General features: G+C 67.2%; 105 protein-coding genes and 1 pseudogene. 73 read left to right on the top strand and 33 right to left on the bottom strand.

The window, feature by feature from the left end; translation table 11 throughout:
- The 8 genes from Q7W51_09795 to Q7W51_09830 all read left to right on the top strand — a co-directional run.
- Positions 1–763, top strand: a 763-nt coding sequence (locus tag Q7W51_09795) for a V-type ATPase 116kDa subunit family protein (protein ID MDO8848662.1), incomplete at its 5' end; no start/stop codon positions are given.
- A gap of 65 nt (positions 764–828) precedes the next feature.
- Complete coding sequence (locus tag Q7W51_09800; GenBank protein ID MDO8848663.1) at positions 829–1083, top strand: ATPase; 255 nt, start codon at positions 829–831, stop codon at positions 1081–1083.
- Positions 1084–1127: 44 nt separating this feature from the next.
- On the top strand, positions 1128–1706 hold the full coding sequence (locus Q7W51_09805) for a V-type ATP synthase subunit E (GenBank protein ID MDO8848664.1): 579 nt from the start codon (positions 1128–1130) through the stop codon (positions 1704–1706).
- Complete coding sequence (locus Q7W51_09810; protein MDO8848665.1) at positions 1703–2800, top strand: V-type ATPase subunit; 1098 nt, start codon at positions 1703–1705, stop codon at positions 2798–2800. The genes Q7W51_09805 and Q7W51_09810 overlap by 4 nt, the downstream gene beginning before the upstream one ends.
- Positions 2793–3125, top strand: coding sequence for a V-type ATP synthase subunit F (locus Q7W51_09815; protein MDO8848666.1), 333 nt, complete (start codon positions 2793–2795; stop codon positions 3123–3125). Before Q7W51_09810 ends, Q7W51_09815 begins: the two co-directional genes overlap by 8 nt.
- Positions 3122–4879, top strand: a complete 1758-nt coding sequence (locus Q7W51_09820; GenBank protein MDO8848667.1) for a V-type ATP synthase subunit A — start codon at positions 3122–3124, stop codon at positions 4877–4879. Before Q7W51_09815 ends, Q7W51_09820 begins: the two co-directional genes overlap by 4 nt.
- Positions 4880–6307 carry a V-type ATP synthase subunit B gene (locus Q7W51_09825; protein ID MDO8848668.1) on the top strand — a complete coding sequence of 476 codons (1428 nt, stop codon included), beginning with the start codon at positions 4880–4882 and terminating at the stop codon, positions 6305–6307.
- 32 nt (positions 6308–6339) lie between these two features.
- The gene (locus tag Q7W51_09830; protein ID MDO8848669.1) at positions 6340–6987 is read left to right on the top strand and encodes a V-type ATP synthase subunit D; all 648 of its coding nucleotides are present in this window, start codon (positions 6340–6342) and stop codon (positions 6985–6987) included.
- Between the two features lie 153 nt (positions 6988–7140).
- On the opposite strand, the gene Q7W51_09835 is transcribed toward Q7W51_09830, so the two are convergent.
- Positions 7141–7485, bottom strand: a complete 345-nt coding sequence (locus Q7W51_09835; GenBank protein MDO8848670.1) for a hypothetical protein — start codon at positions 7483–7485, stop codon at positions 7141–7143.
- Between the two features lie 135 nt (positions 7486–7620).
- On the opposite strand from Q7W51_09835, the gene Q7W51_09840 reads away from it, so the two are divergent.
- The 9 genes and pseudogenes from Q7W51_09840 (at position 7621) to Q7W51_09880 (ending at position 16253) form a co-directional block, all read left to right on the top strand.
- A complete protein-coding gene (locus tag Q7W51_09840) occupies positions 7621–8136 on the top strand; it encodes a nitroreductase family protein (GenBank protein ID MDO8848671.1) in 516 nt (171 codons plus the stop codon).
- A 10-nt stretch (positions 8137–8146) separates the two neighbouring features.
- Positions 8147–8788, top strand: a complete 642-nt coding sequence (locus Q7W51_09845; GenBank protein MDO8848672.1) for a uracil-DNA glycosylase — start codon at positions 8147–8149, stop codon at positions 8786–8788.
- Positions 8789–8799: 11 nt separating this feature from the next.
- A complete protein-coding gene (gene tsaE / locus Q7W51_09850; protein MDO8848673.1) occupies positions 8800–9285 on the top strand; it encodes a tRNA (adenosine(37)-N6)-threonylcarbamoyltransferase complex ATPase subunit type 1 TsaE in 486 nt (161 codons plus the stop codon).
- Positions 9282–10088 (top strand): tRNA (adenosine(37)-N6)-threonylcarbamoyltransferase complex dimerization subunit type 1 TsaB, encoded by an 807-nt coding sequence (gene tsaB / locus Q7W51_09855; GenBank protein ID MDO8848674.1) that lies wholly within the window; start codon positions 9282–9284, stop codon positions 10086–10088. The genes tsaE and tsaB overlap by 4 nt, the downstream gene beginning before the upstream one ends.
- On the top strand, positions 10085–11578 hold the full coding sequence (gene tsaD / locus Q7W51_09860; GenBank protein ID MDO8848675.1) for a tRNA (adenosine(37)-N6)-threonylcarbamoyltransferase complex transferase subunit TsaD: 1494 nt from the start codon (positions 10085–10087) through the stop codon (positions 11576–11578). Before tsaB ends, tsaD begins: the two co-directional genes overlap by 4 nt.
- 195 nt (positions 11579–11773) lie before the next feature.
- Positions 11774–12067, top strand: a complete 294-nt coding sequence (locus Q7W51_09865) for a co-chaperone GroES (GenBank protein ID MDO8848676.1) — start codon at positions 11774–11776, stop codon at positions 12065–12067.
- 41 nt (positions 12068–12108) lie between these two features.
- A pseudogene (groL, locus tag Q7W51_09870) lies at positions 12109–13734 on the top strand (chaperonin GroEL).
- 205 nt (positions 13735–13939) lie between these two features.
- Positions 13940–15820, top strand: coding sequence for a diguanylate cyclase (locus tag Q7W51_09875; GenBank protein MDO8848677.1), 1881 nt, complete (start codon positions 13940–13942; stop codon positions 15818–15820).
- Between the two features lie 76 nt (positions 15821–15896).
- Positions 15897–16253, top strand: a complete 357-nt coding sequence (locus Q7W51_09880; GenBank protein MDO8848678.1) for a hypothetical protein — start codon at positions 15897–15899, stop codon at positions 16251–16253.
- Between the two features lie 15 nt (positions 16254–16268).
- Here Q7W51_09880 and Q7W51_09885 read toward each other — a convergent pair whose 3' ends face one another.
- Entirely contained in the window at positions 16269–16919 is a 651-nt protein-coding gene (locus Q7W51_09885; protein MDO8848679.1) for a LysE family transporter, read from the bottom strand.
- Between the two features lie 109 nt (positions 16920–17028).
- On the opposite strand from Q7W51_09885, the gene ychF reads away from it, so the two are divergent.
- Entirely contained in the window at positions 17029–18093 is a 1065-nt protein-coding gene (gene ychF, locus Q7W51_09890) for a redox-regulated ATPase YchF (protein ID MDO8848680.1), read from the top strand.
- Between the two features lie 12 nt (positions 18094–18105).
- Here the strand turns inward: ychF and Q7W51_09895 are convergent, their stop codons facing one another.
- Positions 18106–19785 carry an N-acetylmuramoyl-L-alanine amidase gene (locus Q7W51_09895; protein ID MDO8848681.1) on the bottom strand — a complete coding sequence of 560 codons (1680 nt, stop codon included), beginning with the start codon at positions 19783–19785 and terminating at the stop codon, positions 18106–18108.
- A 191-nt stretch (positions 19786–19976) separates the two neighbouring features.
- On the opposite strand from Q7W51_09895, the gene Q7W51_09900 reads away from it, so the two are divergent.
- The 8 genes from Q7W51_09900 (at position 19977) to Q7W51_09935 (ending at position 28914) form a co-directional block, all read left to right on the top strand.
- Positions 19977–21200, top strand: coding sequence for a GuaB3 family IMP dehydrogenase-related protein (locus Q7W51_09900; GenBank protein MDO8848682.1), 1224 nt, complete (start codon positions 19977–19979; stop codon positions 21198–21200).
- A 9-nt stretch (positions 21201–21209) separates the two neighbouring features.
- Complete coding sequence (gene guaA, locus Q7W51_09905; protein ID MDO8848683.1) at positions 21210–22760, top strand: glutamine-hydrolyzing GMP synthase; 1551 nt, start codon at positions 21210–21212, stop codon at positions 22758–22760.
- A gap of 73 nt (positions 22761–22833) precedes the next feature.
- On the top strand, positions 22834–23118 hold the full coding sequence (locus Q7W51_09910) for a chorismate mutase (GenBank protein MDO8848684.1): 285 nt from the start codon (positions 22834–22836) through the stop codon (positions 23116–23118).
- Complete coding sequence (aroF, locus tag Q7W51_09915) at positions 23115–23909, top strand: 3-deoxy-7-phosphoheptulonate synthase (GenBank protein MDO8848685.1); 795 nt, start codon at positions 23115–23117, stop codon at positions 23907–23909. The genes Q7W51_09910 and aroF overlap by 4 nt, the downstream gene beginning before the upstream one ends.
- Positions 23910–24051: 142 nt before the next feature.
- On the top strand, positions 24052–24258 hold the full coding sequence (locus tag Q7W51_09920; protein MDO8848686.1) for a hypothetical protein: 207 nt from the start codon (positions 24052–24054) through the stop codon (positions 24256–24258).
- Between the two features lie 51 nt (positions 24259–24309).
- Complete coding sequence (locus tag Q7W51_09925) at positions 24310–26550, top strand: UvrD-helicase domain-containing protein (protein MDO8848687.1); 2241 nt, start codon at positions 24310–24312, stop codon at positions 26548–26550.
- Between the two features lie 26 nt (positions 26551–26576).
- Positions 26577–28205 carry a putative manganese-dependent inorganic diphosphatase gene (locus tag Q7W51_09930; GenBank protein MDO8848688.1) on the top strand — a complete coding sequence of 543 codons (1629 nt, stop codon included), beginning with the start codon at positions 26577–26579 and terminating at the stop codon, positions 28203–28205.
- 4 nt (positions 28206–28209) lie between these two features.
- Complete coding sequence (locus tag Q7W51_09935; GenBank protein ID MDO8848689.1) at positions 28210–28914, top strand: phosphatase PAP2 family protein; 705 nt, start codon at positions 28210–28212, stop codon at positions 28912–28914.
- Here the strand turns inward: Q7W51_09935 and Q7W51_09940 are convergent.
- Together Q7W51_09940 and Q7W51_09945 are read right to left on the bottom strand one after the other, a co-directional pair.
- Positions 28886–30649, bottom strand: a complete 1764-nt coding sequence (locus Q7W51_09940; GenBank protein ID MDO8848690.1) for an ATP-binding protein — start codon at positions 30647–30649, stop codon at positions 28886–28888. The two genes, Q7W51_09935 and Q7W51_09940, sit on opposite strands and share 29 nt — an antisense overlap.
- Entirely contained in the window at positions 30646–31356 is a 711-nt protein-coding gene (locus tag Q7W51_09945; protein ID MDO8848691.1) for a response regulator transcription factor, read from the bottom strand. Before Q7W51_09945 ends, Q7W51_09940 begins: the two co-directional genes overlap by 4 nt.
- 201 nt (positions 31357–31557) lie before the next feature.
- On the opposite strand from Q7W51_09945, the gene Q7W51_09950 reads away from it, so the two are divergent.
- From Q7W51_09950 to pstB, 4 genes are read left to right on the top strand one after another with little or no spacing between them, the layout of a single operon-like run.
- Entirely contained in the window at positions 31558–32448 is an 891-nt protein-coding gene (locus Q7W51_09950; GenBank protein ID MDO8848692.1) for a PstS family phosphate ABC transporter substrate-binding protein, read from the top strand.
- 6 nt (positions 32449–32454) lie between these two features.
- Complete coding sequence (gene pstC / locus Q7W51_09955; protein ID MDO8848693.1) at positions 32455–33381, top strand: phosphate ABC transporter permease subunit PstC; 927 nt, start codon at positions 32455–32457, stop codon at positions 33379–33381.
- Positions 33378–34244: a phosphate ABC transporter permease PstA gene (gene pstA, locus Q7W51_09960; GenBank protein MDO8848694.1), complete on the top strand. Its 867-nt coding sequence runs from the start codon at positions 33378–33380 to the stop codon at positions 34242–34244. The genes pstC and pstA overlap by 4 nt, the downstream gene beginning before the upstream one ends.
- The gene (gene pstB, locus Q7W51_09965; protein MDO8848695.1) at positions 34238–35131 is read left to right on the top strand and encodes a phosphate ABC transporter ATP-binding protein PstB; all 894 of its coding nucleotides are present in this window, start codon (positions 34238–34240) and stop codon (positions 35129–35131) included. Before pstA ends, pstB begins: the two co-directional genes overlap by 7 nt.
- Positions 35132–35392: 261 nt before the next feature.
- Here the strand turns inward: pstB and Q7W51_09970 are convergent, their stop codons facing one another.
- The 3 genes from Q7W51_09970 to Q7W51_09980 all read right to left on the bottom strand — a co-directional run bounded on the left by Q7W51_09970 (position 35393) and on the right by Q7W51_09980 (position 39258).
- Positions 35393–36154, bottom strand: a complete 762-nt coding sequence (locus Q7W51_09970) for an SDR family oxidoreductase (protein ID MDO8848696.1) — start codon at positions 36152–36154, stop codon at positions 35393–35395.
- Positions 36155–36221: 67 nt separating this feature from the next.
- Positions 36222–37583, bottom strand: coding sequence for an MFS transporter (locus tag Q7W51_09975; GenBank protein MDO8848697.1), 1362 nt, complete (start codon positions 37581–37583; stop codon positions 36222–36224).
- An 82-nt stretch (positions 37584–37665) separates the two neighbouring features.
- A complete protein-coding gene (locus Q7W51_09980; GenBank protein ID MDO8848698.1) occupies positions 37666–39258 on the bottom strand; it encodes a glutamate synthase-related protein in 1593 nt (530 codons plus the stop codon).
- A 122-nt stretch (positions 39259–39380) separates the two neighbouring features.
- Between Q7W51_09980 and Q7W51_09985 the strand changes: the two genes are divergently transcribed.
- Positions 39381–40709: a glutamine synthetase family protein gene (locus tag Q7W51_09985; GenBank protein ID MDO8848699.1), complete on the top strand. Its 1329-nt coding sequence runs from the start codon at positions 39381–39383 to the stop codon at positions 40707–40709.
- A 71-nt stretch (positions 40710–40780) separates the two neighbouring features.
- Here Q7W51_09985 and Q7W51_09990 read toward each other — a convergent pair whose 3' ends face one another.
- From Q7W51_09990 to thrC, 4 genes are all read right to left on the bottom strand, one after another.
- Positions 40781–44467, bottom strand: a complete 3687-nt coding sequence (locus Q7W51_09990) for a carboxypeptidase regulatory-like domain-containing protein (GenBank protein MDO8848700.1) — start codon at positions 44465–44467, stop codon at positions 40781–40783.
- A 211-nt stretch (positions 44468–44678) separates the two neighbouring features.
- Positions 44679–44957, bottom strand: coding sequence for a hypothetical protein (locus Q7W51_09995; protein MDO8848701.1), 279 nt, complete (start codon positions 44955–44957; stop codon positions 44679–44681).
- Between the two features lies 1 nt (position 44958).
- Positions 44959–45951 (bottom strand): hypothetical protein, encoded by a 993-nt coding sequence (locus Q7W51_10000; protein MDO8848702.1) that lies wholly within the window; start codon positions 45949–45951, stop codon positions 44959–44961.
- Between the two features lie 119 nt (positions 45952–46070).
- Positions 46071–47675, bottom strand: a complete 1605-nt coding sequence (gene thrC / locus Q7W51_10005; GenBank protein ID MDO8848703.1) for a threonine synthase — start codon at positions 47673–47675, stop codon at positions 46071–46073.
- A 3-nt stretch (positions 47676–47678) separates the two neighbouring features.
- Here thrC and Q7W51_10010 point away from each other — a divergent pair, with 3 nt between their 5' ends.
- Entirely contained in the window at positions 47679–48263 is a 585-nt protein-coding gene (locus tag Q7W51_10010; GenBank protein ID MDO8848704.1) for a class I SAM-dependent methyltransferase, read from the top strand.
- 26 nt (positions 48264–48289) lie between these two features.
- Here the strand turns inward: Q7W51_10010 and Q7W51_10015 are convergent, their stop codons facing one another.
- Both Q7W51_10015 and Q7W51_10020 read right to left on the bottom strand, forming a co-directional pair.
- Positions 48290–48526, bottom strand: a complete 237-nt coding sequence (locus tag Q7W51_10015; protein ID MDO8848705.1) for a hypothetical protein — start codon at positions 48524–48526, stop codon at positions 48290–48292.
- A complete protein-coding gene (locus Q7W51_10020) occupies positions 48526–49053 on the bottom strand; it encodes a GNAT family protein (protein ID MDO8848706.1) in 528 nt (175 codons plus the stop codon). The genes Q7W51_10015 and Q7W51_10020 overlap by 1 nt, the downstream gene beginning before the upstream one ends.
- Positions 49054–49138: 85 nt before the next feature.
- On the opposite strand from Q7W51_10020, the gene Q7W51_10025 reads away from it, so the two are divergent.
- From Q7W51_10025 to Q7W51_10045, 5 genes are all read left to right on the top strand, one after another.
- Complete coding sequence (locus Q7W51_10025; protein ID MDO8848707.1) at positions 49139–50320, top strand: cofactor-independent phosphoglycerate mutase; 1182 nt, start codon at positions 49139–49141, stop codon at positions 50318–50320.
- Between the two features lie 71 nt (positions 50321–50391).
- The gene (locus Q7W51_10030) at positions 50392–51198 is read left to right on the top strand and encodes a Ku protein (protein MDO8848708.1); all 807 of its coding nucleotides are present in this window, start codon (positions 50392–50394) and stop codon (positions 51196–51198) included.
- Positions 51199–51205: 7 nt separating this feature from the next.
- Positions 51206–53683: a DNA ligase D gene (gene ligD, locus Q7W51_10035; protein ID MDO8848709.1), complete on the top strand. Its 2478-nt coding sequence runs from the start codon at positions 51206–51208 to the stop codon at positions 53681–53683.
- A gap of 111 nt (positions 53684–53794) precedes the next feature.
- On the top strand, positions 53795–54973 hold the full coding sequence (locus tag Q7W51_10040; protein MDO8848710.1) for a hypothetical protein: 1179 nt from the start codon (positions 53795–53797) through the stop codon (positions 54971–54973).
- A 111-nt stretch (positions 54974–55084) separates the two neighbouring features.
- A complete protein-coding gene (locus Q7W51_10045) occupies positions 55085–56338 on the top strand; it encodes a hypothetical protein (GenBank protein MDO8848711.1) in 1254 nt (417 codons plus the stop codon).
- Positions 56339–56451: 113 nt separating this feature from the next.
- Here Q7W51_10045 and Q7W51_10050 read toward each other — a convergent pair whose 3' ends face one another.
- Together Q7W51_10050 and Q7W51_10055 are read right to left on the bottom strand one after the other, a co-directional pair.
- Positions 56452–56787 (bottom strand): hypothetical protein, encoded by a 336-nt coding sequence (locus tag Q7W51_10050; GenBank protein ID MDO8848712.1) that lies wholly within the window; start codon positions 56785–56787, stop codon positions 56452–56454.
- A gap of 112 nt (positions 56788–56899) precedes the next feature.
- A complete protein-coding gene (locus tag Q7W51_10055) occupies positions 56900–57898 on the bottom strand; it encodes an EamA family transporter (GenBank protein MDO8848713.1) in 999 nt (332 codons plus the stop codon).
- Between the two features lie 74 nt (positions 57899–57972).
- Here Q7W51_10055 and Q7W51_10060 point away from each other — a divergent pair, with 74 nt between their 5' ends.
- Positions 57973–58419 carry an NUDIX hydrolase gene (locus Q7W51_10060; protein MDO8848714.1) on the top strand — a complete coding sequence of 149 codons (447 nt, stop codon included), beginning with the start codon at positions 57973–57975 and terminating at the stop codon, positions 58417–58419.
- 6 nt (positions 58420–58425) lie between these two features.
- Here the strand turns inward: Q7W51_10060 and Q7W51_10065 are convergent, their stop codons facing one another.
- The 5 genes from Q7W51_10065 to Q7W51_10085 form a co-directional block, all read right to left on the bottom strand.
- Positions 58426–59301 (bottom strand): pre-peptidase C-terminal domain-containing protein, encoded by an 876-nt coding sequence (locus tag Q7W51_10065; GenBank protein ID MDO8848715.1) that lies wholly within the window; start codon positions 59299–59301, stop codon positions 58426–58428.
- 125 nt (positions 59302–59426) lie between these two features.
- A complete protein-coding gene (locus tag Q7W51_10070; protein MDO8848716.1) occupies positions 59427–60782 on the bottom strand; it encodes a hypothetical protein in 1356 nt (451 codons plus the stop codon).
- A 214-nt stretch (positions 60783–60996) separates the two neighbouring features.
- The gene (locus Q7W51_10075) at positions 60997–63348 is read right to left on the bottom strand and encodes a YCF48-related protein (protein ID MDO8848717.1); all 2352 of its coding nucleotides are present in this window, start codon (positions 63346–63348) and stop codon (positions 60997–60999) included.
- 215 nt (positions 63349–63563) lie between these two features.
- The gene (locus Q7W51_10080; GenBank protein ID MDO8848718.1) at positions 63564–65198 is read right to left on the bottom strand and encodes a hypothetical protein; all 1635 of its coding nucleotides are present in this window, start codon (positions 65196–65198) and stop codon (positions 63564–63566) included.
- A 30-nt stretch (positions 65199–65228) separates the two neighbouring features.
- On the bottom strand, positions 65229–66566 hold the full coding sequence (locus Q7W51_10085; GenBank protein ID MDO8848719.1) for a carboxypeptidase regulatory-like domain-containing protein: 1338 nt from the start codon (positions 66564–66566) through the stop codon (positions 65229–65231).
- A gap of 575 nt (positions 66567–67141) precedes the next feature.
- Between Q7W51_10085 and Q7W51_10090 the strand changes: the two genes are divergently transcribed.
- From Q7W51_10090 to lipA, 10 genes are all read left to right on the top strand, one after another.
- On the top strand, positions 67142–68314 hold the full coding sequence (locus Q7W51_10090; protein ID MDO8848720.1) for a homocysteine biosynthesis protein: 1173 nt from the start codon (positions 67142–67144) through the stop codon (positions 68312–68314).
- Positions 68315–68316: 2 nt separating this feature from the next.
- Entirely contained in the window at positions 68317–68724 is a 408-nt protein-coding gene (locus Q7W51_10095; protein MDO8848721.1) for an NIL domain-containing protein, read from the top strand.
- 12 nt (positions 68725–68736) lie between these two features.
- Positions 68737–69105: a hypothetical protein gene (locus tag Q7W51_10100; GenBank protein MDO8848722.1), complete on the top strand. Its 369-nt coding sequence runs from the start codon at positions 68737–68739 to the stop codon at positions 69103–69105.
- Complete coding sequence (locus Q7W51_10105; GenBank protein ID MDO8848723.1) at positions 69098–71509, top strand: homocysteine S-methyltransferase family protein; 2412 nt, start codon at positions 69098–69100, stop codon at positions 71507–71509. Before Q7W51_10100 ends, Q7W51_10105 begins: the two co-directional genes overlap by 8 nt.
- Positions 71506–72168, top strand: coding sequence for a methylenetetrahydrofolate reductase C-terminal domain-containing protein (locus Q7W51_10110; protein MDO8848724.1), 663 nt, complete (start codon positions 71506–71508; stop codon positions 72166–72168). The genes Q7W51_10105 and Q7W51_10110 overlap by 4 nt, the downstream gene beginning before the upstream one ends.
- A complete protein-coding gene (locus Q7W51_10115) occupies positions 72165–73031 on the top strand; it encodes a methylenetetrahydrofolate reductase (protein MDO8848725.1) in 867 nt (288 codons plus the stop codon). The genes Q7W51_10110 and Q7W51_10115 overlap by 4 nt, the downstream gene beginning before the upstream one ends.
- Before the next feature lie 6 nt (positions 73032–73037).
- Positions 73038–74621, top strand: a complete 1584-nt coding sequence (locus Q7W51_10120) for a metallophosphoesterase family protein (GenBank protein ID MDO8848726.1) — start codon at positions 73038–73040, stop codon at positions 74619–74621.
- Between the two features lie 62 nt (positions 74622–74683).
- Complete coding sequence (locus Q7W51_10125) at positions 74684–75064, top strand: molybdenum cofactor biosynthesis protein MoaE (GenBank protein ID MDO8848727.1); 381 nt, start codon at positions 74684–74686, stop codon at positions 75062–75064.
- A 44-nt stretch (positions 75065–75108) separates the two neighbouring features.
- Positions 75109–76503: a dihydrolipoyl dehydrogenase gene (lpdA, locus tag Q7W51_10130; GenBank protein MDO8848728.1), complete on the top strand. Its 1395-nt coding sequence runs from the start codon at positions 75109–75111 to the stop codon at positions 76501–76503.
- The gene (lipA, locus tag Q7W51_10135) at positions 76503–77387 is read left to right on the top strand and encodes a lipoyl synthase (protein ID MDO8848729.1); all 885 of its coding nucleotides are present in this window, start codon (positions 76503–76505) and stop codon (positions 77385–77387) included. The genes lpdA and lipA overlap by 1 nt, the downstream gene beginning before the upstream one ends.
- Here the strand turns inward: lipA and Q7W51_10140 are convergent.
- Positions 77384–78430, bottom strand: a complete 1047-nt coding sequence (locus Q7W51_10140) for a diguanylate cyclase (GenBank protein MDO8848730.1) — start codon at positions 78428–78430, stop codon at positions 77384–77386. The two genes, lipA and Q7W51_10140, sit on opposite strands and share 4 nt — an antisense overlap.
- Positions 78431–78526: 96 nt before the next feature.
- Between Q7W51_10140 and Q7W51_10145 the strand changes: the two genes are divergently transcribed.
- The 10 genes from Q7W51_10145 to gatB all read left to right on the top strand — a co-directional run bounded on the left by Q7W51_10145 (position 78527) and on the right by gatB (position 89350).
- The gene (locus Q7W51_10145; protein MDO8848731.1) at positions 78527–79258 is read left to right on the top strand and encodes a UPF0280 family protein; all 732 of its coding nucleotides are present in this window, start codon (positions 78527–78529) and stop codon (positions 79256–79258) included.
- 65 nt (positions 79259–79323) lie between these two features.
- The gene (locus Q7W51_10150) at positions 79324–79617 is read left to right on the top strand and encodes a DUF2469 family protein (protein MDO8848732.1); all 294 of its coding nucleotides are present in this window, start codon (positions 79324–79326) and stop codon (positions 79615–79617) included.
- A gap of 9 nt (positions 79618–79626) precedes the next feature.
- Positions 79627–81780, top strand: coding sequence for an NAD-dependent DNA ligase LigA (gene ligA / locus Q7W51_10155; protein ID MDO8848733.1), 2154 nt, complete (start codon positions 79627–79629; stop codon positions 81778–81780).
- On the top strand, positions 81777–82667 hold the full coding sequence (locus Q7W51_10160) for a CPBP family intramembrane metalloprotease (protein ID MDO8848734.1): 891 nt from the start codon (positions 81777–81779) through the stop codon (positions 82665–82667). The genes ligA and Q7W51_10160 overlap by 4 nt, the downstream gene beginning before the upstream one ends.
- Complete coding sequence (locus tag Q7W51_10165; protein ID MDO8848735.1) at positions 82664–83713, top strand: CPBP family glutamic-type intramembrane protease; 1050 nt, start codon at positions 82664–82666, stop codon at positions 83711–83713. The genes Q7W51_10160 and Q7W51_10165 overlap by 4 nt, the downstream gene beginning before the upstream one ends.
- Before the next feature lie 91 nt (positions 83714–83804).
- Positions 83805–84035 carry a hypothetical protein gene (locus tag Q7W51_10170; protein ID MDO8848736.1) on the top strand — a complete coding sequence of 77 codons (231 nt, stop codon included), beginning with the start codon at positions 83805–83807 and terminating at the stop codon, positions 84033–84035.
- 62 nt (positions 84036–84097) lie between these two features.
- Positions 84098–85864: an ATP-binding protein gene (locus Q7W51_10175; GenBank protein MDO8848737.1), complete on the top strand. Its 1767-nt coding sequence runs from the start codon at positions 84098–84100 to the stop codon at positions 85862–85864.
- Positions 85865–85966: 102 nt separating this feature from the next.
- Complete coding sequence (gene gatC / locus Q7W51_10180) at positions 85967–86269, top strand: Asp-tRNA(Asn)/Glu-tRNA(Gln) amidotransferase subunit GatC (protein ID MDO8848738.1); 303 nt, start codon at positions 85967–85969, stop codon at positions 86267–86269.
- Positions 86270–86271: 2 nt separating this feature from the next.
- Positions 86272–87780: an Asp-tRNA(Asn)/Glu-tRNA(Gln) amidotransferase subunit GatA gene (gatA, locus tag Q7W51_10185; protein MDO8848739.1), complete on the top strand. Its 1509-nt coding sequence runs from the start codon at positions 86272–86274 to the stop codon at positions 87778–87780.
- A 1-nt stretch (position 87781) separates the two neighbouring features.
- A complete protein-coding gene (gene gatB / locus Q7W51_10190; protein MDO8848740.1) occupies positions 87782–89350 on the top strand; it encodes an Asp-tRNA(Asn)/Glu-tRNA(Gln) amidotransferase subunit GatB in 1569 nt (522 codons plus the stop codon).
- A gap of 508 nt (positions 89351–89858) precedes the next feature.
- Here gatB and Q7W51_10195 read toward each other — a convergent pair.
- Positions 89859–90206, bottom strand: coding sequence for a hypothetical protein (locus tag Q7W51_10195; protein MDO8848741.1), 348 nt, complete (start codon positions 90204–90206; stop codon positions 89859–89861).
- 122 nt (positions 90207–90328) lie between these two features.
- Here Q7W51_10195 and Q7W51_10200 point away from each other — a divergent pair, with 122 nt between their 5' ends.
- From Q7W51_10200 to Q7W51_10230, 7 genes are all read left to right on the top strand, one after another.
- Positions 90329–91582: an MFS transporter gene (locus Q7W51_10200; GenBank protein MDO8848742.1), complete on the top strand. Its 1254-nt coding sequence runs from the start codon at positions 90329–90331 to the stop codon at positions 91580–91582.
- A 69-nt stretch (positions 91583–91651) separates the two neighbouring features.
- Positions 91652–93091: a hypothetical protein gene (locus Q7W51_10205; GenBank protein ID MDO8848743.1), complete on the top strand. Its 1440-nt coding sequence runs from the start codon at positions 91652–91654 to the stop codon at positions 93089–93091.
- A gap of 59 nt (positions 93092–93150) precedes the next feature.
- Positions 93151–93972: a GNAT family N-acetyltransferase gene (locus Q7W51_10210; GenBank protein ID MDO8848744.1), complete on the top strand. Its 822-nt coding sequence runs from the start codon at positions 93151–93153 to the stop codon at positions 93970–93972.
- 61 nt (positions 93973–94033) lie between these two features.
- Positions 94034–94918, top strand: a complete 885-nt coding sequence (locus Q7W51_10215; GenBank protein MDO8848745.1) for an NAD(P)-dependent oxidoreductase — start codon at positions 94034–94036, stop codon at positions 94916–94918.
- 70 nt (positions 94919–94988) lie between these two features.
- Complete coding sequence (locus Q7W51_10220; protein ID MDO8848746.1) at positions 94989–95699, top strand: AIM24 family protein; 711 nt, start codon at positions 94989–94991, stop codon at positions 95697–95699.
- 68 nt (positions 95700–95767) lie between these two features.
- Positions 95768–96214, top strand: coding sequence for a hypothetical protein (locus Q7W51_10225; GenBank protein MDO8848747.1), 447 nt, complete (start codon positions 95768–95770; stop codon positions 96212–96214).
- 8 nt (positions 96215–96222) lie between these two features.
- Positions 96223–96513 (top strand): TIGR04076 family protein, encoded by a 291-nt coding sequence (locus Q7W51_10230; GenBank protein ID MDO8848748.1) that lies wholly within the window; start codon positions 96223–96225, stop codon positions 96511–96513.
- A gap of 162 nt (positions 96514–96675) precedes the next feature.
- On the opposite strand, the gene Q7W51_10235 is transcribed toward Q7W51_10230, so the two are convergent.
- From Q7W51_10235 to Q7W51_10275, 9 genes are all read right to left on the bottom strand, one after another.
- Positions 96676–97140, bottom strand: a complete 465-nt coding sequence (locus Q7W51_10235; protein ID MDO8848749.1) for a hypothetical protein — start codon at positions 97138–97140, stop codon at positions 96676–96678.
- Positions 97137–99839: a heavy metal translocating P-type ATPase gene (locus tag Q7W51_10240; GenBank protein MDO8848750.1), complete on the bottom strand. Its 2703-nt coding sequence runs from the start codon at positions 99837–99839 to the stop codon at positions 97137–97139. Before Q7W51_10240 ends, Q7W51_10235 begins: the two co-directional genes overlap by 4 nt.
- A gap of 8 nt (positions 99840–99847) precedes the next feature.
- Complete coding sequence (locus tag Q7W51_10245; protein MDO8848751.1) at positions 99848–101272, bottom strand: sulfite exporter TauE/SafE family protein; 1425 nt, start codon at positions 101270–101272, stop codon at positions 99848–99850.
- 80 nt (positions 101273–101352) lie between these two features.
- Positions 101353–101703 (bottom strand): hypothetical protein, encoded by a 351-nt coding sequence (locus Q7W51_10250; protein MDO8848752.1) that lies wholly within the window; start codon positions 101701–101703, stop codon positions 101353–101355.
- Positions 101704–101797: 94 nt separating this feature from the next.
- The gene (cysK, locus tag Q7W51_10255) at positions 101798–102757 is read right to left on the bottom strand and encodes a cysteine synthase A (GenBank protein MDO8848753.1); all 960 of its coding nucleotides are present in this window, start codon (positions 102755–102757) and stop codon (positions 101798–101800) included.
- Positions 102758–102773: 16 nt separating this feature from the next.
- On the bottom strand, positions 102774–103805 hold the full coding sequence (gene mnmA / locus Q7W51_10260) for a tRNA 2-thiouridine(34) synthase MnmA (GenBank protein ID MDO8848754.1): 1032 nt from the start codon (positions 103803–103805) through the stop codon (positions 102774–102776).
- Between the two features lie 12 nt (positions 103806–103817).
- The gene (gene nifU, locus Q7W51_10265) at positions 103818–104273 is read right to left on the bottom strand and encodes a Fe-S cluster assembly scaffold protein NifU (protein ID MDO8848755.1); all 456 of its coding nucleotides are present in this window, start codon (positions 104271–104273) and stop codon (positions 103818–103820) included.
- A 10-nt stretch (positions 104274–104283) separates the two neighbouring features.
- Positions 104284–105483, bottom strand: a complete 1200-nt coding sequence (locus tag Q7W51_10270; protein MDO8848756.1) for a cysteine desulfurase family protein — start codon at positions 105481–105483, stop codon at positions 104284–104286.
- A complete protein-coding gene (locus tag Q7W51_10275; GenBank protein MDO8848757.1) occupies positions 105484–105930 on the bottom strand; it encodes an Rrf2 family transcriptional regulator in 447 nt (148 codons plus the stop codon).
- 130 nt (positions 105931–106060) lie between these two features.
- Between Q7W51_10275 and Q7W51_10280 the strand changes: the two genes are divergently transcribed.
- The 4 genes from Q7W51_10280 to Q7W51_10295 all read left to right on the top strand — a co-directional run bounded on the left by Q7W51_10280 (position 106061) and on the right by Q7W51_10295 (position 109492).
- Complete coding sequence (locus Q7W51_10280) at positions 106061–107536, top strand: nicotinate phosphoribosyltransferase (GenBank protein ID MDO8848758.1); 1476 nt, start codon at positions 106061–106063, stop codon at positions 107534–107536.
- Positions 107537–107546: 10 nt separating this feature from the next.
- Positions 107547–108161, top strand: a complete 615-nt coding sequence (pncA, locus tag Q7W51_10285) for a bifunctional nicotinamidase/pyrazinamidase (protein ID MDO8848759.1) — start codon at positions 107547–107549, stop codon at positions 108159–108161.
- Between the two features lie 15 nt (positions 108162–108176).
- A complete protein-coding gene (locus Q7W51_10290; GenBank protein MDO8848760.1) occupies positions 108177–108758 on the top strand; it encodes a flavodoxin family protein in 582 nt (193 codons plus the stop codon).
- Positions 108759–108913: 155 nt separating this feature from the next.
- Positions 108914–109492 (top strand): hypothetical protein, encoded by a 579-nt coding sequence (locus Q7W51_10295; protein MDO8848761.1) that lies wholly within the window; start codon positions 108914–108916, stop codon positions 109490–109492.
- 63 nt (positions 109493–109555) lie between these two features.
- On the opposite strand, the gene Q7W51_10300 is transcribed toward Q7W51_10295, so the two are convergent.
- A complete protein-coding gene (locus Q7W51_10300; GenBank protein ID MDO8848762.1) occupies positions 109556–111316 on the bottom strand; it encodes an alkaline phosphatase family protein in 1761 nt (586 codons plus the stop codon).
- A 178-nt stretch (positions 111317–111494) separates the two neighbouring features.
- Here Q7W51_10300 and Q7W51_10305 point away from each other — a divergent pair, with 178 nt between their 5' ends.
- From Q7W51_10305 to Q7W51_10320, 4 genes are read left to right on the top strand one after another with little or no spacing between them, the layout of a single operon-like run.
- Complete coding sequence (locus tag Q7W51_10305) at positions 111495–112376, top strand: DegV family protein (GenBank protein MDO8848763.1); 882 nt, start codon at positions 111495–111497, stop codon at positions 112374–112376.
- Positions 112377–112413: 37 nt separating this feature from the next.
- A complete protein-coding gene (locus Q7W51_10310) occupies positions 112414–113325 on the top strand; it encodes a DegV family protein (protein ID MDO8848764.1) in 912 nt (303 codons plus the stop codon).
- A 31-nt stretch (positions 113326–113356) separates the two neighbouring features.
- Positions 113357–114226 (top strand): DegV family protein, encoded by an 870-nt coding sequence (locus tag Q7W51_10315; protein MDO8848765.1) that lies wholly within the window; start codon positions 113357–113359, stop codon positions 114224–114226.
- Between the two features lie 6 nt (positions 114227–114232).
- Positions 114233–115081, top strand: a complete 849-nt coding sequence (locus tag Q7W51_10320) for an alpha/beta hydrolase (GenBank protein ID MDO8848766.1) — start codon at positions 114233–114235, stop codon at positions 115079–115081.
- The last annotated feature ends 1 nt before the right edge of the window (position 115082 follow it).

Raw genomic sequence — 115082 nt, forward strand, 5'->3', positions numbered from 1 at the left:
CCTGTGGATGCGGTTCAAGTTCAAGGAGAAGGACTCGGTGCAGCTGGCGACCGGCCTTCTCGGTCCGGCGGCCACCTCGGCCATCCTCTTCGGTATCCTGTACGGCGAGTTCTTCGGCGGGCTGCTCTGGAATCATGCGGACTTCATGTTCCCGATGATCAACATCTTCGGCATCACGCTCCCGTACAACCGCGAGGTATTCGTGATGCCCCTGATGTTCGCGGCCCTCGGCCTCGGCGTCATCCAGATCACCTTCGGCCTGATACTCGGCCTGGTGAACGCTCTCAAGACTAAGCACACGAAGCACGCGTGGGTTAAGGGCGGTCTGGCCAGCCTCATGATCGGCCTCATCATCCTGATCGTCGCGATGGTTCTGTTGAACTCGAATCCTGTGGTCCGTGCGATCGGAGCGATCGCGATGATGGGCGGGGCGGTCGCCACTATCTGGTTCGGCGGCATGATCGGGGTCGTCGAGATCATCGAGCTCATGTCTCACAGCGCGAGCTACCTGCGTATCATGGCCATCGGTCTCTCGGACGCGATCTTCGCGAGTGCCATCAACGAGATGGCGGGGAACATGCCGGTCGCAGACGGTATCGTCGCAGCACTCTTGTTCCACATCATCCACCTTGCCTTGGCGGTCATCACGCCATCAGTTCATGCCCTACGTCTCAACTTCCTGGAGTTCGGCGGGAAGTACTACGAGGCGAGCAAGTCAGAGTACAAGCCGTTCCACAAAACCGGAGGTGAAAAGAGCGCATGATCAAGAACAAGCTCGCAAAGGTGGTGTTCGGGAGTACCTTCCTGGCTGCCATGATTGTCCCGGCGATGGCACTCGCCGAGGAGGGTGCCCAGGTAGCGGTCGACCCGTCAGTCGACATCGCCAAGTACGCCGCTGCAGGCGCCTCGATGTGTGTGGCAGCACTGGCCACCGCGTACGCGCAGTCGAAGATCGGTTCCGCCGGTGCCGGCACGCTCGCCGAGCGCCCCGAGGCTGGCACCACGCTGATCGTTCTCCAGGCTCTGCCTGAGACGATCATCCTCCTCGGCTTCGTTATCGCGTTCATGATCCAGGGCGGTTAGTGGTCCAAGGTACGGCAGGACCCGACCCATGGAAGGATTGACGCATGGCGATTGAGGACATCTTCAGAGCGCTTGAGGAACAGGCCGACGGCGAAGTGAACCACATACTGCACGTTGCCACGGTGCAGTCGGACACGGTCGAGCACGAGGCACGGGACGAAGCGCAGCGGATCACGGGAGCCAAGATCGAGGCCACCGATGCGGCGGTTCGCGCCAAGGCGACCAAGGCCGTCAATGCTGCTCGCCTGCAGGTCAAGCGAGACCTGGCCGAAGTGCGCGACGGCGCGGTCGATGCCGTCTTCGCTGAAGCGGCGAACCACCTCGCAGCGATGCGAGGCACGGCCGAGTACGAGCGTGTCTTCACGGCGCTGGCGAAGGAAGCCTTCACCGGCATGGAGAGCGATTGTGAGCTCCAGGTGGCGCCCGCGGATGCCGATCTGGCGGCGAAGGTCGTTCGCGACCTCGGCTTGACGGCGAGTGTGTCACCGACGCTCGATACCATCGGAGGGCTCGTGGTATCGGCGCACGGGGGTCGTGTGGTTCGCAGGAACACGTTCGAGAGCCGGATGATCAAGGCCCGCAGCCTTGCCGGCGCGAAGGTTGCCGAGGTCCTGACTTCATGAGCGAGCGCGCGTCATCAGCAGACTACGTCTACCGGCCGCGGGGCCGGGAGTACGGCTACTCGAACGCCCGCATCCGCGGGATGCGTTCGCGTCTGCTGAAGCAGTCGTTCTTCGACGAGCTCATGTCGTCGAAGAACATCGGCGATGTCATCTCGAAGGTCATGCAGACGGAGTACGGTCCCGACCTTGAGGGACGGATCTTGCACGGGCGCAATGCGACCCAGGTGGACGAGGCGCTGAAAGACAACATGACGCGCACGTTCCGCAAGGTCCTCTTGCACTCCAACGATGAGGCGACCGCGCTGGTGACGACGCTTCTCGGCAGGTGGGACCTGTTCAACGTCAAGACCATCATCCGCGGCAAGCATATGAGCCTTTCCGAGGATGAGATCGTTGATAGCCTCATGACCGTCGGCCAGCTCTCGCAGGTCGACGCGGACGAACTCGCACGACAGCCCGACATCCGCAGCGTGGTCGACACGCTTGCGACCTGGGGTCTTCCCTTCGCAGTCCCACTGCGGGAGGTCATGCCGCAGTACGAAGAGGAGGACGACCTGTCGCTTCTGGAGCTGGCGCTCGACCGCTACTACTATCAGTGGGCGGCCAAGCGCCTCAAGGGCCGACGGGAGAACACGCAGATCGCGCGGGTATTCCTCGGCGCGCAGGTCGACACCATGAACCTGCTGACGAGCATCAGGTTGCTCAACGCCGATCTGGGCGAGGGCGACGCGTCACGGTTCTTCCTCCCCGGAGGCGATGTGGTCGACGAAGCGCTCTTCCTTGAGCTGTCCGCGATGTCCGACGTTGACGAGGTGTTCAACCGCATCAAGAAGACGCCGTATGGCAAGCCGCTCGACGAGGCGGCCCTGCAGTACATGGAGCACGGTTCCATCTCGGTGTTCGAACGCGCGCTGGAGGACTACCTCTTCCGCATCGCATTCGATACGGGCAAGGGCGATCCGCTCGGCATTGGTCTCACCATCAGCTACCTGTGGGCGAAGGCGAACGAAGTCACGAACCTGCGCATCGTGGTGAAGGGCGTGTCTGTGGGCATGCCCGAGGGGCGTATGAGGGAGGAGCTCATCGTTGTATAAGCTCATCGTCCTCACCGACCCCGACACGGCAGATGGTTTCGGTCTCGCCGGCGTCACCGTACAGGTTGCCGATTCGCCGGAAGATGCGCGGCGCAAGCTCGCGGCGCTCATCGACGACGACGATAGCGGGATCGTGGCCGTGAACGAGGCGTTCATGGTCGATATCGACGAACGGACGCAACAGAAGATCAACCAGTCGTACCGGCCGATCGTGATCTCCCTGCCGATACGCGAACAGCTGGCGACCGAAGAGGACCATAGGGCGTACCTCTCGCGCCTGATCAGACGGGCCATCGGATTCGACATTACACTGAGGCGAGGCTGATGATTGTCGGAAAGCTCTCAAAGATCACCGGTCCTGTCGTCGTCGCCGACGGCATGACGGGGACCAAGATGTACGACGTCGTCCGGGTCGGCGATGCCGGCCTCATGGGCGAGGTCATCAGGCTCGAAGGCGAACTCGCCACGATCCAGGTCTACGAAGACACGTCGGGCCTGCTCATCGGCGAGCCGGTCGAGTCCACCGAAGGCGCGCTCAAGCTCGAGCTCGGCCCCGGGCTGCTGACGTCGATCTACGACGGTATTCAGCGTCCGCTGCCGGTGATCGCGGAGGAAACGGGAAGCGACTTCATCGCCCGTGGAACCGTGGCGAGCGCGCTGAACCGCACCAAGCTCTGGGAGTTCACGCCTGTGGCGGAGGTCGGGCAGGCGGTGTCCGGAGGCGACGTGATCGGCACGACACCCGAGGGTGCGACGGTGTTGCATCGCGTCATGGTCCCGCCGAAGACGCAGGGGACCATCGCGTCGATCGTTGCTGCGGGCTCGTACACGATCGACGATGTCATCGCGGTGCTCGACAACGGCACTGAGATCAAGATGAGCCAGTGGTGGCCGGTCCGGTACGGGCGTCCGTACAAGCGGAAGCTCGACCCGACGACTCCCTTCATGACGGGGATGCGTATCCTCGATACGTTCTTCCCGGTCGCGCTGGGCGGCAACGCCATCATCCCGGGGGGCTTCGGCACCGGCAAGACGGTCACGCAGCAGTCGCTCGCCAAGTGGGCCGACGTGGACATCATCATCTACGTGGGTTGCGGCGAGCGCGGCAACGAGATGACCGAGGTGCTCGCCGAGTTCCCGGAGCTTGACGATCCGCGTACGGGTCACAAGCTGATGGATCGTACCGTTCTGGTTGCGAACACATCGAACATGCCGGTGGCCGCTCGTGAAGCATCGATCTACACGGGCGTCACGCTGGCGGAGTACTACCGCGACATGGGCTACAACGTCGCTATGATGGCTGACTCCACCTCCCGCTGGGGCGAGGCGCTCCGCGAGGTCTCCGGCCGTCTTGAAGAGATGCCCGGTGAGGAAGGCTATCCGGCCTACCTCGCCACCCGACTCGCGAGCTTCTACGAGCGCTCCGGTCGTGTTGAAGCTCTCGGCGATGGGGACCGGGTCGGCTCGGTCACGATGGTCGGCGCGGTCTCACCTCCGGGCGGCGACATGTCCGAGCCGATGACCCAGAACTCCCTGCGTGTCACGGGTGCATTCTGGGCGCTGGATACCTCGCTTGCCCACCGCCGTCACTTCCCGGCGATCTCCTGGACCAAGTCCTACACGCTGTATCTCAGCCAGGTTCAGGACTGGTTCGAGAGCGAGGTCGCCGATGACTGGCGTGCGGTGCGCGAGCGCGCGATGTTCATCCTCCAGAAGGAAACCGAACTCCAGGAGATCGTGCAGCTGGTCGGCCCAGATGCACTGCCGGAGACCGAGAAGATCATCCTCGAGGTCGCCCGCATGATCCGCGAGGACTTCTTGCAGCAGTTCGCGTTCGACGCCATCGATGCGTACTGCCCGCCGAAGAAGGCGTACTGGATCTTGAAGACGATCCTCGCGTTCAACGACGCCGCCACCCAGGCGATGTCTCGCGGCGTGTCGCTCCGGCAGGTCCTGCAGCTCCCATCGCGCGACGAGATCTCGACCCTCAAGACCACACCGCACGACGAGGCGCTGGAGCGCATGCCCGTGCTGGTTCAGCAGATCGGTGAACAGATCGCCGGAATCGAGGTGATGTAGATGACCGTGGAGGCAACATTCGACCGTCCGCTGCTCTCCACCGAGTACCGAACGCTGACGTATGTCACCGGTCCTCTGATCTTTGTGGAGAACGTGCACCACGTCGCGTACAACGAGATGGTGGCCGTGCTCATGCCAGATGGCAGCGAGCGAAGCGGCCAGGTTCTCGAGGTGTCCGGGACGACCGCGGTCATCCAGGTCTTTGAGGGCACGCAGGGCATCGACATCGATGGCACGCGCGTACGCTTCCTCGAAGAGGTCGCAAAGATCGACGTGGCCCCCGAACTACTGGGCCGCATCCTGAACGGCACCGGCAAGCCGATCGACGGCGGCGCCCCGATCATCCCGGAGCGGCGCCTTGACATCACCGGTTCGCCGATCAACCCGTACCGTCGCGCGCAGCCTGCCGACTTCATCGAGACCGGCATCTCGGCCATCGACGGTCTGAACACGCTCGTGCGCGGCCAGAAGCTCCCGATCTTCTCGGGTTCGGGTCTGCCGGCCAACGAGCTTGCGGCACAGATCATCCGCCAGGCTCGCGTCAAGTCGGGCGAGGAGTTCGCTATCGTCTTCGGCGCGATGGGCATCACCCATCGCGAAGCCGCCTTCTTCATGAACCAGTTCGAGACCACCGGTGCGCTCGAGCGAGTCGTGTTCTTCCTGAACCTCGCCGACGACCCGACGGTCGAGCGTCTGCTGACGCCGAAGTGCGCACTGACGGTGGCCGAGTATCTCGCGTTCGAGAAGGACCTGCAGGTGCTCGTAATCCTTTCGGACATGACGAACTACTGCGAGGCGCTTCGCGAAGTGTCGACCGCTCGTGAAGAGGTTCCGGGACGCCGCGGCTACCCGGGCTACATGTACACCGACCTCTCGACCATCTACGAGCGCGCCGGCCGTATCAAGGGCCAGAAGGGCTCGGTCACGCAGCTCCCGATCCTGACGATGCCCGACGACGACATCACGCACCCGATTCCCGACCTCACCGGCTACATCACCGAGGGCCAGATCGTGCTCTCGCGGCACCTGCATCGCCGCGGCCTCTTCCCGCCGATCGACGTGCTGCCGTGCCTGTCGCGCCTGATGAACCTGGGTATCGGCGACGAGAAGACGCGCGATGACCATCGCGCGGTAGCCAACCAGCTCTATGCCGCGTACGCGCAGGGCCGCGACCTTCGCCGTCTGGTCGCCATCGTCGGCGAGGAAGCGCTCTCCGACACGGACCGCCGCTTCCTGCACTTCGCCGATGAGTTCGAGCACCAGATCGTCGGCCAGGGCGACGTAGGCAGGTCCATTGAAGAGACGCTTACCATCGGCTGGGAGCTCATGAGCGAACTGCCGATGGGCGAGCTGAAGCGTGTGCGTGACTTCATTGAGAAGTACCACCCCACTGCGGCAACCAACAGCGGAGAAACGGGCGACATCTAGACCCGCTGCCGGTGCGGCGGAGGAGGTGAGACGTGGAAGAAGTCAGGCCGACCAGATCCGAGCTGCTTGAACGCAAGCAGCAGATCACGCTTGCCGAGCAGGGCATGGACCTGCTGAAGCAGAAGCGTGACGCCCTGCTGATCGAGTTCATGTCGGTCATGGACGAGACGCTGCGGCTGAGCAATGACTTGCAGCGCACGACGAACGAGGCCCAGCACAGCCTGGCGATCGCCAAGGCCGTTGACGGCACCGTCTCGGTCCGCTCGGCGGCATTCGCGACTCGCGGCGAGGTCACCATCGACATGACCGGTACGAAGATCATGGGCATCGCGGTCCCGGTCGTGACCAAGGGCGAGAGCCCACTGCGCACGTCGTTCACGCGTGGATATTCGATCACCGGCGTCTCCTCCCGAATCGACGAGACGGCCGACAAGTTCGAGCGGATCCTCGACGTCATCATCGAGTACGCCGACATCGAGACTCGCCTCAAGCGTCTCGGCGAGGAGATCCAGAAGACCAACCGGCGCGTCAACGCGTTGGAGCAGATCACGGTGCCCCAGCTCAGGGAGCAGGTGTCCTATATCCGCCAGGCGCTCGACGAGCGGGCACGCGAAGACCTCTTTCGCCTGAAGAAGGTCAAGAGGAAGATCGAAGCGAAGAAGGCCGCGCACGGAACCTGATGTGTGCGTCTGCGTACTGTGAGGCGGCGCTGCCTACCGGGGGGTACTTGGCGCCGCCTCACCGCATTCCCGGACACCGCGCGGCGTTGTCAGAGCCGAAGACGGAAGCGGCCGCCCGTGGGCGGCCGTTCGGCATGTGTCATGGGTGTGCTCTCAGACGCTGCGCGCGCGGATGATGTCTCCGACCGCTTCGAGTGTCTCGACGGTGTTGTGCGGATTCTCGCGCAGACCGCGCGCCACTTCAACGATCTGCTGCACGTCTTCGGTGGTGAGCTTGCTGAAGTGCAGGTCTTCCCAGTCGGCACGCTTCTCGTACGACCACAACTCGCCGAGCATCCAGTCGAGATCGCTCAAGTCGTGCTGGGTGAACATCGGCCAGTCCTTCTTGATACCTTGCCGAATCCGGTCGATCGCCCGCTCCACGGCCTTGGCCTTGCGGATCTGGAACGCGCGCATGCCGATGTCTTCGTCCCTGACATCTGATCTGTTGCCATTCATCAGCTACCCACCTCCTGGGGCTATGTTCGCCACCCTGACCGGCAACTCCTGCATGGTTCGTCGCCGCACCTCACGCGCTGGGCTAGAATGGGCGCGTGCCGCGAGGCGCCCATCGTCCGTCCGGAAGGGATCTTGATGGAGTTCACCGACGTCATAGCCAAGCGCCGCAGCGTGCGGCACCTGAACGCGAAGCTCACGGTCAGCGAGGAAGACACCCGTGCGCTGCTGGAGGCGGCCGTGGCGGCGCCGAGCGCGGGGAACATCCAGCCGTGGCGGTTCTTCATCGTGCGATCGGCAGAGGCCCGTGAGCGTCTCGCTGCGGCGCTTCACCAGCGTTGGGCCGCTGCCGCCCCGCTCGTGATCGTCGTGGCGGTGGATCCGCGTCCATGCGCGGCGCGATACGGCGATCGCGGGGAGTATCTCTACGCGATCCAGGATACGGCTGCCGCAGCCGAGAACATCCTTCTCGCGGCTGTGGACCGCGGTCTCTCGTCATGCTGGATCGGCGCGTTCGACCAGGCGGCCGTGGCCGAGGCAATCGGCGCGTCGGCTCCGATCACGCCGGTCGCCGTGCTGCCCATCGGGTACTCGGCCGAATCTGCCGGTAGGCCGGCACGTCGTCCGCTCGCCGAAGTCACCACCTGGCTCTAGGGGGAACCGAGTGTCGGACGGGCCACCAGATGTTCCTCTTCGCACAGGTGCCGCGGACCTGGTCGCGCTGCGCCAGCTGATCGGCGACTGTCACCGCTGCGCTCTCGGCGACACGCGGACGACGCTCGTCTTCGGTGTCGGCGATCCGGGAGCGAGGCTCATGTTCATCGGAGAAGCGCCCGGTCGCAACGAGGACTTGAAGGGTGAGCCGTTCGTGGGGGCGGCGGGCAAACTGCTGGACGAGCTGCTCGAGAGTATCGGGCTCGACCGCAGCGAGGTCTACATCGCCAACGTGCTCAAGTGTCGTCCACCGGGGAACCGGGACCCGCTGCCCGCGGAGGTCGAGGTGTGCACCCCGTTCCTCAACGAGCAGGTGCGACTGATCTCGCCGGCCGTCATCGCGACGCTCGGCAACCACGCCACGCACCAGGTACTGGGCACCGAGCGCCCGATCTCCGCGCTCAGGGGCAGGCTGTTCCAGGTGGATGGCCGACGCGTGGTGCCCATATTCCATCCAGCGGCTGCGCTTTACGACCAGTCGAAACGCGGGATCCTGTTCGACGACTTCAAGCGGCTGCGTGCGGTCCTCGACGCGGCCGCCGCCGATGAAGGCTCGGCGGCCGATGATCCCGAACAGCCGGCGCTCTTCTAGGGGATGTGGCAGTGGATCTGGAGTTCATGACAGCGGATGAAGCTGCGACCGTCGGTGCGGGCGAGTTGCTCGGCCCCCTGCTGCGTGCAGGGGACGTCGTGGCGCTCGCCGGCGATCTCGGCGCGGGCAAGACCCAGCTGGTGAAGGGCGTGGCCCGCGCACTCGGCGTGGGCGATGCGGTCACCAGTCCCACGTTCAACCTGCTGCTCGTGCACCCGGGGTCGCTGCCCCTCTACCACTTCGACCTCTACCGCCTGGAGCGCGAGGAGGATCTCGAGGAGATCGGCTTCTACGAGACGGTCGAAGGGAATGGCGTGTCGATGATCGAATGGGGCGATCGCTTCCCCCTGTCGCTGCCGGATGATCGGCTGCTGGTGACGATCCACCGCACGGGAGATGACGAGCGTCTATTCGAGCTGCACCCGTGCGGCGCACGCGCCACCGCACTGGCTACAGCGTGGTTGAATGTGCTCGGCGCCGAGCGGACTTCCCGATGAGGCCGTTTCTCGCCCTCGACACGGCGACCGATCACCTCGCGCTCGCCATCGGCGACCTGGATGCGCCCGGGGCGGTGCTCGCGGCGGCCGACTTCCGGGCGCCTCGCGCGGCGAACACGGTCGTACTACTGGCGGCGGAGCGGCTGATGGAGAGCATCGCGCTCGAGCCCGCATCGCTTGAAGCGGTGGCCGTCGGTCGTGGTCCGGGCTCGTTCACCGGGGTCAGGATCGGCGCGGCGACCGCCAAAGGCCTGGCACACGGTCTCTGTGTGCCACTCGTCGGCTTCGGGACGCTCGACGCGGTCGCGCACAACGTCGGAGCCGAAGGGCTCATCGGAGTCGTGGGAGACGCCATGCGTGGCGAGGTGTACCCGGCGCTCTTCCGCGCCCACGCCGGCACGGTCGTGCGTCTCGTGCGGGACCGTGTCGCCCCCCCCGGTCAGATCGCGGCCGAGTGGGCGGCGCTCGGCGAGACCGTCTTGCTCACCGGAAACGGCGTTGCCAAGCACGAGGGCGTGCTTCTCGCTGCGCTCGGTGAGCGCGGCGTGCTCGCGTCCGAGCGCCTGCGCGTCCCGAACGGCCCCTCCATCCTCGCCGCGGCGTGGGCGGCGGATGGCGATCGCACGCTCATGGCGATTCGCGGACTCGAGCGCGACGCCGCATATGCCGCGGCCCATCCGGGAGCCATGCTGCCGATCTACACGCGCCTTTCCGACGCCGAAGAGGCGGAACGTGTGCGCGCGGGCGGGGAGTCCTCGTTGCCGGACGGCGGCGTGGCCGGTCCGGGGGAGGCGCGAGCATGACGATCCGCCAGCTCGTGGTGTCGGACATCCCTGGCGTGCTCGAGATAGAGAACGCGAGTTTCGCCGCACCCTGGACCGAGGGCATGCTGCGCAGTGAACTCGGCAGGGTGGACCGGGCGTGGTACGTAGCGGAGCACGATGGCGACGTGGCGGCGTACGGCGGCATCATGGTCGTCGGTCCCGATGCACACCTGATGGACATCGCAGTCGACCCTGCGCACCGGGGCCGCGGTCTCGCTCGTGCCCTGATCGCCGCCCTCGCTGCCGAGGCGGTGGCCCGCGGCGCAGCGCGGATGACGCTCGAGGTGTGCGAGTCGAACGCCGGGGCGCTCGCGGTCTACGCATCGTGCGGCTTTGACGCGACAGGCCGCCGGACGGGCTACTACCCCGAGACCGGTGAGGATGCGCTCGTGCTGTGGTCCAGGCCGCTCGTGCCGCAGGTGCGAGCCGTAGATGCGGCCCGTACGGGCGAGGACCTCGTGCTGGCCATAGAGACCTCCTGTGACGAGACGGCCGCCTCCGTCATGCGTGGCGGACGCGAGGAGCTCGCGTCGGTTGTGGCGAGCCAGGTCGACTTCCACGCACGCTTCGGAGGCGTGGTGCCGGAGATCGCTTCGCGCAAGCACACCGAGGCTGTCGTGGCCGTGGTCGACGAGGCGCTTGCGAAGGCCGGCGTACGCTTCAGCGATCTGCACGCGCTCGCCGTCACGCGGGGCCCGGGCCTCGTGGGCGCACTCGTCGTCGGCCTCGCGTACGCGAAGGGCGTCGCGCTCGCCACGGGCCTCCCGCTCGTTGGGGTGAACCACCTCGAGGGGCACATCTACGCGGCGCGCCTGCTCGACCCGAACCTCGAGGCGCCACTCGTGGCGCTGCTCGTTTCAGGGGGTCACACGGCGATCGTCCACGTGACCGAATGGGGTCGCTACGAGGTGCTCGGACGCACGCTCGACGATGCGGCGGGAGAGGCGTTCGACAAGGTGGCGAAGCTCCTCGGCCTGGGGTATCCGGGCGGGCCCGTCCTCTCGCGCCTCGCAGTTGACGGCGATCCGGCCGCCATACCCTTCCCGCGCGCGATGATGCGAAGTGGGAACCTCGATGTGTCGCTCTCGGGTCTCAAGACAGCGGTCATCCAGTACGTGGAGGCCGAGAGGGCGGCGGGCCGTGAACTGCGCGTGCCGGACATAGCCGCGTCGTTCCAGGCAGCGGTGGTCGACGTCCAGGTGGCGAAGACCCTGCGTGCGGCAGTGGATCACGGTGCGCGGACTGTGGTGCTCGCCGGCGGCGTTGCGGCCAACCCCGCACTGCGCGAGGGGCTGCGGGCGGCACTCGCGGATGCGAGCATCTCGCTGTCGGTGCCGCCGCTCGAGTTGTGCACGGACAACGCCTCGATGATCGCGGCCGCTGCGCACGACCGCCTTGCCGAAGGACGGGTGCTCGGACTCGGCGCGGATGCGATGCCGAACATGCGGCTTGGCGGACCCACGCACTAATCTGAGTGCCGAAGCATCAGATTCTCGCTCACGCCCCCTTGCGTTCGGCTCTGTGGTAGGCCTAGAATCACCTTCGGCTGGCACTCGCACCCGTAGAGTGCCAACCGTGGTTAGAACGGGTACATAGGTATCCGCCGCGGTGCCACGGCTCCGCGAGTATCCATGGGTCAGTCAACTGAAGTAGGAGGGTAGAGCATGAACCTGAAGCCGCTGTTCGATAACGTCGTCGTCAAGCCGGCGAAGGCCGATGAGCAGACCAAGAGCGGAATCTTCCTGCCCGATACGGCCAAGGAGAAGCCCCAGAAGGGCGAGATCGTGGCTGTGGGCGAGGGCCGCTGGGAAGACGAAGGCGTCAAGCGCCTGCCGATGGACGTCAAGGTCGGTGACGTCGTCATCTACAAGGAGTGGGGCAAGACTTCGATCAAGATCGACGGCGAGGAGTACTTCATCATGTCGCAGAGCGACATCCTCGCGGTCGTGCAGGGCTAAGTCACATCCGTCATCTCACCTAAGGAGGGGAATCACCCGATATGGCAAAGGACATTCGTTTCGATGAAGAGGCCCGCCGCGGTCTCGAGGCCGGCGTCAACAAGCTGGCCAACGCGGTCAAGGTGACCCTCGGCCCCCGCGGCCGTTACGTTGTGCTCGAGAAGAAGTTCGGCTCGCCGACCATCACCAACGACGGCGTGACGATCGCCAAGGAGATCGAGCTCGAGGATCCCATCGAGAACATGGGCGCCCAGCTCGTCAAGGAAGTCGCCACCAAGACGAACGACGTTGCGGGCGATGGCACCACCACGGCAACCCTGCTCGCCCAGGTGATCGTGCGCGAAGGCCTGCGCAACGTGGCGGCCGGCGCCAACCCGCTCGCCATCAAGCGCGGCATCGAGAAGGCCGTGGAGGTCGTGGTCGAGACGATCAAGGCCAACGCCAAGGAGATCGAGGACAAGGAAGAGATCGCGCACGTCGGGTCGATCTCTGCCGCCGATGAGGCCATCGGCGACAAGATCGCCGAGGCGATGGAGGTCGTGGGCAAGGACGGCGTCATCACCGTCGAGGAAAGTCTCACCTTCGGCATCGACATCGACACCGTCGAGGGCATGCAGTTCGACAAGGGCTACATCAACCCGTACATGATCACCGACGCGGACCGCATGGAGGCCGTGCTCGAGGATCCGTACATCCTCGTCGTCAGTCAGAAGATCAGCAACATCCAGGACCTTCTGCCGGTGCTCGAGAAGATCATGCAGGCCGGCAAGCAGCTGCTCATCATCGCCGAGGACGTGGAGGGCGAGGCGCTTGCCACGCTCGTCGTGAACAAGCTGCGCGGCACCTTCACCTCCGTCGCCGTCAAGGCGCCGGGCTTCGGCGACCGCCGCAAGCGGATGCTCGAGGACATCGCGATCGTCACGGGCGGCCAGGTCGTCTCCGAGGAGCTCGGCCACAAGCTCGAGAACGTCACGCTCGACATGCTCGGCCGTGCCGACAAGGTGAAGATCACCAAGGACGACACGACGATCATCGACGGCAAGGGTGCCGAGGAGCAGATCAAGGCACGCATCACCCAGCTGAAGAACGAGATCGAGAACTCCGACTCCGACTTCGACCGCGAGAAGCTGCAGGAGCGTCTGGACAAGCTCTCCGGTGGTGTGGCTGTCATCTAGGTGGGCGCGGCTACCGAAGTCGAGCTCAAGGAGAAGAAGCACCGTATCGAGGACGCGCTCCAGGCGACCCGTGCGGCCGTTGAAGAGGGCATCGTCGCCGGCGGTGGCGTTGCGCTCACTGACGCGGCTCCCGCGCTCGACGCACTTGTGCTCCCCGGTGACGAGCAGATCGGCGTCACCATCATCCGCAAGGCACTCGACGAGCCGCTGAAGCAGATCGCTGCCAACGCCGGCTTCGAGGGCTCGGTCGTGGTCGAGAAGGTCAAGGCGCTGGCCAAGGGCGAGGGTCTCAATGCCTCCACCGGCGAGTACGGCGACCTCGCAAAGATGGGCGTCATCGACCCGGTCAAGGTCACCCGTACCGCGCTGCAGAACGCAGCGTCGATCGCAGCACTCATCCTCATCACCGAGACCACGGTCTCGGACGTTCCCGAGAAGAACGACGCCGCTGCTGCCATGGCAGGCATGGGCGGCATGGGTGGGATGATGTAGCGTTCGCTCGCTTCTGAGCATGCGTGATCGAGCGGGGCCCCGGCAACGAGCCGGGGCCCCGTCTGGTGTTCCCACCACCCCGGCAGCGGGACGAACGGCACAGAAACGAGGGCTCCGGCTCAACTCGAACGGGGTTTGTGCCGATGAAGTACACAGAGAGTGCTTGTCACCGTATCTACCTCATGCCCTCAGAGGCGTTGACTACTTGAAGACCAGACATCGCATCACCGCGTTCGCCGCAATCGGCGCGGTCATTGTTGCCCTCATTGCTTTCGCTGCACTCGCCCCGGTGCGAGTGAACAGCGAGAGCATCCACGACGTGCACTTCGAAGCTGCCGTGTTGAGCGAGCAGATGGCATCACGCGCGCAGGAAGCGGGGCGCCTCGCTGCGGTCTACGTGGTGTCGGGCCGGTATGAGGATCAGCTCGCCTTCGAGGCAGCCGCTGGCCGGTTCGAGCGCGCAACCGCCGACTACGGGGACTCCCCGGGTTCACTTGGACGAAGCGAGGGCGTCTACACGGAGCGCATCCAGGCGTCGTGGACGGACGTGCGCGCCGCGGTGCGGGGACGCACCGTGGGTCTCAACGGCGCGCTTGACCGGATGGCCGTGCCCCTGGACGAGCTCGCCGAGCATGAGCTCGTGGAGGCTGCGGATGCCATGGATGTGCTCAACGCCAGCATCGCGCGGGCGCAAATTGTCATCGTGGCGCTAGCAATCGTGATGATCGCGGCCCTGATCGGTGCTGGGATCGTCGCGTCTCGCTCGGTAGCTCGCCCTCTGGCCATCCTGGACGTGGCGGTGAAGCGTCTTGCCGACGGGGAGTTGGATCAAGAGATTCCCCAGGTGGGCAGGGACGAGATCGGTGTACTCGCCGCCGCGTTCGAGATCGGGCGCGTGAATCTTCGTGCTGCTCTGAGCTCCCTGCACGACCGGATCGAGGAGCAGACTGCGACCGAGGAAGTCCTCGCGGAGGCAAACAGCGAGCTGCAAAGCCTGCTTGAGCGCGCGCGGCGCTCCGGCAATGAGATGGATCTCGCCGGCGAGATGGACGCGTTGCTGCAGGCCGACCTGTCCTGGTCCGAGGCCTATGCTGTCATCGCGAACTACGGCCAGCAGCTGTTCGCGGGGTTCCAGGGCGCCCTGTACCTGTTCGACGGGGACGGTCCCGTTCTCGCACGCGCAGTGGAGTGGGGCAACGCCGAGCCACTGGCGGAACGCTACGACGTGGACGAGTGCTGGTCGCTCAGGACCGCTCATGCCCACTGGACCCGCTTCAACGAGCCGGATCTTCCCTCGTGCGATCACGTGCACGCTGCGGGGGCATGCTCGGCCTGTGTGCCGCTGGTGGCGCACGGAGAGCGGCTCGGCACGATCGTGCTGGTGGGATGCAGCGGGTCGGACCCCTGCGCCGAACCCGGTTCGTACGAGCACGGCCGTGCCATACTGGCCTCGTTCGCCGGTCGCGTTGCGCTGGCAATCTCGAACATGCAGCTGCGGGAGACGCTGCGGGAGCAGGCTCTGCGCGATCCGCTCACGGGACTGTATAACCGCCGCCCCATGGAAGAGGGATTGAAACGCGAGATCGCGCGGGCCGGGCGAGAGTCAGCGCCGCTCGTGGTGGGCTTCGTGGACATCGACCACTTCAAGGACTTCAACGACACCTACGGTCACGAGGCGGGCGACTACGTGCTCAAGCAAGTCGCAGGGTACCTCAGGGACCATACGAGGGCCGGCGACCTGGTGTCCCGGTATGGCGGCGAGGAGTTCGTGGCGGTCTGGCTGGGGGCCGATCTGGCCACGGCGTTCGCCCGTGCCGAGAGCCTGCGGGAAGGGGTTGAAGCACTTCACCTGGAGTTCAGGGGTGAGCCTCTGGGAGCTGTGACTCTATCGATAGGCATGTCTCTCCTTGGCGAACACGGCGACAGCGCGGAGGCCTTGCTGTCGGCCGCCGATGGCGCGCTCTACGAGGCAAAGGGCGATGGGCGCAACGTAGTGGTGGTCGCGCCGGTCCCCGTATGCGAACTCGAGCGTCAGGCCCTGGCTGTCGCCGCCTCCGGGCTCGTCGAATCGCGCGCTTCGCGCTAGCGCATCTCTGATGCGTTCCGCTTCGGCCGGCAGACGCTACAATAATCCGGTCGTGAAGGATAGCGAGGGGGCGCCGATGACGCAGAACGTCCACTTCCTGGCCGAGTGGCACCAGCTCAAGAGCGAGCACACGCACGACCGGGACAAAGACAACAACTACGGGTGTTTCAACACGGACGTGTGCCGCAACTGCAACTACGTCTACAACGCAAGGGGCTGCATCAGCTGCCACAACTGCGACAGCGTCGTCGAGTGCATCCAGTGTGTGGACTGCCGCGACTGCGCTTACTGCGTTGGGCTCAACGGGGCCCGGTTCCACATCCTCAACAAGGAGCACACCGAAGAGGAGTACTACGCCAAGCTACGGGCGTTCGGCATCGAGTGGAATGTCGAGGCGTTCGACCCGCTCGACCCGTATTCGTCGCTCGAGTAGCGGGCCGGGGAGCGTCTAGATGAGGTCGAGCGAGCCGAGGAAGAAGCGCGCGCCGAGGTAGAGCAAGAACAGCGCGCAGGCGCCGATGATGAGCCGATAGGGGCGGTCGGCGAGCAGGCGCTTCCCGCGGGTTGTGGCGAAGATGACCAGTCCGTACCATGTCACGTCAGCGAGCTGGTGGCCGATGAAGAACGCCGCGATGCCGGCCGGGCCGAGGGCCACTCCGTCGGATGCCAGTTTGACCCCGATCGTCACCCACCACAGCAGCCAGTAGGGGTTCGAGAGGCTCACGGCGGCGCCGTGCAGGACCGGCCCGAGCTTCGATTCGGGCTGTGCGGGACCCGCGCTCGCGCTGATGGTGCCCGCGATCGCGCCACGCAGCAGGCTCCAGCCCATCCAGACGAGGAAGATGCCGCCCACGCCGGAGAGCACGTTCGACACGTGCAGGTTCTGCAGGATCTCCTGCAGGCCGAAGGCGAAGCCGACGAGAAGCAGTCCTTCGAGGAGCGCGTGGCCGATCAGCATGAGCGCGGCCGAACGCGGACCGCGCGTGACGGTGCGCGTGATAGTCACGGTGAGGTAGGGCCCCGGCGCCATGGCGCCGGTGAACGCGATGAGAAACGCGCTTCCGCCGAGAGCGAGTGCCTGTGTGAGGGTGTCGCTCACCGCCGACCGGGCCCCTGTCCGCCGCGCATGGCGGCAACGATTTCGAGCGAGTCCATGGTGTATAGTATCGCAGGCCGCGCGGCCTTCCCGCGCGATGAAGGGAGCGAGCGTGGCACTTTCTATCGGTATCGTCGGCCTTCCGAACGTCGGCAAGTCGACGCTGTTCACCGCGCTCACCAAGAAGCAGGTGGATGCCGCCAACTACCCCTTCGCTACCATCGAGCCGAACGTGGGCCTCGTCCCCGTCCCCGATGCCCGTCTCGACCGGCTCGCCGAACTCGTGAGCCCGCAGCGTGTCGTGCCTGCCACTGTCGAGTTTGTGGACATCGCCGGGCTTGTGAAGGGTGCGAGCGAGGGAGAGGGACTCGGCAACCAGTTCCTCGCCACCATCCGCGAGACGGATGCGATCGCCGAGGTCGTCCGCTACTTCCGCGACCCGAACGTGATCCACGTGGATGGCAAGGTCGATCCGGCCGGAGACGTGGAGACCATCAAGACGGAGCTCGTGTTGGCAGACCTCGGCACGCTCGAGCGGGCGTTGCCGCGCCTCGAGAAGGATGCCAAACGTGACGCCCCGGCGGCTCTCAAGCTCGACGTTGCCCGCAGGCTGAACGCATGGATGGAGCAGGGGCACCGGGCACGGACCATGGAGATGACCGACGACGAGCGCGCGATGGTCCGCGACCTCCACCTGCTCACCATGAAGCCGATGCTCTACGTCGCCAACGTGGACGAGAGCGACATCGGCGCGTCGCTCGCAAAGATCGACGGCATCGCGCCCGTGCCGATCTGCGCGAAGATCGAATCAGAGATGGCCGAGCTCGAGCCCGAGGAGCTCGCCGAGTACCTCGAGATGGAGGGCCTGGCCGAACCGGGTCTCAACGCGCTCATCCGCGAGGCGTACCGGCTCCTGGGCCTTCAGTCGTTCTTCACCGCAGGCGAGCAGGAAGTCCGTGCGTGGACCGTGCGCGTGGGTGCGAAGGCGCCCGAGGCGGCCGGCGTCATCCATACCGACTTCGAGCGCGGCTTCATCAAGGCCGAAGTCATCTCGTTCGCCGACTACGATTCACTCGAGACTGAAGCGGCCGCCAAGGCCGCGGGCAAGCTCGGCATCGAAGGCAAGGAGTACGTCGTCGCCGATGGCGACGTCGTGCACTTCCGCTTCAACGTGTAGCATGCGAGCGCGCTACCTGCGGGCCTTGTCGATCATCGCATCGGCCACCGGCGGCAGCACGGACGTGTCGCCCACCATCGTGGTGTAGTAGACGCGCGGCGACTGGTTCTCGATCCACTCACGCTGGTAGGCGGACAGGATGCGGCCGTTGACGAGCGGCATCGTGACACCGTAGGTCCGAACGGCGACGGTGGTGGCGACCACGCCGTCGCTGACCGAGGCGGGGTTGTACGCAAGTAGCCATACCATGCCGGACGCCCGGGTAGCGCCGATGGCGGCCACCTGCGTGACGCCCGCATCGGCGTTGCCGATCCGCGTGCGGTTCGGCATGCCTGCGGTGACGGCGTCGGGTACCGGCCCGACGGAGACCGTGGTTGCGACGTCACCGGAGTGCGCTGCGAGGAATGCGACCGCCTCGGGTGGCAGCGACCAGTCGGCGCGTGTCAGCACGAGCGCCCCGCCGGGACGACTCGCCGCGACCAGGGCTGCTGCGAGGGCGTCGCTTGTGCGTGCGGCGCTGGCGAAGACCACGGTCATCGAGGTGTCCGCCGAGGCGAGCTCGTCGGAGAGCAGCGGCGCAACATCAGCGGGCTCGGTCCCGGCGAGCCGGGTCACAGCCGACGCGTCGATTCCCGCGGCCGCGGCGGCTTGCTCGAGGAAGGTGTCCGGCAGCATCTTGGTCGAACCCACTGCGATGATCCGGTCGGGGCTCAGTCGCGCGACCTCGGCAACAGCCTCGGCCGAGAGCCCCTTGGTGTCCGCATAGATCACCGGCGCGCCGAGGCGGGCAGTGGCAATCGGTGCTGCGAGTGCGCTCACGGGGTCGTACACCGAGGCAAGGACCATCGTCGACACGCCGCCTGACCAGAGCGAGCGGGATGCTATGACCGCCGTGCTCGAACGCGCGGAGCCTGCGTAGCGCGGGTAGAACGGCGCATAGGCGCCGCTCGCCATCCAGCGGTTGAGCCCGTTGACTATGCCCGCCACATAGCGGGTGCGCCACCAGGGGCTCGCGATGAGGCTGCCCTCGGCCGTGTTGCTCATGAAGCCGGTCTCGATGAGCAGTGCCGGCATGTTGGCCCACTTGGTCACGTAGAAGCTCTGTACGCCGGAGCCGCGGTCACGCTGACCTGTCTGCTCGAGGACCGCGCCCTGGACATAGTCGCCCAGCTGCTGCCCGAGCAGGTCGTTTGCCGATGCCCAGTTCTCCGTGCCGCTCGCGGCCGAGGAGGAGGCGCCGTTGCAGTGGATCGAGATGAAGACGTCCGCGCCGAGGTTGTTGGCGACATCCGAGCGAGCTTGCAGGTCGTCACGCGGCACGCCGTCGTCGTACCAGACGATGCCATCCGGGGCGTACACCCAGCGACCCTCGGCATCGATCCAGTGCCACGTCGGGATGTCCGAGAGACACACGGCGGTGTCGGTCGTCCTGGTATAGGCGATGCCGTAGCCCTGCTCGTGCAGACGGGCGCCAAGTTCGATCGCGAACAAGAGGTTCGCTGCCTTCTCGGTGAGCGACCCGTAGCGCGCGTGACTGTAGGGGCCGCCATGACCCGCGTCGATCGCCACCAGTGGGCCGGCAAGCGCGGGAGACGCAACGGCGAGAGCGACCAGGAGAACGGCTGCCGCGAGGGCTACCGTGGCCGCGCGTGACGTGCGCAGAGGGATTCGAGTGCTACGGCAAGGCTTCATATTCGTACCCCCGGATGCGGGCTTGTGGTTGATTGTACCGCACGTCGCGCGGGTTTGACCCCCCTGGGACGCTGGCGTAGCATAGACAGACCACGCACCCCGAAAACCCTCTTCGTCGCAGCATCTTTCGGACCAGGGCATCCTGCGCCGTGGCGCGGTCCTGGTCCTTCGCGTATCGAGGGGCGTCTTGGATGGCACAGGATCATGTAGCGCGAATCGACCGGGAGGAATCAGCGCTTATGGAGATCGAGATCGGACGCGGCAAGACGGCACGTCAGGCGTATGGGTTCGACGACATCGCGATCGTGCCGAGCAGGCGCACCCGCGACCCCCGGGACGTGAACATCTCCTGGGAGTTCTCGTTCAAGGGCCGCGACTACGCGTTCCCGCTTCCGGTCCTTGCCTCCGCCATGGACGGCGTGGTGGATCCCGCGTTCGCTATCACCCTCGGCAAGCTCGGCGGGCTGGCCGTGCTCAATCTCGAGGGCATCCAGACGCGCTACGCCGATCCCGCTCCGCAGCTTGACGCCATCGCGTCGTTCTCGCGCGAAGAAGCCACTCGCAGGATGCAGGAGATCTACGCCGCCGAAGACGTGAAGCCGGAACTCATCACGCAGAGGATCAAGGAGATCAAGGCTGGTGGCGTGCTCGCCGCCGCCTCGCTTACCCCCCAGAACGTCGAGAAGTTCATCGGCCCGGCGCTCGAAGGCGGTCTCGACATCCTCATCATCCAGGGCACGGTCATCTCCGCCGAGCACGTTTCGAGCTTCGACAAGCCGCTCGACCTGAACGCGTTCGTCGCCGGCCTCGACATCCCGGTCATCGTCGGCGGCTGCTGCAGCTACCAGGGCGCACTCCACCTCATGCGCACCGGCGCCGTGGGCGTGCTCGTGGGCGTCGGTCCCGGTCACGCGTGCACGTCGCGTCGCGTGCTGGGCATCGGCGTTCCGCAGTGCACCGCCGTCGCCGACGCTGCTGCGGCCCGCATGCGCCACCTGGACGAGACCGGCACCTACTGCCACGTCATCGCTGATGGCGGCATGCGCACCGGCGGCGACCTGGCCAAGGCCATCGCCTGCGGCGCCGACAGCGTGATGATCGGCTCGCCGCTCGCAGCGGCCGCCGAAGCGCCCGGCCGCGGCTACCACTGGGGCATGGCGACCTTCCACCCGGACCTGCCGCGTGGCACGCGCGTCTTCGCCGGCCAGAAGGGCTCGCTCGCCGACGTGCTCATCGGCCCGGCGCACGAGAACGACGGCACGCTCAATCTCTGTGGCGGCCTGCGCACCTCCATGGCCACCTGCGGTTACGAGAACCTGAAGGCGTTCCAGAAAGCCGAGGTCATGGTCGCGCCCTCCTTGCAGACCGAGGGCAAGACCCTCCAGCAGGCCCAGGGCGTCGGCATGGGCCGGTAGGGGACGGGCGTGACCGACTATCACGGAGGACAGCCCACCGTCTTCGTGCTCGATTTCGGCGCGCAGTACGCGCAGCTGATCGCGCGTCGCGTTCGTGAGGCGCGCGTGTACTCGGAGATCGTGCCCCACGACATCAGTGCCGAGGAGATCGAGCGTCGCCGTCCGGCGGCGCTCATCTTGTCCGGTGGTCCCGCGAGCGTCTACGCTCAGGGTGCACCGAAGCTCGACCCGCGCATCTACGACCTCGGCATCCCGGTCCTCGGCTTCTGCTACGGCATGCAGCTGATGGCGCTCGACCTGGGCGGCGCGGTACCGCACACCGACATCGGCGAGTACGGTTTCGCCGAGCTTGCCGTGATGGAGCCCGAGTGCCGTCTGCTCGACGGCGTACCGGAGACCTCGCAGGTCTGGATGAGCCACCGCGACAGCGTGGGGACGCCGCCCGAAGGCTTCCTCGTGACCGCCCGCACGGCGATCACCCCGATCGCATCGATGGAAGACCCCGAGCGTGGCCTGTACGCCACGCAGTTCCATCCCGAGGTGGCTCACACCGAATTCGGCCAGCAGATCATCAAGCGCTTCTTGCACGACATCGCCGGCATCCCGCCGGTTTGGACGATGGTGAACATCATCGACGAGACGGTGACGCGCGTACGCGAGCAGGTCGGCACCGATCGCGTCATATGCGGCCTGTCAGGCGGCGTGGACTCAAGCGTCGTCGCGGCACTGCTGCACCGCGCCATCGGCGACCAGCTCACCTGCGTGTTCGTGGATCACGGCATGATGCGCCTGAACGAGGCCGAGCAGGTCGTGCGCACCTTCCGCGACCAGTTCCACATCGACCTCGTGCACGTGGATGCCGAGGAGCGCTACCTTTCGTTGCTCGCCGGCGTGACCGACCCGGAGCGCAAGCGCACCATCATCGGCGAGGAGTTCTGGCAGGTCTTCTTCGAGGAGGCCACCACGCTCGAGGGCGTGAAGTGGCTCGCCCAGGGCACGCTTTATCCCGACGTGATCGAAAGCGGTAACAAGACCGCCGCGAAGATCAAGAGCCACCACAACCTCATCCCGTTTCCCGTTGGGGTGCACTTCGACCTCATCGAGCCGCTCAAGGCGCTGTTCAAAGACGAGGTCCGCGCGGTCGGTTCCGAGCTGGGCCTGCCGGACGAGATCGTCCACCGGCAGCCGTTCCCGGGCCCCGGTCTTGCCGTGCGCATCATCGGCGAGATCACGCACGAGAAGCTCGAGACGCTCCGTCGCGCCGACGCGATCATCCGTGAGGAGATCGGGGACTGGGACACCGAGCGCAGCGTGTGGCAGTACTTCGGCGTCCTTCCTGACATCCGTAGCGTGGGCGTGATGGGCGACGAGCGCACGTACGGGCATCCGATCATCATCCGGGCTGTGTCCTCGGCCGACGCGATGACCGCCGACTGGGCGCGCCTTCCGCACGACTTGCTCGCGAAGATGAGCAATCGCATCATCAACGAGGTCGAAGGCATCAATCGGGTGGCGTACGACATCACGAGCAAGCCGCCCGGCACGATCGAATGGGAATGATACGCATACGGACCGCGCGAGCGCCGGGAGACCGGCGCTTCGTGCACCTACCGGAAGTCGTGAGGAGAGGGCAATGACCGACCAGCTGTCAGCCGAGGCCGCAGAGCAGATCGCCGCGCACCGGTCGCGCATCGACGAGATCGACTGCGAGATCGTGAAGCTCCTGAATGAGCGTGCAGCCGAGTCGCTCGCGATCCGTGCGCTCAAGCCGCAGGTCCACTGGGGTCTGTACGACCCCAAGCGCGAGGAGGAGATCTTCGCCAACCTCGCCCAGTGCAACGCCGGGCCGCTTTACTCGGAGAACCTGCGCGAGATCTACGAGGCGGTTCTGAACGTCATGAAGGAGATGCGCGGATGAGCGCTGTGGAAGTCGGCGGCTCTCCCATCGTGCGCGACGGCGCCGTCACCGTCATCGCCGGTCCGTGCTCGGTAGAGACGCGCGCGCAGATGGACGAGGTCGGAGCCGCGCTCAAGGATCTGGGCATCCGGGTCATGCGGGGTGGGGCGTACAAGCCACGCACGAGTCCGCACTCCTTCCAGGGCCTCGAAGAAGAGGGCCTGAAGATCTTGCGGGAGACGGCGGACAAGTACGGACTCATGTTCGTTACCGAGGTCACGGACTCGGCACATGCCGAAGTGGTGGACGCATACGCCGATGTCCTGCAGATCGGCACCCGCAACATGGCGAACTTCAGCCTGCTCAAGAAGATCGGGCAGGTGACCGCCGAAAGCCGCAAGCCCGTGGTGTTCAAGCGCGGCATGGCCGCGACGATCCAGGAGTGGCTGCAGGCGAGCGAGTACATCACCACCCTCGGCAACGAGAACGTGATCCTATGCGAGCGCGGCATCCGCACCTTCGAGACGGCATACCGCTTCACGCTCGACATCACGGCCGTCCCGGTCGTGAAGAGCCTGTCGCTGCTGCCCATCATCGTGGATGTCTCGCACCCCTCCGGCCGAGCGGACCTCGTCCCCGCGGTCTCGCGCGCGGCGGTGGCGGTGGGCGCCGACGGCATCATGGTCGAGGTACATCCCAATCCGCGTGAGGCGCTCTGCGACGGACCCCAGTCGCTCGACATCGAAGGACTGCAGGCGCTTATGGCCGAACTCGAGCCACTTGCTCGCGCGGTAGGGAGAGTCGTCGCGTGAACCGCACCGTTCGTCGGATGAATCCTTAGGAAACCTTGCGGCCAGCGAGGATGGCTGTCAGAATCAGGGCAAGTGGGAAACTCGGCCAGTCATTTGCTGCAACGACTCCTGCGAGTATTGTTTGACCAGGGAGGTACGGCAGATGGCCGACGGATTGTACACACGGGTGTGCATGCACTGCGGCTCCACCGGGGCGCAGCGCATCGGCTACTGCGACGAGTGCGGCACTGCCGTGTGCGAGAAGTGCGGCAACACGCAGATCTCCCTCGACAACCGTAAGGTCATGCACGACAGCTGTCTCAAGCAGTGCGCCGAGAGCTCGTTCTCGATGATCAAGTTCGTGAAGTAGGCGCTCCCAGCCGCTTCATCCCCCTCGCCGGGCAGGGTACACTGTCACCCCATGACATTCTCTCCTGACGACCTCAATCCGGCGCAGCGCGACGCCGTCACCACCACGCAAGGACCGCTTCTCGTGCTTGCCGGCGCGGGCAGCGGCAAGACGCGCGTGCTCACGTATCGGATCGCGCACCTGGTGCGCGATCTTGGTGTCTCACCGGCGGAGATTCTCGCCATCACGTTCACCAACAAGGCCGCGCAGGAGATGCGCTCCCGGCTCGAGGGTCTGTGCGGCCATGCAGGCCGCGCGATGTGGGTGATGACGTTCCACGCGTTCTGCGGCCGCATTCTGCGTGCAGATGGTGAGCGGCTCGGGTTCTCCCGCGCATTCACGATCTACGACGAGGACGATTCTCGGCGGCTGCTCACCAGCGTCGCGGCGGAGTTCGACATCGATCCCAAGCAGTTCCCCATCAAGGGCATCGCATCGAGGATCTCCTCGGCAAAAAACGAGCTCGTCGGACCCGCCGAGTACGAGGCGAAAGCAGCCATCCCGCCGGAGAAGATCACCGCGAAGGTGTACCGCCGCTACCAGCAGCGGATCGCCGAGGCGAACGCGATGGACTTCGACGACATGCTCGTGAACGCCGAGCGGCTGTTGCGCGAGCACCCCGAGGTACTCGAGTTCTACCAGGACCGGTTCCGCTACATCCTCGTGGACGAGTATCAGGACACGAACAAGGCGCAGTACGAGATCGTGAATCGCCTCGCCGCGCGCGACCGCAACCTGATGGTCGTGGGCGACGACGACCAATCGATCTACTCGTGGCGTGGCGCCGATATCCGGAACATCCTCGAGTTCGAGCGCGACTATCCCGATGCCACGGTGATCCGTCTGGAGCAGAATTACCGCTCTACCGAGACGATCCTCGCAGCGGCGAACGCCGTGGTGGCGAACAACCGCGGGCGCAAGCCGAAGACGCTGTGGACGGCAAACGTCGGCGGCGAGGCGATTGTGCGCTACTCGGCCACCGACGAACGCGACGAGGCCCGCTTCGCGGCCGAGGAGATCGAACGCCTCCTGCGCGACGAGCACCGCTCCTATGCCGACTTCGCCGTCTTCTATCGCACGAACGCCCAGTCGCGCATCGTGGAGGACACGTTCCTGCGCGCTGGCGTGCCGTACCGGCTCGTGGGCGGAACGCGCTTCTTCGAGCGTGCCGAGATCAAGGACGTGATGGCGTGGCTGCGCGCCGCCGCCAACCCCACCGACGTCCAGTCGCTCGCGCGCGTGCTCGAGAAGCGGCAGGGCATCGGCAAGACCACCATCGACACGCTGAGGGCGCACGCGATCGAGCGGGGCATCTCGCTCTCGGATGCAATCGCGCTCGCCGCCGACGAAGGGTGGCTCGCGACCGCCCCTTCGCGCAAGGTCGCTGTGCTGGCCGAGGACCTTGCCGCGGCGCGGGCCGTCGAAGGCGAGTCGCTGAGAGCCAGGGTGGAAGCGGTAGTGGACCTCTCGGGCCTTCTCTCGGCGCTCGCTGCCGAGAGCACGCACGAAGCGGCGGGCCGCGCAGAGAACATCCGGGAGTTCTTCGGCGTGGTGGACGAGTACGACCAGCAGCACGAGGAGCCCGAGGCGCGAACGCTCGAGGCGTTCCTCGAGTGGGTGGCGCTGCGCTCCGACCTCGACGAGATCGAGGAGAGCGAACGCGCGGTCACGATGATGACGCTGCACTCGGCCAAAGGCCTTGAGTTCCCGGTCGTGTTCATGCTCGGCATGGAGGACTCGCTGTTCCCGCACGCGAGCTCGCTGTTCGACCAGTCCGGGCTCGAGGAGGAGCGCCGTCTGTGCTACGTGGGCATCACCCGCGCTCGCGAACGGCTGTACATCATCCACGCATCGATGCGGCAGCTCTTCGGCACCACGCAGTACAACCAGCCGAGCATGTTCATCTCGGAGATTCCCGAAGAACACGTGCGCGCCGAAGGGATCGGCTCGGCCGGCTTCGGCACGTCGGCGCCGGGGCGGGGACGAGGCGACCGCGGCGGATCGGTGCGGTGGGCGCGCGACCGTGCACCGGATAGCACCGGCGGCGGACGCGTCTTCGGCTCGGGACAGTCGGTCCGGCGTGAGGCCGAGCCGAAGCTCGTTCTTGCCGCCGGCGACACGGTCGATCACAAGGTATTCGGCCGGGGTGTGGTGCAGTCGGTGAGCGGCGATAAGGTGGCCGTGACCTTCCCGGGTAGCGGGACGAAGAACCTGCTTCTGGGGTACGCTCCGATACGCAAGGTCGAACCGTAGAACGCCTCGTTCAGCGAGAGGGAGCCATGGGACCGATCCTGGTCTTCGGACATCGCAATCCGGATAACGACTCGATCTGCTCGGCGGTCGCCTACGCGCACCTGAAGAACGTGACCGATCCGGACGAGGTCTACCTGCCTGCCCGTTTGGGGCCCGTCCCGCCCGAGACCGCGTGGGTCTTCGAGCGCTTCGGCGTGGATCTGCCCGACGAGATCCCACACGTGCGCACCCGGGTCCGCGACGCCATGAGCGCCGGCGTCGTCACGGTCTCCCCGGAAGACAATATGCTCACCGCGGGACGCCTGATGCGGGAGCACAACGTGCGCGCCCTTCCGGTCACAGACGCCGAGGGCGGTGTTCGCGGGCTCATGAATCAGCAGATTCTCGCGGAGCTCTACATCGGCGAGACCGAGATGCTCGGCTTTGCGAAGCTGCCTCTGACGGTGGCCGAGCTGGCTGCCGTGCTTGGCGGTCGCGTTCTTGCCGGCGACGTCGCCAAGCGGCTGACCGGTTCTGTGCTCATCGGCGCGATGGAGCCGGAGACGATGGTGTCCTACATCCACGCCGGCGACACGCTGATCGTGGGCGACCGCCTCCGCACCCAGCCTCAGGCGCTCGAGGCGGGCGCAGCATGCCTGATCATCAGCGGGGGTTCGGAGCCGGACGCCGGCGTGCTCGACCTGGCCGCCGCGCGCGGCGCTGCCATCATCTCGAGCCCGCACGACACCTACGCCACCGCACGTCTCGTGAACCTGGGGCACTCGGTGGGCGGCCTGATGGACACTTCGCCGTTGCTGGTGGGCCCGGACGCGCTGCTCGCCGAGGTGGCCGAGGACCTGATGGACAGCGTCCATCGCGAGGCGCTCGTCGTGGATGAAGAGGGTCGGCTCGAAGGCATCCTCACGAGGACCAACCTTGCGCGCGGCTTCCGTCGCCGGGTCATCCTGCTCGACCACAACGAGCTCTCGCAATCTGCACCGGGTGTCGAGGACGCCGCGGTGGTCGAGATCGTCGACCACCACCGCGTGGGCGACGTGCAGACTGCCGCACCGATCCTGTTCCTCAACCTCCCGGTCGGCTCGACCGCGACCATCGTCGCCGAGCGGTACCGCGACCTGGGCGTCGCGCCGCCCGATGGTATGGCAGGCGTGCTGCTCTCGGCCGTGCTGACCGACACGGTGCTTCTGAAGAGTCCCACCACGACCCCGACCGATCACGAGGTGGCCGATCGCCTCGCCGCGCAGCTCGAGATCGACCCGATCGAGTTCGGCCTCGAGATGTTCCGCGCACGTGCCGAGCGAGTGGACTTCTCTGCGCCCGATGCGGTAGGCCGCGACCTCAAGGAGTACCGCGCGGGCGATCTTGCGATCGGCGTGGCACAGGTGGAGACGGTGGATGTGGCCGAGTACCTCGACCGCTCGGCGGAGCTGGCCGCCGCCCTCGAGGAGCTGGCCGGGCGTCGGAGCCTCGACCTGGCGATGCTGCTCGTCACCGACGTGGTCCGCGAGGGGAGTCAGGTCTTCGCGGTCGGCAAGACCCGCATCGCCGAGCGCGCGCTCGGCATAGAGCTGTCGGCCGGTCCGGCGTGGGTCGACGGTCTTCTCTCGCGCAAGAAGCAGGTCGCGTCACGCCTGCTCGAGACTGCGGGGGCGTGAGACCATGCTTCCCGGACGCCGAGAGCGCTGGCAGCGTGACCCGAGGGTGGGCGTGCTCGTGGTGGTCGCGTTCTCGGCGCTCGCCGCGTTCATTGCGCTCGGCCTCGCGCTCATCATCGCTCCGGCGTGGATCCAGCTCGACATCGCCGTTTCCGAGGCGATCAGGTCCATCGAACTGCCGGGTCTCGAGGCGTTCGCGCGTTTCGCCACCAGGCTGGGCGACTTCTGGCCGATGGTCATCCTCACCGTGGGGACGGCGATGCTCTTCTGGGCGCGAGGCAATCGGACGTCGGCGGCCACGCTCGTCATCGGGGTGCTGTCGGGCTCTGCGTTCGGTGTGCTGCTGAAGCTGCTCTTCGCGCGTCTGCGCCCGGCCCTTGAGGTCGCGCGCATTCCGATCCCCGAGACGTACAGCTTTCCGTCGGGCCACGCGCTCGCAAGCCTGCTCTTCTTCGGGTCGCTCGCGTTCCTCATCATCCTCCACGAGCGGAGCCTTCGGCGCGCACTGATCGCGACGGTGCTCTGCGTGCTGGCCGCGCTCACGATCGCCATGGCGCGCGTCTATCTGGGCGTCCACTACCTCGGCGACGTGGTCGGTTCCTGGCTGCTCGGCGCGTCGTGGCTCGCGGCAGTGGTGCTCGTGTCCGCGCGCTGGGGCGCCGGCTCCTCGGAGGCGGACTTCAGCGAGCCCGGGGAAGACGCACCGTAGCGGTCGTTCCAGCGCCGGGGTCCGAGGTGATCCTAGCCGTTCCGCCCGCGCGCTCCACGGTGTTGCGGACGAGCGCCAGGCCGAGTCCCGTGCCGCCGCTCGTGCGGGACCGTGCGCGGTCGACACGGTAGAAGCGCTCGAAGACGCGCTCCACGTCGGCCGTGGGGATTCCGATGCCCGTGTCTGCGACATCGATCGTCACCGTCTCGTCGTCTGCCGAGACACGCACGGTCACCCCGCCGCGCTCGGTGTAGGCGATAGCGTTCGAGAGCAGGTTGTCGAGGACGATCGCGAGGTCGGTCGTACCGCAACGCACGGCGACGTCTGCACCCGCGACCGCCTGAAGCTCGGCAGCGAGCGAGAGACCCTTGGCCGAAGCCGCGCGACGGTGCCCCGCAAGCGCCAGCTCCACGGCCCGCCGGACGTCGGCTACCTCGGCCTGGCCGGGTACGCTCTCGACGCGCGAGAGATCGAGCAGTTCGGCTACGAGCCGCTTGAGGCGCGCTGCCTCGCCGGCGATCTGCGGAACGAACGCGAGCGCCTGCTCGCTGTCGCCATCGCTCACCGCGTTCTCGGCCGACTCGGCGAGGAGCAGGATGCCGGCGACCGGCGTCTTCAGCTCATGCGAGGCGTTGGCCACGAAGTCCCGCCGCACCGCATCGAGCCGCATCCGGTCGGTGACGTCGCCGATGACGGCGAGCGTGCGCTGCGAGCCGTCGGTCTCGCCGAGCGGGACGACCAGCACGCGATGGTAGCGGTGATACGGGTCCGGCCCGAGGTCCGCGCTCGCGCCGTCTCCCGACGCAAGGCCGTCGGCTATCGCCGCCTCGACCGGGGCGGGCAGGCCGAGGTCCGAAAGCGGTCGGCCACGGAGGTCGCCGGGTACCACGCGGAACATCGTCTTGAGCGCGCGGTTCGCGAGGCGCACGGTGTTCCCGTCGAACAGCAGCACTGCGTCCGACAGACCGTCGAGTGCGTGGCGCAAGGTACGCTGCTCGCCCTCAAGGGCATCGAGACGCTCGCGGAGCTGGTCGCGCAGGTCCCCGAGGGAGCCCGCAAGCGGTGCGAGGGCACCGTCGCTCTCGGGCACGGGCGAGCTGAGGTCACCGTCGGCCATGGCGCGTGCCGAGCCGGCGAGACGCTCCACAGGGCCTGCGGCGTCGCGGGTGACGAACCAGCCTACGGCGGTCGCGATGACGAGCACCGCAAGGAGCGGCAGCACTCCGGCACGGCGCATCGACGCCGAGATGTCGTCGATCTGCTCGAGGGACTCCGAGACGCGAAGCACCACCGGCGCGTCGTGGTAGGTCGCGGGAACCGCGACGTACATGCGATCGACGCCTTGTGTGTCCGAGCGGCGCACGTCGCTGCCTGTCTCGCCGCGAAGCGCGGAGCGCACCTCGGGCCGATCACCGTGGTTCTCGAGCGTGGAGGTCTCCTCCTCGCTGTCGGCGAGTACCGTCCCGTCGGCGGCGATGACGGTCGTCCGGACGCCGCTCGTGCCGGCGAGTCCCGAGACGCTCGCCTCAAGCGAGAGATCGGTGTGCGTGAGCATCATCGTTCCGGCTCGTGCGAGGTCGGCAAGCCGCGCTTCCTGCTGGTCCATGACCGCGTCGGTCACCGGTCCGGTGAGGCTCCACGCCCAGGCGCCCGCGACCACGCCGATCGCGACGACGAAGCCGACGATGAGCCGCACCCGGTAGGCCGACGAGCGTGGGATGAGCGGTCGCCTCACGAGAGCTGATGCGCTCCCTTCGGCCGGGGATCGAACCGGTAGCCGGCACCGTGGACCGTCTGGATGTAGTTATAGGCCGAGGGCTCCTCGACTGCCTGTCGTACGCGGCGGATGTGCACGTCGATCGTGCGGGACGAGGGGAGATGATCGTAGCCCCACACCTCGTGCGCGAGACGCTGGCGGGACATGAGCGAGCCGGCGTTGCGGGCGAGTGCGACGAGCAGCTGGAACTCCTTCAGGCGTAGCGCCGCGTGCTCACCGGCCACCGAGACCCGCAGCTCGGCAGGCTCGATCACGAGGTCCCCGACCTCGATGACCTCGTTGCTGTCCACAACCGCCCGCGCCCGCACACGGCGCAGGTTCGCCCGCACGCGTGCGAGCAGCTCCTCCATTGAAAACGGCTTGCCGATGTAGTCGTCGGCGCCGGCGTCCAGACCGCGTACCGCGTCCCGTTCGGTGTCGAGCGCGGTCACCATGATGATCGCCACTTCGGCGCTTGTGCGGCGCACCTCCTCGGCAAAGCGGTACCCGTCGATGCCCGGCAGCATGAGATCGAGCACGATCAGGTCGGGTCTGTCGCGAAGGGCCATCTCGAGCCCCTCAAGGCCGTCGGCCGAGCTCGACACCTCAAAGCCCGCGCGGCGCAGCGCGTACTCCTCGGTCTGCCTGATGATCGGGTCGTCCTCGACGATGAGAATCCTGGACACGCGCGTCACTCCTTCGCTCACGCACGGCTTCCCGGCCATTCTGGCAGGCCCGGCGGCGATGTGAAATGAATTTCACAATCAATTCACAAGAAGCGGTCGGGTGTTACACGTATGCAACCATTGGTTCCGGCGTGACGACTAGGGTGAGTGCGGTCAGCGATGCGCTGGCACCGATGCTGTCACCAAGTAAAGGAGCGAGGAGTGAACCTCAAGAAGTACCTTGCGTCAGGGCTTGCGATCGCGATGCTCGCGGGCACCGTTGCGCTCGCCGGTTGCACCGCCGAGGAGGAGCCGACCACCGAGGAGCCCGCGGCCGGAGAGACCGTAGAGCTCGAAGGCTCGATCACCGTCCAGGGCTCGGACACGCTCCTGAACGTCGCCACGGCGTGGAGCGACGGGTTCATGGACGCCAACCCCGGTGTGGACATCTCGGTCCAGGGCGGCGGCTCCGGCACCGGCATCGCGGCGCTCATCAACGGCACCGCCGAGTTCGCCAACGCCTCTCGTGGGATCAAGGACGAGGAGATCACCGAGGCCGAGGCCAACGGCGTGGATCCCGTCGAGCACAAGGTCGCGATCGACGGCATCGCCGTGGTCGTGAATCCTGCGAACGACGTCGAGGAGCTCACCCTGGAGCAGCTCGGCCAGATCTTCCGCGGTGAGATCACCAACTGGAAGGACGTCGGCGGCGCGGACAAGCAGATCGTCTTGCTCTCGCGCGACAGCTCCTCGGGCACCTACGAGTACTTCAAGGAAGAGGTCGTGGCTGCCGAGGACGAGAACGCCGAGTACGCCGCGAGCGCCAAGCTGCTCCCGTCGAACCAGGCGATCGCCGATGAGGTAGCGGCCAACGAGGCCGGCATCGGCTACATCGGCCTCGGCTACCTCACCGATGATGTGAGCGTCGTTGCGATCGATGGCGTCAAGGCGTCGATCGAGACCGCTACCGACGGTTCGTACCCGATCAGCCGCTACCTGTACATGTACAGCAACGGCGAGGTCGATGGTGTCATGCAGGCCTACCTCGACTGGATCCTCGGCGCCGAGGGCCAGCAGCTTGTCGAGGACGAGGGCTTTGTGCCGCTGCCGTAACCGGAGATGACAACGCCTCCCTCCATCTCCGGGCGCAGACTCGGCCGCACGACTTCGCGTCGTGCGGCCGAGGCCGTCGTCCGGGGACTCATCTACTTCTGCGGCTGGCTCGCGATCATCATCCTCGCGGCCATCGCAGGCTTCCTGCTGTGGAATGCGCTTCGGGCGATCAACGAGGCCGGCGTGGGCTCGATGCTCTCCGGCACGGCGTGGTATCCCACGTCGAGCCCGGGTAAGTTCGGGATGTTGCCGCTCATCATCGGCTCGCTGTTCGTCACGGGTGTCGCACTGCTCGTGTGTGTTCCGGTCGGTGTGGGGGCGGCGCTCTACATCTCGGAGTTCTCCGACCGAAGGGTGAAGGAGGTCATGAAGACGATCATCGAGTTCATGGCCGCCGTTCCCTCGGTGGTCTACGGTCTGATCGGTGTGGCGGTGCTCATCCCGCTCGTGAAGAGCGTGTTCGTGCTGGACAGCGGCATGACTGCGCTCACGGGCGGTATCGTGCTCGGGGTCATGTCGATCCCCACCGTGATCTCGATATCGGAAGACGCGCTGCATGCCGTCCCCTCCGACCTCCGGCGAGGCTCCGCGGCGCTTGGCAACACGCGCTGGCAGACCACCTACAAGGTGACGCTGCCGGCCGCGGGCTCGGGCATCTTCGCCGCGACGATGCTCGGACTCGGACGGGCCATCGGCGAGACCATGGCCGTGCTCATGCTCACCGGCAACGCCGCTATCATGCCTGGCTCCCCGCTCGAGTCGGTGCGGACCATGACCGGCACGATCGCCGCCGAGATGGGCGAGGTCGTTCAGGGCGGTCTGCACTACTCGGTGCTGTTCGCGGTCGGCCTGGTCCTGTTCATCATCACGTTCACCATCAATCTGGCCGCCGATATGGTGCTCGAGCGTCAGCGGAAGCGGTGGCGCCGATGAGTACGCGCTCCACCATCAGGCGGGCCCGCGTGACCGAGGTCGTGGCGCACATCGTGCTCGGTGCGATGGCCGCGAGCGTCGTCGCGCTCGCGCTCTTCGTGCTCGGCTACATCGTCTACCACGGCGCGGCTGCCATCGATTGGACGTTCCTCACCCAGGTGCCGAAGGACCGGGGCCGCGACGGCGGCATCTTCCCGGTCATCGTCGGCACGCTCTACGTCACCCTCGGCACCGCTGCGCTCACGCTGCCGATCGGCATCCTTGCGGGCATCCACCTCGCCGAGTACGCTCCCCGGAACTTCACGACACGGGCCATCCGGCTCGCCATCACCAACATGGCGGGCGTTCCGTCGATCGTCTACGGACTGTTCGGCCTTGCGGCCTTCGTGCTGCTCGCAGGGTTCGGCCGCTCGATCATCGCGGCGGCGCTCACGCTCACCTGCATGACGCTCCCGGTGGTCATCACGGCTACCGAGGAAGCGCTGCGGCAGATCCCCCAGGACCTGCGGCAGGCATCGCTCGCGCTCGGCGCCACGAGGCTCCGGACCATCTACAAGGTGGTCCTGCCCGCCGCCGCGCCCGGTATCATCACCGGCTCGATCCTCGGCCTCGCGCGGGCTGCGGGCGAGACGGCGCCGATCCTGTTCACCGGGGCGGTCTTCCAGATGCGCCGCATCCCGGATGGACCGGGCTCGCAGTTCATGGCCCTCCCGTACCACATCTACGCACAGGTCACATCAGTCCCCGGATGGGACCCGACCCTCGTCTGGGGCACCGCGCTCGTGCTCGTGGTCGGCATCAGCTTCGTCAGCATCATCGCCGCCTGGTGGCGGTCGGCACAGAGGAGGAAGGTCCAGTGGTGATCGCGCTGCAGTTGCCCGAGAACGGGAGCGCCGCGATGGTGGCTCCGAACGTCCCGGCAAGCGAGCGGGCGGCTGAGCGTGTCGCCGACCGCGCGCTTGCGACGTCGGCCGAGGCAGTTGGCTCCTTTTCGCTGTCGGACGTCTCCGTCGCGTACGGGCGCGATCGCGTGATCGAGGGTGTCAGCATGCAGATCGCCGCGCGCGCCGTCACTGCGCTGATCGGGCCTTCGGGGTGCGGCAAGTCCACGCTGCTCCGGTGTCTCAATCGAATGAACGACGAGTTCGGCAACGTACACGTCGGCGGTCGTATCACACTCGACGGACAGGACATCATGGGCAAGGCGATGGACCCGGTCGAGCTCAGGATGCGCGTGGGCCAGGTGTTTCAGCGGCCGAACCCGTTTCCGATGTCCATCTTCGACAACGTCGCCTACGGTCCCCGAACGCAGGGCATTCGCAACAGGGGAGACCTCGCTGACCTTGTCGAGCAGTCCCTCAAGGGGGCCGCGCTGTGGGAAGAGGTGCGCAACAGCCTCAAGAAGCACGCGTTCGAGCTCTCGGGCGGGCAGCAGCAGCGTCTGTGCATCGCGCGTGCGCTTGCCACGAAGCCGGAGGTCATTTTGATGGACGAGCCGGCCTCGGCGCTCGACCCGATCTCCACGCAGCAGATCGAGGACACCATCGCTGTGCTGAAATCCGAGGTGACGATCGTGATCGTCACGCACAACATGCAGCAGGCTGCGCGGATCTCGGACCAGACGGCCTTCATGCTGCGCGAGAGCCTGGACGCGCCGGCGTTCCTCGTGGAGATGGGCGACACCAAGCGGATGTTCACGAATCCCGACGACGTGCGCACCGAGTCGTATATCACCGGCCGCTTCGGTTAGGCCGAGACCCATCAGGACAAAGACAGAGGCCCGGCGAGATGCCGGGCCTCTGTCGTTCCAGGCAGGGGGGTGCCCGGAATAAGGAGCGAGGCGCGTGGGGGACGCGCCTCGACTCAGGTGAGCGGCGATTCCCCGCGTCCGAGGGGGGGAGGGATAGCGGGTCGCACTACTCGCGCGTCCTCTTGCAACACCCGTGCCAAAACAGACAGAATCCCGCGGATCGCGGCAGACAGAGCGCGACCCGCAGGACTCCGGATGCTGCTACTGGCAGGTGTAGCCGCCGTCGACGGCGACGTTCGAGCCCGTCATGAACGAGGCCTCGTCGGAACAGAGCCAGACGATGAGGTTCGCGACCTCGTCTGCGGTGCCGAGGCGGTTCATCGCGTGCTTGCTCGCGATGAAGGTGTACCCATCGCTGCCGGGAGTGATCCCGGCCTTGGTGAGCAGCGGTGTCTCGATGAAGCCAGGATGCACGGAGTTCACGCGGATGCCCTGCTGCCCGTACTCGGTGGCAGCGGCCTTCGTGAGGCCGGATACCGCGTGCTTGGCGGCAACGTAGGCGGGAGCCGAGGCCCAGCCCACGAGTCCGAGGATGCTCGAGACGTTGACGATCGCGCCGCCGCCAGAGGCGAGGATCGCGGGAATCGCGTAGCGCATGCCGTAGAAGACGCCGTGCAGGTTGATGTCGATCACCTTGTGCCAACCCTCGAGCGAGTAGTCGCCCGTCATGTTGGCCTCACCGCCGATGCCGGCGTTGTTGATGATGATGTTGAGGCCGCCGAATTCGGCAACCGTCTGCGCCACAGCCGCCTCGACCTCTTCGGCCTTGGAGACATCGGCCTTCACGAAAGTCGCGGTGCCACCGGCGCTCGCAATCATACTGACGGTTTCGTTGCCGCCGGCTTCATCAACGTCGGAGACCACGACTTTCGCGCCGCCGCGGGCGAGTCCGAGGGAAGTGTCCCGGCCGATGCCTGAGCCGCCGCCGGTGACCAGTGCGACCTTACCGTCGAATCCTGCCACAGTAGACCCCTTTCGTAGGAACGAGCGTACGAAGAGGGATTGTAACAAGAGTTACAAGTGAATGCTCTCACGAGCGGGAGGGGCACTCCGGGTCCGTCCGCGGGCACAAGATCGCCGGTCTGGCCAACAGATACAGCGCCCATAGGAGCAACACCAGGCCGCCGGTCAGGACCGCCCGGCTCGGGCCCACGAGGTCGCCCAGCGCACCGAACGCGAGCGCGCCGAACGGCATCATGCCCATGAAGGCGATGACGAACAGCGCCATGATCCGTCCGCGCAGGTAGTTTGGCGCTGCGGTCTGCAGGTTCGTGTTTATGCTCGAGACGCATGCGAGGAATGCGGCGCCCAGTACCGTGAGCAGGACGCAGGACAGCGCGTACGAGCGCGAGAACGACAGGGCCACCGAGCCGAGCGCCATCGTGGTGAGGCCGTACCCGATGATGCGTTCCCTGCGGAAGCTCGCTGGCAGCGAGGCCACGGCCAGCGCGCCCACGAGTGCTCCCGCACCGTTGAAGATCATCAAGGACGAGTACCCGGTGCTGCCGAGTCCGAGAACGTCCACGGCGATGGCCGGCAGAAGCGTCATGAACGGCATGCCGAAGATCGTGAGCATCGCCGCGGTGAACAGGTGCGCCGCCACATGTCTGTGGTCGCGCGCGTAGGCGAGTCCCGCGCCGAGCGTCCGACGCACCGACTGCCCTTCGACATGCCGTTGCATCTCCTGCGCGGGACGGATGACCGCAAGCGCCCAGATGACGAACAGGAAGCTGGCCGCGTTGAACGCGAACACCAGCGTGATCCCCAGGCTCTCGTTGGCGGCGAACGCGGCCATGATCGTTGCGGTCACCATCGGCCCGACCAGGCGCGCTGCGTTGAACTGCGCCGAGGACAGGGCGACGGCGTTGAGCAGCGACGAGCGCGGCACGAGGTCCGGGACCATCGCCTGCCATGCCGGGAACATGAACGCAGACACGACGCCGGCAGCGAGCGTGAGGCTGTAGATCCACTCCATGGTGATGTGGCCCGTGTAGTTCAGATATGCGAAGGCGACGGCCTGACCCATCATGATGAACTGCGACCAGATGAGCAGCTTGCGGCGGTCGACGTGATCGACGAGCGAGCCAGCAAAGAGCGTAAGGAAGAAGATTGGAATGCCCGATAGGAAGTTGACGATGCCGAGCGAGGCGGACGAACGCGTGAGCGCGTAGATGACCCAACCGAGTGCTACGGTCTGCGTCCACGTCCCGATGTTCGACAGCAAGGCCCCGAAGAAGAAGAACGTGTAGTCGCGGTGTTTGAACGACTCGAACGTGCGGATGCCGCGCAGGATCCGTCGCGGCGGGCTCGAGGTGTCCGCCTCGAGCGTGGGGGTGTCGGCAGGAAGCGGCGCCTGCGGCTCGGGTACGCGGGTGTGGGATTTTGCGGTCATCTCTCTAGGCTCTCCTGCAATGAGAAGCGCCGCCCCCGGATGTCCGGAGGCGGCGCTGGTGCGCCGGGTTGCTAGCTTACACCTACTCGTTGATGATCCGCATCGCCTCGTCGCGATATGCATCCATGATGTAAGGGAGCCCCGAGATGTCCGCAGACTCGTGCGTGAGCGCGGCCACGTCTGCGCGGCTGATCGTGTCGAGCTTCATAGTGCGCGAGCCGCTCATCAGCTGCTGCAGGCCGACCTGGATCTTGTCGGCGAACGTGTACACCGCGATGGCGCCGAGCGGCATGTTGTCGACCTCGTCGCCGTACTTGGCCCGAAGCGTCTCGTAGGAGACGAAGATCTCCTCCTTGGTGCCGCCAAACTCGGAGACCGTCTTCGGCAGGTCGTTCGCGGCCAGCCAGTTGCCGATGTTCTTGCCCACGAAGCCGGGGATCATCAGCGCGCGGCCCATGCAGACGGCCTTCGCGTACGGGGCGCCCATGGCGAGTACCTTGAACACGTGGTCTTCGGTGGAGAAGCCACCGGCGATGGCGATATCCGGAACACGCTCGCCCTTGGCGGCGAGTGTGTCGCACAGCTCCTGCGTCATGCACTGCAGGTAGAAGGTGGGGATGCCCCACTCCTCCATCATGCGCCACGGGCTCATGCCGGTGCCGCCGGGCGCGCCGTCGATGGTGAGCAGGTCGATGCCGTACTTGCTCGACCACTTGATGGCCATGGCAAGCTCGCGCATCGCATAGGCGCCGGTCTTGAGCGTCACGCGCTTGGCGCCGAGATCGCGAAGGCGCTGCACCTCGGCCGCAAAGCTCTCCTCATCGATGAAGCCGAGGCGGCTGTGGCGCTCGAAGTGCTTGATGGCGCCCTCACGGTAGCTTGCCTGGATGGCCGGATTCGACGGGTCGGGGGTCACGAGGTAGCCGCGCTTCTGCAGCTCGAGCGCGCGGTCGAGGCTGTCGACTTTGATCTCGCCGCCGATGCACTTGGCGCCCTGGCCCCACTTGAGTTCCATCGTGGTCACGCCGAGCTTCTCGACGCAATACTCGGCCACGCCGAGGCGGGTGTCTTCCACGTTCATCTGCACGAGGATGTCGCCGTAGCCGTCTTCCTGGTAGCGGCGGAACAACTCCACGCGGCGCTCCATGTCGGGAGCCTTGGTGACCTTGCCGTTGGCGTCACGCTCGAGGCCGGGGTCGATGCCGCAGACGTTCTCGCCGCACACGATCGAGACGCCGGAGATAGCAGCGCCGATGGCGAAGTGCTCCCAGTTCTTCCGGGCGATCTCCGTGGAGCCGAGCGCGCCGGTGAAGATCGGCACCTTCATCTTCACGCGGTTGGTCACGCCGAAGGAGGTCTCGGTGTCGACCATCGGGAACAGCGTGTTGTCGGGGTTGCCCTCAACGCCCTCGGGGAGGCCCTTCGTGCCGAGCGCGTAACCCATGATCTGGAGGTGCGAGTAGTCGATCGGGTAGTCCTTGTCGCCGCCTGCGGTGATCTCGCCGAAGGGGCCGGGGTAGATGACCTCACGGCCGCGGAACGACGACTTGAAGACCTCGCAGTTGCCACGGCAACCGTCGATGCAGCGTGTGCAGATGCCCGAGCCGGGGACCACGCTGCGTGATCGGTTGGTGGTCTGGGTGGCGTCGTTGGCGTTGGGCTGCTGAAGCGTCATTACTGGGTTCCCCCCTGGGGACAGAGGCCACACGGCCCGGTGGATTTCGGCTATTGTAACGCGTAGGAAATCCAGCACAAATGCTTTGGAAACAACCAGCGCGACGAATACGAGGAGAGGTCATGCCCCAGGAGCTTCGCAATGATGTGGTCCAGACGATCAAGGACCAGAAGATCGAGTTCATCCACCTCTGGTTCACCGACGTTCTCGGCTTTCTCAAGAGCTTCACGATGGACGTGGCCGAGCTCGAACTGGCGATGACCGAGGGGATGGGCTTCGACGGCAGCTCCATCCAGGGCTTCGCGCGCATCCAGGAGTCGGATATGGTTGCGTACCCCGACCCCACGACCCTCAAGATCCTGCCCTGGCGCACGGGAGGACAGCTCGTGGCGACGATGTTCTGCGACATCGTGCGTCCGGACGGTACGCCGTACGAGGCGGATCCGCGCTTTGTGCTCAAGCGCCAGCTCAAGCGCGCTGCAGCCATGGGCTACGCGATGTTCGTGGGCCCCGAGCTCGAGTACTACTACTTCAAGGACGACATGGGCACCGAGGTGCTCGACCATGGCACCTACTTTGATCAGACGACGCGCGATCTCGCGATCGACCTGCGCAAGGACACGGTTCGCGCGCTCAAGCGCTTCGGCATCCAGGTGGAGTACAGCCACCACGAGGTGGGCCCGAGCCAGCACGAGATCGACCTGCGCTACGCCGAGGCGCTCAACATGGCCGACAACGTCATGACCTACCGCGTCGTGGTCAAGGAAGTCGCGCAGCAGAACGGGGTCTACGCCTCGTTCATGCCGAAGCCGATGTTCGGCGAGGCGGGCAGTGGCATGCACGTGCACCAGTCGCTGTTCAAGGACGGCAAGAACGCGTTCTACGACGCGAACGACCCGTTCCACCTCTCGGCCACCGCGAAGAGCTACATCGCCGGCATCCTCGCGCATGCGCGCGAGACGACGCTCATCACCAACCAGTGGGTGAACAGCTACAAGCGGCTCGTCTCGGGCTACGAGGCGCCCGTGTACATCTGCTGGGCGCACCGCAACCGCTCGGCGCTGGTGCGCGTGCCGATGTACAAGCCCGGCAAGGAGAACGCGACGCGCGTGGAACTGCGCTCGCCCGATCCGGCGTGCAACCCATACCTGGCGTTCGCCGTGATGCTGGCCGCCGGACTCGACGGTATCGAGCGTGGCCTCACGCTTCCCGCCGACGTGACCGATGACGTTTACGAGATGACGCAGGCCGAGCGCGACGAATGCGGCATCGGCACACTCCCCGGCGACCTCGACGAGGCGATCGTGGAGATGGAGAAGAGCACGCTCGTGCGCGAGGCGCTCGGCGACCAGGTCTTCGAGTACATCCTGCGCAACAAGAAGGCCGAGTGGATGAACTACCACACGCGCGTGACACCCTACGAGCTCGAGGAGTACCTGCCGCTCCTCTAGGTGGCCGGTGTCGAGAACACGAGGAGGGCGCCCCGAGGGGCGCCCTCCGTCGTTCATTGCAGGCAGGGCTGCTACTTGAAGAACACCAGTCCGCCGCTGTAGTCGGCCACGTACACCCGCCCCTGGCTCACCGTGACTGCGTTGCACTCTCCGGCGGTGGGAGCCAGTGCGGCCAGCTGCGGAGCGGCGGGGTCGTCCCACGCGATCTTGGCAAGGCCCGCCGCGCCGAATCCTACGTAGAACACGAGCTTACCGTCGACGAGTGTGTAGTCGGCCTTGAAAGCGCCTCCGTCGACATCCTCGTAGCCGGGCACCCACTGGAGCTTGAAGCGACCGGTCTCGACTGGCCGGTAGTCGTACACCAGCTGGCCGGTGAGGCTCTTCTTCCAGGTCTCAGTGGGCTTGGTCCCCTCGGGCAGCGGTTCGATCAGATCCGCAAGTGAGTAGCACACCACGCCGAAGCTGTCGTAGCTGAAGTAGGCGTAGTCGCCAACGACGAGAACATCGGTGGCCTGGCCGTCAGCGGCGCCGACCTTGCCGTCCTCGAGCTTGATGGGTTCGAACACCTTCACGAGGTACATGTTGCGAACGTCAGTCACATCGACCACACCCACGCCACGAGGTCCGCACGCCACGAACGCGTAGACGCGGGCCGTGTCGGGATTGGTCCACAGCGCGATCCCCGAAGCGGTGCCGAGCGGCGGCTGGAGCATACCCGCGCCGACATTGCCCACCACGAAGCCGCCCTTGGGGTTGGTCGGGTTCTTCGTGGTGTCGTAGACCGTGATGCCGTTGCTACCGTCCGCGGTGTAGGCGTAGTTGCCCTTGATGACCGCGTCGTAGGCGTGATCCTGGTACTGAAGGCCCTTCACGGTGCCCCACTCGGCGTTGTGCTCAAAGCAGTCCGTGAGCGCGAGCGGCAGCAGGACCGGCGAACCTACCGCACCAGTGCCGCTCTCAACGGCCCCGACCTTGACGCGCCTCAGTCCGAGGCTGGCGCTTCCCGTCCACACAGTGTCGGTGGCGTCATCGAACACGACGTTGGTGGCGTGCGATGCGGGATAGATCTTCGTCGTCCCGACCGTGATCGGATACTCGTCCTGCAGCGTGTTGCCTACGACGTGGACGGCGTCGGTGGCGTACCCGTCGGCATCAGTGATGTTCCACGCCGAGACACCGTGAGGACCGTCGGCAACGTAGATGTACTCATCCGAGCTCGCGATGCCCTGGGCGTGTCCGATGGACATCGTCTGAGTGGGCGATCCATCGGGCGCCGCACCGATCTCCGGGGTCGACGGGAAGTAGACCGGCACCGCGAAGCGGTCCTCCATCGCTGCGGCATTCAGATCGAAGATGTCCACGAAGTTGAAGCCGCCTGCGCCCGCGCACTCCAGCAAGTCGACCTGTCCTGCGGACGTGACGTCCATGCCGTCCATGAGCAGCAAGCTGTTGCCGTGGCCGTTGATCTCCGTCGTGGCCAGCAGGCACGGGTACTCGTACATCCACTTCGGCATCGACTCGTTGTCGCTCGGATCCCACGCCGACATGTCGAAGCTGGTGATGAACTCGAAGTCCGGCCAGTGGTTGCCGAGGATGTCATCGGTGTCGTTGTCGTAGGGCGCGCCTGCGCCCTGCCAGTTCTCCGGCGTCGCCGCGTCCTCGATGATCATCAGGCCTGCGAAGTGCTCGGTGAGGAACACCCTGCCGTCGGCCACCTCCACGTCCACCACGCCCGACTCCTTGAGCATCCCTGCGCCGAAGTAGGGGAGCAGGCTGCGCGACTGCTCGCCGGTTGGCTCGTCCGGCCCGTTAGCCGGAACAGCCGGCACGTAGCCGAGGTAGTCAGCCGTGAGGAAGGAGTCGGCTGTAGCCGTCTGGCAGCCGGTGACATCGACGGCTACCATCCCGCCGAGTGAGTACGCGATGTAGGCGATCTGCCGGGCACCGTAGTCCACCACATCGACGCCCTGCGCCTTGTAGTAGAACTTACCGTAGCGGTCGAAGTCAGCCCACGGAGTGGGCGCAACCACATCGTTCTTCATGACGTTGGTGATCTCGAAGCTGGTCTGCCGGTAGTCGGGCAGGCCCGTGAAGCTGTCCAGGAATGGCTCCCCGGTGGCGGGATCGGTGGCGACCTGCGTGGCCACGTCCATGCCACAGAACCAGTCTTCGGCTACGGACGCATCGGTGTAGAGGTTGTACCGGCCTACCTGCTCGAGCGTCGCCGGATCGAAGATGCCAAGGCCCAGGCTCCCCATCGGAACGAACAGCCGGTTGCCCACGAGGTCGATGCCCATCGGGCCGCCCCACGCGTTCTCGCCTGCGTACTGCAGCGTGTAGACCTCGGCGTCGATGGCGAGCGTGTCGTCGGCCTCAAGCACCGGACCTGTCTGTGCAAGCACGTTCGCGAGCGCCGTGCGGTGGATACCGTACCCGTAGTCGGCGATCCACAGCGTGGTGCCGTCGGTGACGAGGCCGGTGACCGGAGCGGTCGTGCTCTCGACGACGTTGCCATACAGGATGGCTCCACCGCCTTCGGTGAACGTCACGCCGTCCTTGTAGTAGTTCAGTCGGACCGCAGGCTTGAGCGCTATCGCACGCGGGTCCGTGATATCAGCCACCACGATGCCCGCGGTACCGCACGACAGCAGCGCGTAGCGGGCCATGCCCACCGCGACGACATCGATGTCGGTGATGAACCCGGGGGCGTATGCGGAGTACTGTTCACCTTTGGCGGTGCCGACAGTGGTGGCTACCAGATGGCTGCCGATGTTGAAGAGCGTCCACGTGCCGCCCTCGAATTCGAAGGTCGCGACAGCCGTTGATGAGCCGCCGACCTGGACGTTCTGTCCGAGGAACGGGTACAGGTCAGTTGGCTGCACGAATACGGAGACCTCAGACTCGGACGGCACATTGTCCGCTCCGGTCACGGATAGTTTGAAGATGAGTTCGGCGTCGGCGGCTACTTCGAGCGCACTGACGTCGGCTGTTGCCTCCGTGGAACTGACTGTCTGGAGCGGGACTTTGGGGCCGGATACCTGCGTCCACTGGTATGCGGCCGGTTCGCCCGAGAGCGTTGCGGTGAGCGTGACGGTGGACGTGCTCTGTTCGACGAAGCGCACTGGATCGGCCGCAAGCGCGTCGATCGAGACGCCGCCGGAGGCCACCCGGGAGAGTGCCACGTCGTAGACCGCGGTCTGCCCGCCGGTGATCGCTACCGGGCCGCTCGTGAAGTTGGAGTATCCGGTCCGGGTGACACTGACAGCAACCTCGCCCGCGGGGACGTTGACGATCGTGTAGATGCCGGATGAGTCGGTCAGGCCGGTGCCGCCGCCGGGAGTGACCGTCACCATGGCGGCGCTGAGCGGCGCCATGGTAGTGGCGTCAGTGACGCGGCCCGTCAACGTCCCCTTGAGCGAGATCAGCTTCACGTCGAGTGTATTGGCCCGTCCTGCCTTGACCGCGAAGCCCGTCCGCGTGAACGGGGAGTAGCCGTTGGCGGTGCACGTGACGCTGAACGTTCCCCCGGTCACGGTCATGCTGTAGCGGCCGCCGGCGTCAGTTGTGGCTCTGAACGTACCTTGGCCTCCGGTACCGGTTGCCGTGATCACGGCACCGCCGATCGGGGCGCCGCTGTCCATATCGGTGACGGTGCCCGAAAGCGTCGTAGCGCGCGCGGCCGAGGCCGGCGCTGCGAACGCGGTGAGCATGACCGCTGCCAAGACGATTGAAAGCAGGCGTCGAGAAAGTGGATGCATCGGTGTTCCCCCCTCAGAGTGTGACGTGCATCACACTGAGAGTACCGCACCGGCGCGAACGGTGGAAGCGATCTGGCCCAGAATCGTGCAGCAGTCCGTCGAACGGGCCGTTCCGGTCGTTGAGCGGATGCCGCTGGGCCCCCAGCGGCTTGCGAGCAGCAGTGTGGTTTCTGCGGCTACCGGTGTCGACCGCGTGCCGCGGGTGCGGGCACTAGTCTTGTGCCTCCGGTCGTCCGACGTCCTGAATCACGACCGGCACGCCCTCGACCTCGCGGGGGATGTTCTCGGGAATCGCCAGCGGGTTCTCGAGGCCGACGACGATCGCTGTATCGCCGTTCTCATCCCGGCCGAGTCCGACGCTCAGAACTCCGCGGAGACGCATCAGCTTCTCGGCATGACGTGTGAGCACGTCGGTCGCATGCGGGGAGTCAGGCTTGCTTCCCCCGCCGAACCAGCCGCTGATGGTGTCCAGAATGCCGCGTCGTGTCATTTCACAACCCTACGTCGAGTCCGGCAAAGACGTGCTCGATCCGATTGACGAGCGTGCTCGTCTCACTGCCTGCGAACAGCAGCCCCACTATGTTGTTCCCCAGGTCGACCACTGCCGAGCCGCTGTCGCCGCCCTGGCTCATCGCCCCGGCCATCAGCTGGTCCGAGAAACGGGCGACACGGTCGGCGCTGTAGCCCACGTCCACCGTTACGTCCACCTGCTCGATCTCACCCATGGTGAGCCCGGTCGTGCGGCCGCTCTTGCGGATGCGCATGCCCAGTTCGGCTGCGGCCTGCCCGGTGATGGCGCCGATTCCCAGGATCTCCGAGGAGACCAGTGCGGAATCGTCCGGCAGGGCGGTTGCAGCGTCGACGAGGTTCGCGGCCGACCGCTCGCTCACGACCTGCATGCGCGCACTGCTGCCTGCAAGACGGGCGAGAGCATTGAGTCCCGAGGCTACGCCCTTCGCGAAGGCGCACGAGCTGTCCCCGCCGGCCATCGTGATGGGCACGAAGCGATCGAGCGTGGCGATGCGATCGGCAGACGCCCCCCCGTCGATCGGGCCGGGCTGGAGGATCACGTCACCCGGTGCGCCGGCGTTGCAGTCGGCGAACACGTGGTTGTTGGAGAGGAGCAGGACCTGCTCGCCGCGGTGCACGACGCAGCCGAGCGTGCCTGCGGTGATAGAGGCATGGCCGATGCTCACACCGCCCTCGGCCGGTCGCCAGCGCTCGGTGGGCGCCTTGAGCGCGCGGAACGGGCCGGTCGCGACCACATCGGTCGGGAAGTCCCCGAGACGGACAGGGACCATGTCGGCAGCGGAAAGCGCCGAAACGGGCACCTTCTCGGTGACCGAGCAGACGATCGAAAGCTGGTCTGTGCGCACGCCATCGCTCACCTTGTAGCCGATGCCGGTGGCGACGACGTTCGCGCGAGCGTGTAGTTCGTCGCGAGCCGCCGCAAGCGCGTGCGTGAGTCCCTCGGATGCGAGCACCGTGCCCCCTCTCCGGGCGAGTGTACCCGAGCGGAAGCGCAGTTAGTGCGTCATAACGTGGCTGCTCTGCGGTGCGTGTAAGCGGTCGTTTCGGTGACGCTTCGGTACGGGCTCTGCCGCTACCGCGCGAACCATTCCCTGACGGCGTTCTCGATGCCCTCGCGGCCGGCGTCGACCACGGCGCCAAAGCGCTCGGGGAGCATCGCGATCTCAGCGAGGGGAGCGGGAACGGGACCTGCGTCGGGCGCGAGGCGACGGACTTCGTCGAGCAGCTCGAGCCCCGAGAGTGTGGCGGCATCGGCGGCAAGAGGCGCGGCATACGCGGTCTGTGTAAGCGCCCGGAAGACGTCTGCGCCGAACTTCGCCCAGTGGGCCGTCGAGACCACAAGCACCGGGTCCTCGCCGCGCAGACGTTCGGCCACTTCCCATGCCACCGCCGTGTGCGGGTCCATCAGGTAGCCGTACTCGTCGTAGACGCGCTTGATGATGTCGAGGCTCTCGTCGTTGGTGACCCAGTCGGCGATCATCAGCTCGCGCACCGCGGCGAACGTGTCGCGGTCCACGGTGAACCGGCGGTTCTCGGCAAGCTCGGCCATCCAGCCGCGCACCGCTTCGGCACCCGCGAGCTCGTAGAGCAGGCGCTCGAGATTGCTCGATATGAGGATGTCCATGCTCGGGCTGGGCGTGGTCACAAACGCGCGGTCCGAGATGTCGTACGTGCCGGTCGCGATGAAGTCCACGAGCACGTTGTTCTCGTTGCTCGCGCACAGCAGCCGGCCGATCGGCACACCGATGCGCCTGGCGTAGTACGCGCCTAAGATGTTGCCGAAATTGCCGGTGGGCACGCACACGTCCATCGGCGAGCCCGGCTTCACGCCGCCTTCGGCCACCATGTCGGCGTACGCGCTCACGTAGTAGGCGATCTGCGGAAGCAGCCGGCCCCAGTTGATGGAGTTCGCCGAGGAGAGCCTGAGCCCGCGCTCGGCGTGCAGTTCGGCATTGAACGCCGCATCGTTGAACGCGGCCTTGACCGCGTTCTGGCAGTCGTCGAAGTTACCGCGCACGCCAAAGACGCCCACGTTGTCCCCACGCTGGGTGACCATCTGGAGGCGCTGGATGTCGGAGACGCCGCCAGCAGGGTAGAAGACCACGATTCCCGTATGTGCCCGGTCGGCGAAACCCTCCAGCGCGGCCTTGCCGGTGTCGCCTGATGTCGCCACGAGCACGAGATAGTCGTCGGCGAGTCCGCCGGAGGCCTGCATGCGATCCACCGCTTCGGAGAAGAAGAGCGGCATGCACTGGAGGGCCATGTCCTTGAAGGCACTCGTGGGACCGTGCCAGAGTTCGAGAATGTGGGTGTCGGCGACGACCTCCACGACCGGCGCGATGCGTTCGTCGTCCCACTGGGAGCCGTATGCGGACTGCACAAGCGCAGCGATGCGCTCTTCCGGAACGTCCACGCCGAAGCGTGCGAAGACGGCGGCGGCGCGGCGCCAGTACGGCTGGCCGGCGAGCTCGAGTATCTCGGGCAGCGTGAACGACGGGAGCCGCTCCGGCACGTAGAGTCCGCCGCCCGGCGCGATGCCGCGCACCACGACCTCGCTGAACGTGGGCCGCGAGTCGTCGAGACCACGGCTATCGATGTAGGTGACCGGCTGCATAGTGACACGCATCGTACCAAATGGGACGACGTGTGCGAGAATCGGCGCAACGCGAGGAGGCACGCAATGGCGCACCTGAAGTTCGATATGGCTAAGCTTGAGCGGCTGAATGACCCGGGCAGGTTCGACACGCTGCCGCCTGACGTGTTCTGGTCGGCGCTCGGCTCGCTCTCGGGCGCACACACCATCGTGGAGATCGGCGCGGGCACCGGGCTGTTCGCCGCCGCCTTCGCCGCGCGTGCGCCGGAGGCGACCGTCTACGCGGCCGACACGGCAGACCTGATGCTGGAGTGGATGCGCGAGCATCGGCCCGAGGTGGCCGAAGGCCGTGTGGTGCCGATCAAGGCGGCCGAGACGCACGTCCCTCTCGCCGACGGTGTCGCGGACGCCGTCTACATGATCAACCTGCACCACGAACTCGCAGACCCTGCTGCGTCGTACGGCGAGGCGTTCCGGCTGCTCAGGCCGGGCGGACGACTGCTTGTGGCCGACTGGGCGCCGCGCGACACGCCGAAGGGGCCTCCGCAGGAGGTGCGCGTCACCGCCGGCGAGCTGGAGGCGCTGCTCCTCGCGGCAGGATTCACCGGGATTGCAATCGACGATACGACGCTCGTGTGGCATCTTATGGCCACGGCGATCCGTCCGGAGTAGCGGCTGCAGCGCGCGGTGCGTGTGCGTCAGTCGTGCGTGCCGAGCGAGGCGGAAAGCCCCCGCCCCACGATCGCGCTGTTCAGCTGGTCGCACAGCCGCAGGCGCGTGTAGCGCCCGGGCGGCAGGCCGTTCACGACGTCCATCGCCTCGGCTGGCAGGTCGAACGTCTCGGCGCGGACGATGGCATCCAGCTGCGTGACGACCTTCGTATCGCGGTAGAGCGAGTCGAGCCAGCGGCGTATCTGCTCGCGATCGTCCTCCATCAGCCCTCGAACTCCCCGGCGAGCAGGTCCATGAGCAGTCCGTCGTGCCACGCCCCGGTGATGTCTCGCTCGTACGCGCGCATCACACCCACGGGCCTGAAGCCGACCTTCTCGTAAACGCGGATGGCGCGCGCATTGTCCGTTGCCGGGTCGATCGTGATGCGATGGTGGCCGCGCTCATCGATGAGGTACCGGATGAGCCGCTTGAGCGCCTTCGTGCCGAGCCCGCGGTCCTGGTACGCCTCGCCCAGCGTGACGTCGACGCCCGCGCTCTTGTAGTCGGGGTCGGGGACTTCATGGAACTGCAGAATGCCGGCGAATGCTCCGTCGACGATCACGAGGTACGTGTACGCCCACGCCGGATCGAAGAAGTCGCGCTCCAGCTTCTCGGCGTCGTACGCGCCCCACCACCGCGCCACCCCGGGCTCCCGGAGCAGGGCGAGCATCGCTTCGGCGTCGGCGCGCCGAAGCGGGCGGAGCTCGAAGCCATCACCTTGGAGGATGGGCAGTCCGGCGTTGAAGTCCATGGGTCTCCCGGCTCGTCGGTTTGTGCGGAGGGCACGCAGGCAGGTACGATTCTACCGCCCGCACGGTGATGCAAGGAGGGGACCTTTGAAGCACGTCATCCTGATCCTCGACGGCGCGGCCGGCTGGCCTCTCGATGAGCTGGGCTCCCGCACCACGCTGGGCTACGCGAATACTCCCAACCTCGACGCGATCGCCGCTGCCGGCATGGTGGGTCTCGCCCAGACCGTCCCACCGGGAGCGGAGCCGTCCTCCTCGGCAGCGTGCACGTCGATCCTCGGCTACGACCCGATCGCCAACTACGTGGGCCGAGGCGCGATCGAGGCGGCGAGCATGGGGATCTCGCTTGCCGACGACGAGGTCGCGCTCCGCATGAACACCGTGAGCATCACCGACGGCGTCATGACCTCGTACGCGTGCGGACACATCACCACCAACGAGTCGCGGGCGATCGTCTCCGAGCTCGGCGAGGCGCTCGGCGACGGAACCTTCACCTTCTATCCGGGGGTCGCGTACCGCCACATCCTCGTGGTGAAGGGCCATCCGGAGTTGCTCGAGTGTGCGTACACGCCGCCGCACGACATCAGCGACCAGCCCATTGCCGACAAGACGCCGCAGGGGGAGGGCGCAGGGCTGCTCGCCGATCTCATGGAGCGTGCGCGACCGGTGCTCGCCACCTCGGCGGTGAACGCCGCGCGTATCGCACGTGGTGGGCTTCCCGCCACCGACATCTGGCCGTTCTGGCCGGGCGCCGCGCCGAAGGGCCTTACGCCATTCGGCGAGTTGCGCGGCATCCCGGCGGCCATGACCTCCGGCGTGGACCTGCTGAACGGCCTCGCGGTGCTCTTCGGCATCGACCGGCTGGATATCCCCGGCGTGAGCGACGGGCCGGACAACGACTACCGCGCGCAGATCGAAGGCGCACTCGCGGCGCTCGATGACCACGATCTGGTGATCGTGCACGTGGAGTCGCCGGACGAAGAGGGCCACGCCGGCAACGTGGAGGGCAAGATCGCCGCCATCGAGGCGATCGACCGGGAGATGGCGAGCGTGCTGCGCGACCGGCTCGGCGAGCTGCGCGTGCTTGCGATGCCCGACCACCCCACGCCCATCGAGCTCAAGACGCACGTGGGAGAAGCGGTCCCCTTCGTGCTCGCAGGCCCCGAAATCGGCGTGAACGGCGGCGTCGGGTTCCGCGAGACCGCCGCTGCGGCCACCGGGCTTGTGGTCGACCCCGGCCGCCGCGTGGTGGACCTGCTCCTCGGCTAGCGCGTCCGCGTGACCCGCGCAGCCTCCACGGGTATCTCCTGGTTCAGACCCCGAACCGGGAGGTTGTGCGCATGCCACGCTCCATCTGGACCGGCGACATCAGCTTTGGCCTCGTGACCATCCCTGTGGAGGTCCGTCCCGCCGAGGAACCCCGCGAACTCGCCTTCCACCAGCTCGATCGTCGCGACATGGCGCCGGTGAAGCAGCGGCGCGTGAACGCCGCCACCGGCGAAGAGGTGCCGTGGGAGGAGGTCGTGAAGGGCTACGAGTACGAGCCGGGCCAATACGTGGTGGTCACCGACGACGATCTCGCGGCCGCAAACGTGAAGGCCACGCGCACGATCGACATCGTGTCGATGGTGAAGGCCGAGGAGATCGCGCTCAGCTACTTCGACAAGCCCTACTTCCTCACGCCGGCGACCACCGCCGCACGAAAGGCGTACGCGATCCTGCGCGAGACGCTCGCACGCTCGGGCTACATCGCGCTCGCCTACGTGGTGATTCGCACGAAGCAGCGTGTGGCTGCTCTCGTTCCAACGGGCGACGCGCTCATGCTCGAGATCCTGCGCTACCCGCACGAACTGCGCTCCACCGAAGGGCTCGACCTGCCTTCGGCGGACCTGAAGACGCTCGGCGTGACCGACAAGGAGGTCGCACTCGCGGGGCAGCTCGTGGAGGCGATGGTCGAGCCGTTCGATCCGTCCAAGCTCACCGACAGCTACCGCGACGACGTGCTCGATCTCATCGAGCGCAAGGTCACGACCGGCGAGGTGACCGCGGTCGCGGCGCCTGCCGAGGTGCCGCAGAGCGAAGGTGGGGAGGTCATCGACATGATGGCGCTCCTGAAGCGCAGTCTCGAGGTTGCGAAGGGGGCGTAGGCCGCCGATGCCGCTGGATCGCTACCGCGAGAAGCGCGACTTCGCGCGCACGCCCGAGCCTGACGGCGGCACCGCAGCGCCGGCCGACGCGCCGCGCTTCGTGATCCAGAAGCATGCTGCCTCGCGCCTGCACTACGACTTCCGTCTCGAGATGGAGGGCGTGCTGCGTTCGTGGGCCGTGCCGAAGGGGCCGAGCTTCGACACCACCGAGAAGCACCTCGCCGTGGAGGTAGAGGACCACCCGATCGAGTACGGGAGCTTCGAAGGCACGATCCCGGCAGGCGAGTACGGCGGCGGCACGGTGATGCTGTGGGACTTCGGCACCTACACGCCGCGGGGCGACGCGCTGGAGATGTACCGTGCGGGCAACCTCAAGATCGACCTGCACGGCCACAAGCTCGAAGGCGGCTTCGCGCTCGTGCGCATGAAGCGCCGGCCGAAGGAGACCAAAGACAGCTGGCTCCTCATCAAGGAGCGCGACGCGCGCGTTCGGCCGCACGCCGAGTACGACGTGCTCGCGGCGCTCCCGCTCTCGGCCAAAACCGGTCGCAGCATGGAGGAGATCGCTGCCGCGGGTGTCGAGACGCCCGCCGAGGGGGACGACGCCGACCCGTCACAAGCGCCCGGCGCCCTCAGCGCGCCGATGCCCGAGACGTTCGCTCCGGAGCTCGCGACGAAGGTCGCCCGCGTGCCGGCGGGCGCGGAGTGGCTCCACGAGATCAAGCTCGACGGCTACCGTGCGCTCGTGCGCGTTGAAGGCGACGACGTCCGCTTCTTCACCCGCAACGGCATCGACTGGACGACGCGCTTCGCTGCGCTCGTGGAGCCGGTGCGCGCGCTCGGCCTCAGCAGCGCCTGGCTCGACGGCGAGGTGACCGTGCTCATGCCGGACGGCCGCACCAGCTTCGGCGCGCTCACGGCCGAGCTCAAGCGCGGCTCGGCGGCCGACCTCACCTACCACGTCTTCGACCTGCCGTACCTCGGCGGCTACGACCTGCGCGGAGCGCCGCTGCGCGATCGCAAGCGTCTGCTCGAGCACGTGCTCGCTCCCGCCGGTCCGCGGGTGCGCTACGTGGGCCACGTGGCGGGCGAGGGCGAAGCGTTCCATCGGCAGACGTGCGCGTTCGAGCTCGAGGGGTCGGTGGCCAAGCGCGCTGACAGCGTTTACCGCGCCGGCCGCGGGCGCGACTGGCAGAAGCGCAAGTGCACCGGCCGCGAGGACTTCGTAGTGGTCGGCTACACCGTGCCTTCGGACGGCACGCCGGGTGTCGGCGCGCTCGCGCTTGCCGCGCGCTCGTCGGCTGGCGTGCTCGCGTACGCGGGGCGCGTGGGCACCGGCTGGAACGCCGAAGAGTCGCGGGCGCTCCGCACGCGCCTGGAGGCGATCGCGAGCGACGGGCCGTCACTCGACGTGCCCGCAGCAGACCGCACCGGCGTCATGTGGGTGCGGCCCGAGCTTGCCGTGGAGGTCGCGTTCGCCGAGTGGACCGCCTCGGGTGTGGTGCGTCACGCGTCCTTCGAGGGCGTTCGGGAGGACCTCGGCACACTGCAGGCGGCTGCGCCCGACACCGTCGCCGGCGTCAAGCTCACGCATCCCGACAAGCTGCTCTTCGCCGGCCTCGGCGTGACCAAGCGCGAGCTGGCGGCGTACTACGAGCGCCAGGCCGAGTGGATGCTCCCGCATCTCGAGAACCGGCCGCTCGTGCTCGTGCGCTGTCCGCACGGCGCGGACACGAAGTGCTTCTACCAGAAGAACACCGAAACGGGCTTCCCCGCGAGCATCGGGCACGTGGTCGTGCAGCACGACGACGGCCCGGTCTCCTATGCGCTCGCCGGTTCGGCCGAGGCGCTGGTCGCGCTCGTGCAGCTCGGCGTGCTGGAGATCCACACTTGGGGGTCGCTCGCCGACGACGTGGAGCGTCCCGATCGGCTGATCCTCGACCTGGACCCCGGCCCGGACGTTGCATGGGAGGCTGTGCGCGACGCGGCGCTGCTCGTGCGCGAGCATCTCGAGGCGCTCGGGGCGACGGCCTTCGCCAAGACCACCGGCGGCAAGGGGCTTCACGTGGTGACGCCGTTGCTGCGCACGGCCGACTGGACGCGCGCGCGCGACGTGGCGAAGGCGATCGCCGAGGCTGTGGCGGCCAGCGCGCCCGACCGCTTCACCACCAATCCGCTCAAGAAGCACCGGCAGGGCCGGATCTTCATCGACTACATGCGCAACACGCGGGGCGCGACCGCGGTCGCCGCATTCTCCACGCGGGCCCGCGGACAGGCACCGGTGTCGGTGCCGATCCGCTGGGACGAGCTGCGCGCAGGGGTTCGGAGCGACGGCTACGACATCCGGAGCGTGCCGCACCGGCTCGCGGCGCTTGGCACGGACCCGTGGGTGGGCTACGACGAGGCCGCGGTGGACCCTGCCGCGCTCGCGCGGGCATTCGGCCTGGCAGAAGAGCCGAAACTGCCGCTCATCGACGAGGTGTGAGCACCGCCAACTGGTCTGCCGCCTGTCCGCTGCGCGGGCAGCATGGCATCGATGCTGCTATAATCTGGTGTTGTGCAGCTTTGCCAATCGCCCTGGAGGTATTCGTAGCCTATGTTGAAGCCGTCTCCAGCGGGTTTCGTCGCGCGCCTGGCGCGCATCTCACGTCTCACAGCCGCCGTTGCGCTTGCGTGCGCGCTGCTCGCGCCGGGGATCGCCTCGGCGGCCACCGCGCCGCCCTTCGTGGCCGAGATCATCATCAGTGATGACGTCATGCGTGCATCCGGATCACTCTCGGCTGCCGACATCCAGGCCTTCCTCGAGCGGTACACCGGCGTGCTCGACACCACGCTCGCAGCGCGCCACTCGGACGGGACGATGCAGCCCGTGTCGCTGCTCATCTGGGAGGTATCCCAGGAGTTCAACATCAACCCGAAGGTGCTGCTCACGATGCTCCAGAAGGAGCAGAGCCTGATCACCAAGACCGCCCCGTCGCAGACCACGCTCGACTGGGCGCTCGGCTTCGGCTGCTACGACGGCTCGACGCCCGAGACCCGCAATCCGATCTACTGCGGCCTCGGCAACCAGATCTGGTATGCGGCGCGCGCGCTCGATAGCTACGCCGAGACTTCGTGGACGCCCGGTCTCAAGCGGACGATCTGCATCAACTGCGTCACGCAGCCGTACACGCCGAACACCGAGTTCGTGCCGCAGAACCTCGCAACGTACAAGCTCTACGTGTACACGCCGCACTCGCACGGTCCCACCTCGGACATCTACGGCGGCAACTACTTGTTCTGGACGATCTACTGGAAGTACTTCGACGAGGGGCCGCTCGCCGATCCTTCGGTGAAGCCCGTGTACCGCTTCTTCAACAAGGCCAACGGCAGCCACTTCTACACCGCCTCGGAGACCGAGCGCTACACGGTCATTCGGCAGTGGGCGGCCACGTACACGTTCGAAGGCCCGGCCTACTGGGTGAACACCGCGAATCCGGCAAACGCCGTGGCGCTCTACCGCTTCTACAACAAGAAGAACGGCAGCCACTTCTACACCGCGTCTGCCGAAGAAGCGGACAACGTGATCGCCAGGTACGCGGCCACGTACACGTTCGAGGGCCCGGTCTACAACGTGTCGATGAACGCCGAGAACGGTACGCCGATGTACCGCTTCTTCAACAAGAAGAACGGCAGCCATTTCTACACCACGTCGGCCGAGGAACGGGACAGCGTCATCGCCAAGTACCCGTCTACCTTCGCCTACGAGGGTGTCGCCTACTTTATCGGGAACTAGCCGGCTGTCCGTCGGGCGACGCCGCTGACCTGCGGCGTTCGCGCCGCACTTGGGCGGCTGGTATGCTCTTAGCCCGTGGTCCGGCCCCTGACCACCCGTGGAGGTCGCAGCATGATGTTGAAGCTCACTCCCGCCAGCAAGCCCGCGCCGTCATTCGGCCGCTTCGTCTTCTCCCTGGCGCTCGTCCTCGCGCTGGTGGCTCCGGGCGTTGCGCTCGGCGCCTATCCCGGCGCGGAGGGCTACTTCCCGCCCGGCTACGATCCGGCCAACTATGCGCCCAACTACAACCCGTACATCATCATCTCGGACGACAACTGGCGCGCCGCCACGTCGATGTCCGAGGCCGACATCCAGGCCTTCCTCGAGGTCAACAACAGCGTGCTCAAGGACTACTACTGTGCCGAGGGCGGACCGAACGGGGCGCACAGCCCCGTCGTCAAGCGCGCTTCCACGATCATCGCCGAGGCTGCCCTGTACTGGAACGTCACGCCGAAGCTCATCCTGGCGACCCTCGAGAAGGAGCAGTCGCTCATCACGCAGGCCTGGCATACGGGCACGTACGACGGGCCCTACCCGATGCCGGCGGGAACCACGCACAGCACGTGGTACCACATCATCAACGCGATGGGCGTCGGCTGCTATCCAGGCTCGCCGGACACGCACCCCGGATTTGGCGATCAGGTCTGGACCGGCACCCAGAAGCTCGGCTCGGCGCCCACCGATACGAGCTCTCCGTACTACTGGACGCCGGGCAAAGTGAAGAACGTCTACAGCTATCCGAGCGCGGCGCGCGTCGACATCGTGCCGATGAATCAGCCTACCTGGAACGCGTACACGTACACGCCATACTTCCCGCAGATCAGCGTGTGGAACATCTACAGCCGGTTCTTCGGCGATCCGCTCGCGTATCCCGGCAAGGCGCCTATCTACCGCTTTTACAACGTGAAGAACGGCAGCCACTTCTACACGACCTCGGAGGCCGAGCGGTACGCGGTCATCAGCAAGTGGTCGTCCACGTATCGCTTCGAAGGCGCGGCCTACTCCATCAACACCACATCGCCGGTGATGACTCAGCCGCTCTACCGCTTCTACAACAAGACCAACGGCACGCACTTCTACACGGCGTCGCTCGACGAGGCCAACTTCGTGATGGCCAACTGGTCACGCACCTACGCATATGAGGGACCGGCGTACTTCGTGTCGCTGAACGCTGCAGACTGCGTCCCTGTCTACCGCTTCTACAACGTGCGTAGCAAGAGCCACTTCTACACGATCTCGCTGCAGGAGGCGGATATGGTGATCGCCACCTGGTCGAACGTCTACGCGTACGAAGGCGTCGCGTACTTCGTGGCGCTCGGCAATTAGCACGGCCCCGGCGTGGCCGGGGCGCTTCCGAGGACCTCAGATACGGGCGCAGGGCGGGACCGGTGATCCGGTCCCGCCCTGCTCGCGAGGGAGGGAAGGGTAGGGAGGGGGGTCTACCCTTGAGGGGCTGTGGTCGCCTGGCCGTTCAGGGCCGCGACGATGGCGGTGTACTGATCCGGGTCGATCTCGCCGCGGGCCAGTCGCTCACGAGCGATGGCGAGCGCGGCATCCTCGGAGAGGATGGTCGGCTGCGCTGAGGGAACGGCCGCCGAACCGCTCGGCGACTTGCGGGCGATGGCCCAGATGATGACTGCCACGACGACCGCCGCGATCACGACGAATCCGATGAGCGCCGCGATGCCGAACCCGCCGAAGCTGTTCATGCCGAGCGGAGCTCCGCCCATCATGCGCTGTCCGCCTGCGATCGCCTCGCCGTACTGAGTGAACATGGTGTGTCTCCTTTCGTGGGCACGTCAGGAGTATCTCCAGCCCGTGTGCGCTCGCTGTGCGACGCGCGTGGAGATGTCGTGGAGGTCGGTGGCTCGACTTAGAGCGTGTCGCTCAGGAGCCGGACGCATCCACTTCGGCGGCGGCGGACTCGGCCTCCGGTACCGGCGCGGACAGCACGCCGGGGCGGGAGGGAGCGCTCGTCGTAAGCGCGACGCCGGCCACGATGATCGCCATGCCTGCCAGCACCCATCCGTCGATCGGCTCAGGCGGCACGAGCCCGATGCGACCCGCCACCCATCCAAGGAAGACAGCGATGACGGGGTTCACGTACGCGTACGTCATCACCTTCGAGGCAGGCGCGTGCCGCAGGAGCCACACGAATGCGGTGAACGCGATACAGCTGCCGAAGATGATGAGGTATGCCAGCGCGAGCGCGCCCGATGTGCTCAGCGTGAACGCGGGCCACTCGCCCTTGACGGTGCCGATCACGAGCAGGACCGCGCCCGCGGTGAGCATCTCGTAGCCGGTCGCCACGAGGGCATCGGACTTGATCGGGCGTCGCTTGGAGAGGATGGAACCCGCCGACCACAGCCAGGTGCCGACGATCTGGGTTGCGACTCCGATCAGCTCACGCGGCGTGCCGGCTATCCCCGTGAGACGCGGCGCCATGAGCACGCCAAGGCCCGCGAAGCCGACCACGAGCCCCACGTATCCGCGCGCCGACGGGCGATCCATCCCGGGGATCATCGACTCGGCGAGCGCGACCCACAGAGGGAGCAGTGCCACGATCAGCGCGGCGAGCCCCGAGGGTATGGAGCGCTCCGAGAGGAAGGTCGAGTACATACCCCCGACGAGGAGCAGGATGCCGACGGTGGCGATGATGCGGTACTCATCGAAGGCGATCCGAAGGCGCGCGCCCCGCGCGCGGGCGAACGCGAGCAGCAGCAGACCGGCGGGTACGAGGCGCATGCCCGCGAACAGGGCCGGGGGCATGTCTGCCTCGAGCCCGATGCGGATGGCGAGGTACGTCGACCCCCACACCACGTAGAGCGCGGCGAACGCGGCGATGAGCTTTGCGCGATGGGACCACCGAAGGGGGTTGAGTGTCACGCCGGCTCCTCGTCAGGACAGGTCATGCCAGGATACGCCCGGGTGCCTGCGTTCGGAAGCCTCGGGCACAACGGTTGCGCTACACTCGGCGCATGTACGCCTACCACTTTCCGAGACCCGCGCTCACCGCTGACACCGTCGCCATCCGCGGCGAGGCAGGCGCACGCGAGGTACTGCTCATCCTTCGCGGTCACGGCCCGTTCAAGGGCGAGTGGGCGCTCCCCGGCGGATTCGTAGACGAGTACGAGCAGGCCGAGGACGCGGCGCGCCGCGAGTTCGCCGAGGAGACCGGCGTGGTCTGGGACGGCGAGCTCACGATCGTCGGCGTCTTCGGCAAGCGCGGACGCGACCCGCGCGGCTGGACGGTCGCCACCGCGTGGCTCGCGCGCGTGGGCGACGCCGAGCTCTCACCCGTGGCCGGAGATGACGCCGCCGAGGTCTCCTGGCACCCCGTGGACGCGCTACCGCCCGTGGCGTTCGATCACCACGAGGTCATCGAGGCGGCGCTCAAGCTGCTCTAGCGCGCGCTACAGGCCGAGGTAGAAAGCCGGACCCTCGAGGCGGTAGACGTTCGACCATTGCAGTATCACTGCGTTCGCCTCGTCGAGCGACGCCGTGAAGAAGTGGCTTCCGTTCCGCATGTTGTAGAAGCGGTAGACCGCCGTCTTGCCCGCCTCGACAGCGGGCGTCACCTTGTACGTCTCGCCCTCGTAGGTGAAGACGTTCGAGTACGCGGCGATCACGCGGTCGCGCTCGTCGGCCGATGCGGTGTAGAAGTGGCTCCCGTTGCGACGGTTGTAGAAACGGTAGAGCGGCTGGGTGTTCTTCGACGCCCTCGTGTAGTACGCGATCCCTTCGTAGCTGAACACGTTCGCGTAGTTCGCCAGTACCGAGTTCGCCTCGTCGAGCGACGGGGTGTAGAAGTGCGTGCCTGTGCGGACGTTGTAGAAGCGGTAGATGGAGACGAGGGGCTCCGGCAGGACCGACCAGCTGAGGGTGGTGTTGGCAGTGCCCTCGGAAGCGTAGACCTCGATGTAGTAGGTGCCCGCTGTGGGGGCGGTGTAGGTGATCGTCTCGGGATAGTAGGCGGGGAGCGCCGATTTGGCGACTGCGGACGCGTGGTTCGGGACGCCCGCTGGCGTGCCGGGGCCATACAGATACAGGTCGAAGTCGCTGAGCGGTTCGCTCGATGCGAGGCTCAACACAAGCGTCTCTGCGACGCCGAGCTGGACGTAGTAGACGTCACGCGCATCGGTCGTCGCGTCAAGCGAGCCCGCGATCGGAGAGGCTGACAGGGCGTCACCCGGTAGGGAGTCGTCGGTGGCCGCAAAGGCTGCCGGGACCGTCGCCAGGACGAAGAGCGTTGCGAGGAGGAGGACGGTCCACGGAGTACTGCGCGTCATCGGCGGGCCTTTCATCGGCGTGGGTCTGCGGCGTACGAGCGCTGCTCCTCGTAATCCTAGGGGGTCAGGGCGATACGGGCAACGCGCGGGTCGTGCGAGACCAGCGCCAAACGCAACTGGCGACGCTACTGGCCGATCCAGAACGCGGCCCCTTCGAAGCGGTACACGCTCGGCCAGGTTGCGATAACCATGTCCGCCTCTTCTGCCGAGGCGGTGTAGAAGTGGCTGCCGTTGCGCAGGTTGTAGAAGCGATAGACCGGCGAGCTGCCTGCCACCGGCGCCGGGTTCACGGCGTAGGTCTGACCGTCGAGGGTGTAGGTGGCCGAATAGCGCAGCAGGATGGTGTTCGCTTCGTCAAGGCTTGCTGTGTAGAAGTGGCTCTTGCTCACCCGGTTGTAGAAGCGGTAGAGCGGCTGTGTGTTGTTGGCGGGATTCGTATAGTACGCAACGCCTTCGTACCGGAACACGTTCGACCAGGTGGCGAGGACCATGTTCGCCTCGTCGAGCGACGGCGTGAAGAAGTGCGTGTTGTTGGTGAAGTTGTAGAAGCGGTAGACGGGCGAGGAGACCTTCCAGGAGAGGTACGCTTCGCCCTGCTCGTGAGTTGCGGCGAACTCGTAGATGTCCACGTAGTAGTAGCCGGACGAAGGGACGCCGTATGTGATGGTCTTGGGGAAGATGGTGCCTTCCGCGCCCGCGATAGCCGCCTCGTCCCAGACGTTCGCGGTGCCGGGTGCGTAGAGATAGAGGTTCGGGTAGAAGCCCGCGGTGAACGTGCTGCCGCGTGTGAGCGAGAGGGTGAGAACGTCTCCGGCGTTGAGCCAGACGCGGTAGACGTCGTCCCAGTCGCTGTAGGAGTCGAGCCAGGTCTGGACTCGCGTGGGCGGGATGGGAACCGCCGGGACGTTGTCGTCCGGCGACTCGAACAGGCCGTACAGCTCGTAGGTGCCCGATCCCGAGACGGCCTGCACCCCGATCGACCAGATGCCTGCCACATTGGCGATGCCCGAGATCCACTCATCGGCGCCGAGGTCGTTGCCGTCATCGTCTTGGGCCGGAAGCCCGGCGGGGTCGTAGAGGAACAGGTCGAAGTTCGCGTCCACATCGGGTCCGTAGAGCTCGAAGTCGACCGCTTCTCCAGCTTCAAGGTAGATGGTGAAGTAGTTCCAATTGATGCCGGCCGTATCGACGGTGCCAATGATCGGTTCCTGCCACGCGTCGATCCACTGCACGGGGTCGCCCGGGAAGGTATCCGCTGCCAGCGCGCTGATATCGCCGGAGGTCTGAGGCAGTGGCTTGCCTGACGGTGGCGTACCACCGGTGGGCGTGAACGAGGAGCCCGTCGGCGGGGCTGTCACGTCGATGCCGAGATCGAGGGATGGAGCGGTCCGGACCGGTCTCGCGAGTGCGGCCGAGGGTGCGATCGCGACGGCTACGATGAGCGCGACTGCACACGCGGTGCTGAGCATCTTGCGATTCATGTTGCACATCCCTAGCTCAGGCAGCGATCGGTCGGTCGCCGGGGGCTGAGCGCACGATCGCGACCGAATCCCATCATAGGTCGCGGCACGGCATATCGCCAGACACACCAGGGCCCGTACGGCGAACCGTACAGGCCCTGGTCCCTTCGGTCAGCAGCGCTCGGACGCTACTGACCCAGGTAGTACGCGATGCCGTCTATTGCAGACTGTGCCGCTACATCGGCAGGTAGTACGCCTCGCCCTCGTAGCGGAAGACATTCGGCCAGGTGGCGATGACCATGTCACGCTCGTCGGGACTTGCGGTGAAGAAGTGACTGCCGTTCTTCAAGTTGTAGAACCGGTAGACGGTTCCTCCGGCAACCGGCGTGTCCGACACGCTGTAGGCCGGGCCCTCAAACGTGTACACGTTCGACCACTTGGCGATCACGGTGTTCGCCTCCTCGAGGGAGACGGTGTAGAAGTGGCTGCCGGTCACCCTGTTGTAGAAGCGGTAGAGGGGCTTGGTGGCCTTGAGGCCGTCGTACTCGTAGCCCACGCCCTCGTACTTGTAGATGTCCGGCCACGTCTTGATGATGTTGATCTTCTCGTCGTAGGAGGCAGTGTAGAAGTGCGTGCCGTTCTTCATGTTGTAGAAGCGGTAGACCTTGGTGGTCTCGTACGAGTAGTTGGACATCACGCGTCCGTTGGAGGCGCACGCCCAGACGTACTCGCCGCCGACGACCGAGATATCCGACATGTTCGTGTCCATGGCGGTGCCATAGGTCCAGGTGTTGCCGCTGTCGGTGGTGTACGCGACACTGCCGTCGGAGAGCGCCGCCCAGCCAGTGGTGCCGCTCGAGAACGACAGGGCGTTTACGCTGCCGTAGTCCATGAACTCGTTGCGCTTGGTGAGGTCGACGGGTACGAGAGCGCCCCATACGGCGCCACCGTTGGTGGACTTGAGCATCGTCGTGTCGCCCGCTGCGAGGATCGTCCTGCGGGCCCCGCCGATGTACAGGGCGTTCGCGGCCGCGTAGTCGATCGCGTCCAGATCGAGGCTGCCGCCCGAACCGGTCGGGCCACCGGCGACCCAGTTGCCGCCGTTGGTGCCACCGTTGCTCGTCACGTAGACCGCGCCGTTGCGTCCTACTACGGCGCCGAGATCCGAGCCGAAGAAGTCCATGGCCATGAACGACTCAGTGCCAAGCGTAGTGGGGTTCCACGTGCCACCGCCGTTGTTCGTCCACAGCAGCCGCCCGTTACCACCGGCCGCCCAGCCGTGGGTCGCGTCGGTGAAGTAGACCGCGTTCAGCTCGTCGGTGACACCGCTCGTCTGCGGCGTCCACGAGGTCCCACCGTTGACGGTCTTGAGGATCCGGCCGTTGCCGCCGACCGCCCATCCGGTGTTGGCATCGAGGAAGTGAAGGTCGTACAGGATGCCGCCGGCGGGGGTGGGCGTGGAGACCCAGTCGATTCCGGCGTTGGTGGATTTCCAGACCCCGCTACCCGCGCACAGGTAGCCGGTGCGGAAGTCGAGGAACTGGATCGATGTCAGGTAGTCACGGGGGGCCTTCTGAGCGCGGTGGCCCCAGGTTGAGCCGCCGTCTTCGGTGAAGGTGACCTGACCGCCGACCCCGACGGCGAGCAGCTTCGTGCCGGACGAGCAGTCGATGCCCCAGATCGGCATGTCCTTGCCGTAGTCGGAGTCGTTGTAGACCTCGATGGATGGAACGGTGCCATCGGTGACCTTGCCGATGTGGTCGGGCTGGCTGTTCATGCCGCCCAGCCACACGACGTTCGAGCCACCGCCCGCGCACTCCACGGCGTACCAGGAGGTGCCTGCGGTCACCGTGTTCCAGGTGGCGCCGCCGTCGTCGGTCTTCCAGGGGCTGCCGGTGCCCGATGCGATCCAGCCGATCTGCGGATCGTCAGGGTCGAAGGAGATGTCCTCGAAGGAGACGGCGTCGCCCTTGTCGATGTGCGTCGGCCAGCTGGCGCCGCCGTCGGTCGAGACGAAGATGTCGCCGTTGGCCGAGATGACGAACCCCTTCGTAGCGCTCACGAAGTAGACCTCGGTGAAGTAGTAGTCGCCGAGGTCGACAAGCGCCCAGGTGGTGCCCCCGTTGGTGGTGCGGAGCACGTCGCCGCCGGTCGTGCACGCCCATCCAAGGTTGCTGTCGCGGAAGAAGATGCCGTGAACATCATTGGCCGTGCCGCTGGTCTGCTGCTGATAAGAGGCCCCATCGGTCATCTTCAGGATGACGCCGCCCTGGCCTGCCGCCCAGCCGTGCGAAGAGTCGATGAATGAGACCGCGAAGAGGTCCGTCGAAACGGGGCAGCTCTTCTGCACCCAGCTGTTGCCTCCGTCATAGGTCTTGATCGTGGCTCCGTTGTTCCCCACGGCGTACGCCACTTCACCGTCGGCGCTCGCCATGCTCACCGCGTTGAGCGTTTCCCCGCGCGGGAGGGGGTTGAGCCAGTGGAGATTCGTGTTGCACGCCGAGGCGATGCCCGGTGGCGACACCGCCACCATGGATGCCACCAGGATGCTGCACAGCAAAATCCGTGAGATCGCTGATCCCCGCATTGCCGAGCCCTCCTCCACGACATGGGCCAAGGCGGTCGCCTACGCGCGGCCCCTCATGAACACATCATCGGCTTACAGTGCACCACGACGCATCCCGAAGTGACAAACGGACGGGTTGTGAATCAGTCACGCCTCGCCGAGGAGCGGCAGGCCCAACGCGAAAGGCCGACGTTGTGTCGGCCTTTCGGAGGTGCGCGGCGTCTGGGGAGCGACCGTTACTGCCCGATCCAGAACGCCGGACCCTCGAAGCGGTACACGTTCGGCCAGGTGGCGATCACCATGTCGGCCTCTTCGGCGGAGGCGGTGTAGAAGTGGCTGCCGTTGCGCAGGTTGAAGAACCGGTAGACCGGCGCGCTGTTGGGGACCGGCGCCGGGTTCACGGCGTACGTCTGGCCGTCGAGCTGGAAGATGGTCGGCCAGGTGGCCAGGATGTGCGCGGCTTCTTCGGCGGAGGCCGTGTAGAAGTGGCTCGCGCTCACCTTATTGTAGAAGCGGTAGAGCGGCTGCGTGTTGTTGTTGAGGTTCGTGTAGTAGCAGATGCCCTCGTACCGGAAGACCTTCGGGTAGTTCACGATGACCGAATTCGCCTCGTCGAGCGACGAGGTGAAGAAGTGCGTGTTGTTGGTGAAGTTGTAGAAGCGGTAGACGGGGGCGGGGGCGGGGGGAAGCGCCTGACCCGTGCTGGTGAACACCTCGTAGTCGCTGCCACCGTCTGTGCCACCCGCGCCGAACCACGCGATGCGTGTGCCCGAGACGACCGGCGCGAGGTCGTCGGCACCATCGGTTGTGAGTTGTATCGTTCCCCCGGTCGGCGTCCACGCGAAGATCTCCGCGTCGGCACCGTCCGGTGCGCCGGACCAAACGACGCGGTCGCCCGACACCAGCGGCACGTTGTCCATGAACTCGAGATAGTAGGGATCTGGCACCGAGTTCGTGGTGAGCTGGACGACCCCGCCGGCTGGCGTCCAGGTGAAGATCTCTCCGTCGGCCCCGCCATCGGTGCCGCCTGCACCGTACCAGGCGATGCGGTCGCCCGACACCGAGGGGAACACGTCCCACGCGTCGTCGTCCGTCACGGACTCGAGGCCGCCGCCCGGAGTCCAGGTCACGATCTCGGCGTCCCCGCCAGTGCCGCTGTGCCAGGCGATCCTGTCTCCGGAGACAGACGCTCCATAGTCCAGGACGCTGTTCTGTGTCAGCTGCACGATGCTCCCGGCGGGCGTCCAGGTGAAGACTTCGTTGTCCGCACCGAAGTCGGAGCCTCCCTCGCCGATCCATGCTATGCGGTCACCGGAGACCTTCGGGCGCGCCTGTGAGTAGGAGTCGGCGGTCAGCTGCGCGATGCCCCCGGCGGGCGTCCACGTGAATATCTCTGTGTCCATCCCGCTGTCAGATCCGCCACTGCCGTACCAGACGACCCGATCCCCTGAGACGTCGGGGTACATGTCGTGCCCGGTGTTGTCGGTCAGTTGCACCACGCCGCCTGCTGGCGTCCACATGCGAATCTCGTAGTCATCACCGGGCCAGGCGTACCACACGATGCGGTCGCCGGACACGCGCGGTTCTGCATCATCGAGCGTATCCCGGGTGATCTGCACGACGCCACCGGACGGCGTCCAGGTGAAGACCTCCTGATCGGCGCCACCGTCGGATCCGCCGGGTGCGATCCAGGCCACCCGGTCTCCGGACATCGACACGAACATGTCGTTCACGCCGTTGGCCGAAAGCTGCGCTAAGTCATACACGAGCGCGCTCGCCGGCGCAGTGCTCGTCATCATCGACATAACGACGCTCGCTGTGGCGATGATGGCCACTATCCGTCGTGCACCGAGTTGCCGCACATGCCTCACGGTGAACCCCCTGTTCCGAGAGATCTTTGGTTACTGGCCGATCCAGAACGCCGGACCTTCGAACGTGTAGATGTGGGGCCACGTGGCGATCACCGTGTCGGCCTCTTCGGCGGAGGCCGTGTAGAAGTGACTGCCGTTCGTGCGATTGAAGAAGCGGTAGACCGGCACGCTGTTGGCCACGGGGGAGCGGCTCACCGAGTAGGTGGGGCCGTCGAACGTGAAGACGTGCGGCCATGTGGCGATCACGTAGTTCGCCTCATCCAGGCTTGCGGTGTAGAAGTGGCTGCCGCTGTTGCGGTTGAAGAAGCGGTAGAGCGGCTGCGTGTTGTTGTCCGGGTTGGTGTAGTACGCCACGCCCTCGAACTCGAAGATGTCGGACCACTGATCGATGACGTTGTTCGCCTCATCCTCGGATGGCGTGAAGAAGTGCGTGCCGTTCGTGAAGTTGAAGAAGCGATAGACGGGCTGCGGCAGCCTCGTGAGCCGGATGTTGATGTTCGGGGTGTTCGTGGCGCTGGCAACCGCCACGTCGCCGGGGTAGTAATCGGGGATGATGGTCCAGCCGCTGTCGAAGTTGTTGGGCCACGTGCTGAAGGTGACGAGGTAGCTGCCAGCAGGGAGCCCGGTGATGCTGTACGCGCCGGATCCGTTCGTGCGCGCGAACCACGTGCCCGAGTCGTCCTCGAGCGAGGCGCGCACCCACACGCCCGAAAGCGGCGCGTTGCCCGGCCCGGTCACCACGCCTGAGATCGAACCGGTGCCGCTACCCAGCTGTAGTCCCCCACTCACATAGCCGAATGTCCCCTCGAACATGAGGGTCGCCGGGTATCCGCTCTGGATGGCGGCGCGCTCGGTCTCACTCGCCGTCAAGAATTGGCTGTTCAGGCCGGGCCCTAGGAACCGGTAGATCGGGATCTTGCCGGTGCCGGGAGCCCAGGACAGATAGAACGCGACCCCTTCGCTCGTGAAGCGGGTTGGGTAGTACGTGAGAATCTGATTCGCCTCGGCGAGACCCGCGTACAGGAACGTGTCGGTCTCGACATTGTGCATGCGATAGATTGCCGCCGTGTCGACCGCGGGATCGTAGAGGAACGCGACGCCTTCATACAAGTAGACGTCCCAGTAGTTATTGATGATGTCGATCGCTTCGGCCAGATTCGCCGTGTAGAGCGTCGCGCCGTTGTACATGTCGGAGAAGCGGTACACCGGGACGTAGTTCGGCGTGACGCTGGCCGACATCTCGGTGTCGCCGATGGCCTTGCCGGCAACCGCGCCAGCCACGGAGGTGCCCTGTGCGAACACTGGTGCCGGAATCATCGCCGCAAGCGCGATGAGCGCGACAAGCAGAACTAACGTGCGTCTCTTCATCGGATCATGCCCCCCAACGGTACCGAATGGACTCAGTCTTGGGACTTCGCCGTCGGGCTGGGTGTTCCTGCCATTTCGCTTATGTGACATTGTCTCACCGGGTGCGCATGCTGCGGGGCGGGCCTGGTGCGTGTCTGCGCGGTTACTTGGGCCTGACCGAACGAGGGCTTTCGCCCTTGACACCCCCACCGCTCGCCCCGTACCTTTGTGCGACAACTTCACAGTCGCCTGTGAAGGGGATGAGTACGCGCACTCGAGTAGGGCTCCAGAGAGCCGGAGCAGCTGAGAACCGGCGCCCGAAAGAACGCGGAACATGGCCCCTGAGGCATCCGGAGGAAACGCGCTTCTAGCGGAGTAATGCCGGACGGACGCCCCCGTTATCGTAGGCTGCATGAGCATCGGACACCGTCGGCGAAGATCTCCCGCCCGCCGGCAACCACCACCGTCCCGTGCTCGAGAAGAGGTCACGAGTACTCGTGACGAAGTCGGGTGGTACCGCGAAAGAGCCTGAGCGCCTTTCGCCCTGACGAACAGTCCGGGCGGGAGGTGTTTTTTCATGTTCGGAGGTAGGTCGTATGGCCAAGAGCTGGGAAGAGATCAATGCGCGCATCGCGAGCGGTGAGGCAGTCGTCTTCACCGCCGAGGAGTTCGCGTCGCTTGCCGCCGACGAGGGGGTGAGCGCAGCCGCCAAGAGGGTGGACGTGGTCACCACCGGGACGTTCGGCCCGATGTGCTCCTCGGGGGTGATCCTCAACTTCGGGCACTCGGACCCGCCGATCCGCATGGCCGAGGTCTGGCTGAACGACGTTGCGGCCTACGGCGGCCTGGCGGCGGTGGACACCTACCTCGGCGTGACGCAGCCGAGCACCACGCGCGGGCTTGAGTACGGCGGCGCGCACGTGATCGAGGACCTGTTGCGCGGGCGTGCGGTGCGACTGCGCGCGACGAGCCCCGGGACCGACTGCTACCCGCGTACGGAGATCGACACCTGGATCACGCTCGACGACCTGAACCAGGCGTACTTCTTCAACCCGCGGAACGCCTACCAGAACTACGCCGTGGCCGTGAACACCACCGACCGGGCGCTGCACACGTACCTCGGCACGCTGCTGCCGCGGCTCGGCAACGCCACGTACTGCTCGGCGGGGGCGCTTTCGCCGCTGCTGAACGACCCCACGTACCGCACGATCGGCGTCGGGTCGCGCATCTTCGTGGCCGGTGCGCCGGGCTACGTGGCCTGGGAAGGCACGCAGCACAACCCGCACGCCGACCGCGACGAGCATGGCGTGCCCGTGCGGCCGGCAGGCACGCTCGCGGTGATCGCCGACCTCAAGGCGGCTTCGCCCGAGTTCTTCTCGGCGGCGAGCTTCACCGGCTACGGCGTCTCGAGTTTCGTCGGGATCGGCGTGCCGATCCCCGTGCTCGACGAGGAGATCGCGGCCACGCTTGCGCTCACCGACGCGGACATCACCGCCACGATCTACGACTACGGTGTGGCCGGTCGCTCGCGCCCGTCATTCGGCACGGTCAGTTACGCGCAGCTGCGCACCGGATCGATCACGGTCGAGGGCAAGAAGGTCCCGACCGGGCCGATCAGCTCTCTTCCCAAGGCGCGGAAGATCGCGGCCGAACTGAAGCGGTGGATCGCCGAGGAGCGCTTCGCGATCGCCGAGCCGCTGCAGCTGCTCCCGCAGGTGGGGAGCCAGGCGCAGAAGCCGCTCGACATCAGGACAGGGGAGGCGATCTAGCCATGGCCCGCAAGAGACTCGACCTCACGTTCCCGCCCCGGCAGTCCCTGAAGCCGGTCATCTACCACCTCGTGAAGGACTACGATCTCGTGCCCAACATCCTGCGCGCTCAGATCCACCCCGCGCAGGAAGGGCGCATGGTGCTCGAAGTCACGGGCACCAAGGAGGACTTTGCGGCCGGCGTGGCCTTCCTCGAGGGTCAGGGACTGATCGTCAACGAGGCCGCGAGCGACATCGTGCTCGATGAAGAGCGCTGCGTGAACTGCGGCCTGTGCACGGCGGTCTGCAAGCCCGACGCGCTCACGCTCGACCCGGAGGCGCAGACGCTGTGCTTCGACAAGGACAAGTGCGTGTACTGCGAAGCGTGCGTGATAGCCTGTCCGCGCAGAGCGATCACGCTCACGTTCTAAGAGGGGACGAGGATGCCTCAGCTCGCGTTCGTGCAGGTCATGGCGGTGGCGGCCTTCGCCGCGATCCTCGCGGTCGTGCTCGCCATGCCCGTCAGCGCGCGCCTCGGCCACCGTGCCGGCAGGGTGCTCCTGCGCACGAGTCTGATCGGCGTCCTTGCCGTCTTCGCCGGCTCTCTGGTGTGGGGATCGTCCACGGGCGACCTCGGCAGGTTCAACGCGCGGGAGGGTACGAGCGCCTGGCTCCAGCTGGGAGCGTTCTTCGGCATCGTCTACGGGACCGGCTACCGGTTCGTGTCCATGTACATCGCCGACAAGGCCGCGCGTGCGGCCGAGGCGAGCGGCGCTGCGGCGGCAGCCGGGGAGGGTGATACAGATGCCTGATATCGCACTGCGGCTCGGCTGCGAGGTGCTCGTGCTCGACGGCGCGATGGGCACGATGCTGCAGAAGCACAACCTGCCGGCTGAGCAGTCGTTCGTGCAGCTCAACATCACGGCACCCGACCTCGTTATCGAGGTCCATCGCCTGTACAACCTGGCGGGCGCGGACTGCGCCACCACGAACTCCTTCGGCGGGACGCGTATCAAGCTCGACGCGTACGGGCTCGGCGACCAGGTGGAGGAACTCAACCGCGCCTCGGTGCGTGTTGCGCGAGCGAGCGGCGCCACGCATATCCTCGGCGAGCTGGGTCCCACGGGCCATGTGCTCGAGCCGCTGGGGAGCGTACGCTTCGACGAGCTGTTCGACGCGTTTGCCGAGCAGGCGGCGGCGCTTGCCGCGGAGCGGCCGGACGCGATCCAGATAGCCACGATGACCGACATCGCCGAGGCGCGTTGCGCCGTACTGGCGGCACGCTCGGTCACCGACCTGCCGGTGTTCGTGACGTGCACCTTCGGGCTGAGCGGCCGCATGGATCTCTCGGGCACCGACCCCGAGACCGCCGCGGTGATCCTCGAGGCTGCGGGCGCCTCCGTGGTCGGGATGAACTGCGGCCTCGGCCCCGAGCAGATGCTGCCGCTTCTGGAGCGGATGGCGCGCGCCACGACACTCCCGATCATCGTGCGGCCGAACGCGGGCCTGCCCCGGCTGGTGGACGGCAAGACGGTCTTCCCGGGCACCGCGCTCGAGATGGGCCAGTACGCCGCGCGCTTCGTGTCCGCCGGCGCGTCGCTCGTGGGCTCATGCTGCGGTTCCACGCCCGAGTTCACGGGCGCCATCTTCGACTTCGCCAAGGGACGCCCCCTGGCCGTGCGTGAGGCGCCGCCCGCGGGCGTGACCGTGGCCGGACCGCGCGGCGTGGTGCGCATCGGTGGCGGGCGTCCGCTCGTGCGCATCGGCGAGCGCATCAACCCCACCGGCAAGAAGCGCCTCGCCGAGTCGCTGCGCGCGGGCACGCTCGATGTGGTGCGCGAGTACGCCATCGAGCAGCAGGACGCGGGGGCGGACCTACTCGACGTGAACGTGGGCGCCGCCGGCGTCATCCAGGCGGACGTCCTGCCGAAGGCGGTCCTCGCGCTCGCCGGGCTCGTGGACCTCCCCTTGGTCCTCGACACGACCGATCCGGCGGCCCTCGAGGCCGCCCTCAAGGTCTACCCGGGCCGCGCGCTCGTGAACAGCGTGAGCGGCGAGGCACGCTCGATCGCCTCGGTGCTGCCGCTTGCCGCGCACTACGGCGCGGCCGTCGTGGTGCTCGCGCTCGACGACAGCGGCATCCCGCACGCAGCGGACGCCCGCGTGGCGGTCGTAGAGCGCGTGCGCGAGGCTGCGCATGCCGCGGGACTCACCGACCGCGATCTCGTCGCCGACACGCTCGTGCTCGCCGCTGCCACCGAAGAGGCTGGCGCGAGCGCCACGCTCAAGGCGATCGCGGCGGTGAGCCACGACCTCGGCCTCGCCACGCTCGCCGGTGTGAGCAACGTGAGTCACGGCCTGCCGGGTCGGCCGCTGCTCAACGCGCAGTTCCTCGCGATGGCGGTCCACTCGGGCCTGACTGCTGCGATCGTGAACCCCTCGGAGACCGTGGAGCTCGACGCGCCCACCGCTTCGGCTGCTGCCGACGCGCTCCTTGGCCGTGACGTGCGCGCCGAGGGGTGGATCGCGCGTGTAGCTGCCTCGGATGGCGGCTCTGTGCCGGCCGCGCGGGTCACGACCGGCACGACGGCCGAGCGTCTCGGCCTCGCGATCGAGCGCGGCGACGCGGACTCGGCTCCCGGGCTCGTCGACGAGCTCATCGCCGGCGGTCAGGGCCCGCAGGCGGTCATCGCGCAGGTGCTGACGCCCGCCATCCAGCGCTTGGGCGACGCGTACGGCCGCGGCGATGCCTTTCTGCCGCAGCTCATCGCCGCCGCCGATGCCATGCGGGCGGCCGTCGAGCGCGCGAAATCGCACCTGCCCGAGGGCTCGGCCACGCACGAGGGCCGCGTCGTCTTCGGCACGGTGAAGGGCGACATCCACTCCATCGGCAAGGACATCTGCGTCTCGATGCTCGAGAGCCAGGGTTTCCTCGTGGACGATCTGGGTGTGGACGTGGCACCCGAGTCGTTCGCCGAGGCAGCAAAGGCCGCGGATGCGGTCTGTCTCTCGGCGCTCATGACCACCACGCTGCCGAACATGGAACGCACGGTCGCCGCGGTGCGCGAGATCGCGGCGGTGCCGGTGCTCGTGGGTGGCGCGGTCGTGACACGCGACTTCGCCGAAGGGCTCGGCGCAGGGTATTCTGAGGACGCACCGGGGTGTGTCGCCGCCGTGCGAGACGCGATCGGCCGCCACAAGGGGACGAGCAGATGATCATCACCAGGCCGCGAGACTGGTCGCGCATCAAAGCAAACCTCGAGTCCATCGGCGCCAGGCGCGTCTTCCTCATGGGCTGCGGTCAGTGCGCGACCGTGGCGCATACCGGCGGCGAACCCGAACTCCGGGAGATGGCCGAGCGCATGGCCGAGGTGGGCGTGGAAGTCACCGGCTGGACGGTCGGTGAGGTGACCTGCCATCTGAACGGCACGAGGCTCGAGAGCCGCAAGCATCAGGAGGCCATCGACGCTGCGGACGCAGTGCTCGTGCTCGCGTGCGGCGCAGGCGTGCAGACCACTGCCGACGCCATCGGCAAGCCGGTGTTCCCGGCACTCGAGTCGCTGTTCCTCGGCACGGTCATCCGCAACGGCATCTTCGAGGAGCGCTGCCAGACCTGCGGTGACTGCGTGCTCGACCAGACCGCAGGCATCTGCCCCGTCACGACCTGCCCGAAGGGGCTCTTGAACGGCCCATGCGGCGGCATGTGGGACGGCATGTGCGAGGTGCTCACCGATCGTGAGTGCACGCACGTGCGCATCCGCAAGCGGCTTGCCGAGCAGGGTCGTGCGAGCAAAGGGACGCTCGCTCCTAAGGACTTCTCGACGGCGCTCAAGCCCGGCGCCGTGGACATCCACGACCGGAAGGCCGAGCGATGAGTCGGCTTCGCGACATGCTCGAGGCCGGGGAGTTCGTCGTCACCGGCGAGGTGGCGCCGCCCAAGGGCGCCGACCTCACCCACATGCACGCGGCGGTCGACTTACTCGCGCCGCACTGCCATGCGCTCAACGTCACCGACAACCAGGGTGCGAGCCTGCACCTGGCGAGCCTCGCCGCCTCCAAGGCGATCCTCGACCGGGGGATCGAGCCGATCTTCCAGCAGACGTGCCGCGACCGGAACCGCCTCGCGCTGCAGAGCGACCTGCTTGCGGCCTGGTCGCTCGGTCTCGAGAACGTGCTGATGGTGACCGGCGACGATCCGCGCGCCGGCGATCACCCGAACGCGAAGGGCGTCTTCGACCTCGACTCCACCCAGCTTGCGCAGGTGGCGGTGGGGATGAACGAAGGCCACGACATGATGGGCCACGAACTCAAGGGTTCGACCGGCTTCTACATCGGCGGGGCGATGTTCCCCGAGGCCGAGCCCTGGGACGTGCAGCTTGCGCGCACCGAGCAGAAGATCGAAGCCGGCATCCGCTTCTTCCAGACGCAGGCCATCTTCGACATGGCTAAGCTCGAGCGTGCGGTGGAGGCCGTGCGCCCCCTCGGCGCCAAGATCATCGCGAGCGTGCTGGTCATCAAGAGCCCGGGCGTGATCCGGTTCGTGAACGAGCATCTCGCCGGACTCATGATTCCCGACGCGATCGCCGATCGCATTCGCGGCGCCGAGGACCCCGCCGAGGAGGCGATCCGCCTCGCCGCCGAACAGGTGCGCGAGATCCGTCAGATCGCCGACGGGGTGCACGTGATGCCGCTCGGTCTGGATCGCGCGATCGGGCGCATCCTCGGCGAAGGAGCGTAGGCCGGCATGCGTCGCATCGCACTCTACAGCGATGTGCACGCGAACACGCTCGCGCTCGAGGCGGTTGTGGCAGCCATCGCCGCCGAGGGAGTCGAGGAGCGCTACTGCCTCGGTGACCTCGTGGGGCTCGGGCCGCGTCCCGAGGAGGCGGTCGCGCTCGTCCGCTCCTACGGTGACCGGGTCGTCCAGGGCAACTACGACCGCGCCATCGGGTCGCACCTGCGCAGCCCGGGCAGTGACTTCCCCACGCCGCAAGAGGCGCTCGACGGTGCCGAGGCGTACGCTTTCACGATCGCCGAGGTCGGGCGCGCCAGTGCCGAGTACCTCTACGCATTGCCACGCGACATCACGATCAATGAGGGCGGCACACGTATCGTCCTGTGCCACGGCACGCCGCGGTTCGTGAGCGAGATCGTTGCGTCCGACGCGCCTGCACCGCTTCTGGTGGCCCTCGCGCGGGAGGCCGAGGCCGATGTCGTCTGCTGCGGGCACACGCACGTGCCTGTGCATCGTTCCGTCCCTTCCGAAGACGGCGTCGTCCACTGGGTGAACGTCGGCTCGGTCGGTCGTCCGAGGGATGGCGATCCACGGGCGGCGTGGGCTGAGCTCGTGCTCGGCACGCAGGAGGAGGTCCTCGGCCAGGCGCATGCGGACACGGCGTCGCGGCGTATCGGGCAGTCCGAGGTGTGGCTGGGCGTCGTCTTCCATCGCATACCGTACGATGGCGATGCGGTGGCCCGCGACATGATCCGCCACGCGCTACCCGCGACGCTGGCGGCGGGCATCAAGATCGGTCTTGAGGGCCACGACGCGGAGCAGGCCGCGGCGCGCCGGGCCGAGCAGGCGGCAGGTCCGCAGGCATCGTCGGGCGATGCTCCGGACGATGAAGACCCGTTCACATGCGGGCACACGCCGTCCGAGCACTGCGCGTGTGTGCTTGAGGACCGCATCGCGGCGTACGAATCGCTTGCGCGCATGTACCGCGGCGCTCTCGCCGAGGTCTCGCCCGCGGCGCGTCGCCTGCGCAGTGCGATACGGAGCTGTCGCATCAACCGCAACGTGAACGAGGCGGCCATCCTTGAAGCGTTCCAGAGCGCGGACATCGCGCTTCGTACCTCCGACGGTCGTGCAGCGTTCGAGGCTGAGCGCGACCGGCTGTACGGGCTGGAGTCCGGTTTCGATCCGTTCGTCCACGTGCTCTCGCCCGAGGAGGGCACGTACGTCTCAGGCGACGTTCAGGGCCACCTGGCGCTCATAGAGGCCGCATACGCCGAGGGTGTCTTCACTGCTCCGGAGGTCCGGAACGGACTGCACCCGCCCGATCACATCTCCTCCGAGCTCGACTTCGTCGCACACTGCCTGCGCGGCGCGGCGGCCGGCGACCCCCGGGCGCGTGACCGCGCCCACGACTTCTTCGCGACACACCTCGCCGAGTGGGCGGTGCTTTTCGCGGTGGTCGTGGGTCAGCAGGCACGCGAGCCGGTCATGCGCTTCGCCGGTCTGGCGCTCGACAAGTTCCTCACCTGCGAGGGCGCGATCTTCCGTCATGCGGTGCCCGAGCACTGCTATCTGCGCACCCCGCATCCGTAAGGGCTGCCGATGTCGCGTGGTATTATTCGCGCATGTCGCGCCGCCGACGAGAGGGGTCGACCATGAGCGATCAGCAGCGGCCGAGCCTGGACGCTTGGCTCGCCGAAGTGAAGCGTGAGGCGGGTGCCGCAGGCACGGGCATGTACCTCTGCCACAACGGCGTCGTGCGTTCGTACTCCCGCGATGGCCGCCCCGTGGTCTCGATGGATCTCAGCGTCGACCGCGAGCGCCTTGAGGAGATCGTCACTACCGCCCGCCTGATGGAAGGCGTGACGGTGGTCCGCGCCTGGGTGAACGAAGGTCATCTCGAGGTGGGGGACGACATCATGTACGTCCTGGTCGGCGGCGATATCCGCCCGAACGTGCTCGAGGCGCTCACCGCGCTCGTGAGCATGATCAAGAGCGAGGTCGTCACCGAGGCCGAGCACCGTCCGGAACCGTAGAACCCGCCGCCACGCACGGGCGGTCAGTCACGAAAGGCAGCATCATGCACATCGTCGTCCTCGGAGGCGGTCCCGGCGGCTACAGCGCGGCGTTCGAGGCTGCACGCCTCGGCGCGGAGGTCACGCTCATCGAGCGCGAGCGGCTCGGCGGCACGTGCCTCAACTGGGGCTGCATCCCTACCAAGACCATCCTGCGCTCGGCACACATCGTCGCCGACACGCGCGATGCCGCCACCTTCGGCCTCAACGCCGCGGTCGCCACCGCTGACATCCCGGCACTGCGCGCGCGCAAAGAGGCGGTGGTCGACGAGCTCGTGGGACAGGTCGAGTCGTCGGCAAAGCGGCTAAAGATCCGCATCGTCTACGGCGCAGGCAGGCTCGTCGGTCCCAAGTCGGTCGAGGTCGCACTCGCCGATGGCACGGCGGAGACCATCGAAGGCGATGCGCTCATCCTCGCCACCGGCTCGGCGGTCTTCAAGCTGCCGACCATCGACCACGAGCTTGAAGGGGTCTGGACGAGCGACGACGCGGTCGCACTGCGCGAGATCCCCAAGAACGTCGTCATCATCGGCGGCGGCGTGATCGGGCTGGAGTTCGCCTGCGCGTACGCGGCGTTCGGCAGCGTGGTCACCGTCGTCGAGCTCATGGACCAGGTGCTGCCCGGCAACGACAAGCGCGTGGTGAAGCAGACGCAGACCGCGCTTGAAGAGATGGGCGTCGCCTTCCACCTCGGCGACGCGGTCGAGCGCGTCGAGCGCGTGGGGGATCGGATGCGCGCCACGCTGCGGAGCGGTGTCGTGCTCGAGAGCGACATCGTGATGAGCGCCGTGGGCCGCATCCCCAACTCGGCGGGGCTCGGCTATCCCGAGGCCGGCATCGAGATGGACCGTGCCGCGGTGAAGGTAGACGAGTACTTCCGCACCAACATCGACGGGGTCTACGCGATCGGTGACCTCATCGGCGGCATGATGCTCGCGCACGTGGCCGAGGAGGAGGGCGTGGTGGCGGGGCGCAACGCGGTGGCCGAGCTTTCCACGGTCGGCGCCGAAGCGCATCTCGAGAGCATGCGCTACGACTGCATCCCGGCCTGCGTGTACACATTTCCCGAGGTGGCGGTCGTGGGCAGCGGTCGCGACGCGGCCAAGGAACGCGGCGTCGACGTGGTGCAGGCGGTGGCCAAGTTCGCCGCCAACGCGAAGGCGCTCGGCGAGGGCGAAAGTGACGGTTTCGTGCAGATCGTGGCCGAGAATGGCACCGGGCGCATCGTCGGCTGCCAGATCGTCGGGCCGCACGCGGTCGAGACCATCCACGAGGTCGCACTTGCCATGAAGCACGACATCTCCGTGCGGCAGGTCGCCGAGACGGTGCACGCACACCCCACCGTCTCCGAGGTCATCCGCATGGCGTGCGCCGACGCGGCCGGGAAGTGCGGCTGCTAGTGCCCTACGAGCACGGGGGCTCGGCCAAGCGGCTGCCCGCATGGCTCCGAAGGCCGATCGCGCACGCGGGCGAATACCGCGCCGTCGAGGGGCTGCTCGACGAACTGCGCCTGGCGACCGTCTGCCAGGAGGCCAAGTGCCCCAACCGCGGCGAGTGCTACGCGAGCGGCACGGCCACCTTCCTGATCGCCGGCGACGCCTGCACGCGTGGCTGCCGGTTCTGTGCCGTGGAAACGCGCGCTCCGCTGCCGCTCGATGCCGACGAGCCTGCGCGTGTTGCCGAAGCGGTCGCGCGGCTCGGGCTGCGTCATGCGGTGGTCACCATGGTCACGCGCGACGACCTTGCCGACGGCGCAGCGGGACACGTGGCGGCCACCATCGCGGCGATTCGTAGCGCCGCGCCGGACGTTGCCGTCGAGGTGCTCGTGAGCGACTTCGGCGGGGACGAGGCCGCGATCGACACCGTCACCGACGCACGTCCCGACGTCTTCAACCACAATCTCGAGACCGTTCCTCGCCTGTACGCCGACGTGCGTCCGGGTGCGAGCTACGAGCGCAGCCTCGGCGTGCTTGCGCGTGCGAAGACGCGTGCACCACAGATGCCGACGAAGTCGGGACTCATGCTCGGCCTTGGCGAGACGCACGACGAGGTCCTCGCGGTGATGCGCGACCTGCGTGCCGTCGGCTGCAGCTACCTCACGCTCGGCCAGTACCTGCGTCCGAGTGCCGCACACCTGCCGGTCGCCGAGTTCGTGGTGCCCGGAGAGTTCGCCGCGTTCGCGCGCGAGGGCAGGGCCGTGGGCTTCGCGGGCGTCGCGAGTGCGCCGTTCGTGCGCTCGAGCTACCACGCCGCCGAGCTGGCCGAAGGCGAGTCGGGGCGCTAGGAGGCGCTGTCGACGCTCGCGGGCGGGGCGGCGCAGTTGCGACCGGTCGACTTGGCCGCATAGAGCGATCGGTCTGCTGCCGCGAGCAGCGTCTCGATGCGCCGGGGCGGCGAGCCTGCCGGATCCTTCGCGACCACTCCGCCGATACTCACCGCGAGCGGGATCGCCTGGCCGTCATCGGTGCGTACGTCGAGCAAGCGTACCGTGTCCGAGATGCGGTTACACAGTTCCGCGTACTCATCGGTGTCGGTCTCGGGAGCGATCACCGCGAACTCATCGCCGCCGTACCGGATCACCAGATCGGACGCCCGGGTCGCCGTGCGCAACGCGTGAGCCACTGCCTTCAACGCCTTGTCGCCCTCGGGATGTCCGAAATGGTCATTGACGGACTTGAACCGGTCCACGTCCACCAGCATGACCGTGAGGGCGTGACCGTACCGTGCCGACCAGGCGGCCCACTGAGGCAGGTGCGTCTGTAGGGCGCGCCGGTTGTAGAGTCCGGTGAGCATGTCGTGCGTGGCGTACACAGCAAGACGCAGGTTGTCGCGCCACGTGCGCGACAGCGTGGTCGCGAGCAGTCCGGCGAGTGAATCGGGCGTGTAGTGGTCACCGATCGCGTCGACGAGTCGCTGCAGGTGCGCCTGGTACGCCGAGTGGCGCCGTTCGGCCTGGCCCGGCTCCGTGAGGTCGATGAGCTCGCTGAAGACGGGGTCGATCATATAGAACTCGAGGCGGGCGGCGAGTGCGAGCATGCCGTCGATGTCCAGCTGCTCGAGGTGCACCGGTTGGATCGCCTCGAACTCGCCGTCGAGGGCGCGCAGACGGTCCATCAGCTCGCCGGTGTCGTTCACCAGGTCGGGGAGCAGGCCCTGTTCCCACGCGTTCATGAGGCCCTGCCACCAACTGGTGTGCTCCGCCTCGTCCTGTCCGAGTCTCACGAACGTGGACTGGAGCTCGGGCTCCGGGCAGGCGGACGCGAGCTGAGCGTACAAGCTCTCCGCGTGACGGTCCATCCGAACGCACAACTCGAGGATCTCGCGCACGGCAATGCCCCCTCATGGCATCATCGGCACCGCGCCGTGCGCGGGTCCTCCGACACCCTCACGGAGTCAGTCCCGTCGGACTGCTACCATGACTCTATGGTATGGGAGCCACGCAGATACCGCCAGAGTACGGACGCGGACGGCCTCGTCACGTTCGAGGTCCTCCATGGCGAGACCGACCTGCAGATAAGCGCGCTCGGTGACCTGTCCGCCGAGGCAGCGGCGGTCGTCTCCGCGCTGCGCGAGGATCTCGAGGCGTACATCGCCGCGCATCCACGCTTCGCCGAGAGCTTCGCGCCGATCGCCGTGGAGCCGGACGCACCGGAGATCGTGCGTGCGATGGCCGAGGCTGGCGCGGCTGCGGGTGTGGGACCGATGGCGGCGGTCGCGGGCGCTGTCGCCGAACGCGTCGCGCGTGGCCTTTCGGCGCTCTCCGCCGAGGTGCTCGTGGAAAACGGCGGGGATATCTACATCGTCGGAAGCACCGCGCGGAGCGTACTGCTGCTTGCAGGAAGCTCGCCGCTCTCCGGACGTCTCGCGGTGAGCGTACCCGGGGATTCACTCCCGTGCGCGGTATGCACGTCGTCGGGTACTGTGGGGCATAGCGTGAGCCTCGGCTCGGCACACGCTGTGACGGTGATCGCCGGTGACGGCGCGCTGGCCGATGCGGCTGCAACGGCCGCGGGGAACCTGGTGCACGGCGTGGACGACATCGAGAGGGCGCTCGAGCGGGCGCTTGGCATCGCAGGCGTCCGTGGCGCGATCGTGGTTGCAGGCGAGCGTGTGGGCGCGCTCGGCGAGGTGACGCTCACGCCCGTTGAGGCGTGATGCGGTCGGACTCGCCCTGACGGGTCGGGACCGGGCGTGCGAGGCACGACTGAGAGGGGTTGCGCATGGATAGCATCGACGAACTGGACATGTTCGAAGCGGACCGGCGGCTCGCGCTGTACAACGAGTACCGCGATGCGGCGAAGTTGTTCAAGTACTACATCGAGACGGAGCTCCGCGCCTACCTCGCCAACGGCGCGGTGGTCGAGCCGGTTTCCACACCGGGCGGCGCGTACTTCAAAGTGACCCTCACCGACGTATGGATCTACGAGGCCGAGCGCATCAACCGCTTCGTTCCCGAGACCGTCATCTACTCGGTGAACGACGTGCACGTTCAGACGCTCAAGGCCGAGGAGTAGCGCGCGCCGATGCCCCAAGACGGACCGGTCCCCGGAGCGCACGACGGTGCGGATCTGCGCGCTGAGAAGCTGCGCGCGGAGATCAGACATCACGCATGGCGCTACTACGCGCTCGATGCGCCCGAGATCTCGGACGCTACTTACGACGCGCTCGTGCGCGAGCTCGAGGCGATCGAGGAGGCATATCCCGACCTCGTCACCGCCGAGTCGCCCACGCAACGCATCGGCGCGCCGCCGCTCGAGGCCTTCGCGTCCGTGCGGCACGCGCAGCGGATGTATTCGCTCGACAACGCGATGGACCTCGGTGAGCTTGACGCGTGGCTCGAACGCATCGGCCGCGAGGCCGAGGGCCGCGAAATCGCATTCATGTGCGAGCTCAAGATCGACGGCAGTTCGCTTGCGCTGACCTATGAGGACGGCGTGCTGTTGCGCGCGGCAACTCGCGGTGACGGCACCACCGGTGAGGACGTCACCGCTAACGTGCGCACCATCAAGAGCGTGCCGCTGCGTCTGGCCGTGGAGCGGCCGGCTCCAGCACGATCGATTGCGCAGGGAGCCCTCTTCGGGGGCGAGGACGCAACGGAGTCCGCGGCCTCCTGGTACCTCGAAGTGCGCGGCGAGGTGTACATGCCCAAGGCGAGCTTCGAGCGCCTGAACGCCGAGCAGGACGAGGCGGGGTTGCCGCCGTACGCCAACCCGCGGAACGCCGCGGCGGGTGCGGTGCGGCAGAAGGATCCCGCGGTGACCGCATCGCGCGATCTTGCCACGTTCATGTACCAGGTCGTCGAGCCGCGATCGCTCGGTCTCGCGGGCCAGCGGGAGGCGCTCGAGTGGCTGTCGCAGGCGGGGTTCCGCGTGAACCCCGACATCCGCTGCTGCGCCACGCCCGACGAGGTGCGGGAGTTCTGCCGTCACGCAATCGAGCGTCGGAGCGACTTGCCCTACGAGATCGACGGCGTGGTGGTGAAGGCGGACTCCTTCGCACTCGCCGATGAGCTGGGATTCACCAGCAAAGCCCCCCGGTGGGCGGTGGCGTTCAAGTTCCCGCCCGAAGAGAAGACCACGGTGCTCCGCGAGATCCGCGTGCAGGTGGGTCGCACCGGTGCGCTCACGCCGGTGGCCGAGTTCGATCCGGTGGTCGTGGCTGGTTCCACGATCGCCCGTGCAACGCTCCACAACGAGGACGAGATCCGCCGCAAGGGCGTGCTGCTGGGCGACACCATTGTGGTGCGCAAGGCCGGCGACGTGATCCCCGAGGTGGTTGGCGCGGTCGAGCGGCTTCGCGAAGGCAGCGAGCGCGAGTGGCGCATGCCCTCGGCATGTCCGAGCTGCGGCAGCGACGTGTGGCGCGAGGAGGGCGAGGTCGTGCCGCGCTGTACCAACGCGGGCTGTCCCGCGCAGCGGCTCGAGCGTCTCGGGCACTGGGCGTCGCGCGGCGCGCTCGACATCGAGGGGATGGGTACCGAGATCATCACGCGCCTCGTGGAGCAAGGGCTGCTGCACGACGTGGCCGACTACTACACGCTTACCTTCGAGCCACTGGCGGCGCTCGACCTCGGCCGGGTGAAGAAGGACGGATCGCCGGTCCTGCTGGGCGAGATCGTCGCCGGCAAGCTCATGGCGAGCATCGAGGCGTCCAAGGCCAGGCCACTGGCCCGTTTGCTCTTCGGCCTCGGCATCCGTCACGTCGGGGCCACAGTAGCCGAGGCGCTTGCCGCCGCGTTCGGTTCCCTCGACGCGCTGCTCGAGGCGTCGGCAGACGACCTTGCCCGCGTCGAGCAGGTAGGGCCCAAGATCGCCGAGTCGGTACGCGCGTTCGCCGAGAACCCCGAGAACCTCGCGATCGTCCGCAGGCTGCAGGCGGCCGGCCTCACCACCGCCGAGGAGCAGCACGTGCCCGAGCGCGAACAGACGCTGACGGGCACCACGTGGGTGCTCACCGGCTCGCTCGAGCGCTACACCCGTGAGGAGGCCGGCAGCGCGCTCAAGGCGCTGGGCGCGAAGGTGGCCGGCAGCGTGAGCAAGAAGACCTCCTACGTCGTCGTGGGTGCCGACCCGGGCAGCAAGTACACCACCGCGCTCGATCTCGGCGTGCGCGTGCTCGCTGAAGACGAGCTCACCGCCACGATTGAGGGCGGCGTCGTGCCGGAGCCGTCGGCATGAGCGACGGTCTGCTGCCCGCAGCGTCGTACCCCGACGCGCCGCCTCCGCCGCCGACGGGCATACCGTCGCAGCCGCAGCCGGTCCCACGCGGCAAAGCGCCATTTCGCTGGCTGGGCTATCCCGGTGTCTCGATCCTCGGCGTCAGACGATCGGTCCCGAGCACCATCGGCATCGCCGCGCTGGCGATCCTGCTGCTCTTCGCAGCCCTCGCGGGCGTCGGTCTGTGGAGCCGGTCGGCCCAGCCGTCGGCCGACGGCTGGGCGCTCGCATTCCTTGCCGCCTATCTTGCAGGATATGGCTCCTGGTTCCTCCTCCTGAGGCTCGGTGTGCGCACACCTGTGGCCTTTCGCGAGCGGGTCGGCCTGCGGCCGTTCGACACTGCACCGGGCCTCATCGCCGCGTTCGTCGCTATGTCCGTCGGCCTGTGGTTCGAGATCCTGTTCCTGGGGATGCTCGTGCTCGTAGGCATCGAGGTCCCCCAGGCTCCCTCGGTGACCGACATCTTCCCGGTCACCCCGGTGGGCATCGCGGTAGCGATCGTCGTGACCTGTATCGCGGCGCCGCTTGCCGAGGAGGTCCTCTACCGGGGCGTGCTGTTTGGCGGGCTCCGGGACCGCTTCGGTGACTGGATCGCGGCGCTCATATCCTCGGTGGCGTTCGCTGCGAGTCACCTGAACTGGTACCTGCTGGTTCCGTTCACGGTGCTCGGGATGTTGTTCGCATGGATCACATCCCAGACGCGCTCGTTGTGGCCCTCCGTGATCGCCCACGCGGCATTCAACCTCAACGCGGTGGTGCTCGGATACCTGTACTACCTTGTCTACGCCGATGCTCAGCCGGCCTGGGTGAGCGGCATTCGTGAAGCGATCGTGGTGCTGGTCAGATGAGCCCGGCTCCACGCTTGCTCCTCACGCCCCGGCTGTGCGACCGCTGCGGCGCCTGCACCACCGCCTGTCCGCGCGATGCGCTCAAGGTCGGCCGAACGTACCTCAAGGTCGACTGGCAGCGTTGCGACGCCTGCGGTGCGTGCGCGCGCGTCTGCGCGCGCCGGGCGATCGTGTTGCGAGATGGGCCGAAGGCCCGGGGCGCGTCCGGCGCGGCCGCGCCGGCGGCCCATCCCAAACCAACACCACGGAAGACGACCGACACGCCGCGCAGCGTCAGTGCCGCAAAGCTGCGCGAAGAGCGGGCGACGCGGTCCGTGCCGGCCCCCAAGGGCGGCGAACGCGGGGGGTTCCAGTGGACGCTCCTCGAGGCAGTTGCGATGCTGTCCGTCACCTTCTCGGCGTTCACCGCGAAGGAGACCGCGGTACGGCTGCCCGCGGTCAGTTTGATGCCCTCGACGCTGCAGGTCCCCGTGCGCGTGGGCATGCTCGCGCTCTACTACCTCGTTCAGGTGGCGGTCCTCGTGTGGCTGGTGCGGCGGCGCGGCGGCGATCCGTTCTCGGCGCTCGGGCTCCGCGAAAAGCGCGCGTCGTTCGGCCATGCGCTCGCCTCGGTCGGTCTCGTCGTCGGGGGTCTCGTGGTCACGCGGCTGGTCACATCGCTCTACGCCTATGTCACGCGGTCACTCGGGCTGATGCCGTCGGCCACGACGGATCTCACGACGATGTTCGGCGCGAACGCGTCAGGGTTGGTCCTGGCGCTGGCGATGGTGGTGGTGGTCGGACCGCTGGTCGAGGAGGCGGTGTTCCGCGGCGCACTCCTTGAGGGCCTCATGGCGAGGTTCGGACCGTGGCCCGCGATCGTCGTTCAGGCACTGCTGTTCGCGGCGTTCCATCGCAGCCTGTGGATGCTGTTCCCGACCTTCGCGCTCGGTGTGGCGCTCGGCTGGTTGGCCCATACGCGTAGCAGCCTCTGGCCGCCCATCGCGCTTCATGCTCTCTACAACGTGATCACTGTTGCGGCCGCGTTCCTCGTGGCGGGCCTCTGAAGTCACGCTAATGGACGTTCATGTTTCGACCGATTACCCTGTATGCACGGGTAGATGCTCGTGAGGTATCCCACAACGATGAGGGGCAAGGATGGCAGAATGCGAGTGCCTTCCTCAGTGTCTGTTCTTCCACGATCAGATGGCCGACATGCCGTCGACCGCGGAGCTGGTCAAAGCCAAGTACTGCTCGGGGCCGCGGGCGGACAATGCCCCGTGCGCGCGCCATATGATCTTCCTGGTGCGCGGCAGCGACGAGGTGCCCATGGATCTCTTCCCGTCGGATGTTACCCGTGCCGAGTCGGTGCTCGCCGGTCGCGAGTGAGCGGGGCGCCCGGTGCCCGAAGCGGCCGACGGTGATCGTTCCGGGATCGTGGGGAGGTGTGGATGAGCGCCGAGCCTGAACGCGTCGAGGGTGCCGCTGCGGCGCATCGCTCGGACTCAACCCCGCCCGGACCAGCATGGCGATCGTTTGCGCTCGTCGCCCTGGCGATCCTCGTCGTAGGCGCGATGGCCGTCTATGCGGTGAACGACTACCGCACCGAGCAGTACGAGCGCGCGCGCGAACTGCTCATGCGCGCGGCCGATGACGACGCGATCGAACTCCAGCGCTGGCTGGATGAGGGTTCCACCGACGCTGCCGTGATGGCCACACAGTCTGGCGTTGCCGAGCGCTACCTGCGCTGGCAGAAGGGGGCCGATCCGGAATTCCCGCGGATGCTCTCAGACCGCCTCACTGCCGAGCGCGACATCCGGGGCTACGACTGCATCAGTATGTTCACGCAGAGCGAGTGGCCGTTCGCGACCTCGGCGGGCGAGCGCTGTGCGGATTCGCAGTTCAAGTGCGCGGACTTCGCGAGCGTGGTCGTGGATTCCGACGAGCCTGCGTTCGAGGACCACTTCCACAACGGCGTCGGCGCATGGTGCGTGGCGTGGAGCAGCCCGGTGCAGCAGACCGCCGACGGGCCGGTCGTCGGCGTGATCGTCTACTCCGTCCAGGTGCACGATGAGGTGGTCGCGGTCCTCGAAGACGAGCCGCTTCCCTACGATTCCTCTCAAGTCGCCCTGGTCGGTCCTCACGGGGACGGGTTCGACATCATCGGCTCGGCCAACGGGTTCGAACCGGTGACGGTGGGCCGGGGCGAGCAGCTGCATGTGCAGCTTGCTGAGGACATCGTGCACCAGGAATCCGTCACCCGAACCGGCCCGAACGAGGAAGGTGCGGCGGTCATGGCTGCCGCCCGACGCATCCCGGGAACGGACTGGTTCGTCGCATCGCGCGTCGACATCCGGGAGATCGAGGGGCCGGTAGTGCGATACGCGATGCTGCTGGGCTCCGCCGCTGTCCTGGCCGTGCTCGCGTTCGGGCTCGGCACGATCATCGTGCGACGGATGCAATGGGAGCGCTACCGCGAGCACCTTGCACTTGTGGAGATCCGCGAGGCGCTCGACGCACGCGACCGCTTCATGCGGAACATGAGCCACGAACTGCGGACGCCTCTGCAGTCGATAATGGGGTTCACGTCGATCATGCTCGCCGGTCTTGCGGGTCCGGTGTCTGAAGAGCAGGAGCGACAGCTCGGCATGGTGGACGCCTCCTCCAAACGCCTCCTCGCGCTGGTGGACGACGTGCTCGATCTCGACAGGATGCGCGATCACGGCGCGCGCATCCGTGCTACCCGCTTCACATCGACGGAGGTCGCCAGTGCGCTGATCGAGGCCATGCGTCCGCTCTCCGAACACAAGAGGCTCGAGTGCCGCCTCATGCACGAGGGCGAGCCGATCCAGCTCGAGACCGATCGTGACATGGTCGAGCGCATCGTGCTCAACTTGCTCTCGAACGCGATCAAGTACACCGACACCGGGTTCGTTCAGCTCAACGTGCAGCCGGACGGTCCCAATCATGTGCTGCTCGAGGTCTCGGACAGCGGCCGCGGCATCGCCACCGATGAGCTGGACCGCGTGATGGACGAATTCCATCAAGTGCTCGATCCCGAGGGTGCCAAGCCCGTTGGCATCGGCCTCGGCCTGGCGATCAGCAAGCGGATGGCCGAAGTGCTGGGCGGGGACCTCTCGGTCTCGAGCACGCTCGGTTCCGGCTCCACGTTCCGTCTGCGCATCCCGCGTGTGCACGCCGAGGTACATCGCGACTGATGCCGCCGAACGCCCCCCGTGGTGATCGCCCCGTCGGGTATGATGTAACGCGTTCCCGCGAGGGTCTTCGTTGCATCACCACTCTGTATGGAGGCACACCGCATGGCGATCACCGAGTCCGACGTCCGTCACGTCGCGCTGCTTGCACGGCTTGCGCTGAGCGATGAGCAGGTCTCGACGCTCACCGCCGAGCTCGGGGCAGTGCTCGGCCATATCGATGAGTTGCAGCGGCTCGATCTTGAGGGCGTGCAGCCCACGGCGCATCCGCTTGCGATGACGAACAACACGCGGGCCGATGTCGTGGTCCCCGGGCTCACCCGGGAGATGGCGCTCAAGAATGCGCCGGCATCGGATGGACGCGCCTTTCTCATCCCCGCCATCACGGGTGCAGGGGAGGAGTCGTGACGATGCTCGATCTCTCCGCTCTTTCCGCACGTGAGGTGCGCGACGGTATCGCCGCAGGCGAGTTCTCCGCGCGCGAGGCCGCCGAAAGCGCGTATGCCCGTATCGAAGCGCTCGACGGCGACGTGCACGCATTCCTGCAGCTCACGCCGGAACTGGCCTTCGCGGCTGCCGAGCGTGTTGACGCGGCCCGTGCCGCCGGTGAGGATCCGCCGCCGCTGGCGGGCGTACCGGTCGGGATCAAGGACAACATGAACCTGATCGGCACGCGCACCACCTGCGGAAGCCGAATACTCGGGAACTACAAGAGCGTCTACGACTGCACCGCCGTCCGCCGTCTGCTCGATGCGGGCGCGCTGCCGATCGGCAAGTGCAACATGGACGAGTTCGCGTTCGGGTCGTCCACCGAGAACTCGGCGTACGGGCCCACGCGCAACCCGTGGGACCTCGAGCGTGTTCCCGGCGGTTCGAGCGGCGGCAGCGCCGCGTCCGTCGCGGCCGGAATGGTGACCCTGTCGCTCGGTAGCGACACGGGCGGCTCGATCCGCCAGCCCGGAGCGCTCACCGGAACGGTGGGGCTCAAGCCGACGTACGGCCGCGTAAGTCGCTACGGCGTCGTTGCGTTCGGCTCGTCGCTCGACCAGATCGGGCCCTTCGGTACGTCGGTCGCAGACGTGGCGCTCGCGCTCGACGCGATCGCCGGGGCCGACACCATGGATGCGACCTCCTCGCCCGAGCCGGTCGAGCGCTACTCGGCGGCGGTCGGGCTGGGTGTGCAGGGCCTGCGCGTGGGCATCGTGCGGGACATGCCCGGGGTGCCCGACACGGACGGCTGCCTGAACGAGATAGCGCATGTCGTGGACCGTGCGGCGGAGACGTTTGCAGCGCTCGGTGCCGAGGTCGGGGACGTCACGCTGCCGAGCGCCCGGCACGGTCTGGCCGCCTACTACATCATCGGTCCCGCCGAGGCGAGTTCGAACCTCGCGCGATTCGATGGCATCCGGTACGGCGTGCGCGCCGAGGACCCGACCGACGTGCTCGACCTCTACATGCGTTCCCGCGCCGAAGGGTTCGGCCCGGAGACCATCCGGCGCATCATGCTCGGCACGTATGCGCTCTCGGCGGGCTACTACGACGCGTACTATGGCCAGGCGCAGAAGGCGCGCACCCGTATCATCGAGGACTTCCGTGCGGCGTTCGAGCACTACGACGTGCTGCTCACGCCCACCACGCCGGAGGTGGCGTTCCGCTTCGGCGAGAAGGCCGCCGATCCGTACATGATGTACCTGAACGACGTCTACACGATTCCGGTGAACCTCGCCGGCAACTGCGCGGTGAGCGTGCCTGCCGGACTGTGCTCGAGCACCGGAATGCCGATGGGCCTTCAGCTCATCGGCGACTACTTCGCCGAATCCACGCTGTTGCGTGCGGCAGCGGCCTACGAACAGGCAGTGCACTTCGACCCGGTGCCGCCGCTCGTGCGCTCGCTCGTGGGCGCGAAAGGCGGTGAGTAGCATGCCGAAGGACCGTCTTGCCGAGGTGCTCGAGCGCTACGAGGCTGTCATCGGCCTGGAGATCCACACCGAGGTCACGGCGACGAACACGAAGATGTTCTGCGGCTGCCCGGTCGCCTTCGGCGGCGAACCCAACACGCGTGTGTGCCCCGTGTGCCTGGGGATGCCCGGTGCGCTGCCGGTGCCCAACGAGGCTGCGATCGAGTGGACGCTACTGGCGGGCCTTGCCACGAACTGCGACATCGCGCTGTGGAGCCAGTTCCATCGCAAGCAGTACTTCTATCCGGACATGCCCAAGGACTACCAGATCTCGCAGTATGACCTGCCGTTCGCGAGTGGCGGAGCGCTCGAGGTCGAGGTGGACGGCGAGGGGGTCGCGCAGCGTATCGACTTTGGTGGCGCGGTCGCGGCCGTGGGCCCCGAGGCGCATCCCGAAGACGGCGGCTACCGTGCGACGATCGGCATCACGCGCATCCATCTCGAGGAGGACACCGGCAAGATGATCCACGTTGGCGGGAGCGAGGGCCGCATCGCCGGCGCCACGCACTCGCTCGTGGACTTCAACCGCGCGGGCACGCCGCTGATGGAGCTCGTGAGCGAGCCCGACATCCGCACGCCTGAGGAGGCGCGCCGCTTCGCGCAGAAGTTGCGTAGCATCTGGCTCGCGCTCGGTGTGAGCGACTGCAGCATGGAGGAAGGCTCCATGCGCGTGGACGGGAACGTGTCCATCCGCCCTCGGGGGGAGACCGAACTCGGCACCAAGAGCGAGGTCAAGAACATGAACTCCTTCAAGGCGCTGCACGATGCGCTTGCCTACGAGATCGTCCGCCAGGCCGAGTTGCTCGACACGGGCGGTCGCGTGGTGCAGGAGACGCGTCACTGGGACGCCGGCGCCAGGCGCACGAGCGCGCTTCGCAGCAAGGAAGAGGCGCACGACTACCGCTACTTCCCGGAGCCCGACATGGTGCCGTTTCGCTTCGAGCCTGCGTGGATCGCGTCGCTGGCCGAGAAGCTGCCCGAGCTGCCGGATGCGCGTCGCGAACGCTACACGACCGACTTCGACCTGCCCAAGCACGACGCGTCGATGCTGTCTGCCGACTTTGCGCTTGCCTGCTATTTCGAGGATGCGGTGGCGCTCGCGGGCGTGGACCGCGCCAAGCAGATCGCGAACTGGATGCTCGGCGAACTCGCCGCACTGCTCAACGCCGAGGCGATCGAGATCGGCGACACCAGGGTCACCCCTGCGATGCTCGCGGAGATGGTGGGCCTCATCGAGGAGGGCGCTATCTCGGGCAAGCAGGCAAAGGAGGTCTTCGCGGACATGGCGGCGACCGGTGACGCCCCCGGCGCCATCGTGGCGGCCCGCGGCATGAAGCAAGTCTCGGACACCGATGCGATCGAATCGGTCGTCCATGGAGTGCTCGAGGCCAACCCGAACGAGGTCGCGAGCTACCGTGCAGGCAAGACCGGCGTCATGGGTTTCTTCGTCGGAGCCGTGATGCGTGAGATGCGCGGGCAGGGCAATCCGCAGGTGATCAACGAGGTGCTCAGGCGGATGCTCGGGGGGTAGGCGGGCAGTCGCAAGGCCGCTGTCTGGGCAGTTGTCGGCGGCGATCGGGCCGGTTTGCGGCGTGCGAACGCCCCGTGGCGTGTGCATGCCGCCGTTGGTCCTCGCCAGAGAGCGCTAGTCGGTCGATTGCGACCGTTAAGCGCAGATTAGAGACCGTACAGCGACAAGGACGACATTTCGCGAAATCGCCCTTGCACCCGCCCCGGGCATGGTCTAGAGTCGATCTTGTCCCGAGAGGTTGAGCGGGCGAACCGCGAAAGGTAGCGTACCAGTAGCTGCCGGCGGGGTGTGCAGGCGGAAGGCTTCGCGCAAGCTGGCCGGAGGCTCGTAGGCTCCAAAGGTGTGAAATGGGAAGCTGCGGATTAGGGGCTCGTCGGCGAGGTCTCTCGGGACACCTCTATTCTCAGGACGATCTACGAGATCGTCCGAACCCCTCACACAAGACACCCCGCAGCGCGCTGCGGGGTGTCTTCGTTGCCGGGTGCGATCGGTAGCCGCCGAGCGGGCCCTAGCCGCGACCCGGTATGAGCGACAGTACTTCGCGCTCGCCGACGCTCTTGAGAACCTGGGCCCGCGCGATCGGATCGAGGGCCGCGAGTTCGCTGGAGATGCTCTCTTCCGTTTCGGCGATGCGGTAGCTGCGTGTGTCGAGCACCACATCGGCGAGGACGGCGAGCCCCACGCCGATGAACGCGCCCGGGACCAACCACACGAACAGGCCCCGCCGTCTGCGTAGCATCAGGAATGCGGCTGCGACGAGACCTACACCGAGCATCGCTGCACCGGCACCGGCCTCCCCGCGTTCGCCTTCGGGAATCGACTCCCGCCACTGTTCGATCGTGTTGCGTGCGTCCATCACGTCGTCCCTTCTCCGGTGATCTCTGAAAGCTATGTTCCCGAACTGTGCGGCTCTCTCGCGGATGGCCGATCGGCCTGCGGTACACTCGTGCGGAGATGGTCACGGATGGGGGGAGTCGGGTGGAGCCGTCGGACGCGCCGCAGGTGTGGACGCCCGGCCGACGAAGCGTGACCTCGTGGCTGCTGTACGACCTCGCGAACACCACCTTCGCGCTGGGCGTGGGCAGCCGCTACTTCGGCCCCTGGCTCGTCGAGGACCGCGGCGGCGCGGACTGGCAGCTGTCCGCCACCATCGTGGTGGCGATGGTGGCCGTAATCATCCTCGGCCCGTGGATCGGTGCGCTCTCCGACCATCACGGAACGCGCAGGCCGTACCTCATAGGTGCCACCCTCGTGTGCGTTGGCGCCACGGCGCTCCTCGCAACCTGGGGTGTCGTGCCCTCGCTCGTCTTCTACGCGATCGGGACGGTCGGCTTTCACAGCGGGAGCGTCGTCTACGACGCGATGCTTCCCGACGTGAGCACGCCCTCGTCGGCCGGACGGATCTCCGGGCTCGGGGTGGCCATCGGCTACTCGGGCTCGGCGCTCGCGCTCGGGCTCGGCATGTACCTGCTGCCGAGGTTCGGGTACGCGGCGGTCTTCCGGTCGCTCGCCATCGCGTTCCTTGTCTTCGCGTTGCCCGCGTTCGTGTGGATCCGCGAGCGGCCGCGTCTCCGTCACGAGGGACGTGCGCCGGGCATCCTGTCGTCGCCAGCCACGATGGTGCGCGCGTGGCGCTCGGCGGCCGGCTACCCGGGCGTCGTACGGTTCCTCGTGGGACGCTTCTTGTACACCGACGCGATCAACACCGTGTTCCTGTTCAACGCGTTGTTCGCCAAGATGGAGATGGGTTTCACCGATGCGCAGACGGATCGGCTGGCGCTCCTGGGTATCGTCTGTGCCGGCCTCGGCGCGGTCATCGCCGGCCGGATCGTGGACAGCGCGGGTCCCAAGCGCGTGCTCATCTTTGCGCTCTACTCGCAGATCGCCGGGCTCGCGGCCGCGGTGACGGCCGGCCTCACGGACTTCCAGGGGGTGGGCTGGCTCGTGGCGGTGGGCGGAGGCGTGGGCATCGGCGCGGCATGGGCGGCCGACCGGGTGCTCATGACGCGTCTGGCGCCCGAGCACCTGATGGGCGAGTTCTTCGGCCTCTACGCCACGGTGGGGCGCTTCGCCACCGTGCTCGGCCCGCTCGTCTGGGCGCTCGTGAGCGACGGGCTCGGCCTGGGGAGGACCGCCGCGCTCGCATCGCTCGGGCTGTTCATCGTGGCCGCGCGCGTCGTGCTCCACAAGGTGCAGGATGTGGGGCCGGTGCCGGTACCCGCCGAAGGATAGGCGTGCGACGAAGTCTGGCATGTGCGGGTAGGAACCGTTGCGTAATGGCGGGTGCGTGAAGGGGGAGTCATGCGCCGGATTCGATCTGGTACGTTCGTGATGGTGCTGGTGGTATCGCTGGGTCTCATGGGAGCCGGTGCGATCGAGCCAGCGGATGCGCCGGCGCTGGTACCGCTCCCCGAGCATGTGACCTTCGTCCACAACGGCGCGCTCGAGCGAGTGCTCGCAGGGGACGACCAGGCCACCGTGCTGGTGGATCCTGCCGCGCTTCCCGCCGAGGACCCGGGCTTCTCCGCGCCGCTCGAAGTGATCGCTCACTGGTGGGCGCCGGACGGCACGCACGTTCTGGTGGGCGTCGAGAGCACGGTCACCGGCGCTCGCCAGCTGTTCATCTGCGATCAGAACGGTGGCAGCCCGGTGGCGGTGGACGCGGCGAGCGGCCTGTTCCTCGAGCGCGGCGGTGTCGCCGGGGAACTGTGGGACAACCCGTTGCCGCTCTGGTCACCGGACGGGCAGTCGATCGCGCTCACGGTCTTCGACGGCGACACCCCCTTCGGTGACATCTACGTGGTCGGCCTCGATGGCACGAGCGAGCTCGTCGGCAGCGGCGTCGAGCCCGCGTGGTCACCGGACTCGGCGCGGATCGCCTACGCGCGCGTCGTGCCCGGGGTCATGAGCCTCGCCGAAGCTCGGCCCTACGTCACGGTAGGCACGCTCGGTGGCGGAACCGTCGATCTAGGGACGGGGCGCTCGCCGGTCTTCTCGCCAGACGGCACCGAGGTGCTGTACCGCACCTGGACCGAGAGCGACGGCGACGCCGGGGACTCCGAGCAGCTTGCGATCGCACCGGCGGCGGGCGGCGCGGAGCGGCGTCTCACGGCCTACGGGCCGATGGACGACATGGGCGGTCCCTCGGCGATCTTCGACCACCGCTTCTCGCCGGATGGCAGCACGGTCTACTACCTCCTCGGCAGACGCAGCGACAGCCGCTACGTGTACGGGGTGGCGGCGGACGGGTCGTCTGCCGCTCCGGTCGGGGTGTCCGGGCTTGCGACGGAGTACACGCTCTCGCTCGACGGGTCGCTGCTGATCTACGCGGGTGGTGGGGTGTACGAGGCGAGCTTTCAGACGCGACAGCAGATCTACGCGCGCAACCTTGCTTCGTGCGCGGAGTGGCAGCTTACGACTGGCGAGATCGCTGACTTCTCCTGCTCGAACCTCAGCGTCTCGCACCAGGATCGCTACGTGGCCTTCGATGCCGCCATCGTGCCTGCCGGTACACTGCCGGGCGAGGCGACCACGCGCGAGGTGTGGGTGGCCACGCTTGACGGCTCGCATGCGTGGCGCTGTGCGACGGACGCCTGGGACGCGGCATCCCAACCGCTGTACGGAACCTCGGTGACGGGGGACACGGGCACGTCGGACGATGTGGCCGGGAACGGCTTCTTCGAGGCCATCGGGGACGCCATCGCATCGTTCTTCGAGTGGCTGGCGGGCCTGTTCGACTAGCGCGGGTGCGCGCCTGCGCTACACTCGTGCGGACCCGCATCCGCACGAGAGGTGCTCGCATGCTCGACCACCCCCTTGCCGACACCGAACTCGCCCGTCGCATCGAGCGCGCGGGCGTCGATGACCTGTGCGCCTGGACCGACGAAGCGCGAGCGAGCGGCGTGTATCCTAACGCCGCGTCGTTCAGGATGGCCGGCGGCGCCGCGGTGTGGTTCTCGCCGGGAAGCGTGCTCAACGGCTCGTTCGGCCTCGGCATGGATCGCCCGATCGAGCAGGAGGAGATCGCAGCGCTCGTCGCGTTCTTCGCCGAGCGCGGAGCGCCGGCCAAAGTGGACGTCTGCCCGCACGCGCACCCATCGCAGCTGCGATGGCTCGCCGAGGCCGGCTTCGTGGCCACCGACTTCGAGACGGTGCTCTGCCAGCCGCTGCCCGCGACGGGGCTCGCGCCGGCGGCTGCAGGCGTTGAGGTGCGCATCGCGCAGTCCGACGAGGAGCGCGCGCTGTGGGCCGAACTCGAAGCACGGGGCTTCACCGAGGACCATCCCACCGACGATGACTACGCGCTCGCCCGCGCGATCTCGCTGCGCGCCTCGGCGATCCCGTTCCTCGGGTTCCTCGACGGCGAGCCCGCCGGCACCGGAATGCTCAATCTCGTCGACAACGTCGCGATGTTCAATGGCGACAGCACGCTGCCGACGGCTCGAGGTCGCGGCGTCCAGAGTGCGATCCTCGCCGAGCGTCTGCGCTACGCAGCTGCGAACGGGTGCGATCTTGCCGTGATCGAGGCGGCCCCCGGCGGGACTTCGCAGCGCAACCAGCTGCGTGCCGGCTTCCGCATCGCATACACGCGCGTCTGTACCGAGCTGCCCTTGAAGCCGTAATACCGCGCGTCCGCCTCGGCTATACTGACGAGCGTCGGCACACCCTCCGAGGAGGTCACACATGTCCGAGCGTCCCACCGTCGCGTTCGTCGGTACCGGCGTCATGGGAGCGGCGATGGCCGGCCACCTGCTCGATGCCGGGTATCCGCTCGTGGTGTTCAACCGGACGTCGGCCAAGGCGCAAGTGCTGGTCGACCGGGGTGCGCGGTCCGCGACGAGCGCGGGCGAGGCCGCCGCGCAGGCGGACATCACGATCACCATGGTCGGCTACCCGTACGACGTCGAGGAGGTCTACTTCGGCGAGGGCGGCATCATCGAACGCGCGCCAGACGGCGCGCTACTGATCGACATGACCACCTCCACGCCCACCCTTGCGGCGCGGATCGCCGAAGTTGCGGCTGCACGCGGACTGTCGGCGCTCGACGCGCCTGTCTCAGGCGGCGATGTGGGTGCGCGCAACGCGACGCTCACGATCATGGCCGGCGGGTCCGAGGCGGCTTTCGGTCGCGCGCTCCCGCTCTTCGAGGTCATGGGTAAGACGTACTCACACATGGGAGCCGCGGGAGCGGGCCAGCACACGAAGATGGCGAACCAGATCGGGATCGCGGGCACCATGCTCGGCCTCATCGAGGCGCTCGAGTACGCCAAGGCCGCAGGTCTGGACCTCGAGCGCACGCACGCGGCGCTCTCGGGCGGCGGTGCGAATTCATGGTCCTGGGGTGCGTACGGTCCCCGCATCCTGTCGGGCGATTTCGAGCCAGGCTTCTTCGTGAAGCACTTCGTGAAGGATCTGCGCATCGCCATCGATGAGAGCCGCGCGCTCGGCCTGGCGCTGCCCGGACTCGAACTGGCCGAGCGGCTCTACTCGCGGCTGCAGGATGCGGACGGCGCCGAACTCGGCACGCAGGCGTTGTGGCTGTTGTACGAACGGGGAGAACAGGAGTAGCAGCGGCGGGGGCGCCGTCGTCACGGCCGTGTCAGGGGTTGCGAGCGCGGGTCAGCCGAAGGAGGAGCACATGAGCGACAGCGTAGGTGCGGGTGTAGCGACGAGGCTCGGCGAGTTCGTGAGCGCACACGCACAGACCGATACCGGCGGGACGTGGCAGCTCGAGAGCAAGAAGATGCTCGAGATCCAGCTCGGCGGCAACACGGTGTACACGAAGCTCGGGGCGATGGTCGCGTACTACGGCAACCTCACCTTCGACCGGGCCGGAGCGGGAAGCGCAGGCAAGTTCCTCAAGACGATGGCGACCGGCGAACGCGCCGCCACCACCAAGGTCACCGGCTCGGGCATCCTGTACTGCGCCGACCAGGGCAAGGAGATCTCGATCCTGTACCTGGACAACGAGTCGATCTTCGTGAACGGCAGCGACTGCCTCGCGTACTCGGAGTCGCTCGCCTGGGACATCGTCTTCACCGGTGGAGCGAGCATGATGGCAGGCGGCCTGTTCAGCCTGAAGCTCACCGGCACGGGCTACGTGGCGATCACGACCAACGGCAAGCCGCTCGTGCTCGGCGTGGCGCCGAACTCCCCGCTGTTCACCGATCCAAATGCCACGGTCGCGTGGTCGGACGGGCTGCAGACGTCGGTCAAGGCCGACGTGAACCTGAAGACGCTCATCGGCCGTGCCAGCGGCGAGACGTTCCAGATGCGCTTCGACGGACAGGGTTTCGTGGTCGTGCAACCGTACGAGGAGATCGTCGTCGCCAGCGGCGGCGGCTCGTAAGGCAATGCTCGGGCACGACACCGGTGGTGTACCGTCGGTGTCGTGCCACGCGACGAGGGGGGGATCCGATGATTGAGGTCTTTGTGGTGATCATGCTCGGTCAGCGGCTCGGCAAGAAGGCCGCGAGCAGGGGGCTCAACAAGAACTACGGCTGGCTGATCGTGCCCTTCTGGCTTCTGCCGGAGTTCATCGGGGCATTCATCGCCGGCCTTGCCGGCGCCGACACGCTGGTCGTCTACGTCGCCGCCCTGGCGGCTGCCGCGGTCGGTGCGGTGCTTGCATTCGTGGTGGTCGGCCGGATGGGACCGGGCGTGCCGCTCGCGTCCGCCGTGCCCCAAATGCCGTACGCCGGGCAGGCGTACCCGCCTCCCGCTCCGCCCGCGGCTGCCGCGCTCGCCCCTCAGGCCGGCTTCTGCTCCGAATGCGGCGAAAGTGTGTGGCTCACGCCGAACGGGAGCTGCACCCGGGGCCACGGGCCCGAGTGCATCTCGGGTCAGTACACGCCGTCGACGTAGGGGCCGCTGTGGAGACTCCGGGTGGTGCGCCCGCCGAAGGACGCCGGGTGACGATCGAGATCGTCGAGATCCAAGGCACGGGCGCGTGCTCGATCGGCCACGAGGTCGGCGACCGGTGGGCGGTCGATTCCGCGCTCGTGCCCGCAGGCATCTGCGGTTGGGCGTACGCGGCGATGCTGCCGTTCCTCCAGCCGCTGCGCTTCGGCGGGAGCTTCCCCTGGGAGGCCGAGGGTGAGGCGCTGGTGTGCTGCCCGGATCCGGCGAACCCTGTCGTGTTCAGACTGCGGGCTTCCGAGTAGCGCCGACACGGGGTGCTCCACGCTTGCTGTCCTCGGCGCACAACCCGCAATGCGCCGGCCCCGGCGAGGGTAGACCACGCTCGCTGTCCTCGGCGCGCTGGCTTCGCCATTGTGCGCGCCTGCGGAGGCTTCGCTTAGGTCTCCCTCGCCGGTCCCGATCCTCTACTTCACGTCAACAACAACAGCCAGCTCCTTCTCGTCCACGAAGTACGGGCGGTCGGGGCTGCCGGCGGGGTCGTCCATGTCGAAGTCGAACTCGTCGGCCGCACCCTTGTCGGCGTGAACGGCCACGATGAGCGTCTCGGTCGTGACGTCTTCGAGCGCGACCGCCACGTCAAGCGATTCGCCCTCGGAGACGTGCTGCAGGCCGACGCGCATCCCCGGCGCGCCATCGTCGTCCAGGTGCACGACGATCCAGGCGTCGCCGGGGGCAAGCACGCGGTCGACCACGAGTGCATCGGCGGTCGCGCTGCCCGCTATCTCGAGCTGGGCATCGTCGGCTGCGGCAACATAGCCCCAGACGCCGTCGGTGGGATGCGAGGCCTCGATGTCGGTGGTGCAGCCCGCGAGTGCAAGCGCGCCGAGCGCGAGCGCCACCACCAACAGGCGCGTGAGTGGACGGTTCATCGTGAGGCTCCTTTCGCGAGGCTCGGACGGAACCGGCGGAGCAGGAGCGAGCTCGTCACGACGCTGACGCTCGAGAGCGCCATCGCCGCACCGGCAAGCTCCGGCTTGAGCAGCCCGAGGGCTGCCACCGGGATGCCGAGCGAGTTGTAGCCAAGCGCCCAGAAGAAGTTCTGGCGGATCTTGTGGATGGTGGCGCGGGAGAGCTCGATCGCCGTCACAACGTCGCGCAGATCGTTTTTGATGAGCACGATGCCGCCGGTCTCCATGGCGATGTCGGTGCCGGCACCCATGGCGATGCCCACGTCGGCCTGCGCCAGCGCAGGTGTGTCGTTGATGCCATCGCCCACCATGGCAACCGTGAGTCCGCGCTCCTGAAGCCGCGAAACTTCCTCGGCCTTGTGTTCGGGCAGCACCTCGGCAAGCACGTGGTCGGCGGGGATGCCGGCCTGCACCGCGATCGCTTCGGCGGTCGTGCGGTTGTCGCCGGTGATCATGAAGACCTCGACGCCCATCTGTGCGAGGCGCGCCACGGCCTCCTTCGAGTTGTCCTTGAGCGTATCGGCCACGGCGATGATGCCGGCCAGCTTCGCCTTGTTGACGCCGATGAGCATGACGGTCTTGCCCTCAGACTCGAGCGCGGCGATGCGCGACTCGTGTGCCGAGATGTCGATGCCCTCGCGCTCCATCAGGCGGCGATTGCCGAACGCGACCCACGTTCCGTCCACGCGGCCCTCGACTCCGTGGCCCGGAACAGCGGCGAAGCCATCCACGGGCGGCAGGTGCAGCGCCTTGTCCTTCGCGTGGGCGACGATCGCCTCGGCGAGCGGATGTTCGCTGCCGCGCTCGAGCGCCGCGGCGAGCATGAAGATGCGCTCCACGTCGTGTCCCTCGGCAAGCTCGATGTCGGTCACCACGGGCTTGCCGTGCGTGAGCGTGCCGGTCTTGTCGAAGACGATCGCGTCGATCTTGTAAGCGGTCTCGAGCGCCTCGCCGCTTTTGATGAGGATGCCGTTCTCGGCGCCCTTGCCGGTGCCGACCATGATGGCCGTCGGCGTGGCGAGGCCGAGCGCGCAGGGGCACGCGATCACGACGACCGCGGTGCCGGCGAGCAGCGCCTTGATGAACGGCGTGACGTTCGCGTAGAAGGATGCATCCACGAAGTTCGGCACCACGAGCAGCCACACGAGGAAGGTCAGGACCGCAAGGCCCACGACAACCGGCACAAACACGGCGCTGATGCGATCGGCGAAGCGCTGCACGGGCGCCTTCGAGCCCTGCGCCTCCTCAACGAGCTTCACGATCTGGGCGAGGGCGGTCTCCGCGCCCACCTTGGTGGCACGGAAGCGGAAGGTGCCGAGCTTGTTGAGCGTCGCGCCGATGACGGTGTCGCCTTCGCGCTTCTCCACGGGAATCGATTCGCCGGTGAGCATGGACTCGTCCACCGCCGAGGAGCCGTCGGTCACGGTGCCGTCGACCGGCACCTTCTCGCCGGGACGGACCACCACGATGTCGCCCACGAGCACGCTTTCGACCGGGACGTCCACTTCGGCGCCCTCGCGCACCACGCGCGCGGTCTTGGCCGCAAGGCCCATGAGCTTCTTGATCGCGTCGCTCGTCTTGCCCTTCGCGCCTGCCTCGAGGAGCTTGCCGAGGATGACGAAGGTGAGCAGGAGCGCGCTCGTTTCGTAGAAGACGGGCTCGCCCAGCAGCGCGGGTACGAAGGTCGCGGCGAGCGAGTAGAAGTATGCCGACGAGGTGCCGATGGCCACCAGCGTGTCCATGTTCCCGGTGCGACGCTTGAGCGCATGCCAGAAGCCCTTGTAGAACTGGGCGCCGGCGATGATCTGCACGGGTGTGGCGAGCGCGAAGCTGAGGTACTTGAAGACCATCATCGGGTCCCACGCGCCGCCGAACGTCTCGGCAAGCCACATGGCGACAGCGAGTGGCACGGCCTCCATGACCGACGGAATCATGAGCAGCAGCAGCGGTAACGAGAGTGCGAGCGAGAAGACGAACAGCCGCTTCTGCCCGCGGATATGCTGCTGCTGTGCCTCACGCTGCGCGTCGCCGCCCTCGCCGGGAGCAGCGTCCTCGTCGCGGGGGACCGCATCGTAGCCCGCGTTGCGGATAGCGTGCACGATCTCGTCCACGCCAAGCCAGTGCGGATCGTAGGTGACCGAGGCGGTCTCAGCTGCGAGGTTCACGACCGCGCTGCCGATGCCGGTGGTGCGCTGCAGCGTGCGCTCGATGACCGCCTGGCACGAAGAGCACGTCATGCCGATGATGCCGAGGGTGACCGATGCGCTCGCCGACGCCGCGCTCGCCGCCATGATGGCGGGATCGGGTGCGGGCGGAACGGTCGGGCACGTGCCGGTATCGCACGCGTCGGATGCGGGCGCGGGGGCGGGCTCGGCTGTGGCCGGCAGCTCGACGGCGGGCGTCGCCGCGCTCCACTCGATAGGCTCGAGCGTCACTGCGCTGCCGTGTGGCGCGAAGCCCGCTGCGGCGATGGCGTTCGCGATCGCCTCGGTGTCGGGCCGGGTCTCGGCCTCGATGACGGCAAAGCCGTCCTGCGCATCGGCGTGCAGCACCGTGACGCCTTCGATATTCGAGAGGTTCGCGGTAACGAGCCGCTCGCAGGCGTGGCAGTGCATGCCGTCGATCGCGATCTTGTACGTGTGGGTCAATGTCGTCTGCATGATCGTCACTACTCCACAATGATGGTGCCGAAGACCATGCTCATGCCGCACGAGAACTCATGCGTGCCCGGCGTGAGCAGTTCGGCGTCGATTAGAATCGTTGCGTCGCCGCCCGTGAGGTCGGCGTAGAAGTCCAGGTCCTCGCTCATCACTTCGGCGAGGCATCCGGATGCAGCCGTGAAGGTGATCTCAGCGGGGATACCGGCTGCAAGCGTGATGATGTTCGGGTCGTAGTAGCCCTTCGATGTGTCCACCGTGATGCGCTGGACGTTGTCCTCAAGGGCGGCCGTTCCCTCGATCGGGCTGCTCGCCGCGGCTCCGCCGCAGCAGGCGCACGCCGGGGAAGCCGGGTCCGCGTCTGGGGCGGCCGCAAGGGCGTTGTCGCCGGTCGTCGCTCTGTCGCCTGCCTCGGCGAACACGAGCCGTCCGGACATCATCCCCATGCCGCAGGTGAGCGTGTAGCTGCCCGCAGGCGCTGCCGGCAGCTCGACGGTGGTCGTGCCGTTGGCCGTGAGGTCGGCGAGCACGCCGAGCTGCGGCACGGCGAGCTGGTCGGAGCAGGGGTTCGACTCGCGGCGCTCGACGATGAGCCGCACCGGGGTGTCGGCGGGCAGTTCGAGCGTCGAGGGCACGAACCGGGTGTTCTCGATGACCACCGGAGCTTCGGCGTACCCGTCGGCGGCAAGCGTGTATCCGCCGACGGCGGTCTCGGCGCCGAAGGCGGCGTCGCGGGCGGCCTGCAGGGTCACCGGCGAGCCGAGCAGCACCGCGCCGCGGTTGAGGTACGTCACGCCGAAGACGAGCACCACGATCGCGAGCGCCACCATCACGCGCTCCTTGAAGCGCTTGGGGATGAGGCTCGAGGCGGTACCGAAGCCGAGCATGAGCGGCGCTGTCCCGAGGCCGAACGCGAACATGGCGAGCGCGCCGTTCACCGCGCTTCCGCTCGCGGCGGCGTTGAGCTGTGCAGCCATCAGCGGCGCGCACGGCATCAGGCCGGTGAGCAGGCCGAACGTGACGGGAGTGGCGAGCGACGGGCGCTCGGCCTCGGCGTCTGAGACGGCCTTGCGGCGAACGGCGGTGAACGCCCGCAGGAGGAACTTCGGCGGACGCGGGGTGAGCTTGTTCGCCCACGGCACGTGGCCGGTCATGCCGAGCGCGAGAACGATCATGAACAGCCCGGCGGCGACCATCACGTACGGCCGAATGGCGTCGAGGTCGAATGCGGAGCCGATCGTGCCGAGCAACAGGCCCACGGCCATGTAGCTCGCGATCTTGGCGCCCTGGTAGGCGAGGTTCGGGGTGATGCGCTGGGCGATGGTGCCGTCCTCGGTGCCCTTGAGGGCGTAGGTGACGACCATCGGTCCGCACATCGATACGCAGTGGAGGCTCGTGATGAGCCCGAGTGCGAGCATAGGGAAGAACAGGTCCATCGGTGACACTCCTCGTGAGTCGGGGAACACGACTGGCGCAGCGGGCGGGTTGCCCGTGCGCTTCAAGCGAGGAGTGACGTCTAGACCGTGAGGCGGACCCCGAGCGGGTCGAGCGGCGGTGGCGAGGCCGTGACCTCGGGCGCTGCGAACGCCGGCAGGACGATCGTGGGTGCAGGGACGACCTCCGAGGCGGCGAGCGCCACCGGAGCATCGATCTCGTGGGCAGCGACGCGGATCGCGTCGTCGTGCGTGTGCTTCATGACGACGTCGGAGTCGGGGCACTCATCGCAGGCGGGCTTGAAGTCGGAGCAGGTGCCTGCCGAGAGGTCGTCGCAGTCGGGCATCGTGCACAGCGGCGTGGCTATGCCGAGGAGCGCGACGGCCACCAGCGCCATCGCGAGCACCTTCATGATGTCGAGCCTGCGGGTCATGCTGCGCCGCCCCTTCGGGACTTCGTGCGTGCTAAGGGAGAGCAGCAACGCATGTGCCATCTTGGGGCGAACGTCCCACAAGCCGAGCGCCGTTCTACTCGCCGTACCCTGCCCACAACGGCGTCGAAAGGTAGCGTTCGCCGGTTGACGGCGCCACCGTCACGATCGTGGCGCCCGCGAGCTCCGGGCGTGCCGCGAGTCTGAGCGCTGCCACCACGTTCGCGCCCGAGGAGATGCCCACGAGCAGGCCCTCTTCGGCGGCGAGTCGCCGGGCCATGGCGATGGACTCGTCGCCGGTGACGTGCTGCACCTCCGCGAGCAGGCCGAGGTCGAGCACGGAGGGTACGAAGTTGGCGCCGATGCCCTGGATGGCGTGGCCCGCCGGCGTGAGCGGCTCGCCTGCGAGCGTCTGCGCGATGATGGGCGATTCGGCGGGCTCGACCGCCACTACAAGCGCGTCCGGGCGATGCTCCCGCAGGTAGCGGCCAACGCCGGTGATCGTGCCGCCGGTGCCGACGCCTGCGACGAACGCGCCGAGCCGGGCCTCGCCGAGCGCGGTATCGATCTCCGGGCCGGTCGTGGCGTAGTGGCTGGCGGGGTTCGCGGGGTTGTCGAACTGCCGGGTAAGGAAGCCGCCCTCGGTCTCCGCGGCGATGCGCTCGGCGGCCGCCACCGCACCGGTCATACCGTCGGCGCGTGGCGTGAGCACGAGCTCGGCTCCGTAGGCCGCGGCGAGCGCGCGCCGCTCGATCGACATGCTTTCGGGCATCGCGAGGATCACCCGGTAGCCGCGGGCGGCCCCGATCATCGCCAGCGCGATGCCGGTGTTGCCCGAGGTGGGCTCCACGATCGTCGAGCTTCCGGGCGTGATAAGCCCGCGCGACTCGGCGTCGTCGAGCATTCCGCGGGCGATGCGGTCCTTGACCGAGCCGCCCGGGTTGCGCGACTCGAGCTTCACGGCAACACGCGCACCGAGCCCTGCCGACACGCGGTTGAGCAGCACGAGCGGGGTCGAGCCGATGGTCGCGTCCACGCGGGGATGCACGCCAGGCATGCGAGTCTCCTTCGGTCTATCCGGCCGGCACGATGCCGCCGCCGACAACCCGGTCACCAGCGTACAGCACCACCGACTGCCCGGGTGCGAGCGGCTCGCCGAGTGTCTGGAACTCGATCTCGACGCCGCCGGGTACCGGCGCCGCCACTGCGGGCAGCGGCTGCGAACGATAGCGGATTTGAGCGAGCACGGCTCCCGGGGTGGCCCCGGTCTCCCAGATGGCGTCGGCGAGCACGAGCCGGGTGGAACGCGTCGCGCGCTCAGGTGCCACGATCAGCGCGTTGCGCCGCGCGTCGATGCGCACCACACGGTACGGACCCTCCGGCCCGCCCACGCCGAGTCCCTTGCGCTGGCCTACGGTGTAGCGCGCCATGCCGCGGTGCGTGCCGAGCGTCGTGCCATCGGCCGTCTCGATCGGTCCCGGCTCGAGCGCTTCGGGGTGTGCGGCCGCCACGAGCGCCACGCGGTCGCGCGTGAAGCACACCTCCTGGCTCTCGCGCCGCTCGGCCGTGGGTAGTCCGCGCTCCCCGGCCATCGCACGCACCTCGACTTTGGTGAGCTCGCCGAGAGGGAACTCAAGCATCTCGAACGTGAAGGAAGGCACCCGGTACAGGAAATACGACTGGTCTTTCGTGCGGTCGGCCGCCCGCTCGAGCCACGTTCGGCCGCCGTCTCGCACGAGGCGCGCGTAATGGCCGGTCGCGAGCGTCTCCGCGCCGAGCGCGCGCACGCGTTCCGCCAGCGCGCCGAACTTGATCCGCTCGTTGCAGCGGATGCACGGGTTGGGCGTGAGCCCCGCCGCATAGGCGCCCGCGAAGGGTTCGACGACCTCGGCGCGGAAGGCGTCCGCCAGATCGATCACGACGTGCGGTATGCCGAGCACCTCGCATACGCGACTCGCGAGCGCGACCTCGTCTCCGCCCGTGCCGAGCGCGTGCAGGCCGAGGTCCATCGTGACGCCTACCACGTCGCGGCCTGCTTCGACGAGCAGCGCCGCCGCCACCGACGAGTCCACGCCTCCGCTGAGCGCTACAGCCACATCAGGCATCGGTCTCACGCGCTAGTGCGCGTGCTCCTCGTCGTCCTCGTCAGCGTGCGGGTCGAAGTCGGGGTCCGCGCTCTTGATCGGCCCGGAGATGGGCTCACGCCCGTGCTTCACGAGGTAGTCGTCCACCGCGACCTTCAAGCCGTCGGTGGCGAGCACCGAGCAGTGCATCTTTGCGGGCGGCAGGCCGCCGAGTTCCTCGGCCACCTGGTTCTTGGTGATCGCAACGGCCTCCTCGAGCCTCATGCCCTTGGCCATCTCGGTCACGATCGATGAGGTGGCGATCGCCGCGCCGCAGCCGAGCGTCTGGAACTTGATGTCATCGATGCGATCATCGTCCACCTTGATGGTGATCTTCATGACGTCGCCGCACACGGGGTTGCCCACCTCGCCGACGCCGTCCGCGTCCGCGATCACGCCCACGTTGCGCGGATTGCCGAAGTGCTCCATCACCTTGTCGCTGTAGATCATCTGCGTGCTCCTATTCCTTGACGCCGAGGAGTCCGGCGACCGTCTTCTCGTAGAGCGGGTTCATCGAGCGCAGCCGTTCGACCACGGGAACGAGCTTCTCCACCAGGTAATCCACGTCGGCCTCGGTGGTGAACCTGCCGAGGCTCACGCGCAGCGAGCCGTGCGCGAACTCCACAGGACAACCGATCGAAAGCAGCACGTGGCTCGGCTTGAGTGAGCCGGAACTGCAGGCCGAGCCGGTGGAGACGGCGATGCCGGCCGCATCGAGGTGGAGCAGCATGGCCTCGCCCTCCACGCCCGGGATCACGAAGTTCGCGATGTGGGGGAGGCGCGTGGCCGCATCGGCGGCGTTCAGGCGCGCGTGCTCGATGCTGCCGAGTAGCCTATCGGCCAGTCGGTCGCGGAGCGCCGTGAGTCGCGGTATCTCGGTGGCCCGCTCGGCGTCCATGAGTTCGAGCGCAGTCGCGAAGCCCACGTTGCCGGCCACGTTCTGCGTGCCGCTGCGGCGCTTGTTCTCCTGGCCGCCACCCAACAGCATCGGCGCGACCCGCACGCCCTTCTTCACGTACAAGGCACCGGTTCCCTTGGCGCCGTAGATCTTGTGGCCCGAGAACGACGCGGCGTCGATGCCGAGTTCGGCCACGTTGAAGTCGATCTTGCCGAGGGTCTGCGCCGCATCCGTGTGGAAGAGCGCTCCGCGAGCGTGCGCGGCGCCTGCCAGCTCGGCTATCGGCTGCACCGTGCCGATCTCGTTGTTGCCGTGCATCACCGAGACGAGGATGGTGTCGTCGCGTAGTGCGGCCTCGAGGTCCCCGGGGTGGATGATGCCGTCGGTCCGCGGCTTGAGCTCGGTCACGTCGAAGCCATGCTTGCCGAGCCACCAGGCGGGCTCGAGAACGGCGTGGTGCTCGAACTCCGAGACGACGATGTGGCCCTTCGTCCGCCCGCCTGCGGTGGCCAGGCCGATGAGCGCGGTGTTGTCGGACTCCGTGCCCCCCGAGGTGAAGATCACTTCATCAGGCTTCGCGGCGCCGAGCGAGGCGGCCACCCGCTCGCGCGCCTCCTCGAGTGCCCGGGCCGCGTCTCGTCCGAGCGCGTAGAGGCTGTTGGCGTTGCCGTAGCGCTCGGTGAAGAACGGGAGCATCGCGTCCACTACCCGCCGGTCGGTCGGGGTGGTTGCTGCGTAGTCGAGGTACACCGTCCGGTCCATCTAGTCATTCCTCCGTGTCGTGCACGTCAGGGGTGCCCGGTCGAGCCGGGCCTGTTCGTCGGCGAGGCGAGCCAGCGTTAACGCCGAGAGCGCGTCGCGGACCGCACCGGAGACATCGCTCCACACGCTCGCGGCTGCGCAGTCCTCCTCGCGTCCGCACGCACCCGGCGCGCACACCGACGGTGCGATCGGGCCTTCGAGGGCTTCCACGATCTCGAGTGCGGTGATGTCGCCGGCGTCGCGGGTGAGCGCGAACCCGCCCCGCGGCCCGCGGGTGGCGCGCACGAGGCCGGCACGCCGCAGGTCGGCGAGCAGTTGTTCGAGGAACGCGGCAGGGATGCCCCGGCTCTCGGCGAGCTCGCGCGTGGCCAGCGGCCGTGAGTCACCGGCGGCTGCGAGGTCGATCAGCGCGAGCAGGCCGTATTCGCTTCGTGCCGAAAGGCGCATCGTTCACTCACCCACAAAGTTGACCGAAATAGTCGGGTACTAGCGGGACGATACGCCTCGGCCACGGCTCCGTCAAGGGTGTCGAAGGCTCCTGGTATCCTAGGGACACGCGCTTGCCGAAGGAGGAAGCATGGGACACCCAGGAGCTCCGAAACCTCCGTCAGGCATGCTCACCGACCTGTATCAGCTCACGATGGCCTATGCGTACTGGAAGACGGGAATCACCGGCACCGAGGCGTGCTTCCACTTGAGTTTCCGAGGCAACCCCTTCGATGGCGGCTACGCGATCGCCTGCGGTCTGGCGCCCGCGATCGAGTACCTGCAGAACCTGGGTTTCACCGACGATGACACCGCCTATCTCGCAACGCTCACCGGCCGGGGCGGCACGCCGCTGTTCTCGGCCGAGTTCCTCGAGTGGCTTCGCGGCTTCCGCTTCACCTGCAGCGTGCTCGGCGTGCCCGAGGGCGCCGTCGTCTTCCCGCACGAGCCGCTGCTCCGGGTGACGGGACCCATCGCCGAGTGTCAGCTCGTCGAGACGGCGCTGCTCAACACCATCAACTTCCAGACGCTGGTGGCCACCAAAGCGGCACGGGTGTGTCGTGCGGCCGAGGGCGACCCGGTGATCGAGTTCGGCCTCAGGCGCGCGCAGGGCCCGGACGGCGCGCTCTCGGCAAGCCGTGCTTCGTACGTCGGCGGCTGCACGGCCACCTCCGACGTGCTCGCGGGCGCCGTCTACGGCATCCCGGTGGGTGGCACGCACGCGCACAGCCTCGTGATGGTCTTCGACACCGAGCTGGAGGCGTTTCTCGCGTACGCCGAGGCGATGCCCAACAACGCGGTCCTCCTCGTGGACACGTACGACACGATCGAGGGCGTCGAACATGCGATCGAAGCGGGGCGGCGCCTGCGCGAGCTGGGGAGCGACCTCATCGGCATCCGCATCGACTCGGGCGATCTCGCGTGGCTCTCGCAGCGCGCACGGCAACTCCTCGATGAGGCCGGATTCGGCGACGCGAAGGTCTACGCCAGCAACGAGCTGGACGAACACACCATCGTGAGCCTGAAGAAGCAGGGTGCGGCGATCGACGTCTGGGGCGTAGGCACCAAGATGGTGACCGCCTACGACCAGCCCGCGCTCGGCGGCGTGTACAAGCTCTCAGCCGTACGCGAGCCGGGCGGGGAGTGGGAGCCGCGGGTCAAGGTCTCCGAGCAGGCCGCCAAGGTGACCACGCCAGGGCTGCTGCAGGTGCGGCGCTACACCGACGCGTCCGGTCGGCTTGCGGGTGACATGATCTACGACGAGCTCGTGCCGCCCGCGGAGCCGTGCTCGATGGTCGATCCTGCGGATCCGACGCGCCGCACGTCGTACTGCGGCAGCGATACGGCGGAGGAACTGCTGGTGCCGGTCTTCGAGCGCGGGCGGCTCGTCTACGATGTGCCGTCGCTCCCGGAGAGCCGATCCCGGACGCTCGAGCAGATGGGGCGTCTCGACGCGACCCATCTGAGGCTGCTCAATCCGCACGTCTACAAGGTAGGTATCGAACTCGGCCTGCACGAGCGGAAGATGAGGCTCATCATGGCCGCCAGGGGCATAGACTCGCCGTAAGGAGGCAACCGTGCGCGCGCTTCTGCTTGTGGACATCCAGAACGACTTCGTGCCCGGAGGCGCGCTGGCCGTGCCCGACGGGGACGCGGTGGTCGCCGTCGCCAATGCGCTCGCACCGCGCTTCAGTCTGGTGGTGGCCTCGCAGGACTGGCACCCGGCCGATCACGGCAGTTTCGCCTCGGCGCATGCGGGCGCCGCGCCCGGTGACGTGGTGGACCTCGGCGGCATCGCACAGGTGCTCTGGCCGGATCACTGCGTGCAGAACTCGCCCGGCGCGTCGTTTCACTCGGACCTGAACGTGGCGGTCATCGATCACGTGGTGCGCAAGGGCACGGACCCGGGCATCGACAGCTACAGCACGTTCTTCGACAACGGGCATCGCAAGGACACCGGGCTCGCCACCTTCCTCGAGCAGCGCTGCGCCGAGGAGCTCGTGGTGCTCGGTCTGGCCACGGACTACTGCGTGAAGTACACGGTGCTCGACGCGATCGGTTTGGGCTTTGGTGTGACGGTGATCGCCGATGGCTGTCGTGCGGTGGATCTGGCGCCGGATGACGGCAAGCAGGCGCTCAAGGAGATGCGCTCGGCAGGGGCACGCATCATCGCCTCTACCGAGCTGACGTAGGAGAAGGGACACGGCATGAAGGTGGTCGCATTCTCGGGAAGCGCACGCAAGGGCGGCAACACGGCCGTCATGCTGCAGCGCGTGCTCGACGTGCTTGAGGCCGAAGGCATCGAGACCGAGCTCGTCGAGCTGGCCGGCAAGAAGGCCCAGGGCTGCACGGTGTGTCTCAAGTGCCGGGAGCTCAAGGACCGGCAGTGCCACGGGCGCAACGATGCCATCAACGAGTGCATCGCCAAGGCCGACGAAGCGGACGGCATCATCATCGGGTCGCCGGTCTACTTCGCGGACGTCTCCTCGGAGGCCAAGGCGCTCATCGACCGGCTCGGCTACGTGGCTGGCGCGAATCCGGGCATGCTGGAGCGCAAGGTGGGGGCGGCTGTCGTGGCCGAGCGCCGGGCGGGTGCGGTGCACGCGTTCGACTCGATCATGCACCTCTTCATGATCCGGCAGATGATCGTGCCGGGCTCCACCTACTGGAACCTCGGCATCGGCGGAGCACCGGGTGCGGTCGCCGAGGACGAAGAGGGCATGGGTACGATGGACAACCTCGGGCGCAACATGGCCTGGCTGCTGAAGCTGACGGCCGAGGCGCGTTAGCGCCCCGCCCGTCGGCGTCGCGTGCCTCGGGTCACGGGAGACGGTCGTGGCCCGTGCTCGGCAGAGCCGTCTGTCGGTTCGTGCTCAAATGCGCAGGTCAGAAGCCCGATATTCCGAGAGTAGGCAATGAACTGATTCGACCTCGGAGGTCTTCGATGAAGCGCACGCTGACGTTGGTCCTGATACTCGCGCTCACACTCTCGCTTGCCTTTCCGGCTGTGGCGCTCGCTAAGAAGGGCGGCGTCCCCGCCAACGGCAAGTCGGTCGGCAACGCCCCCGTTTCGGTTTCCGAAGACGGCGAGTCTCCCGAAGATCCAGCGGACGTGCCCGAGACCGGTAAGGACAAGGCGAAGGACAAGAGCAAGGGCGGCGCCGTCGAGCCGGGCGATGGTGGTCCCGACAAGGACCGCGACCAGGACGGCAGCGACGAGGCGTCGGGCACCGCATCGCCCAAGCGCACGGGTGTCGAGAACGCACTCTCCAGGCTGCAGCGGAATCTCGAGCGCATGCAGACCCAGCTCGAGTCCGGCAAGCGTACGGGCCTTCCCGAGGGCCTGCAGTCCGCGATCGCGAAGTTCATGTCGTGGCTCGGAGTCGATCCCGCCGCAGAAGCCGAGAACACAGATGAGGGCTCAGATGAGACCAGCGGGACGGTAGAGCCGGAGCCGGTTGACGACGCAGACGATGAAGCTGCCGGCGCCGATACGACGCAGGAACCACCTGCCGACGAGTAGCCTCGACGGAGCAGGTGGCCCCCGAGGACCGGGACCCGTACAGGGTTCCGGTCCTCGGGTGTTCTAGGACTTGATGCCTGCCTCGGCCGCAGTCCTCCGCGTCCGGGGGTGGATCCTGCCCACGAGCCACGTGAGGGGCGGTCCTATGACTGCCGCGGCGCCGAGCGCGGTGAGTTGGATGAGGTCGAGGTCGTACTTGAAGGCGGCCTGCATGTTGGGGAGTATCCATGTGACCTGCGCGCCCCACTGCCACAGGAAGTACGCCACCTGCACCACGAGCGCGGCCTGGGCCATGAGCACCGTGGCGCTTCCGAGCGCGAGCCATTCGACCGCGTAGCCCGACTGTGGCCCCCTCGGCTCCTTGCGGAGCGCCGCGTACACGAGCGCCGCCACCAGACATGCGGCCACGCCGGCAAGGACGGTCTCGAGCATCCGCTGGTTGAAGAACGCATCTAGCATGGTCTCCTCATTGAACGCCGAGAGCGACCACGTGAGGCGGTGCGCGCCGAAGAACAGTGCGTTGTAGACCGCTGCGTAGACCGCGGTTCCGACGAGCGCGGCCACAAGCGCCCGCCACGAGGCGATCCCGATGACCGCAGCGGCCACGAGGACAGCCACGATGGCGCCGATGAGCAGCGCCTTGCGGCTATCCCTCTCCTTGGCGAGGCGCTCGGCATCGGCATCGGCGCGCATGCTCGCAAGGTCCGCGGGCGAGCCGATCGACTCGATGCCGCGGACGCCCTCGTCGCCCAGGACTCTGCGGACGTACGCGAGCGTGATGCCCGCCGAGCGCACGAACTCGGCGTTGCGGGCGGCGCCGTTCTGGTCGGTGAGCACCGCATCGATGGCGGTCCCCGTCCCCTGAAGCGGGGCCTGCATGCCGGCGATCACCGCGACGGTCGGGGCGATGTCCTCGAGGTTCGCCTCGGTCTCGATCTGTGCAACGCCCGGGCCGGCCAGTGCGGCGAATGTGCGGGTGACCGGCTCCTCCCAGCCACCGTGGCCGCCGACGTCGATGTGACCGTGATCGGGGAGGACCACGAAGGTGGTCGCCCCGTCGTCGAGCCCCTCGATCAGGCGCGCGAGGTCGACATCCACCTTCGCGACGACGTCGGCGTACTCGGCCGAGGAACCGCCGTAGTTGTGACCGGCGTTATCCACATCGGGCAGCAAGACGAAGATGAAGTCCGCGCCGCCCACCTCGGCGTCCAGTGCGAGCGCGTTGTCCACGACCTTGTCGCTTGAGTAGGCGTCGTTGTCCCACTCGATGAGCGATGTGGCCGTTGCAACCTCCGAGGCGCTGTACATCTCGTCGAGGTCCACCGGACCCGAGATCACCACTGAGCGGCCGGAGCCGACCGCGACATCGAAGAGCGTCTCGACTTCGACCGGGCCCTCGTACCAGTTGGTCGTGACGCCGCTGATCTGCTGCGGAGCACCGGTGAGGATCGTGGTCCAGGTGGGGTAGGAGAGGCTCGGCTGTGGCACGGTGAGGTGGACGTCGGCTCCGCGCGCGCGGAGCCCCGAGATCGATGCCATAGTGCGTGACGCGTCATCGCGCAGGCCATCGATCAGCACGAGCACGACCCGTCGGGGTTGTGCATCGGGGATCGGGTCGGCGAGGTCCGGCCGGGGGCCGGAGAAGTCGATGCCGCTCTGCGTGGTGTACGGGCTCTCGTACGACACCACCTGGTCCCATGAGTACGACGCGAGGTTGTATGCGCCGTACGCCAGGCCGAGTGATACCGCGAGCGCCATGAACGGCAGGAGCCAGCCGAGGATGGAGCGGCGTTTCGTGCGAAGGTTCGCGGTGCGTCTGCCCATCGTGCCCTCCGTTGCATGTGGCGGTGTGCGACTCAGTCTACGCAACTTCCCGTGCCGGGCACCACCGGTCGGCCGTAGCCCGCGCTTAACGCTGCGGCTCGGGCCGCGCGCTGGGGGATAAAGAAAGGCGTACGCAACTCACACGCATACTGCATGGACACAGGAGAGGAAACGCGCAATGGCCGTCAAAGTGATCACTGACAGCACCTCTTACCTCCCCACCGCGATCCGCGAGGAGCTCGATCTTGGCGTCGCCCATGTGCGTTGCCTGCTCGACGGTGTCGAGTATCCCGACGACGCCGAGGACTGCGAGGCGTTCTTCAGCGCCTTGGAGGCCTCCTCCGCCATGCCGACCACCTCGCAGCCGACTGCCGGCGAGATCGCTGCGCTCATGGAGGAGCGCGTCGTGGCGGGGCATGAGGTTGTCGGTGTCTTCATCTCGGCGAAGCTGAGCGGCACGATCGAGTCGGCGCGTCTGGCGCGCACGATGGTCCTCGAGCGCCATCCCGGGGCGGTGATCGAGATCGTGGACAGCGAAAGCAACTCCACCGAGCTCGGGTTTGCGGTTCTCACCGCTGCGCGAGCCGCAGCCGCCGGCGAGAGCGTTGCCGAAACGGTCGCGACCACACGCACGACGATCGAGCGCTCGCGCCTGCTGTTCGTACCGAGCACGCTCGAGTACCTGCGTCGTGGCGGCCGGATCGGGACGGCCATGGCGTTGGTGGGAAGCATCCTGCGCATCCGGCCGATTCTCACGGCCGCCGACGGAACGACCACGGTCTTCGCGCGGGTCCGCACGATGGAGCGCGCGCTTGCGACGATGGTCGGTACGCTCAGCGCGGATATCGCCGCGAAGGGCGGTCTCGCTCAGGTCTCGGCGCTCCACATCCACGCACCCTCGGCGGCGCGCGCGCTTGCCGAGCGCGTCGCCGCAGTGGCGGGCGTCGAGGTCCCGGTCGTGCCGGTCGGTCCCGCCATCGGCGCGCACGTCGGCCCCGGCGCGGTCGGCATCGCGTACTGCACGAACGACCCGATGCTGAAGTCGCGGACCCGCGCATGACGGCGCACGCTGGACGGACGGCCCGGGGAAGCCGACTATGGGACGCGTGTCTCAGGCAGCCGGAGGGAGCCGCATCGTGGGCGTGAAGGTGATCGCTGACAGCACGTCGTACATTCCGAGGCCGCTTCGAGCGTCGCTCGATATCGGTGTGGCGACCCTCTCGTCGCTACTCGATGGCGTGACGTATCTGGACGACGCCGAGGACTACTCCGCATTCTATGATGCGCTCGCCAAATCGGGCGCGTTCCCGACCACGTCACAGCCGGCCGTCCAGGACATGGTCGATCTCATGGAGGAGCGCGTCGCCGCCGGCCACGAGGTCGTGGGGGTCTTCATCTCGGAGCTGATGAGCGGCACGTACTCCACCGCCCTCCTCGCCCGGGACATGGTCATCGAGAAGCATCCCGATGCGGTGATCGAGGTCGTCGACGGCCGAAGCAACTGCATGGAGCTCGGCTACGCCGTGCTGGCTGCGGCGCAGAAGGCCGCCGGGGGCGGCACCGCCGATGAGTGTGTGGCGGCGGCCAAGGAGATGACGCTCCACACCCGCTTCCTGTTCACGCCGCTGACGCTCGAGTACCTTCGCCGTGGCGGCCGCATCGGCAACGCGCAGTCACTGCTGGCGACGCTCCTGCAGATCAAGCCGGTGCTCACGGTGGTCGACGGCGTGACCGACACCTTCGCGAAGATACGGACGTTGCAGAAGGCGCACGATCTCATCGTGGACACGTTCGCCGCCGACATCCGCGACAAGGGCGGGCTGGGCGAGGCGTTCGTCCACCACATCCACGATGAAGCGGCCGGGAAGACGTTCCGGGACCGTATCGCGGAGGTGGCAGGCCGCGAGATCGAGCTGCTCGACATCGGTCCGGCCATCGGCTCGCACGTCGGACCGGGAACGGTCGCGGTCGTCTACTCTACGAACGGCTTGATGCATAAGGCGGGCTAGCCCCGCTCCGCACAATCTAAGGAGCTCACCTGTGACGGGCAAGCCCGTACTCATCATCGATTCATGCTCGGACTTGCCGGCTGCCGTCGTCGAGGACCTCGGAGTCGAGGTCCTGAACTTCCCCTACACCCTCTCGGGCCGGGAGCACCTCGACGACTTCGGACGCGCCCAGTCGCATGCCGACTTCTACGCGGCGATGCGCGCGGGCGACCATCCCACCACCGCGCAGATTCCGCGGCAGGTGTTTCTCGACACCTTCAGAACGCACGCGGCTGCGGGGGAGCCCGTCTTGTACCTCGGCTTCTCCTCGGCGTTGTCGGGCACGTTCGACGTGGCGTGGCTCGCGCGCCAGGACGTGCTTGCCGAGTACCCCGACGCTGAGATCCGCCTGATCGACACGAGGGCGGCGGCGGTGGCCGAGGGGCTGGTGGTCTATGAGGCCGCTCAGCGTTGGCGCGACGGGATGCCGCTTGCGGACATCGAGGCGTGGGTGCTTGCCGAGCGGCCCCGGCTCAACGGCTGGTTCATCGTTGACGACCTCGAGACCCTGCGTCGCGGTGGTCGTCTGCCCGGTGCGGTCGCGGCAGCGGGCTCGCTGCTCGACGTCAAACCGCTCCTGCGCGTCACCGATGACGGTCGGCTCGAGGTGAAGAAGTCGATCCGCGGTCGCCAGAAGTCCATGCGCACGCTCGCCGATCTAGTGGCAGACCGCGCCGCGGACCCCGCCGGGCAGACCATCGCCGTCGCTCACGGTGACTGCGCCGAGGACGCGGCGCGTCTGCGTGACATGATCACCGAACGGGTCGTGGTCAAAGACATCCTGACCATGGAGGTCGGCGCGGTCATCGGCACGCACACCGGCCCCGGCATGCTCGCCGTGGTCTTCTGGGGGGAGGCGTAAGCAGCAGTGGTTCGTCGGTCGTGGGCGATCGCCGAGCGGCTTTCCTTGCCGTGGCTGCTCGCGGGGCTGCTCTCACGCGGCGCCGGTACGGCGCACGGACTCATCGAGGAGACGATCTCCTTCGGCGATGATCCGGCCCAGCACGTCCTCGTGATCCGCTCCGAGCACCTCTCGGCCGCTCGGCCGCTTGTGTACTTCATCCACGGCGGCAGCTGGAAGTATGGCGACCCCGAGTTGTTCCGCGCCGTGGGGCGGTTCTTCGCGCATTACGGCTACACCACTGCGCTCGGCGGCTACCGGCTCGTGCCGCGTCACCTGTTTCCGGCACAGCGCGACGATGTGTTCGCGGGCATCTCGGCGGTGATGCAGGAGGGGTGGTTCGCCGACGCGTGCGACGGCTCGGTGCTGCTTGCCGGGCAGTCGGCCGGCGGGCACCTCGCCGCTCTCGCGGCCTTCGACGAGGACTCGCGCGCCGACGCCGGACTCGGCGACCTCGACATCGCCGGCGTACTCGCCGTGAGCGGCGTGCTGGATTTCAGCGTGCTGTGTCCCGCAGGCTCCCGGTGCCAGCTCGTCGAGAACCTCATGGGTGGTCGGGAGGGGTGGGAGCACGCGGACCCGGCCTTCTACGTGCATGGCTCTCCGCGGGTCCCCGTGCTGTGTCTTCACGGCTCCCGCGACCCGCTCGTTCCGGTCGAGGTCGCCGCGTCGTTCGTCCTGCGCGCGAACGGGTCCGAGGGCGACCACGCGGTCTTCATGGCGGACCCGGACGCGCATCACTCGGACATGACGCGACTGTTCTTCGGCACGTCCCCGCTCACCGGGGCCATGCTCGACTGGATGGGCGACCTGTAGC

Source organism: Coriobacteriia bacterium (genome assembly GCA_030652115.1).
Classification (GTDB): domain Bacteria; phylum Actinomycetota; class Coriobacteriia; order Anaerosomatales; family Anaerosomataceae; genus UBA6100.

What these genes read in the sequence shown, in the direction of transcription:
- Q7W51_09800 (MDO8848663.1), top strand. Translation starts at nt 829, where the DNA reads ATGGCACTCGCCGAGGAGGGTGCCCAGGTAGCGGTCGACCCGTCAGTC.
- Q7W51_09805 (MDO8848664.1), top strand. Translation starts at nt 1,128, where the DNA reads ATGGCGATTGAGGACATCTTCAGAGCGCTTGAGGAACAGGCCGACGGC.
- Q7W51_09810 (MDO8848665.1), top strand. Translation starts at nt 1,703, where the DNA reads ATGAGCGAGCGCGCGTCATCAGCAGACTACGTCTACCGGCCGCGGGGC.
- Q7W51_09825 (MDO8848668.1), top strand. Translation starts at nt 4,880, where the DNA reads ATGACCGTGGAGGCAACATTCGACCGTCCGCTGCTCTCCACCGAGTAC.
- Q7W51_09835 (MDO8848670.1), bottom strand. Translation starts at nt 7,485, where the DNA reads ATGAATGGCAACAGATCAGATGTCAGGGACGAAGACATCGGCATGCGC.
- Q7W51_09840 (MDO8848671.1), top strand. Translation starts at nt 7,621, where the DNA reads ATGGAGTTCACCGACGTCATAGCCAAGCGCCGCAGCGTGCGGCACCTG.
- tsaB (MDO8848674.1), top strand. Translation starts at nt 9,282, where the DNA reads ATGAGGCCGTTTCTCGCCCTCGACACGGCGACCGATCACCTCGCGCTC.
- tsaD (MDO8848675.1), top strand. Translation starts at nt 10,085, where the DNA reads ATGACGATCCGCCAGCTCGTGGTGTCGGACATCCCTGGCGTGCTCGAG.
- Q7W51_09865 (MDO8848676.1), top strand. Translation starts at nt 11,774, where the DNA reads ATGAACCTGAAGCCGCTGTTCGATAACGTCGTCGTCAAGCCGGCGAAG.
- Q7W51_09880 (MDO8848678.1), top strand. Translation starts at nt 15,897, where the DNA reads ATGACGCAGAACGTCCACTTCCTGGCCGAGTGGCACCAGCTCAAGAGC.
- Q7W51_09895 (MDO8848681.1), bottom strand. Translation starts at nt 19,785, where the DNA reads ATGAAGCCTTGCCGTAGCACTCGAATCCCTCTGCGCACGTCACGCGCG.
- Q7W51_09900 (MDO8848682.1), top strand. Translation starts at nt 19,977, where the DNA reads ATGGCACAGGATCATGTAGCGCGAATCGACCGGGAGGAATCAGCGCTT.
- Q7W51_09910 (MDO8848684.1), top strand. Translation starts at nt 22,834, where the DNA reads ATGACCGACCAGCTGTCAGCCGAGGCCGCAGAGCAGATCGCCGCGCAC.
- aroF (MDO8848685.1), top strand. Translation starts at nt 23,115, where the DNA reads ATGAGCGCTGTGGAAGTCGGCGGCTCTCCCATCGTGCGCGACGGCGCC.
- Q7W51_09920 (MDO8848686.1), top strand. Translation starts at nt 24,052, where the DNA reads ATGGCCGACGGATTGTACACACGGGTGTGCATGCACTGCGGCTCCACC.
- Q7W51_09925 (MDO8848687.1), top strand. Translation starts at nt 24,310, where the DNA reads ATGACATTCTCTCCTGACGACCTCAATCCGGCGCAGCGCGACGCCGTC.
- Q7W51_09930 (MDO8848688.1), top strand. Translation starts at nt 26,577, where the DNA reads ATGGGACCGATCCTGGTCTTCGGACATCGCAATCCGGATAACGACTCG.
- Q7W51_09935 (MDO8848689.1), top strand. Translation starts at nt 28,210, where the DNA reads ATGCTTCCCGGACGCCGAGAGCGCTGGCAGCGTGACCCGAGGGTGGGC.
- pstC (MDO8848693.1), top strand. Translation starts at nt 32,455, where the DNA reads ATGACAACGCCTCCCTCCATCTCCGGGCGCAGACTCGGCCGCACGACT.
- pstA (MDO8848694.1), top strand. Translation starts at nt 33,378, where the DNA reads ATGAGTACGCGCTCCACCATCAGGCGGGCCCGCGTGACCGAGGTCGTG.
- Q7W51_09975 (MDO8848697.1), bottom strand. Translation starts at nt 37,583, where the DNA reads ATGACCGCAAAATCCCACACCCGCGTACCCGAGCCGCAGGCGCCGCTT.
- Q7W51_09980 (MDO8848698.1), bottom strand. Translation starts at nt 39,258, where the DNA reads ATGACGCTTCAGCAGCCCAACGCCAACGACGCCACCCAGACCACCAAC.
- Q7W51_09985 (MDO8848699.1), top strand. Translation starts at nt 39,381, where the DNA reads ATGCCCCAGGAGCTTCGCAATGATGTGGTCCAGACGATCAAGGACCAG.
- Q7W51_09990 (MDO8848700.1), bottom strand. Translation starts at nt 44,467, where the DNA reads ATGCATCCACTTTCTCGACGCCTGCTTTCAATCGTCTTGGCAGCGGTC.
- Q7W51_09995 (MDO8848701.1), bottom strand. Translation starts at nt 44,957, where the DNA reads ATGACACGACGCGGCATTCTGGACACCATCAGCGGCTGGTTCGGCGGG.
- Q7W51_10010 (MDO8848704.1), top strand. Translation starts at nt 47,679, where the DNA reads ATGGCGCACCTGAAGTTCGATATGGCTAAGCTTGAGCGGCTGAATGAC.
- Q7W51_10015 (MDO8848705.1), bottom strand. Translation starts at nt 48,526, where the DNA reads ATGGAGGACGATCGCGAGCAGATACGCCGCTGGCTCGACTCGCTCTAC.
- Q7W51_10020 (MDO8848706.1), bottom strand. Translation starts at nt 49,053, where the DNA reads ATGGACTTCAACGCCGGACTGCCCATCCTCCAAGGTGATGGCTTCGAG.
- Q7W51_10030 (MDO8848708.1), top strand. Translation starts at nt 50,392, where the DNA reads ATGCCACGCTCCATCTGGACCGGCGACATCAGCTTTGGCCTCGTGACC.
- ligD (MDO8848709.1), top strand. Translation starts at nt 51,206, where the DNA reads ATGCCGCTGGATCGCTACCGCGAGAAGCGCGACTTCGCGCGCACGCCC.
- Q7W51_10040 (MDO8848710.1), top strand. Translation starts at nt 53,795, where the DNA reads ATGTTGAAGCCGTCTCCAGCGGGTTTCGTCGCGCGCCTGGCGCGCATC.
- Q7W51_10045 (MDO8848711.1), top strand. Translation starts at nt 55,085, where the DNA reads ATGATGTTGAAGCTCACTCCCGCCAGCAAGCCCGCGCCGTCATTCGGC.
- Q7W51_10050 (MDO8848712.1), bottom strand. Translation starts at nt 56,787, where the DNA reads ATGTTCACTCAGTACGGCGAGGCGATCGCAGGCGGACAGCGCATGATG.
- Q7W51_10065 (MDO8848715.1), bottom strand. Translation starts at nt 59,301, where the DNA reads ATGACGCGCAGTACTCCGTGGACCGTCCTCCTCCTCGCAACGCTCTTC.
- Q7W51_10070 (MDO8848716.1), bottom strand. Translation starts at nt 60,782, where the DNA reads ATGAATCGCAAGATGCTCAGCACCGCGTGTGCAGTCGCGCTCATCGTA.
- Q7W51_10075 (MDO8848717.1), bottom strand. Translation starts at nt 63,348, where the DNA reads ATGCGGGGATCAGCGATCTCACGGATTTTGCTGTGCAGCATCCTGGTG.
- Q7W51_10085 (MDO8848719.1), bottom strand. Translation starts at nt 66,566, where the DNA reads ATGAAGAGACGCACGTTAGTTCTGCTTGTCGCGCTCATCGCGCTTGCG.
- Q7W51_10090 (MDO8848720.1), top strand. Translation starts at nt 67,142, where the DNA reads ATGGCCAAGAGCTGGGAAGAGATCAATGCGCGCATCGCGAGCGGTGAG.
- Q7W51_10095 (MDO8848721.1), top strand. Translation starts at nt 68,317, where the DNA reads ATGGCCCGCAAGAGACTCGACCTCACGTTCCCGCCCCGGCAGTCCCTG.
- Q7W51_10100 (MDO8848722.1), top strand. Translation starts at nt 68,737, where the DNA reads ATGCCTCAGCTCGCGTTCGTGCAGGTCATGGCGGTGGCGGCCTTCGCC.
- Q7W51_10105 (MDO8848723.1), top strand. Translation starts at nt 69,098, where the DNA reads ATGCCTGATATCGCACTGCGGCTCGGCTGCGAGGTGCTCGTGCTCGAC.
- Q7W51_10110 (MDO8848724.1), top strand. Translation starts at nt 71,506, where the DNA reads ATGATCATCACCAGGCCGCGAGACTGGTCGCGCATCAAAGCAAACCTC.
- Q7W51_10115 (MDO8848725.1), top strand. Translation starts at nt 72,165, where the DNA reads ATGAGTCGGCTTCGCGACATGCTCGAGGCCGGGGAGTTCGTCGTCACC.
- Q7W51_10120 (MDO8848726.1), top strand. Translation starts at nt 73,038, where the DNA reads ATGCGTCGCATCGCACTCTACAGCGATGTGCACGCGAACACGCTCGCG.
- Q7W51_10125 (MDO8848727.1), top strand. Translation starts at nt 74,684, where the DNA reads ATGAGCGATCAGCAGCGGCCGAGCCTGGACGCTTGGCTCGCCGAAGTG.
- lpdA (MDO8848728.1), top strand. Translation starts at nt 75,109, where the DNA reads ATGCACATCGTCGTCCTCGGAGGCGGTCCCGGCGGCTACAGCGCGGCG.
- Q7W51_10145 (MDO8848731.1), top strand. Translation starts at nt 78,527, where the DNA reads ATGGTATGGGAGCCACGCAGATACCGCCAGAGTACGGACGCGGACGGC.
- Q7W51_10150 (MDO8848732.1), top strand. Translation starts at nt 79,324, where the DNA reads ATGGATAGCATCGACGAACTGGACATGTTCGAAGCGGACCGGCGGCTC.
- ligA (MDO8848733.1), top strand. Translation starts at nt 79,627, where the DNA reads ATGCCCCAAGACGGACCGGTCCCCGGAGCGCACGACGGTGCGGATCTG.
- Q7W51_10160 (MDO8848734.1), top strand. Translation starts at nt 81,777, where the DNA reads ATGAGCGACGGTCTGCTGCCCGCAGCGTCGTACCCCGACGCGCCGCCT.
- Q7W51_10165 (MDO8848735.1), top strand. Translation starts at nt 82,664, where the DNA reads ATGAGCCCGGCTCCACGCTTGCTCCTCACGCCCCGGCTGTGCGACCGC.
- Q7W51_10170 (MDO8848736.1), top strand. Translation starts at nt 83,805, where the DNA reads ATGGCAGAATGCGAGTGCCTTCCTCAGTGTCTGTTCTTCCACGATCAG.
- Q7W51_10175 (MDO8848737.1), top strand. Translation starts at nt 84,098, where the DNA reads ATGAGCGCCGAGCCTGAACGCGTCGAGGGTGCCGCTGCGGCGCATCGC.
- gatC (MDO8848738.1), top strand. Translation starts at nt 85,967, where the DNA reads ATGGCGATCACCGAGTCCGACGTCCGTCACGTCGCGCTGCTTGCACGG.
- gatA (MDO8848739.1), top strand. Translation starts at nt 86,272, where the DNA reads ATGCTCGATCTCTCCGCTCTTTCCGCACGTGAGGTGCGCGACGGTATC.
- gatB (MDO8848740.1), top strand. Translation starts at nt 87,782, where the DNA reads ATGCCGAAGGACCGTCTTGCCGAGGTGCTCGAGCGCTACGAGGCTGTC.
- Q7W51_10195 (MDO8848741.1), bottom strand. Translation starts at nt 90,206, where the DNA reads ATGGACGCACGCAACACGATCGAACAGTGGCGGGAGTCGATTCCCGAA.
- Q7W51_10205 (MDO8848743.1), top strand. Translation starts at nt 91,652, where the DNA reads ATGCGCCGGATTCGATCTGGTACGTTCGTGATGGTGCTGGTGGTATCG.
- Q7W51_10210 (MDO8848744.1), top strand. Translation starts at nt 93,151, where the DNA reads ATGCTCGACCACCCCCTTGCCGACACCGAACTCGCCCGTCGCATCGAG.
- Q7W51_10215 (MDO8848745.1), top strand. Translation starts at nt 94,034, where the DNA reads ATGTCCGAGCGTCCCACCGTCGCGTTCGTCGGTACCGGCGTCATGGGA.
- Q7W51_10220 (MDO8848746.1), top strand. Translation starts at nt 94,989, where the DNA reads ATGAGCGACAGCGTAGGTGCGGGTGTAGCGACGAGGCTCGGCGAGTTC.
- Q7W51_10225 (MDO8848747.1), top strand. Translation starts at nt 95,768, where the DNA reads ATGATTGAGGTCTTTGTGGTGATCATGCTCGGTCAGCGGCTCGGCAAG.
- Q7W51_10235 (MDO8848749.1), bottom strand. Translation starts at nt 97,140, where the DNA reads ATGAACCGTCCACTCACGCGCCTGTTGGTGGTGGCGCTCGCGCTCGGC.
- Q7W51_10240 (MDO8848750.1), bottom strand. Translation starts at nt 99,839, where the DNA reads ATGCAGACGACATTGACCCACACGTACAAGATCGCGATCGACGGCATG.
- Q7W51_10245 (MDO8848751.1), bottom strand. Translation starts at nt 101,272, where the DNA reads ATGGACCTGTTCTTCCCTATGCTCGCACTCGGGCTCATCACGAGCCTC.
- Q7W51_10250 (MDO8848752.1), bottom strand. Translation starts at nt 101,703, where the DNA reads ATGACCCGCAGGCTCGACATCATGAAGGTGCTCGCGATGGCGCTGGTG.
- cysK (MDO8848753.1), bottom strand. Translation starts at nt 102,757, where the DNA reads ATGCCTGGCGTGCATCCCCGCGTGGACGCGACCATCGGCTCGACCCCG.
- mnmA (MDO8848754.1), bottom strand. Translation starts at nt 103,805, where the DNA reads ATGCCTGATGTGGCTGTAGCGCTCAGCGGAGGCGTGGACTCGTCGGTG.
- nifU (MDO8848755.1), bottom strand. Translation starts at nt 104,273, where the DNA reads ATGATCTACAGCGACAAGGTGATGGAGCACTTCGGCAATCCGCGCAAC.
- Q7W51_10270 (MDO8848756.1), bottom strand. Translation starts at nt 105,483, where the DNA reads ATGGACCGGACGGTGTACCTCGACTACGCAGCAACCACCCCGACCGAC.
- Q7W51_10275 (MDO8848757.1), bottom strand. Translation starts at nt 105,930, where the DNA reads ATGCGCCTTTCGGCACGAAGCGAATACGGCCTGCTCGCGCTGATCGAC.
- Q7W51_10280 (MDO8848758.1), top strand. Translation starts at nt 106,061, where the DNA reads ATGGGACACCCAGGAGCTCCGAAACCTCCGTCAGGCATGCTCACCGAC.
- Q7W51_10290 (MDO8848760.1), top strand. Translation starts at nt 108,177, where the DNA reads ATGAAGGTGGTCGCATTCTCGGGAAGCGCACGCAAGGGCGGCAACACG.
- Q7W51_10295 (MDO8848761.1), top strand. Translation starts at nt 108,914, where the DNA reads ATGAAGCGCACGCTGACGTTGGTCCTGATACTCGCGCTCACACTCTCG.
- Q7W51_10300 (MDO8848762.1), bottom strand. Translation starts at nt 111,316, where the DNA reads ATGGGCAGACGCACCGCGAACCTTCGCACGAAACGCCGCTCCATCCTC.
- Q7W51_10305 (MDO8848763.1), top strand. Translation starts at nt 111,495, where the DNA reads ATGGCCGTCAAAGTGATCACTGACAGCACCTCTTACCTCCCCACCGCG.
- Q7W51_10310 (MDO8848764.1), top strand. Translation starts at nt 112,414, where the DNA reads ATGGGACGCGTGTCTCAGGCAGCCGGAGGGAGCCGCATCGTGGGCGTG.